This is a genomic window from Filobacillus milosensis (genome assembly GCF_004402015.1).
Classification (GTDB): Bacteria; Bacillota; Bacilli; order Bacillales; family Alkalibacillaceae; genus Filobacillus; species Filobacillus milosensis.
Genome location: NZ_SOPW01000007.1, coordinates 1 through 113,510, shown reverse-complemented (window position 1 = coordinate 113,510; position 113,510 = coordinate 1). Strand labels below are relative to the sequence as shown.

Annotated in this window: 129 protein-coding genes, 2 pseudogenes and 1 riboswitch (1 of these 132 running past the window's edge); of the genes and pseudogenes, 85 read left to right on the top strand and 46 right to left on the bottom strand. The window is 36.4% G+C overall.

The genetic code is table 11. The features are described from left to right. Together E3U55_RS08210 and E3U55_RS08205 are read left to right on the top strand one after the other, a co-directional pair. On the top strand, positions 1-312 hold the 3' portion of the coding sequence (locus E3U55_RS08210; protein ID WP_134339948.1) for a metal-sensing transcriptional repressor. Its footprint begins 6 nt before the window's first position; 312 of the gene's 318 nt are visible here — the last part of the coding sequence; the start codon falls outside the window, past its left edge; its stop codon occupies positions 310-312. Positions 313-326: 14 nt separating this feature from the next. After that, positions 327-2,741 (top strand): heavy metal translocating P-type ATPase, encoded by a 2,415-nt coding sequence (locus E3U55_RS08205; protein WP_134339947.1) that lies wholly within the window; start codon positions 327-329, stop codon positions 2,739-2,741. Positions 2,742-2,790: 49 nt separating this feature from the next. Here the strand turns inward: E3U55_RS08205 and E3U55_RS08200 are convergent, their stop codons facing one another. After that, positions 2,791-2,964 (bottom strand): YfhD family protein, encoded by a 174-nt coding sequence (locus tag E3U55_RS08200; protein WP_134339946.1) that lies wholly within the window; start codon positions 2,962-2,964, stop codon positions 2,791-2,793. Positions 2,965-3,025: 61 nt separating this feature from the next. Further along, the gene (locus tag E3U55_RS08195; RefSeq protein ID WP_134339945.1) at positions 3,026-3,823 is read right to left on the bottom strand and encodes a TIGR00266 family protein; all 798 of its coding nucleotides are present in this window, start codon (positions 3,821-3,823) and stop codon (positions 3,026-3,028) included. A 648-nt stretch (positions 3,824-4,471) separates the two neighbouring features. Between E3U55_RS08195 and E3U55_RS08190 the strand changes: the two genes are divergently transcribed. After that, positions 4,472-5,185 (top strand): DUF3883 domain-containing protein, encoded by a 714-nt coding sequence (locus E3U55_RS08190; RefSeq protein WP_134339944.1) that lies wholly within the window; start codon positions 4,472-4,474, stop codon positions 5,183-5,185. Positions 5,186-5,392: 207 nt separating this feature from the next. On the opposite strand, the gene E3U55_RS08185 is transcribed toward E3U55_RS08190, so the two are convergent. After that, positions 5,393-5,614: a hypothetical protein gene (locus E3U55_RS08185; RefSeq protein WP_134339943.1), complete on the bottom strand. Its 222-nt coding sequence runs from the start codon at positions 5,612-5,614 to the stop codon at positions 5,393-5,395. A gap of 983 nt (positions 5,615-6,597) precedes the next feature. On the opposite strand from E3U55_RS08185, the gene E3U55_RS08180 reads away from it, so the two are divergent. Further along, complete coding sequence (locus tag E3U55_RS08180; RefSeq protein ID WP_134339942.1) at positions 6,598-7,734, top strand: hypothetical protein; 1,137 nt, start codon at positions 6,598-6,600, stop codon at positions 7,732-7,734. 60 nt (positions 7,735-7,794) lie between these two features. Here the strand turns inward: E3U55_RS08180 and E3U55_RS08175 are convergent, their stop codons facing one another. The 4 genes from E3U55_RS08175 to E3U55_RS08160 form a co-directional block, all read right to left on the bottom strand. Then, on the bottom strand, positions 7,795-8,214 hold the full coding sequence (locus E3U55_RS08175) for a hypothetical protein (RefSeq protein WP_134339941.1): 420 nt from the start codon (positions 8,212-8,214) through the stop codon (positions 7,795-7,797). Between the two features lie 227 nt (positions 8,215-8,441). After that, positions 8,442-8,627 carry a hypothetical protein gene (locus tag E3U55_RS08170; protein ID WP_134339940.1) on the bottom strand — a complete coding sequence of 62 codons (186 nt, stop codon included), beginning with the start codon at positions 8,625-8,627 and terminating at the stop codon, positions 8,442-8,444. Positions 8,628-8,695: 68 nt separating this feature from the next. Further along, a complete protein-coding gene (locus E3U55_RS08165) occupies positions 8,696-8,911 on the bottom strand; it encodes a hypothetical protein (RefSeq protein WP_134339939.1) in 216 nt (71 codons plus the stop codon). Between the two features lie 12 nt (positions 8,912-8,923). After that, the gene (locus tag E3U55_RS08160; RefSeq protein WP_134339938.1) at positions 8,924-9,292 is read right to left on the bottom strand and encodes a hypothetical protein; all 369 of its coding nucleotides are present in this window, start codon (positions 9,290-9,292) and stop codon (positions 8,924-8,926) included. Between the two features lie 128 nt (positions 9,293-9,420). Here E3U55_RS08160 and E3U55_RS08155 point away from each other — a divergent pair, with 128 nt between their 5' ends. Genes E3U55_RS08155 through E3U55_RS08145 form a run of 3 tightly spaced genes read left to right on the top strand, consistent with a single transcriptional unit; the run spans position 9,421 to position 11,338 of the window. Beyond that, a complete protein-coding gene (locus E3U55_RS08155) occupies positions 9,421-10,332 on the top strand; it encodes a cysteine hydrolase family protein (RefSeq protein WP_228547510.1) in 912 nt (303 codons plus the stop codon). Positions 10,333-10,374: 42 nt separating this feature from the next. Next, entirely contained in the window at positions 10,375-11,073 is a 699-nt protein-coding gene (locus E3U55_RS08150; RefSeq protein WP_134339937.1) for an aspartate/glutamate racemase family protein, read from the top strand. Positions 11,074-11,077: 4 nt separating this feature from the next. After that, positions 11,078-11,338, top strand: a complete 261-nt coding sequence (locus tag E3U55_RS08145) for a hypothetical protein (protein WP_134339936.1) — start codon at positions 11,078-11,080, stop codon at positions 11,336-11,338. Positions 11,339-11,381: 43 nt separating this feature from the next. Here the strand turns inward: E3U55_RS08145 and E3U55_RS08140 are convergent, their stop codons facing one another. Both E3U55_RS08140 and E3U55_RS17900 read right to left on the bottom strand, forming a co-directional pair. After that, entirely contained in the window at positions 11,382-11,930 is a 549-nt protein-coding gene (locus E3U55_RS08140) for a thioredoxin family protein (protein ID WP_323740406.1), read from the bottom strand. Positions 11,931-12,026: 96 nt separating this feature from the next. Continuing rightward, positions 12,027-12,140 carry a TlpA family protein disulfide reductase gene (locus E3U55_RS17900; RefSeq protein ID WP_134339934.1) on the bottom strand — a complete coding sequence of 38 codons (114 nt, stop codon included), beginning with the start codon at positions 12,138-12,140 and terminating at the stop codon, positions 12,027-12,029. A 145-nt stretch (positions 12,141-12,285) separates the two neighbouring features. Here E3U55_RS17900 and E3U55_RS08130 point away from each other — a divergent pair, with 145 nt between their 5' ends. The 5 genes from E3U55_RS08130 to E3U55_RS08115 all read left to right on the top strand — a co-directional run bounded on the left by E3U55_RS08130 (position 12,286) and on the right by E3U55_RS08115 (position 15,798). Beyond that, entirely contained in the window at positions 12,286-13,296 is a 1,011-nt protein-coding gene (locus E3U55_RS08130) for an NAD-dependent epimerase/dehydratase family protein (protein WP_194840850.1), read from the top strand. A gap of 15 nt (positions 13,297-13,311) precedes the next feature. Next, positions 13,312-13,848, top strand: coding sequence for a histidine phosphatase family protein (locus tag E3U55_RS08125; RefSeq protein ID WP_134339932.1), 537 nt, complete (start codon positions 13,312-13,314; stop codon positions 13,846-13,848). A gap of 15 nt (positions 13,849-13,863) precedes the next feature. Beyond that, positions 13,864-15,258 carry a hypothetical protein gene (locus E3U55_RS08120; protein ID WP_134339931.1) on the top strand — a complete coding sequence of 465 codons (1,395 nt, stop codon included), beginning with the start codon at positions 13,864-13,866 and terminating at the stop codon, positions 15,256-15,258. Between the two features lie 126 nt (positions 15,259-15,384). After that, the gene (locus tag E3U55_RS17340; RefSeq protein WP_153801921.1) at positions 15,385-15,537 is read left to right on the top strand and encodes a hypothetical protein; all 153 of its coding nucleotides are present in this window, start codon (positions 15,385-15,387) and stop codon (positions 15,535-15,537) included. A gap of 75 nt (positions 15,538-15,612) precedes the next feature. Next, positions 15,613-15,798, top strand: a complete 186-nt coding sequence (locus E3U55_RS08115) for a hypothetical protein (protein WP_134339930.1) — start codon at positions 15,613-15,615, stop codon at positions 15,796-15,798. Between the two features lie 59 nt (positions 15,799-15,857). Here the strand turns inward: E3U55_RS08115 and E3U55_RS08110 are convergent, their stop codons facing one another. Beyond that, entirely contained in the window at positions 15,858-16,400 is a 543-nt protein-coding gene (locus E3U55_RS08110) for an LOG family protein (protein WP_134339929.1), read from the bottom strand. 228 nt (positions 16,401-16,628) lie between these two features. Between E3U55_RS08110 and E3U55_RS08105 the strand changes: the two are divergent. From E3U55_RS08105 to E3U55_RS08095, 3 genes and pseudogenes are all read left to right on the top strand, one after another. After that, positions 16,629-17,212: pseudogene (locus tag E3U55_RS08105) on the top strand (GNAT family N-acetyltransferase). 3 nt (positions 17,213-17,215) lie between these two features. After that, positions 17,216-17,613 (top strand): annotated as a pseudogene (locus tag E3U55_RS08100) (NUDIX hydrolase). Positions 17,614-17,617: 4 nt separating this feature from the next. Then, positions 17,618-18,052 carry a GNAT family N-acetyltransferase gene (locus tag E3U55_RS08095; protein ID WP_134339928.1) on the top strand — a complete coding sequence of 145 codons (435 nt, stop codon included), beginning with the start codon at positions 17,618-17,620 and terminating at the stop codon, positions 18,050-18,052. Positions 18,053-18,093: 41 nt separating this feature from the next. Here E3U55_RS08095 and E3U55_RS08090 read toward each other — a convergent pair whose 3' ends face one another. Together E3U55_RS08090 and E3U55_RS17695 are read right to left on the bottom strand one after the other, a co-directional pair. Then, positions 18,094-18,453, bottom strand: a complete 360-nt coding sequence (locus E3U55_RS08090) for a VOC family protein (RefSeq protein WP_194840849.1) — start codon at positions 18,451-18,453, stop codon at positions 18,094-18,096. Between the two features lie 64 nt (positions 18,454-18,517). Continuing rightward, positions 18,518-18,622: a putative holin-like toxin gene (locus E3U55_RS17695; protein ID WP_228547508.1), complete on the bottom strand. Its 105-nt coding sequence runs from the start codon at positions 18,620-18,622 to the stop codon at positions 18,518-18,520. A 259-nt stretch (positions 18,623-18,881) separates the two neighbouring features. Here E3U55_RS17695 and E3U55_RS08085 point away from each other — a divergent pair, with 259 nt between their 5' ends. The 4 genes from E3U55_RS08085 (at position 18,882) to E3U55_RS08075 (ending at position 22,465) form a co-directional block, all read left to right on the top strand. Beyond that, a complete protein-coding gene (locus E3U55_RS08085) occupies positions 18,882-20,843 on the top strand; it encodes an aconitate hydratase (RefSeq protein ID WP_134339926.1) in 1,962 nt (653 codons plus the stop codon). Beyond that, positions 20,844-21,020 carry a hypothetical protein gene (locus tag E3U55_RS17545; RefSeq protein ID WP_194840848.1) on the top strand — a complete coding sequence of 59 codons (177 nt, stop codon included), beginning with the start codon at positions 20,844-20,846 and terminating at the stop codon, positions 21,018-21,020. Between the two features lie 97 nt (positions 21,021-21,117). Further along, positions 21,118-21,597, top strand: coding sequence for a DinB family protein (locus tag E3U55_RS08080; protein WP_134339925.1), 480 nt, complete (start codon positions 21,118-21,120; stop codon positions 21,595-21,597). Positions 21,598-21,835: 238 nt separating this feature from the next. Further along, positions 21,836-22,465 carry a trimeric intracellular cation channel family protein gene (locus tag E3U55_RS08075; RefSeq protein WP_134339924.1) on the top strand — a complete coding sequence of 210 codons (630 nt, stop codon included), beginning with the start codon at positions 21,836-21,838 and terminating at the stop codon, positions 22,463-22,465. 171 nt (positions 22,466-22,636) lie between these two features. Here the strand turns inward: E3U55_RS08075 and E3U55_RS08070 are convergent, their stop codons facing one another. Then, the gene (locus E3U55_RS08070) at positions 22,637-22,894 is read right to left on the bottom strand and encodes a hypothetical protein (RefSeq protein WP_134339923.1); all 258 of its coding nucleotides are present in this window, start codon (positions 22,892-22,894) and stop codon (positions 22,637-22,639) included. 18 nt (positions 22,895-22,912) lie between these two features. Continuing rightward, complete coding sequence (locus tag E3U55_RS08065) at positions 22,913-23,401, bottom strand: DinB family protein (RefSeq protein ID WP_134339922.1); 489 nt, start codon at positions 23,399-23,401, stop codon at positions 22,913-22,915. A gap of 115 nt (positions 23,402-23,516) precedes the next feature. Here E3U55_RS08065 and E3U55_RS08060 point away from each other — a divergent pair, with 115 nt between their 5' ends. Together E3U55_RS08060 and E3U55_RS17540 are read left to right on the top strand one after the other, a co-directional pair. Next, complete coding sequence (locus E3U55_RS08060) at positions 23,517-24,818, top strand: hemolysin family protein (RefSeq protein WP_134339921.1); 1,302 nt, start codon at positions 23,517-23,519, stop codon at positions 24,816-24,818. 107 nt (positions 24,819-24,925) lie between these two features. Next, the gene (locus E3U55_RS17540) at positions 24,926-25,090 is read left to right on the top strand and encodes a hypothetical protein (protein ID WP_194840847.1); all 165 of its coding nucleotides are present in this window, start codon (positions 24,926-24,928) and stop codon (positions 25,088-25,090) included. Positions 25,091-25,122: 32 nt separating this feature from the next. On the opposite strand, the gene E3U55_RS08055 is transcribed toward E3U55_RS17540, so the two are convergent. The 4 genes from E3U55_RS08055 to E3U55_RS08040 all read right to left on the bottom strand — a co-directional run bounded on the left by E3U55_RS08055 (position 25,123) and on the right by E3U55_RS08040 (position 28,826). Continuing rightward, positions 25,123-25,512, bottom strand: coding sequence for a hypothetical protein (locus tag E3U55_RS08055; RefSeq protein WP_134339920.1), 390 nt, complete (start codon positions 25,510-25,512; stop codon positions 25,123-25,125). 148 nt (positions 25,513-25,660) lie between these two features. Beyond that, the gene (locus tag E3U55_RS08050) at positions 25,661-26,602 is read right to left on the bottom strand and encodes a hypothetical protein (RefSeq protein WP_134339919.1); all 942 of its coding nucleotides are present in this window, start codon (positions 26,600-26,602) and stop codon (positions 25,661-25,663) included. 149 nt (positions 26,603-26,751) lie between these two features. After that, positions 26,752-28,221: a catalase gene (locus tag E3U55_RS08045; protein ID WP_134339918.1), complete on the bottom strand. Its 1,470-nt coding sequence runs from the start codon at positions 28,219-28,221 to the stop codon at positions 26,752-26,754. 224 nt (positions 28,222-28,445) lie between these two features. Next, complete coding sequence (locus tag E3U55_RS08040; RefSeq protein WP_134339917.1) at positions 28,446-28,826, bottom strand: RidA family protein; 381 nt, start codon at positions 28,824-28,826, stop codon at positions 28,446-28,448. Between the two features lie 259 nt (positions 28,827-29,085). On the opposite strand from E3U55_RS08040, the gene mbcS reads away from it, so the two are divergent. Continuing rightward, entirely contained in the window at positions 29,086-30,666 is a 1,581-nt protein-coding gene (mbcS, locus tag E3U55_RS08035; protein ID WP_134339916.1) for an acyl-CoA synthetase MbcS, read from the top strand. Between the two features lie 38 nt (positions 30,667-30,704). Here mbcS and E3U55_RS08030 read toward each other — a convergent pair whose 3' ends face one another. Next, positions 30,705-31,391 (bottom strand): TVP38/TMEM64 family protein, encoded by a 687-nt coding sequence (locus E3U55_RS08030; RefSeq protein ID WP_134339915.1) that lies wholly within the window; start codon positions 31,389-31,391, stop codon positions 30,705-30,707. Positions 31,392-31,520: 129 nt separating this feature from the next. Here E3U55_RS08030 and E3U55_RS08025 point away from each other — a divergent pair, with 129 nt between their 5' ends. Continuing rightward, positions 31,521-31,685, top strand: a complete 165-nt coding sequence (locus E3U55_RS08025; RefSeq protein ID WP_134339992.1) for a YqaE/Pmp3 family membrane protein — start codon at positions 31,521-31,523, stop codon at positions 31,683-31,685. Positions 31,686-31,744: 59 nt separating this feature from the next. Here E3U55_RS08025 and E3U55_RS08020 read toward each other — a convergent pair whose 3' ends face one another. The 4 genes from E3U55_RS08020 to E3U55_RS08005 form a co-directional block, all read right to left on the bottom strand. Then, positions 31,745-32,755: a FecCD family ABC transporter permease gene (locus E3U55_RS08020; protein ID WP_134339914.1), complete on the bottom strand. Its 1,011-nt coding sequence runs from the start codon at positions 32,753-32,755 to the stop codon at positions 31,745-31,747. Then, on the bottom strand, positions 32,752-33,750 hold the full coding sequence (locus E3U55_RS08015; protein WP_134339991.1) for a FecCD family ABC transporter permease: 999 nt from the start codon (positions 33,748-33,750) through the stop codon (positions 32,752-32,754). Before E3U55_RS08015 ends, E3U55_RS08020 begins: the two co-directional genes overlap by 4 nt. A gap of 69 nt (positions 33,751-33,819) precedes the next feature. Further along, entirely contained in the window at positions 33,820-34,782 is a 963-nt protein-coding gene (locus E3U55_RS08010; protein WP_134339913.1) for an iron-hydroxamate ABC transporter substrate-binding protein, read from the bottom strand. 1 nt (position 34,783) lies between these two features. Then, positions 34,784-35,578, bottom strand: coding sequence for an ABC transporter ATP-binding protein (locus tag E3U55_RS08005; RefSeq protein ID WP_134339990.1), 795 nt, complete (start codon positions 35,576-35,578; stop codon positions 34,784-34,786). A gap of 266 nt (positions 35,579-35,844) precedes the next feature. Here E3U55_RS08005 and E3U55_RS08000 point away from each other — a divergent pair, with 266 nt between their 5' ends. Continuing rightward, positions 35,845-36,888, top strand: coding sequence for an NAD(P)/FAD-dependent oxidoreductase (locus E3U55_RS08000; protein ID WP_134339912.1), 1,044 nt, complete (start codon positions 35,845-35,847; stop codon positions 36,886-36,888). A 49-nt stretch (positions 36,889-36,937) separates the two neighbouring features. Here E3U55_RS08000 and E3U55_RS07995 read toward each other — a convergent pair whose 3' ends face one another. Further along, on the bottom strand, positions 36,938-37,831 hold the full coding sequence (locus tag E3U55_RS07995) for a cation diffusion facilitator family transporter (protein ID WP_134339911.1): 894 nt from the start codon (positions 37,829-37,831) through the stop codon (positions 36,938-36,940). A gap of 179 nt (positions 37,832-38,010) precedes the next feature. On the opposite strand from E3U55_RS07995, the gene asnB reads away from it, so the two are divergent. The 12 genes from asnB to E3U55_RS07935 all read left to right on the top strand — a co-directional run bounded on the left by asnB (position 38,011) and on the right by E3U55_RS07935 (position 50,207). Beyond that, on the top strand, positions 38,011-39,858 hold the full coding sequence (gene asnB / locus E3U55_RS07990) for an asparagine synthase (glutamine-hydrolyzing) (RefSeq protein ID WP_134339910.1): 1,848 nt from the start codon (positions 38,011-38,013) through the stop codon (positions 39,856-39,858). 99 nt (positions 39,859-39,957) lie between these two features. Continuing rightward, positions 39,958-40,518, top strand: coding sequence for a YdcF family protein (locus E3U55_RS07985; protein ID WP_134339909.1), 561 nt, complete (start codon positions 39,958-39,960; stop codon positions 40,516-40,518). Positions 40,519-40,941: 423 nt separating this feature from the next. Then, positions 40,942-41,241, top strand: coding sequence for a hypothetical protein (locus E3U55_RS07980; protein WP_134339908.1), 300 nt, complete (start codon positions 40,942-40,944; stop codon positions 41,239-41,241). A 343-nt stretch (positions 41,242-41,584) separates the two neighbouring features. After that, positions 41,585-42,286, top strand: coding sequence for an ABC transporter permease (locus tag E3U55_RS07975; RefSeq protein ID WP_407644106.1), 702 nt, complete (start codon positions 41,585-41,587; stop codon positions 42,284-42,286). Positions 42,287-42,367: 81 nt separating this feature from the next. Then, positions 42,368-43,090, top strand: a complete 723-nt coding sequence (locus tag E3U55_RS07970) for an ABC transporter ATP-binding protein (RefSeq protein WP_407644105.1) — start codon at positions 42,368-42,370, stop codon at positions 43,088-43,090. 6 nt (positions 43,091-43,096) lie between these two features. Continuing rightward, positions 43,097-44,164, top strand: a complete 1,068-nt coding sequence (locus tag E3U55_RS07965) for an ABC transporter substrate-binding protein (protein ID WP_134339906.1) — start codon at positions 43,097-43,099, stop codon at positions 44,162-44,164. Between the two features lie 175 nt (positions 44,165-44,339). Then, positions 44,340-45,098 carry an ABC transporter substrate-binding protein gene (locus E3U55_RS07960; RefSeq protein ID WP_134339905.1) on the top strand — a complete coding sequence of 253 codons (759 nt, stop codon included), beginning with the start codon at positions 44,340-44,342 and terminating at the stop codon, positions 45,096-45,098. A gap of 27 nt (positions 45,099-45,125) precedes the next feature. Next, entirely contained in the window at positions 45,126-45,785 is a 660-nt protein-coding gene (locus E3U55_RS07955) for an amino acid ABC transporter permease (protein WP_134339904.1), read from the top strand. Further along, on the top strand, positions 45,778-46,500 hold the full coding sequence (locus E3U55_RS07950; protein WP_134339903.1) for an amino acid ABC transporter ATP-binding protein: 723 nt from the start codon (positions 45,778-45,780) through the stop codon (positions 46,498-46,500). Before E3U55_RS07955 ends, E3U55_RS07950 begins: the two co-directional genes overlap by 8 nt. Positions 46,501-46,594: 94 nt before the next feature. After that, positions 46,595-48,154 carry a BCCT family transporter gene (locus E3U55_RS07945; protein WP_134339902.1) on the top strand — a complete coding sequence of 520 codons (1,560 nt, stop codon included), beginning with the start codon at positions 46,595-46,597 and terminating at the stop codon, positions 48,152-48,154. A 102-nt stretch (positions 48,155-48,256) separates the two neighbouring features. After that, positions 48,257-49,375: a glycerate kinase gene (locus E3U55_RS07940; protein WP_134339901.1), complete on the top strand. Its 1,119-nt coding sequence runs from the start codon at positions 48,257-48,259 to the stop codon at positions 49,373-49,375. Positions 49,376-49,439: 64 nt separating this feature from the next. Beyond that, entirely contained in the window at positions 49,440-50,207 is a 768-nt protein-coding gene (locus E3U55_RS07935; RefSeq protein ID WP_134339900.1) for a DUF3298 and DUF4163 domain-containing protein, read from the top strand. A 147-nt stretch (positions 50,208-50,354) separates the two neighbouring features. Here E3U55_RS07935 and E3U55_RS07930 read toward each other — a convergent pair whose 3' ends face one another. The 6 genes from E3U55_RS07930 to E3U55_RS07905 all read right to left on the bottom strand — a co-directional run bounded on the left by E3U55_RS07930 (position 50,355) and on the right by E3U55_RS07905 (position 57,135). Next, the gene (locus E3U55_RS07930; RefSeq protein ID WP_134339899.1) at positions 50,355-52,193 is read right to left on the bottom strand and encodes an ABC transporter ATP-binding protein; all 1,839 of its coding nucleotides are present in this window, start codon (positions 52,191-52,193) and stop codon (positions 50,355-50,357) included. After that, entirely contained in the window at positions 52,183-53,913 is a 1,731-nt protein-coding gene (locus tag E3U55_RS07925; protein ID WP_134339898.1) for an ABC transporter ATP-binding protein, read from the bottom strand. The genes E3U55_RS07930 and E3U55_RS07925 overlap by 11 nt, the downstream gene beginning before the upstream one ends. 143 nt (positions 53,914-54,056) lie before the next feature. Further along, positions 54,057-54,245 carry a hypothetical protein gene (locus E3U55_RS07920; protein ID WP_134339897.1) on the bottom strand — a complete coding sequence of 63 codons (189 nt, stop codon included), beginning with the start codon at positions 54,243-54,245 and terminating at the stop codon, positions 54,057-54,059. 123 nt (positions 54,246-54,368) lie between these two features. After that, positions 54,369-55,892 carry a GerMN domain-containing protein gene (locus tag E3U55_RS07915; protein ID WP_134339896.1) on the bottom strand — a complete coding sequence of 508 codons (1,524 nt, stop codon included), beginning with the start codon at positions 55,890-55,892 and terminating at the stop codon, positions 54,369-54,371. Then, positions 55,885-56,457 (bottom strand): sigma-70 family RNA polymerase sigma factor, encoded by a 573-nt coding sequence (locus tag E3U55_RS07910; protein WP_134339895.1) that lies wholly within the window; start codon positions 56,455-56,457, stop codon positions 55,885-55,887. The genes E3U55_RS07915 and E3U55_RS07910 overlap by 8 nt, the downstream gene beginning before the upstream one ends. Before the next feature lie 75 nt (positions 56,458-56,532). Beyond that, entirely contained in the window at positions 56,533-57,135 is a 603-nt protein-coding gene (locus tag E3U55_RS07905; RefSeq protein WP_134339894.1) for an HD domain-containing protein, read from the bottom strand. 88 nt (positions 57,136-57,223) lie between these two features. Between E3U55_RS07905 and E3U55_RS07900 the strand changes: the two genes are divergently transcribed. From E3U55_RS07900 to E3U55_RS07815, 18 genes are all read left to right on the top strand, one after another. After that, positions 57,224-58,372, top strand: coding sequence for a M20 family metallopeptidase (locus E3U55_RS07900; protein WP_228547506.1), 1,149 nt, complete (start codon positions 57,224-57,226; stop codon positions 58,370-58,372). 91 nt (positions 58,373-58,463) lie between these two features. Further along, positions 58,464-58,766, top strand: a complete 303-nt coding sequence (locus E3U55_RS07895) for a hypothetical protein (RefSeq protein ID WP_134339893.1) — start codon at positions 58,464-58,466, stop codon at positions 58,764-58,766. Positions 58,767-58,831: 65 nt separating this feature from the next. Next, positions 58,832-59,695 carry a 5'-3' exonuclease gene (locus E3U55_RS07890; RefSeq protein WP_134339892.1) on the top strand — a complete coding sequence of 288 codons (864 nt, stop codon included), beginning with the start codon at positions 58,832-58,834 and terminating at the stop codon, positions 59,693-59,695. A 12-nt stretch (positions 59,696-59,707) separates the two neighbouring features. Further along, positions 59,708-60,145, top strand: a complete 438-nt coding sequence (locus E3U55_RS07885) for a pyrimidine dimer DNA glycosylase/endonuclease V (RefSeq protein WP_134339891.1) — start codon at positions 59,708-59,710, stop codon at positions 60,143-60,145. Positions 60,146-60,617: 472 nt separating this feature from the next. Continuing rightward, a complete protein-coding gene (locus tag E3U55_RS07880; protein ID WP_228547505.1) occupies positions 60,618-61,160 on the top strand; it encodes a sigma-70 family RNA polymerase sigma factor in 543 nt (180 codons plus the stop codon). Then, positions 61,157-61,900 carry a hypothetical protein gene (locus E3U55_RS07875; RefSeq protein WP_134339890.1) on the top strand — a complete coding sequence of 248 codons (744 nt, stop codon included), beginning with the start codon at positions 61,157-61,159 and terminating at the stop codon, positions 61,898-61,900. The genes E3U55_RS07880 and E3U55_RS07875 overlap by 4 nt, the downstream gene beginning before the upstream one ends. A gap of 75 nt (positions 61,901-61,975) precedes the next feature. Continuing rightward, positions 61,976-62,521, top strand: a complete 546-nt coding sequence (locus E3U55_RS07870; RefSeq protein WP_323740405.1) for a GNAT family N-acetyltransferase — start codon at positions 61,976-61,978, stop codon at positions 62,519-62,521. A gap of 5 nt (positions 62,522-62,526) precedes the next feature. Continuing rightward, on the top strand, positions 62,527-63,048 hold the full coding sequence (locus tag E3U55_RS07865; RefSeq protein WP_134339888.1) for a GNAT family N-acetyltransferase: 522 nt from the start codon (positions 62,527-62,529) through the stop codon (positions 63,046-63,048). Between the two features lie 131 nt (positions 63,049-63,179). Then, entirely contained in the window at positions 63,180-64,229 is a 1,050-nt protein-coding gene (locus tag E3U55_RS07860; RefSeq protein WP_134339887.1) for an ATP synthase beta subunit C-terminal domain-containing protein, read from the top strand. Between the two features lie 93 nt (positions 64,230-64,322). Continuing rightward, positions 64,323-65,216, top strand: coding sequence for a hypothetical protein (locus E3U55_RS07855; RefSeq protein WP_134339886.1), 894 nt, complete (start codon positions 64,323-64,325; stop codon positions 65,214-65,216). 153 nt (positions 65,217-65,369) lie between these two features. After that, positions 65,370-66,332, top strand: coding sequence for a ring-cleaving dioxygenase (locus E3U55_RS07850; RefSeq protein ID WP_134339986.1), 963 nt, complete (start codon positions 65,370-65,372; stop codon positions 66,330-66,332). Between the two features lie 79 nt (positions 66,333-66,411). Continuing rightward, complete coding sequence (locus tag E3U55_RS07845; RefSeq protein ID WP_134339885.1) at positions 66,412-67,134, top strand: 3-ketoacyl-ACP reductase; 723 nt, start codon at positions 66,412-66,414, stop codon at positions 67,132-67,134. A 397-nt stretch (positions 67,135-67,531) separates the two neighbouring features. Continuing rightward, complete coding sequence (locus E3U55_RS07840; protein WP_134339884.1) at positions 67,532-68,683, top strand: acyl-CoA dehydrogenase family protein; 1,152 nt, start codon at positions 67,532-67,534, stop codon at positions 68,681-68,683. A gap of 215 nt (positions 68,684-68,898) precedes the next feature. Continuing rightward, on the top strand, positions 68,899-70,422 hold the full coding sequence (locus tag E3U55_RS07835; RefSeq protein WP_194840846.1) for a DEAD/DEAH box helicase: 1,524 nt from the start codon (positions 68,899-68,901) through the stop codon (positions 70,420-70,422). A 23-nt stretch (positions 70,423-70,445) separates the two neighbouring features. Next, complete coding sequence (gene ytzI / locus E3U55_RS07830) at positions 70,446-70,595, top strand: YtzI protein (protein WP_407644104.1); 150 nt, start codon at positions 70,446-70,448, stop codon at positions 70,593-70,595. Positions 70,596-71,141: 546 nt separating this feature from the next. After that, on the top strand, positions 71,142-71,879 hold the full coding sequence (locus E3U55_RS07825) for an SDR family NAD(P)-dependent oxidoreductase (RefSeq protein ID WP_228547504.1): 738 nt from the start codon (positions 71,142-71,144) through the stop codon (positions 71,877-71,879). Beyond that, the gene (locus E3U55_RS07820) at positions 71,860-72,867 is read left to right on the top strand and encodes an S-adenosylmethionine:tRNA ribosyltransferase-isomerase (RefSeq protein WP_134339881.1); all 1,008 of its coding nucleotides are present in this window, start codon (positions 71,860-71,862) and stop codon (positions 72,865-72,867) included. The genes E3U55_RS07825 and E3U55_RS07820 overlap by 20 nt, the downstream gene beginning before the upstream one ends. A gap of 7 nt (positions 72,868-72,874) precedes the next feature. Further along, on the top strand, positions 72,875-73,210 hold the full coding sequence (locus E3U55_RS07815; RefSeq protein WP_134339880.1) for a VOC family protein: 336 nt from the start codon (positions 72,875-72,877) through the stop codon (positions 73,208-73,210). Positions 73,211-73,248: 38 nt separating this feature from the next. Here the strand turns inward: E3U55_RS07815 and E3U55_RS07810 are convergent, their stop codons facing one another. Further along, positions 73,249-73,722, bottom strand: a complete 474-nt coding sequence (locus E3U55_RS07810) for a thioredoxin family protein (protein ID WP_134339879.1) — start codon at positions 73,720-73,722, stop codon at positions 73,249-73,251. Beyond that, entirely contained in the window at positions 73,722-74,147 is a 426-nt protein-coding gene (locus E3U55_RS07805; protein ID WP_134339878.1) for a disulfide oxidoreductase, read from the bottom strand. Before E3U55_RS07805 ends, E3U55_RS07810 begins: the two co-directional genes overlap by 1 nt. 174 nt (positions 74,148-74,321) lie before the next feature. Here E3U55_RS07805 and E3U55_RS07800 point away from each other — a divergent pair, with 174 nt between their 5' ends. From E3U55_RS07800 to arsC, 3 genes are all read left to right on the top strand, one after another. Beyond that, the gene (locus tag E3U55_RS07800) at positions 74,322-74,666 is read left to right on the top strand and encodes an ArsR/SmtB family transcription factor (protein WP_134339877.1); all 345 of its coding nucleotides are present in this window, start codon (positions 74,322-74,324) and stop codon (positions 74,664-74,666) included. 223 nt (positions 74,667-74,889) lie between these two features. Next, positions 74,890-76,182 (top strand): arsenic transporter, encoded by a 1,293-nt coding sequence (locus E3U55_RS07795; protein WP_134339876.1) that lies wholly within the window; start codon positions 74,890-74,892, stop codon positions 76,180-76,182. A gap of 16 nt (positions 76,183-76,198) precedes the next feature. Then, on the top strand, positions 76,199-76,621 hold the full coding sequence (gene arsC, locus E3U55_RS07790) for an arsenate reductase (thioredoxin) (protein ID WP_134339875.1): 423 nt from the start codon (positions 76,199-76,201) through the stop codon (positions 76,619-76,621). A gap of 265 nt (positions 76,622-76,886) precedes the next feature. Here the strand turns inward: arsC and E3U55_RS07785 are convergent, their stop codons facing one another. Beyond that, entirely contained in the window at positions 76,887-77,513 is a 627-nt protein-coding gene (locus tag E3U55_RS07785) for a lysoplasmalogenase (protein WP_134339874.1), read from the bottom strand. A 71-nt stretch (positions 77,514-77,584) separates the two neighbouring features. Between E3U55_RS07785 and E3U55_RS07780 the strand changes: the two genes are divergently transcribed. From E3U55_RS07780 to E3U55_RS07770, 3 genes are read left to right on the top strand one after another with little or no spacing between them, the layout of a single operon-like run. Next, complete coding sequence (locus E3U55_RS07780) at positions 77,585-78,079, top strand: NUDIX hydrolase (protein WP_134339873.1); 495 nt, start codon at positions 77,585-77,587, stop codon at positions 78,077-78,079. Beyond that, complete coding sequence (locus E3U55_RS07775) at positions 78,042-78,593, top strand: DUF4269 domain-containing protein (protein WP_134339872.1); 552 nt, start codon at positions 78,042-78,044, stop codon at positions 78,591-78,593. The genes E3U55_RS07780 and E3U55_RS07775 overlap by 38 nt, the downstream gene beginning before the upstream one ends. A gap of 11 nt (positions 78,594-78,604) precedes the next feature. Next, positions 78,605-79,288 carry a class I SAM-dependent methyltransferase gene (locus tag E3U55_RS07770; RefSeq protein WP_134339871.1) on the top strand — a complete coding sequence of 228 codons (684 nt, stop codon included), beginning with the start codon at positions 78,605-78,607 and terminating at the stop codon, positions 79,286-79,288. Positions 79,289-79,342: 54 nt separating this feature from the next. On the opposite strand, the gene E3U55_RS07765 is transcribed toward E3U55_RS07770, so the two are convergent. Beyond that, on the bottom strand, positions 79,343-80,122 hold the full coding sequence (locus E3U55_RS07765) for a SurA N-terminal domain-containing protein (RefSeq protein ID WP_134339870.1): 780 nt from the start codon (positions 80,120-80,122) through the stop codon (positions 79,343-79,345). A gap of 256 nt (positions 80,123-80,378) precedes the next feature. On the opposite strand from E3U55_RS07765, the gene E3U55_RS07760 reads away from it, so the two are divergent. From E3U55_RS07760 to E3U55_RS07745, 5 genes are all read left to right on the top strand, one after another. Next, complete coding sequence (locus E3U55_RS07760) at positions 80,379-80,576, top strand: cold shock domain-containing protein (RefSeq protein WP_134339869.1); 198 nt, start codon at positions 80,379-80,381, stop codon at positions 80,574-80,576. A 78-nt stretch (positions 80,577-80,654) separates the two neighbouring features. Further along, the gene (locus E3U55_RS17895; RefSeq protein WP_323740404.1) at positions 80,655-80,882 is read left to right on the top strand and encodes a GNAT family N-acetyltransferase; all 228 of its coding nucleotides are present in this window, start codon (positions 80,655-80,657) and stop codon (positions 80,880-80,882) included. A 3-nt stretch (positions 80,883-80,885) separates the two neighbouring features. Beyond that, complete coding sequence (locus E3U55_RS17890) at positions 80,886-81,122, top strand: GNAT family N-acetyltransferase (RefSeq protein ID WP_323740409.1); 237 nt, start codon at positions 80,886-80,888, stop codon at positions 81,120-81,122. Between the two features lie 39 nt (positions 81,123-81,161). Beyond that, entirely contained in the window at positions 81,162-82,040 is an 879-nt protein-coding gene (locus tag E3U55_RS07750) for a GNAT family N-acetyltransferase (protein WP_134339868.1), read from the top strand. 67 nt (positions 82,041-82,107) lie between these two features. After that, positions 82,108-82,524, top strand: coding sequence for an organic hydroperoxide resistance protein (locus E3U55_RS07745; protein ID WP_407644103.1), 417 nt, complete (start codon positions 82,108-82,110; stop codon positions 82,522-82,524). Positions 82,525-82,566: 42 nt separating this feature from the next. On the opposite strand, the gene E3U55_RS07740 is transcribed toward E3U55_RS07745, so the two are convergent. Then, the gene (locus E3U55_RS07740) at positions 82,567-83,151 is read right to left on the bottom strand and encodes a 3D domain-containing protein (RefSeq protein WP_228547502.1); all 585 of its coding nucleotides are present in this window, start codon (positions 83,149-83,151) and stop codon (positions 82,567-82,569) included. A gap of 331 nt (positions 83,152-83,482) precedes the next feature. Here E3U55_RS07740 and E3U55_RS07735 point away from each other — a divergent pair, with 331 nt between their 5' ends. Next, entirely contained in the window at positions 83,483-84,055 is a 573-nt protein-coding gene (locus E3U55_RS07735) for an NADPH-dependent FMN reductase (protein ID WP_134339866.1), read from the top strand. Between the two features lie 85 nt (positions 84,056-84,140). Here E3U55_RS07735 and E3U55_RS07730 read toward each other — a convergent pair whose 3' ends face one another. Together E3U55_RS07730 and E3U55_RS07725 are read right to left on the bottom strand one after the other, a co-directional pair. Beyond that, positions 84,141-84,911: an enoyl-CoA hydratase gene (locus E3U55_RS07730; protein ID WP_134339865.1), complete on the bottom strand. Its 771-nt coding sequence runs from the start codon at positions 84,909-84,911 to the stop codon at positions 84,141-84,143. Positions 84,912-84,921: 10 nt separating this feature from the next. Then, positions 84,922-86,163 carry a helix-turn-helix domain-containing protein gene (locus tag E3U55_RS07725; protein WP_134339864.1) on the bottom strand — a complete coding sequence of 414 codons (1,242 nt, stop codon included), beginning with the start codon at positions 86,161-86,163 and terminating at the stop codon, positions 84,922-84,924. A gap of 158 nt (positions 86,164-86,321) precedes the next feature. Next, a riboswitch (cobalamin riboswitch) is annotated at positions 86,322-86,506 on the top strand. A 441-nt stretch (positions 86,507-86,947) separates the two neighbouring features. On the opposite strand from E3U55_RS07725, the gene E3U55_RS07720 reads away from it, so the two are divergent. The 5 genes from E3U55_RS07720 (at position 86,948) to E3U55_RS17330 (ending at position 90,857) form a co-directional block, all read left to right on the top strand. Next, complete coding sequence (locus tag E3U55_RS07720) at positions 86,948-87,931, top strand: ABC transporter substrate-binding protein (protein ID WP_134339863.1); 984 nt, start codon at positions 86,948-86,950, stop codon at positions 87,929-87,931. Positions 87,932-87,945: 14 nt separating this feature from the next. Further along, on the top strand, positions 87,946-88,989 hold the full coding sequence (locus E3U55_RS07715; RefSeq protein WP_228547501.1) for a FecCD family ABC transporter permease: 1,044 nt from the start codon (positions 87,946-87,948) through the stop codon (positions 88,987-88,989). Positions 88,990-89,001: 12 nt separating this feature from the next. Then, on the top strand, positions 89,002-89,766 hold the full coding sequence (locus E3U55_RS07710) for an ABC transporter ATP-binding protein (protein ID WP_194840845.1): 765 nt from the start codon (positions 89,002-89,004) through the stop codon (positions 89,764-89,766). A 68-nt stretch (positions 89,767-89,834) separates the two neighbouring features. Continuing rightward, entirely contained in the window at positions 89,835-90,653 is an 819-nt protein-coding gene (locus tag E3U55_RS07705; protein ID WP_134339861.1) for a DUF368 domain-containing protein, read from the top strand. Positions 90,654-90,695: 42 nt separating this feature from the next. Next, positions 90,696-90,857 (top strand): hypothetical protein, encoded by a 162-nt coding sequence (locus E3U55_RS17330; protein ID WP_153801919.1) that lies wholly within the window; start codon positions 90,696-90,698, stop codon positions 90,855-90,857. 39 nt (positions 90,858-90,896) lie between these two features. On the opposite strand, the gene E3U55_RS07700 is transcribed toward E3U55_RS17330, so the two are convergent. Next, positions 90,897-91,682 carry a histidinol-phosphatase HisJ family protein gene (locus E3U55_RS07700; RefSeq protein WP_134339860.1) on the bottom strand — a complete coding sequence of 262 codons (786 nt, stop codon included), beginning with the start codon at positions 91,680-91,682 and terminating at the stop codon, positions 90,897-90,899. Between the two features lie 136 nt (positions 91,683-91,818). Between E3U55_RS07700 and hisZ the strand changes: the two genes are divergently transcribed. The 9 genes from hisZ (at position 91,819) to hisC (ending at position 99,589) form a co-directional block, all read left to right on the top strand. After that, positions 91,819-93,039 (top strand): ATP phosphoribosyltransferase regulatory subunit, encoded by a 1,221-nt coding sequence (hisZ, locus tag E3U55_RS07695; RefSeq protein ID WP_134339859.1) that lies wholly within the window; start codon positions 91,819-91,821, stop codon positions 93,037-93,039. Continuing rightward, positions 93,026-93,664 carry an ATP phosphoribosyltransferase gene (gene hisG, locus E3U55_RS07690; protein WP_134339858.1) on the top strand — a complete coding sequence of 213 codons (639 nt, stop codon included), beginning with the start codon at positions 93,026-93,028 and terminating at the stop codon, positions 93,662-93,664. Before hisZ ends, hisG begins: the two co-directional genes overlap by 14 nt. 6 nt (positions 93,665-93,670) lie before the next feature. Then, positions 93,671-94,978, top strand: coding sequence for a histidinol dehydrogenase (gene hisD, locus E3U55_RS07685; protein WP_134339857.1), 1,308 nt, complete (start codon positions 93,671-93,673; stop codon positions 94,976-94,978). Between the two features lie 252 nt (positions 94,979-95,230). Continuing rightward, positions 95,231-95,815 carry an imidazoleglycerol-phosphate dehydratase HisB gene (hisB, locus tag E3U55_RS07680; protein WP_134339856.1) on the top strand — a complete coding sequence of 195 codons (585 nt, stop codon included), beginning with the start codon at positions 95,231-95,233 and terminating at the stop codon, positions 95,813-95,815. Beyond that, positions 95,816-96,451 carry an imidazole glycerol phosphate synthase subunit HisH gene (gene hisH, locus E3U55_RS07675; protein ID WP_134339855.1) on the top strand — a complete coding sequence of 212 codons (636 nt, stop codon included), beginning with the start codon at positions 95,816-95,818 and terminating at the stop codon, positions 96,449-96,451. Further along, positions 96,429-97,142 carry a 1-(5-phosphoribosyl)-5-[(5-phosphoribosylamino)methylideneamino]imidazole-4-carboxamide isomerase gene (gene hisA, locus E3U55_RS07670; protein WP_134339854.1) on the top strand — a complete coding sequence of 238 codons (714 nt, stop codon included), beginning with the start codon at positions 96,429-96,431 and terminating at the stop codon, positions 97,140-97,142. Before hisH ends, hisA begins: the two co-directional genes overlap by 23 nt. After that, positions 97,136-97,891 (top strand): imidazole glycerol phosphate synthase subunit HisF, encoded by a 756-nt coding sequence (hisF, locus tag E3U55_RS07665; protein WP_134339853.1) that lies wholly within the window; start codon positions 97,136-97,138, stop codon positions 97,889-97,891. Before hisA ends, hisF begins: the two co-directional genes overlap by 7 nt. 4 nt (positions 97,892-97,895) lie before the next feature. Then, entirely contained in the window at positions 97,896-98,510 is a 615-nt protein-coding gene (gene hisIE / locus E3U55_RS07660) for a bifunctional phosphoribosyl-AMP cyclohydrolase/phosphoribosyl-ATP diphosphatase HisIE (RefSeq protein WP_134339852.1), read from the top strand. A gap of 2 nt (positions 98,511-98,512) precedes the next feature. Beyond that, positions 98,513-99,589: a histidinol-phosphate transaminase gene (gene hisC / locus E3U55_RS07655; protein WP_134339851.1), complete on the top strand. Its 1,077-nt coding sequence runs from the start codon at positions 98,513-98,515 to the stop codon at positions 99,587-99,589. Positions 99,590-99,603: 14 nt separating this feature from the next. Here the strand turns inward: hisC and E3U55_RS07650 are convergent, their stop codons facing one another. Together E3U55_RS07650 and E3U55_RS07645 are read right to left on the bottom strand one after the other, a co-directional pair. Further along, complete coding sequence (locus E3U55_RS07650; RefSeq protein WP_228547500.1) at positions 99,604-100,077, bottom strand: GNAT family N-acetyltransferase; 474 nt, start codon at positions 100,075-100,077, stop codon at positions 99,604-99,606. Continuing rightward, entirely contained in the window at positions 100,070-100,717 is a 648-nt protein-coding gene (locus E3U55_RS07645; RefSeq protein WP_134339850.1) for a kinase, read from the bottom strand. Before E3U55_RS07645 ends, E3U55_RS07650 begins: the two co-directional genes overlap by 8 nt. A gap of 157 nt (positions 100,718-100,874) precedes the next feature. On the opposite strand from E3U55_RS07645, the gene E3U55_RS07640 reads away from it, so the two are divergent. Beyond that, complete coding sequence (locus tag E3U55_RS07640) at positions 100,875-101,087, top strand: hypothetical protein (RefSeq protein WP_134339849.1); 213 nt, start codon at positions 100,875-100,877, stop codon at positions 101,085-101,087. Positions 101,088-101,109: 22 nt separating this feature from the next. On the opposite strand, the gene E3U55_RS07635 is transcribed toward E3U55_RS07640, so the two are convergent. Further along, positions 101,110-103,215: a heavy metal translocating P-type ATPase gene (locus tag E3U55_RS07635; protein WP_134339848.1), complete on the bottom strand. Its 2,106-nt coding sequence runs from the start codon at positions 103,213-103,215 to the stop codon at positions 101,110-101,112. Between the two features lie 3 nt (positions 103,216-103,218). After that, a complete protein-coding gene (locus tag E3U55_RS07630) occupies positions 103,219-103,575 on the bottom strand; it encodes an ArsR/SmtB family transcription factor (protein WP_134339847.1) in 357 nt (118 codons plus the stop codon). A 126-nt stretch (positions 103,576-103,701) separates the two neighbouring features. Between E3U55_RS07630 and E3U55_RS07625 the strand changes: the two genes are divergently transcribed. The 3 genes from E3U55_RS07625 (at position 103,702) to E3U55_RS07615 (ending at position 107,104) form a co-directional block, all read left to right on the top strand. After that, the gene (locus E3U55_RS07625) at positions 103,702-104,205 is read left to right on the top strand and encodes a GNAT family N-acetyltransferase (RefSeq protein WP_194840844.1); all 504 of its coding nucleotides are present in this window, start codon (positions 103,702-103,704) and stop codon (positions 104,203-104,205) included. 191 nt (positions 104,206-104,396) lie between these two features. Continuing rightward, positions 104,397-105,554, top strand: a complete 1,158-nt coding sequence (locus E3U55_RS07620) for a D-alanyl-D-alanine carboxypeptidase family protein (protein WP_228547499.1) — start codon at positions 104,397-104,399, stop codon at positions 105,552-105,554. A gap of 335 nt (positions 105,555-105,889) precedes the next feature. After that, complete coding sequence (locus tag E3U55_RS07615) at positions 105,890-107,104, top strand: carboxylate--amine ligase (protein ID WP_134339844.1); 1,215 nt, start codon at positions 105,890-105,892, stop codon at positions 107,102-107,104. Between the two features lie 235 nt (positions 107,105-107,339). On the opposite strand, the gene E3U55_RS07610 is transcribed toward E3U55_RS07615, so the two are convergent. The 4 genes from E3U55_RS07610 to E3U55_RS07595 form a co-directional block, all read right to left on the bottom strand. Next, complete coding sequence (locus E3U55_RS07610) at positions 107,340-109,121, bottom strand: M3 family oligoendopeptidase (RefSeq protein WP_134339843.1); 1,782 nt, start codon at positions 109,119-109,121, stop codon at positions 107,340-107,342. Positions 109,122-109,437: 316 nt separating this feature from the next. Beyond that, complete coding sequence (locus tag E3U55_RS07605; protein ID WP_194840843.1) at positions 109,438-110,133, bottom strand: VOC family protein; 696 nt, start codon at positions 110,131-110,133, stop codon at positions 109,438-109,440. A gap of 21 nt (positions 110,134-110,154) precedes the next feature. Next, positions 110,155-111,150 carry an LLM class flavin-dependent oxidoreductase gene (locus E3U55_RS07600; protein ID WP_134339841.1) on the bottom strand — a complete coding sequence of 332 codons (996 nt, stop codon included), beginning with the start codon at positions 111,148-111,150 and terminating at the stop codon, positions 110,155-110,157. A 175-nt stretch (positions 111,151-111,325) separates the two neighbouring features. Beyond that, the gene (locus tag E3U55_RS07595) at positions 111,326-111,571 is read right to left on the bottom strand and encodes a GlsB/YeaQ/YmgE family stress response membrane protein (RefSeq protein WP_134339840.1); all 246 of its coding nucleotides are present in this window, start codon (positions 111,569-111,571) and stop codon (positions 111,326-111,328) included. Positions 111,572-112,350: 779 nt separating this feature from the next. Between E3U55_RS07595 and E3U55_RS07590 the strand changes: the two genes are divergently transcribed. Continuing rightward, positions 112,351-113,295 (top strand): diacylglycerol/lipid kinase family protein, encoded by a 945-nt coding sequence (locus E3U55_RS07590; RefSeq protein ID WP_134339839.1) that lies wholly within the window; start codon positions 112,351-112,353, stop codon positions 113,293-113,295. The last annotated feature ends 215 nt before the right edge of the window (positions 113,296-113,510 follow it).

Below are 113,510 nucleotides of genomic sequence, written 5' to 3'. Positions count from 1 at the left end.
GAAAAAGACGTCAAAATGGTTAACCAAGATGAACCTGTAGTACCTCGAACATCATCAGAAAAAGATGCTCTGACAAATCGTTTAAAACGAATTGAAGGTCAAGTTAGAGGTCTACAAAAGATGGTTGAAGATGACCGCTATTGTGTAGATGTTTTAGTACAAATTTCGGCTGTTAAAGCCGCTTTAGATAAAGCAGGTTACCAACTGCTGGAACGACACGCCAAAATGTGTGTTACAAATGCAGTAAAAGAAGGTAATGGAGAAGAGTATATGGATGAACTCATGAAGGTGATTAACCAATACTCCAAATAGGGGGATGAAGACATATGAGTAACGAAAATCAAAATCACAAACAAACTCAGTTTGATGTAACAGGCATGACATGTTCAGCCTGCTCAACTCGTATTGAGAAAGTATTAAATAAAATGGATGGTGTAGAAGCCAACGTTAATTTATCAATGGAAAAAGCATCAGTTTCTTTTGATGAAAACCAGGCAACTGTCCAGGATATCGTTGAACGCATAAATAAATTAGGGTACGGTGTTCAGGAGGAAAAAGTTGAACTAGATATTAGTGGGATGACGTGTTCAGCATGCTCGTCGCGTATAGAAAAAGTGCTATCCAAGATGGAAGGGATCTCTCAAGCGAATGTTAACTTAGCGACGGAGTCAGGTACAGTGGAATATACCCCCGGAGTGGTATCTATAGATGAAGTCTTGGAAAAAGTTAAAAAGCTAGGATATGAAGCAGTTATTAAACAGGATAAAGAAGAAAAAGAGTCAAATAAGGAAAAAGAAATTCGTGATAAACGTCGTAGTTTTATCTTTTCAGCTATTTTGTCTTTTCCTTTATTACTCACGATGATTGGGCATATGCCAATTGGTATATCAGCGCCAGGTTTTATTGAATATCCATGGACACAGTTTGTTTTAGCAACGATCGTTCAGTTTTATATCGGTTGGCCATTTTATACAGGAGCTTATCGAGCGTTATCTAATAAAAGCGCGAATATGGATGTTCTTGTGGCATTGGGTACCTCTGCAGCTTACTTTTACAGTGTTGTGCAGGCAATATTATGGCAAACAGGTGCTATAGAACACGCTGAACTTTATTTTGAAACAAGTGCAATCTTAATAACGCTTATCATACTAGGTAAATATTTCGAAGCATTGGCGAAAGGTCGTACGACTGCAGCTATTACCAACCTTTTAAAACTTCAAGCTAAAGAAGCAACAGTTTTAAAAGACGGAAAAGAAGAACGTGTTCCAGTCGATCAGGTTCAAGTCGGAGATCACATCATTGTAAAACCGGGTGAAAAAATACCTGTCGATGGTGAAGTGATTGTAGGTTCAACTTCAATTGATGAATCGATGATTACAGGTGAATCCATTCCGGTAGATAAAAATGAAAGTGATGCTGTAATCGGTTCAACTATTAATAAGAACGGCACAATTACTATGGTAGCTAAAAAGGTCGGTAAAGATACGGCTTTAGCGGGCATCATTAAAATTGTTGAAGAAGCTCAAGGTTCAAAAGCGCCGATTCAAAGAATGGCGGATAAGATATCAGGGATATTTGTTCCTATTGTTGTAGGTATTGCTGCAGTAACTTTTATAGTATGGTTCTTTTTTGTTGAACCAGGTGTATGGGGGGCAGCTCTTGAAGCATCAATCGCCGTACTAGTTATAGCTTGTCCTTGTGCATTAGGCCTAGCTACACCAACTTCAATTATGGTTGGTTCTGGTCGAGGAGCTGAACAAGGAATACTGTTTAAAGGTGGAGAGTACTTAGAAGGTACTCAAGCTATTGAAGCTGTCTTATTGGATAAAACAGGTACAATCACTGAAGGTAAACCTCGTGTCACCAATGTTGTAACAATCTCAGGTGATCAATCAGATTTTAATCTAGTAGCCGGAGCAGAAAAACGTTCGGAGCACCCGTTAGCTCAAGCCGTTATGGCTTATGCTACTGAACATGACTTTGATGTAAAAGATCCAGAGTCATTTGAAGCAGTATCGGGGCATGGGATTGAAGCTAAAGTAAATGAGAAACAAGTATTAGTTGGTACACGTAAACTTATGAATGAAAAAGGGATTAACATTGAATCAGCCGAAGAAAAACTTCAAGAGTTTGAATTAGAGGGTAAAACGGCTGTTCTAGCAGCAATAAATGGAGAATTACGTTTTGCAATTGGTATTGCAGATACAGTAAAACCAACGTCTAAAGAAGCAATTAAAGAACTTCAAGACATGGATATAGAAGTATATATGATGACAGGTGATAACACAAGAACAGCAACGGCTGTCGCAAAAGAGGTTGGCATTCCTGAAAGTAATGTATTTGCTGAAGTTTTACCTGAGCATAAAGCAGATCAAGTTTTAAAATTACAAGAACAGGGCAAAAAGGTTGCCATGGTCGGTGATGGTATTAATGATGCACCAGCCCTAGCAACAGCTGATATCGGTATGGCAATCGGTACAGGTACAGACGTAGCTATTGAGGCAGCCGACGTTACACTTGTTGGAGGAGATTTAACTAATATCTCTCACGCCATTAAACTTAGTAAAAAGACAATGCGAAATATTAGGCAAAACTTATTCTGGGCACTCTTCTACAATAGTGCAGGTATTCCAGTCGCAGCCATTGGTTTATTAGCACCATGGGTTGCAGGAGCTGCAATGGCATTTAGTTCAGTGTCCGTTGTCAGTAACTCACTTAGATTAAAGAAACAAAAAATATAAATTTATAAGTAAACCCGGAGCAATAATTTAGCTTCCGGGTTTTGTCATATTATCTCTTCTGATTTTTCACACGTGTATCTGCGGCTCTAGCTCTTGCTTGAGCTTCTAAATCCTCTTGATCAGCCATTGATTGTGAAAACTCTACATCTTGCGCGTGGAGTTGATTCTTTGGCGTTTGAGCCATTTTGTTTCTGCTTTTTCTTTTGTGTTCATCTTTACCCATTACTATCACCTCTTCTTAAAGAGTTGTTTTTAGTATGTGTGAAAGATGAATTTTTATGTTATTAATTACGATCTCCACCAAATACATCAAATAAACCTTGAGCTAAACTTCCTTCCCCTCTTTGTTCGCCACCACGTTCAGGTGTCGCTGCAAAAATACGGCTTGCTAATCGGCTAAATGGAAGAGATTGTACCCATACCGAACCTGGGCCTTTAATTGTAGCGAAAAATAAGCCTTCTCCTCCGAATAAGGCTGTTTTAACTCCACCTACAAATTGAATATCATAATCTACATCACGCGTTAATGCTACTAAACATCCAGTGTCAACTTTTAACGTTTCCCCTGGTTCAAGGTCCCTGCGATGAATTGTTCCGCCAGCGTGAACAAATGCCATACCATCGCCTTCTAATTTTTGCATGATAAACCCTTCGCCACCAAAGAAGCCAGCCCCTATTTTCTTTTGAAAATCGATACCAACTGAAACGCCTTTGGCTGCAGCTAAAAAGGCATCTTTTTGACAAATTAATTTACCGTCTAATTCACTTAAATCCATTGGCACAATTTTACCTGGATATGGTGAGGCGAAAGAGACATGTTTCTTGCCTGTACCAACATTAGTGAACGTTGTCATGAATAAGCTTTCACCAGTAATAACACGTTTACCAGCACCTAATAACTTACCCATAAAGCCCCCTTGATTTGCAGAGCCATCACCAAAAATAGTTTCCATTTGGATTTGATCATCCATCATCATTAAACTTCCAGCTTCGGCAATCACTGTTTCATCTGGATCAAGTTCAACTTCAACAAATTGCATGTCATCCCCATAAAGTTTGTAATCAATTTCGTGATTATTCATATTCCCCATCTCCTTTATACATTATCAATAGATAATATGTAGTTTCTGTAAATTCATGATAAAGTCCTTTATTTGGCTAAAAGGCATATAAATTTTGAAAGTAGGCAAATAAAATTTCAAAAGAAGCAAATATATTTTAAAAATAGGCAGAAATATTACTGCCCCTGGTTCACTAAAAGAAAAAAAGTTTTGTACCCCTTGACGTGTCTGATTCCGTTTCTTAGTGATAAATCGGTGAGGTTCGGGTGTCCTGACCGATTTGAACTTAGAAAAGGAGCGTCATTGTACAATGCGAAATGCAAAAGGAGCAAAATTAAAACAACAAGAAAGCCTGGTGGTTACATCAGGCATCCGTATTGAATCTTCTTGAGCGAACGTACCCGATCTACAGGAAGTGGTGGTTTTGTGCTCGTTCGGTATGGCCGATAGGTAAACGAAACAGGAACTTACAGGCTTACATAGCAGCACCCCAAAGGAAATAATTACGTATCGAAATGAACTACTCTATAAGATGTTTAAAGATATTGGAGCTAATGCAAAGCCACTTAATCAGCTTATATTTTTAAAAACCGTACACAAATAGATGATTTTTGTACATTCATAGACGGAATAATTTTTTATGCAAAAAATTATAAAGGAGAGATTACTATGGATTCTGTTTATGTGCCTTATGACGAAGAAAATGTTGATTACTGGAGAGAAGAACAAGGTGAGTGTGTAACTGATATTGGTTTAGATTATTTATATGAGGATCTTCCGAATGATCATATTGGTTCTGAAAATTATATTGAAAATGAATATTTAGAGATGTATGAACTGAAGTCATTTAAAGAGGATCTATCAGACATGCCTTATCGAATGGTAGATGATGAAGTAAAATCAACTATAGAAGAACCTTATGAAATGTATGTAGAACAAAAGATTAGATTATTTAGTGGTTTAACCCCTATTCAAATAAAATATCTAAAAAAGCATAAAAGACAGATGGAAATCGGGGATTACGGTGAAGAATGTGTCTATCAACACGAAAAAACTAAACTTCTAGGAACTAAATACTATAATATGATTGATAAAACAAAGGCTAATAATCCAAGTAATGGATATGATATTTTATCTTATACAAAAGATGGAACACCTTTATATATTGAGGTAAAAACCTCTAAAAATATTGGATTAGATTTTCATATAACTCCTCACCAATTAAAAGTTGCGACATATATGAGGAATCAAGGAATGAAGTACATGATTTATTTTATTAAAGACGTTTATTCGGATGATCCTAAATTTATGGTAATAGATGATATTTTAGAAGAGAGTAAATATCATTTTGAACCAACTGGATATAGAGTAAAATATAATTGATGAATACTGTATCTCATGTATATTACTTAATTTAAGTGGAAAAGCTGTTTACTACCACAAGTATACAAATTTGTACCTAGAATGTACAAAAATGCACTAATACTAATTGTTGGATATAATTGCTATTATGATATTGTGGTTTCATAAAGACATCATGTTATGTAATATAAAATTAAAAAAATAACCGCTCAAAAGAGCGGCGTAAGGTTACTGTTCTAACTGCTTTTTAACATCATTCGAAAACTTACTAACAAGTTTGTAGTATCCTTTGACCAGAAGAATACTGGTAAGTGTTAAAAACATAAAAGCTACGGCTAAGCCGATTTCAGCTCCAAATATTGTTACTGTATAACCTATATTCAGTAAATAGGAGACAAAAGCACTGCCAAACATGGAGAAACATACAGTTGTAAGATTGCTTTGCTGCAATATTATCAACATCCTTTCATCAATATTTGATACATTGAAAGCGGCGTATCAGAGACCGAATTTATTTAAACAGGATAACTCATCCTGGAATTTTTCAACACAAAAGCACCCGTTAAAAGCGTTCTTTTGACGGGTTACCTAAAAAAACGATGGTGATTTGTTAACACCAAAATACTCATGAGCTTGTCAATTCTATTAACCTATGTATCTAATAAAATATGTTTATATGATATATCTTAACCAAAATGGAGTTATTTAATACTTCTTAAATGTATTTCCTTATGGGGTTTAAATTATTGAATTTAGGCAAGAGAGAGACATAAAGAGGATAACAATCGCTAGACTTGAACTTTAGTAACTGAAAGCGTGTGATATAACGCATCACACGTCTTGAAGGCCGATAAAGTGTAAAGTCTAGCCTGAATCCAAAACACTTGAGATAGACAGGAAGAATGACTGGCTACGTCAAAGCGTTTAGTGTATGAAGCTAGATTGTTCCCCCTCTGTTGTCGGACATGGGCCTTGATTTAACCGAATATAGAGAAGGTGTGAACCTTCTTTCCTTTAAACAGTCCTGGTGCTCGTTTGGTATGGCCGATAGGTAAACGAAACAGGAACTTAAGGAGTGTTAGCGAAGCATGAACTTACAGGCTTACATAGCAATACCCCAAAGGAAATTAAGGGAAGGTTTAACCTCCCCCTCAACTATTATTTCATCTGACATGTTTTAATCTTATATACTTCTTCTGCATTGGCTTTAATTCCCATTTTTTGAGATACCCAAGGCTTTTTTCAATAAGGAAAAAGGTCGTTATAGCTCATAAATTTTTGCCTGGTTAGAAACGGCTAAAGACAAAAAATTACAATATTACCCAAAAAATGCACACAAATACTCTATTGATAGATTTTGGTTTAATGTTAATTTGTTGGTAGAATATATCTTCTAAAGAACTTCATCAAATTCTTTAAAAGGGGCTGTTATTTTGAAAAAAGGCTTAATAGGGTTTTCCATTTTATTGATTATTGCCTTTACTACTTCTCTTATAAACGCAGAGGAGAAATTAAAGGTACATTCAAAGGGAATCGAAAATGTTATCAAAATTGAAGATGGTGTAGATGCCCAAGGAAGAGCAGTAGAAAAAACGCATAAAGGAGTAGAAGTGGTAGGTAACATTCATTTAAGTCACGAAGAAATCAGCGGTATGTTAAATGATGTGAAAGATAAGACAAAATACCAACTAAGTGGAGAAAACATTTATAAAAACGAAGAAAGCAGTGTTCTTACATACGAAGGACATATAAAAAATCATGAGAATCTAATGTTTCAAGCTGAAGCAACAAAAAGAGGAAAAAAATATCAAGTATATTTCAATATAGTAAAAGTGAAAAATGAGGCTGATGACATCGATGATGGTGAAGTCATAAGCTCTTATACGCTAAATGGAGAAAAGCCTAAAACGACTGAAAAACTTAAAAATAATAGTTTTAGTATCCAAAACTATTATGAAAAATTAGGAGATGACCATGGCTATTATTACGATATTAGACATGAAGGCAATAAAACTTTAGATCATAGTAGTGGTTCAAGTTATTATCAAGTAAGAATGACCACTAACTCTTCAAACGTTGATGATTATTGGCAGGATCAATACCCGAATGGACCTTATGTTTCTGGAAGTACAGTTAAACAATATAATACTGAATGGTATTCAAGTGATGATTATGCAGCCTATCGTGCAGCTGATCCGGAAAGTGATGAAGAAATAAATTATAAAATTCCATTCTGGAGTCCATACACAGGGCCTTTACAGATTCCAGTATCGATTAAAACGGCAGATGTATTAGATACAGATGGTTCTCTTCAAATGGGAGTAAATCTATATTGGGGTAACGATGACTACAATTCTTACAAAGATGATAATACTTTCTCTGAAGATCCTGAAGAAGGAGATGGTTTCGCGGTAAGAGTTTACAAAAGTTTAAATTATCCTTATGCGCAAGAAGAAACATTTTATGTAGATCATATGGTTCGTTTTAGAACGTCGTTCACAGCGCCAGGAGCGACTGATAAGTATTTAAGAGTTAATGATACTACAAGTTATACCGTAACATTAGAATAAAATACTAAAAAAGAGGAAGTAGATGATGCTTCCTCTTTTTTAATATAAACTAAATCTCTTTTACTTGGTTAAAATCTCTTTCATTTCCTCTGACGCATCCTTTAGTACATATTTGCCTGATTTTCGATTTACATCTGTTCGTTCAACAAAAATATTGTCATTAGCGTAATGTATAATTATCGTTTCTCTCCCTTCGGCTGGAGACTCCACATCTATTATAATTCCAGATTCTGCTTCAGGAATATTATCTACAATGGAAGTTTCATCGTTAGGATGTTGATTAAATAATTCAATAATGCTTATATACTCATCAACATCAACTTGTTTTATATTGTTTCCGTAAGTCCATGTGTGAATAGCATCTATTTCTTCTGATGCAATAAGTTTGTGATCAGGTTGAGGAAAATACCAATAAATCACTAAAGATGTTAATAGTACAACGGAAACCCCTATAATTGATATATACATATATTTTTTCATTAAACCGAACTCCTTTCTGATAACAAAACAAAATATGAGCTAACCCATAAACAAAATATCATATTTATCAATATAAGTAATTATTTTTTGAAAAATATTTAACAGAAACTTCTTATCGTGTTAGCTTGGTTTGATTGTAATGTTTAACACAAACGGATATATCAACAGGGTTACAAAAATAGTGCGTTTATACGTTGTTTAAATGCTGTCATATTATCCAACCTTTCCTAGATATTAATAAAATGAGTAACCATGAAATTCTTCATAGGCTCTAATGTTTTGTGGCGTGGCTTGAACACTTCATATTCATACATCTCTATAATCTCTAAATTCCGTTCATGTGTTGACCAGCTGTAAAAATCAAGTATTTCTTCATCTTCTTCAACTGGAGCACATATCCTGGTATAAATCATCGGCTAAACTTTCGATGCTAGTATGAGCTGAAAATCCGTCTGTTTGAAGGTCTTTAATGACCACTTTTTTAGTCATTTGTTAATTCCTCCTCTTGATCAGTCCACTTGATATTAGTTGAATCACATATATGGCATTGTTCAACAAAATCGGGGTCTGGGTAAGCTTTTATAATAGATGTATCAATAATTGCATTATCATTAACACCTACTACACACGAAACAGGTAACGAGCCTATAGCTACAAACAAGTCTGTATTATGACAATCACAACATTTCCACCCCATGTTATCGCTCCTTTAACAAACAAAATCTAGTAAATAATATTTATCAAAATCTCCACCGTTATCTTCAATGACCATGTAACAACCTCTGTTGTCACGTTGTACTTCATATTCTTCAGTAAATACACCATCAACTAATACATGAGCTATTTGATTTTTAAATTTTATAATCTCTACATGTATGCTCATATCAGTGACTACTTCAACTTGAAAGTGGTCTATAAAGGCGTTATTCCATTCTTCTTGTGTTGGTTGTTCTTCAAAAGAAAGTGCATCAAACATAGCTAATTGAAACCGTCCATCGTCTGAATGACCGTTATCTGTGATATATGAACAAATCTCTTGAATGGAATAGAAAATGCAGTTATTAAAAAGATACTTCATGACAATCTCCCCTTTATTATGGTGTTAACGTAAGGGTCAATCCCTATTGTAAATTTTCAACTTGTATTTTGAAAAATGTGAAAGTGGAATTCTTATCGTTTATAATAATTGTAGGGAGGGAATATGAAATGTTGAGTACTTCTTTTGAACAATTAATTAATACAGCCAAGATTGGTTCATATGAGTACGTAGATTTAAATGAGATTGTCAAATTAGCTTTAAATGAAAACATTCAACCATCAGAAAATGATGACAAAAGAGTTTTATTTTTAGGGATAGACCTACAAAATGATTTTATGGAAGAAGGAGCGTTGGGTGTTCCTGGAGCTCACGGGGATGTTGAGCGCATCAATAAGTTTTTATATAACAACATGGATCAGATTACTGAAGTCGCAGTATCCCTAGATACTCATAGTTTGAATCAAATTTTCCATCCATCATGGTGGGTGGACCCAGAAGGTAAACATCCAGAACCATTTACCATAATTACGTCAGAAGATGTCGATCATGGAAAATGGAAGCCTGTTTATGAACAAGAAATTAGCATAGATTACGTTAAAAAGCTAGAAGTTTTAGGTCAAAAGCAACTGTGTATTTGGCCATACCATTGTATTGAAGGAACTCCTGGAGCGAGTTTGGAAAGTCAGTTTGCACGTATGGCTCATTTTCATTCAGTTATAAGAAACACAACACTTAAGAAAATTGTAAAAGGTAAAGATCCTTATAGTGAAATGTATGGCATTATTAAACCTGAATATAGTCGTGATAACCAAACAAATCGAGAATTGCTAGCATACATTCGTGAATTTGATGAAGTCTATATAGCAGGTCAAGCAGAATCACATTGTGTTTATGAAACGGTTCGACAAATTGCTGAGCACTTTGCAGATGATTTACAATGGACTAAAAAAATATATGTACTAAAAGATGGCATGAGCTGTATTCCAGGATTTGAAGAAGAGAATGCTAAAGCATGGCAGGCATTAATCGACCAATATGGAATTCAATTAGTCGAATCTTCAAAAGTTACAGCGTCATAATTTGTAATTATTGCCCGGGAAATGTCGAGGAGAGGTGAAATAATGAAAACAATTGGAATAATCGGCGGTATGAGTTGGGAATCTTCTGCGACATATTATCGTTTAATTAATGAAAAAGTAAGAGATCAACTTGGTGGTCTACACTCTGCTCAATGTATCTTATATAGTGTGGACTTTGCAGATGTTGAAGAATGGCAAAAGAAAGGTGAATGGTGGGAGGCTGGAGACGCTCTTTGGTATGCGGCTCGGTCATTAGAGTTGGCTGGTGCAGATTTTATCATTTTAGCTACCAATACGATGCATAAAGTTGTTGATATTATTGAGCAACGAATCACGGTTCCAATCCTTCATATTGCTGATGCTACGGTTAATGCTATTAAGCGTAAAAATATAGGCAGAGTTGGTCTATTAGGAACGAAATATACCATGGAACAAGATTTCTATACAGGACGTGTTGAAGAGCAAGATGTGGAAGTTGTCGTTCCTGATGAAAGTGCACGAGACAAAGTGAATGACATCATTTTCTCTGAACTGGTTTTAGGGGATATTAAAGATGAATCAAAAGAATATTATTTGAAAGTAATCGATCAGCTAATCGCTGAAGGTGCTGAAGGTATTATATTAGGGTGCACAGAAATTGGTTCATTAATTAATCAATCAGATGTTTCAGTACCAATTTTTGATACAACTGAAATTCATACCGAGGAAGCTGTGCGTGAAGCATTTGTAGAAGAGGAGTAATCTTATGAATAAGGGGACTTTATGGTTAATAACTTTACCTGTAATTTTACTTGCTATTTTGTTGATTTATAAAGGCATTGTTCTAAACAATAGAGTTGGTGTGGTTGATGGAGCGGGAATAGGTATCAGTTTTATAGGTTTTGAACTTAATGATTCAGTTCCGAATGAGAAAGTCCAATACTATGCAACAAGTTTTATTATTACAGGTATAACAACATTATTAATAGGGTTAGCATTAATGTTTAAATTATTACGGTTAAGATAAACAACGCAGGGTCCTTATGGAAGGCCCTGCGTTGTTTTTTGTCTTAATCTGTTCCTGGAATATAGCATCCTTCTGGACCACAAACCATTCCATGCTGTTCTGCTTCTTCTTGACGTTCCTTTTCAAGTTGTTCTTTTTGCCACTCAATATCAATTGTTGGTGAAAATTTCTCTGGATGTCGAATGTACCAGCGTTGCTTACGAATTAAAAAGTTATCTGGATCTAATAAAAGAGCTTCATCCAGTTCATTTAAAGCAGCATTTTTTCTATCTTGGTTAAGATACTCCATTCCAAGTCTGAACTTGGTTTGCGCTAATTGTTTTTGTAACAGGTCAGATCTTGATGGAGGATTATAATACTGGTCATCCAATTCCACTTTTTCAGTATCGCCATAAATCAGCTTCTCTACTGCTTCAATGTGTTCCTCTTTACTGTTTTGAAACCCTTGCTTAATCAACCGCATCGTTCCATCTTCATCAACGAAAATACCATTAGGTACAATGCTAAATCCGAAATAGTTAGCTAATTTGTTATCGGGGTCTGCGACTGTTTTGAAATAAGTGCCTTTGGTATAAGGCTCAGCTGCCTTCATGCCTTGAACATCGACTGCTACTGATAAGAGTTCAAAATTTTCATTTTTGTGTTTTTCATAAAATTCCTGCCATCCAGGCAGTTGTTCACGGCATCGTCACCACGACGCCCACATGAAGATTAATGTCTTTTTCCCTCTGTAATCATCTGTTGACATAGCGTTGCCATTCACATCTTGTAATTCAAAAGAAGGTAATTTTTCTAATAACATCATTTGTTCCTCCTTTATATCCTTTTATTTTACTTTATTAGATTAAGGCTTAAATATAAAGTATTTTAATTCAAGGATTTTTACAATATTTGTCGAAATGAATACATAGGATTATTAATAAGGTCATTAATAGGGGAGTGGGATGATGAAAGTTTTCATTATTGGGGGAACAAATTTCATGGGACCACATGTGGTCAACATATTGAACGAGCGAGGGCATGAAGTATTAGTTTTCCATCGTGGAAATCACAATATAGATTTAAAAAATGGTGTTGAAGAACTACTAGGTAATCGCGAAGAACTTGAAAAATATAGAGAGCAAATAAAGGCATTCAATCCCGATGTTGTTCTTGATATGATATGTATGTTTGAGCGTAATGTGGAGCAACTAGAAAAGGCTTTAGAAGGAATCGTTAAGCGACTTGTATTAATTAGTAGTGCAGATGTATATCGTGCATTTGAAGTTATTAATAAAGTCACTGAGGGTCCGATTCAGCCCATGCCACTCAAAGAGGATTCGGAGTTACGTACGCAACGTTATCCCTTTAAGGGGAAAATGGATAATGATTTTGCGAATGAATACGATAAAATTCCTGTAGAAGAAAAAGCCATGGGTAGTGATAAATTTGACACAACGATTTTACGCTTACCAATGGTTTATGGAGCGAATGATCCCAATAGACGTTTTATGAGTTATATTCATCGTATGAATGATAACCGTCCACATTTGGTGTTGGATGAGCGTTTGGCTAATGCTAGATATTCTATGAGCTTTTCAAAAAATGTGGCTCACGCAATTGTGATGGCCATTGAAAATCAGGACATGGCTGGGCATACTTTGAACATTTCAGACAATGACACTGTGCCAGTTTTAGAATGGGTAAAGCGTATAGCTAAGTTAATGGAATGGGACGGAAATATTGTTGTCGCTAAACCAGGAGAATTTCAAGATGAGATTGGTATGAATACAGACCAGGATTTAGTTATTGATAGTTCGTTAATTAGAGAGCAATTCAATTATAAAGAAGTAATTTTGTTGAATGAAGGTCTACGCGAAACTATTGTTTCGGAGTTAAATCATCCACCTGAAGAGGATTTAGCGAAGATGTTTGATTATGAGAAAGAAGATGAAGTTGTAGCACTTAGTAAGAAGTAATTAGAGGAGCTTATCATGGAAAAAGTTATTTACTTAGTACGACACTGTGAAGCGACAGGACAATCGCCAGATGCTGAGCTGACTGCTGAAGGGCGAGAACAAGCCTTAGCATTAGCTGAATTCTTTAAAGATAAACAAGTAAATCAAATCATTTCTAGCCCATATAATCGTGCTATTCAATCGATCATGCCGACAGCAGAAGAAAAGGAGTTAGACTTATTTGTTCATAAAAACCTTAGGGAGCGAGCGTTAAGTAAGGAGCATTTGGTTGATTGGGAAGAAAAGCTGAAAGAGTCTTTTAAGGATTTTCATAAAAAGTTACCTGGAGGCGAATCAAATTCTGAAGCGACTGAACGTTTTCTGCCGATATTAGATGACATTAAATTGGGTTCAAATAAGACAACAATTCTAGTTACACACGGTAACCTTATGACATTAATTCTGCATTTGTTTAATTCAAATTACGGGTTTAATGATTGGAAGAACCTAACGAATCCTGATGTTTATAAAATTGAGATTGGAAAAAACAATCAACTAGAGAGAATTTGGTAAGTAGGTGTTATTGCAATGAATTTTGAAGAGCGTAATGAATCGAATACAGAGGTAAAACAATCTAAGGAGAACCTATGGCCACAATTACTTGTAGGTGCAATAATTTTAGTTGTATTTGTATTAGTTGTACAAATGACAACAAAGCCTGAACCATCGGAAGAAGTGGTTGATGATCATGAGGAGCAGGTTCAGGAAGAAGAAAGTGAAGACATAGTGACCCCGCCAGAATTCCCTGAAGGTAAACTTGAAGAGGAATTAATTAAATTTTTCAGTAGACATATAACAGGCTTAGATCACGCCTATGAACTAGGTTTAGTAAATAAATTACATCAAAATATTCAGTTAGAGAATATCAACAAACAATACCAAATTAATTATATTTGGTACAGTTCAAACGGAATCTATGTCATTGATAGTATCGATAACAATAATAATGAAGACCTTAGAGGTCGGTTCATGACGAGGTTTAAAAATGAAGATGGTATTTCTGTAACAGAAGAATCCTATGGCGATCAAATAAATTTTGGAGGTCGATTATACAGGGCACAAAAACTTAACCCTCTTAAAGATAATGAGGGCAATCTATTAGAGAATGTTAATGGAACATTTAATTTTGAGATAGAGATATTCGTAAAAAATAATAGAACGGTAGTTAATAATCAACCAATCTCATTTAAATTTAACAAGGAACTTGAAGAACCGTTTGCTCATCGTTATGAATTAAATGAAAAGATCAATGCTGATCATGTATCAATAAACTTTGACTCTATTCAACTTAATATCAATGGTGGAGCACTGAAAATGCAATATGAGACTGAAGATGAGGTGTTTGGTGCTAAAGGACAAATTCATTTTAATGACCGGGGTAGTATGTTCAATACGAGTTTTAATCAATCTGGTGCGAATGAAATCCAATTACCTTTTTCAACAAAAAATCCTGAAATTTTAGAAGTTCAAATGGATGAAGTAATTCTTATTAGTGATAATGAATTTGATTTTAAAATTAACCTAAACGATATTAAAAGTGGTGAAAGAAAAGAAATCAATAAGTTAATTGGTGAACACAATGGGTCTAAATATTATTTAAAGGAAGTCACTTATTATGGTGGGGAAATCCAAGTTACTATTAATACCGATTTGCGTGAAGGTCAAATAAGGCATGATATATACGGTTTACGTCCATCTGTTATTAAAAGTGGACCTCGCTATAACCTTTTAACCATAAGTAATGGTGATGGCGAACCTTTTGATTTTAAAGGTTTTTCAACACATATGTCACAAACAGAAATCGGTTTTACTCTTCCAGAGAAGTTGATTGAGGAAATTGATGTTGCTCATGTCAATATTTCAGACCTTACTTATATTCAATTTATAGATGAATCAGTTACATTTGATTTATCAGGATCCTAGTTTCAGGGTCCTTTTTCTTTGTTGTCTATTGGTCTTTTTTTATATTTTTTTAATTTTTATGGGACATTTTGAAAGACTCACCGCCTAAATAGGTAGATAGGTTGTTAAGGTGAGGGGGAGAGGTGATTGGAATTGTCGAAGCAGGAAGATGCATTGTCAGTTATTCACGATTTGACGCCTGAAGGAGCAGTTGAATGGCTGATGGATGAATACGGGGAAGAATTAAAACGCTTTATTTATACATATGTAAAAAATTTCAGTGCTTCTGATATAAAATAATGGAAAAATCGTTTTTAAATGCCGGTTCCTCCGCATATGCCACTTTTTGGGGATTATTCAAGAGAGTTTAATCTTTTGAAATTAGAAGATGAAAATGGAGAAGAAGTGAGTTACAGAAACTTGCACACGAATGCCAAACAGGAGGACGATTCATTCGGATTTTCAGTTCCAGGTGGTGGTGAAACAATAACGGTTACACTCTCTAACTTATTATTTCATGTTAATTTGGATGAAACATTGACAATCAATATTGAAGAATAGAAGAATAATGACAGGAGCACGAGCTGAACTAAAAGCTGATGCTCCTTTACTCTTGTGAATTAACAAAAATGTCGTGCGCGATCGATTAATCGTTCCGCGTCACTTTCAACAATAATGAATTCTTTATAATGTGGATCAGCAAAACCCTCATCAATCATATGATCAAACAACTTAAGCAATGGTGTGTAATAGTTATTAATATTCAGTAATGCACATGGTTTTTGATGGTAACCTATTTGAGCCCATGTAAAAACTTCAAACCATTCTTCAAGGGTTCCTGCACCACCAGGTAAGGCAATAAATGCATCTGACAGTTCAGACATCATGGCTTTACGTTCGTGCATGGTATTAACGATATGTAGCTTGGATAGTCCGGTGTGCATGATTTCTTTTGTTTTTAATTTCTCTGGAATGACACCAACAACCTTACCGTGATTCTCAAGTACTCCTTCTGCAACAGCACCCATTAAACCTACAATGGCACCGCCATAAACAAGCTCGATGTCTTCATGTGCTAATTTTTTACCGAGTTCCTTTGCTTGTTTCATATATTCTGGGTGATTCCCCGTCCTTGAACCACAAAAGACTGCTACACTCTTCATAACGTTCACCTCAAGCCCTTTTATTAATTATACTTATTCCAAACTATACGGTTTTATGTAGAAATTTCAAGTACATATAAAATCAAACAAACGTTTGATTGATTTTCATTAGGCCAGTAAAATTAACGAATTCACAATTCAAACAAACGTTTGATTGAAAAATGAAGGAAAAAGCTTGCCCATATCGAACCTTATAAGTAGACAAAAAATGACAAAAGGGAGTTCATTATGGAAATTAGAGCTTATCAAAATAAAGATGAAAGAGGCTGGGTAAGATGCAGAGTTTTATCCTTTTGGATACGGCCTACTACGATAATGTTCTACGGGAAAAAGAATTCTATGAAAATCCTTCGATCGAACTTGTGGCTATTGAAGATGGGCAAGTAGTTGGGTTAATCGATATCGAATATGAAGTAGAAGCAGGCACAGTTTGTTCAAAAGGCAAAGGGCTTGGCGGAATGATTTGGCATATAGCTGTCCATCCAGATTATCAGCGAAAAGGAATCGGTCATCAATTATTAAAAGAGGCAGAAGAAATTGCCCGAGAAAAGAACTTGAATCAACTTGAAGCTTGGACGCGTGATGATGAGTGGGTCAATATTTGGTACGAAGAATCCGGTTTTAACAAAATCAGTTCTTACTATCATGTCCATATGGAAGGTCAAGAAGAACTAAAACAAGCCATTGAAAGTAAACATCGTGATTTAATCCCAATTCTCGGTTTCGCTCACTATGTTGGCGAAGATGTCACTTCTATTAAAGAACAATTCAAACGTGTACATGAATGCAATTGCTATGTGAAGGAGTTGTAATTGATGTGTAAATGGTTAGGAGCTGCAGCAGTATGTGTTAACGAGAATGAAGAATTATTGATGATTAAGCAAGGAAAACCAGAAGAAGAAAAAATGTGGTCCGTACCTTCCGGGGTGTTGAAAAAGGTGAAACCTTTGAAGAGTGTTGTATTCGAGAAGTTTATGAAGAAACGGGCTATCACGTGGAAGTATTAGAAGAAGTTCGATCAAAAAAGAACGACGTAGTTGAAGTTAAGTATTTTTATGTAAAAGTAATTGGCGGAAAGATGAATTTGCACGACCCTGATGAACTAATTCATGAAATTGCATGGCGCAAGGTAGATGAAGTGCCATATGATGATTTTCAATATAAAGAAGATATAGAGTTTTTAAAAGTATGTGTTAAAGAAAAGGTTTGGTGATTCAATGATTAGAGAAGCGACAAAGGAAGATGTGAAAGCATTAACACTTCTTATGAGTGAGCTGGGCTATCCTACAACCGAGGAGAAAATGACAATACGTTTTAAACGAATTAAAAGTCAATCCAATTATCAAACATATGTTTATGAAAAAGATAGTCGACTTGTGGGTATGGTAGGTATGTTTGAAGCAATTCGATATGAAAGTGATGATTCATACATACGAATTGTGACGATGGTGGTTGATTCGAAATTTCGCGGCTTAGGTATTGGAAAAGAATTACTTATTGCTGCCGAACGTTGGGCTTTAGAGCGTGGAGCCTCCATGATTAGTTTAAATAGTGGTAATCGAGAAGAACGACAACAAGCACATGAGTTTTATCGTCATCAAGGTTTCAAAGGAACAGCAACAGGATTTTATAAAAAAATTAAAGATGCCTGATGACTGTTTTGCCTGTTGATAACAATGGCACCTAATTAGACTTACTTCACTTTAGAAAACTCCAACAGTTCAATTTGATTACCGAAGGGATCTTCGATAACAGCATAACGGCCTGGAGGACAAGCTTCAGGCTTATTAATTATAAACTTCACGCCAGCTTGTGTAAGTGCCTCAATATCTTGTTCGAGATCTTCAGACTGAATGGCTAACACCACATTGTTTTGTCCATTAATTACCTCAGAGTGCTCTTCTAAAATTAAAGGAATTTGATCATGCTTTAAACTTACAATGGTATCTCCATAATATTGATCAACCTCAAACCCTAAAATTTCAGTGTAAAACTTAACCGCATGTTCTGTGTTTGGTACGCGTATAGTCATAACACATACTTGATTGAGCATTGTCATTCCTCCTTAAAGTTAAGATATATAGTGATTGTAAACTTATTCCAATTAGAATGCAACTTTATTTTTTCTTAGTAATCGCAATCACAATCTGTACAACTAGAGAGATCAGGCCAATAATAAATGAACCAAATGCGAATAGAATTAAGATATAGTATCCCTCCATGTTTAAGCACCTCCAAAATATTCCTGCAAATAGAGCTTGTACATAATTATAAAACACGAACATATGTTCGTAAACTGTTTTTGGGAAAATCGTTCATTCTCACTATTTTTCGGTGTAAATTTATTCGTTTTGCACAAAATAAACTTGGCGATATAAATCAGTATGGGTTTTGCATAGTGTAAATTAGGGTAAATTTTTACATATAAACGTTTTATTTAAGCGTGGATATGTACGGATATTTGGAAAGGAGTTTTTCAAATTGAAAATGAATGTAGCACAGAAATTAATTATGGATCATCTCGTGTCAGGTGATATGGAGCCTGGTACAGAAATTGGTCTAAAGATTGATCAAACATTAACGCAGGACGCAACTGGTACGATGGTCATGTTAGAATTGGAAGCTATGGGTGTCGATCAAGCAAAAACTGAAGCCTCTGCTCAGTATGTTGACCATAACTTAATTCAATCAGACCATAGAAACCCTGATGATCACTTGTTTTTACGTAGTGCAGCTAAACGTTTTGGACTGTACTATAGCCGTCCAGGTAATGGTGTGAGTCACCCTGTTCATATGCAGAAATTGTGTAAACCTGGTCGTACATTATTAGGGTCAGATAGTCATACATGTGCCAATGGTTGTATGGGTATGCTTGCAATGGGTGCAGGTGGTATTGATGTGGCCATGGCAATTGCAGGTGAACCGTTTTATGTAAAAATGCCTCAAGTTTGGGGTGTCAAGCTTACAGGAAAACTTCCAGATTGGGTAAGTGCTAAAGACGTTATTCTAGAAATGCTGCGTCGTCATGATGTAAAAGGTGGCGTAGGTAAAATTATTGAGTATTATGGTCCTGGTTTAAAAGACCTTTCAGCAATGGATCGTCACGTCATTGCGAATATGGGGGCTGAGCTTGGTGCTACAGCTACGGTTTTCCCATCAGATAAAGAAGTTAAGCGTTTCTTAAAACAACAAGGTCGAGAAGAAGATTGGCAGGAAATTTCAGCAGACAAAGGCGCAACTTATGATTTACATGATGAAATTGATTTATCCTCACTAGAGCCAATGATTGCTAAACCGTCTAGTCCGGGTAATGTGGTTCCTGTTAGTGAGATTGCCGGCGAACCAATTTACCAGTCTTACATTGGTTCATCAGCTAACCCTGGTTACCGTGATTTTGCGATTGCAGCTGAAATTGTAAAAGGTAAGTACATTGCAAATGGCGTGTCATTTGACATTAACCCATCATCACGCCAAACCTTAACGCAACTAGTTGATGGAGGACATATTGCAAGTTTACTTAGTGCAGGTGGACGTTTACACCAGGCAGGTTGTAACGGCTGTATCGGAATGGGGCAAGCGCCAGCGTCTGGTAGAAATAGTTTAAGAACAACCCCTCGTAACTTCCCAGGTCGTTCAGGTACGAAAGAGGATAGTGTGTTCTTATGTAGTCCTGAAACTGCGGCAGCTTCAGCTTTAACAGGAGTCATCACGGATCCGCGAACATTAGAGATGAGCTACCCAACCATCAAAGAAGCAAAAGTTGATTTTGATAAAGAACAAGGTATGTTAGAGGAACCAATCTCACCAGCTGAAGGAATAAATGTTGAGCTTGAAAAAGGACCTAACATTAGCTCAATTCCACAGTTATCACCATTAGAAGATAGTTTTGAGGTTCCGGTTCTTCTAAAAATGGGAGATAACATTTCAACTGATGAAATTTTAGCCGGTGGATCACGCGTACTGCCATATCGAAGTAACCTTCAAAAAATCAGTACATTTACGTTTGAAATCGTGGATGATACGTATTATGAACGTGCGATGAAGCAAAAGGACGAAGGCGGTCACGCGGTTGTTGGTGGTTATAACTACGGTCAAGGTTCGTCTCGTGAACATGCAGCTTTAGCTCCACGTTTCTTAGGATTAAAAGCAGTTGTAGTAAAGGATTTTGCACGTATTCACTTACAAAACTTAATTAACTTCGGTGTTCTACCTGTCCAATTTGTCGATGAAAGTGACTATGAAAAAATTGAAGCTGGAGACGTTCTAGAATTCGATAATGTCCGTGATAAAATTCAAAATGACAACGAATTTGAGATAGGGTTAAAAGGAAAAGATGAAAAAATTCGTGTTCGACACAGTTTAACAAGTCGTCATCTGGACATAATATTAGCAGGTGGAGTGATTAATTGGATTAAGAATAAACAACAAGAAAGTGGGGTTTAAATGGGATCTCAAGAACACCGATGTAAGGCATGCGAAGGCAGTGGCCTGCTAATGGATGATGAAGAGTGGCACTACACGTGCACAGTCTGTCGTGGTGACGGTTATGTTTCAGATTATGAAAACCGTGATACGACCCGTGTTAGTAATGTTGATGAAAATAATCGTATATTAGATTAGATTGAAAGCCCCTCAATGGTGAAGGGGCTTTTTTATGCGTAAATGAAGGATAATTTTCCTTCTCGTTGAATTAAATATAATAAAAGGAGTGCATGTGATGAATAAGAATGTTGTTCTTAATGAAGAAGCGGTTTTAAACCAATGGAACTTATGGCGTAGTTGGGTGGTAGCGATTATCGATATGGTGCCTGAAGAGCATTATGATGTAATCCCTGAACCTTATAGAAATAATATCCGATGGAATGCGGGTCATTTATTAGTTGGCTTTGATGATGTTGTTGCCTCAACCCTAGGCACAGAACGTCAACTATCAGACAAGTATCACATCATGTTTCCACGGGAAAGCAGCCCAACTGATTGGACTGAAGAACCACCATCGATGATTGAGATTAAAGAAAAACTTAAACAGCAACCTGAAGAATTGGGAGAAGCCGTTAAGGGCAAGTTGGATACTCCACTTAAACAGGAATTTATGGGTATGAAAACACTTGGTGAAATGCTTCAATTCTTAACAGCTCATGATGCACTTCACTTATCAACAATGAACTCAATAAGAAGGTTACTAGAGAGTAAGTAAAAGCTCGCCACTTGGCGGGTTTTATTTTTATGGGGAAAATTTTAAATATATGGGGAAAGTTTTTTTGTTTATGGGGAATTCAAAAATTTTATGGGGAAATTTTCATTTTTATGGGGAAATTTACTTTTTTATGGGGAAATGAAAATCTATGGTTCCAATTAATCAATAATTTGTTACACTTAATCTTGAAATATGTGTAAAAGTAAGACTTTCGCCATGAATTGGGGGTGCATCATGAATGACTTGGGATATATTGAATATAATTGGGACAATGGCATTCGCGATTAGTGGTGCGATTGTGGCGCTGGAAGAGGAATATGATCTCTTCGGCGTTTATTTATTGGGATTTGTAACGGCGTTCGGTGGTGGGATTATTCGTAATGTTCTGCTCGGACTGCCGATTTCAGATATATGGAATCAAAATATGCTTTTTACTGTTGCTTTTATAACGATGACACTCCTTTTCTTTATTCCGTTTCACTGGATATTAGGTTTTAAAAGGTTGTGGGGAGTGTTCTTTGATGCGATTGGACTGGCTTCATTTGCGGTGCAAGGGGCTTTGTTTGCTGTAATGGCAGGATATCCTCTTAGTGCGATTATCGTAGCAGGCGCCTTAACTGGAACTGGTGGGGGTGTCGTGAGGGATATGCTGGCTGGCAGGAAACCACTTGTATTGCATCAGGAAATTTATGCTATGTGGGCGGTCCTTGGGGCAATGACAATTGGGTTCGGTATAGCTGATAGTATGTGGCAATTTATTTTACTAATCGTAGGAATAGTAGCACTTCGAATGTTATCGGTTATTTATCAATGGAGCTTACCGACGCGTTTAGATTGGTTTATCCAATTGAGGAAGTTAAAGAGGTAAGATTAGTACTTCAATGTTAATGACAATAACTCTAGTTGCCTTTGGATGTGAAGACAGTTCCAATTAAGAAGTAAAAGAAAGACAGCTCTTTCCATTAATTGCAAAGGCTGTCCCAGAGTAATTCTTATATCAGGCGAATGGTCGTTTTCATCGTAATTCATATAGTGGATTTTAACTTAACTCCTTATACCAATATGACACAGCTAAGCTTACCAGTGAACCAAAAAAGAATAAGGCACCATACCCTATAAAAAATAAGTGATATTTAAATTCTAAAAAGTAACCTAAAAGGAAAGCAATGACACTAACAATTAAAACGCCACAGAAAATGAAAACGTTATAATCTTTTCTAACACGAAGTACGCTTTGAATATAGTGAATGACTATTGAAACGATAGCAAAGCCAATAATGATGAACAAGTAAATCATTTTGACCGTTTCCCCTTTTTACACATATAAATCGAACATACTAACATCATATTCAAGCTGTTTTAAATAATTAAATACTTGTGCACGGTGGTGGAACATATGCGTCATGATTTCGATGAGCCACTGTGCTTGAGATTGTCCTTTTTCCATATAAAATGCTTTAGTTTTCATATGTAAAAAGTTATCATCACTTAAAGTTTGCATGTATTCTTTGAGTTTATTGTAACCATCTTCAAATGCCACGCTCATATCCTCAGCATTGGTTAGTTTATTATACTTTTCCTCTAATTCTTTGATTTTTTCATGTGGTTCTTCTTTCATAATATAAAGATCAATAGCAGGTATCGCAATGAGATGGTTAGCAAGGTCTCGTAATGATCTCATATTTTCGTGTGGTCGGAATTCCCAATCCTCTTCCCGAACCTTGAATAGCAAGTTTTGAGTCGAGCGAATAGCTACTTCCATTTCATGAAAGATTTCTTCCTGTATTTCTTGAATATGGGGCATTTATCTTTCCTCCCAACTTTTTTCTATATTTAGAATTATAACACAACTATTTTTTGTTATTTGATGATAGAATAGGGAAAACTAAACATGTAATTCAAGTGAAAAGGTGGGACTTATGACAGGTACTACGGTATTATATATTTTCTTAATCATATTATTAATTGCTCTAACCGCGTTCTTTGTTGCTTCTGAATTCGCTATTGTGAAAATTAGAAGTAGTAAAATTGAGCATTTGGTGGAGCAGAAAGATAAACGAGCTATTGCTGCACAAAAAATCATTAATGAATTAGATGCCTATTTATCGGCGTGTCAGCTCGGTATTACAATTACTGCCCTTGGGCTAGGTTGGGTCGGTGAACCAACAGTTGAGAGGTTGCTTCATCCTGTTTTCTCATATTTTGATCTACCTTCATCCTTAACACATATTTTATCTTTTGGGCTGGCATTCACAATTATTACGTTTCTACACGTAGTTATTGGGGAGTTAGCACCGAAAACTTTAGCTATTCAAAAGACAGAAAAAATAGCTTTATTTACTGCTCGACCATTAATTTGGTTCTATAAGATCATGTTTCCTTTTATTTGGTTATTGAATGGTTCAGCTCGTTTACTCACACGTTTATTTGGAGTGAGTCCCGCATCGGAGCATGAAATTGCCCATTCGGAAGAGGAATTACGAATTATTTTATCTGAAAGTTACCAAAGTGGTGAAATTAATCAATCAGAGTATAAATATGTGAACCGAATTTTTGAATTTGATAATCGCCTGGCGAAAGAGATAATGGTACCAAGAATGCAAATCGAAGCTTTTGAAGTAGATACTTCGCTTCAGAAATTTTTAGAAGGCGTAGAAGAAACAACTTTTACACGTTACCCTGTTATACAGGGGGATCATGACCATATTGTAGGGATGATTAATGTAAAGCGGGTTGTAACCTCACTTTTAGATATACAAGATTTTGAAGATGAGACCATAAAACAATTTGTGCGGCCTGTAATTCGTGTCATAGAAACAATTCCTATAGAAGAATTGCTTAAAAAGATGCAAAAGGAACACATTCATATGGCAGTATTAGTTGATGAATACGGAGGAACCTCCGGAATTGTGACGGTTGAAGATATTTTAGAAGAAATCGTTGGTGAGATTCAAGATGAATTTGATGAAGAAGCGGAAGAACAAGACTTTAACGAAATAGAACGGAATGTGTATTTGGCAGACGGACGTGTGTTAATCAGTGAAGTGAATGATAAATTTGGAGTAGACATTGAAGCTTATGATGTTGATACGCTTGGTGGATGGTTACTGACAGAAAAACATGATTTAAAAGAAGGGGATATCATAACTTACGAACACTTATCGTTTACAGTTAAAGAAATGGATGGGTACACGGTAAGTAAGGTAGAAGTGAGTAAATAAGAGAAGTGAGTGAAGTAAAATTCACTCACTTTTTTATATTATTATATTTACATAAAACTTATATTGAATTAGTCCCTAATGGATTCAGGAGTTCAAAAGGTTGGACTATGCGTACTCAAGAAGGTAAGAAGCAACTTATGGGGTTTGGAGCGGGGGCGGAACCGGGTGAAAAATCCCTAATCTATTTTGATTCTAAGGAGTTAGAAAAAATCAATGACCCATTAATCATTATTTATCATTTAAACCTGTACTCATATGAAAGAGTCAAATAAAAATTGGCTGTTAGTAGACAGCCAATTTTTTATTACCACCTTAAGTTCATCGATAAATGACAACAATCCGTTCCTTGTGTATTTGTTCGCATCGTCATTTTTATCCCGTCTGGGTTATATTGCACTTCAACTTGGTTATGAATCCCTGTAGATTCAAGTAATTGTTTCACCTTTTGAGTTTCGCTGTGTTGGGCTGCATCCATGACCTCATATGCAAATTTTTCAGAGTTTGATAATTGTCTTAGAATGTCGCTCGCATCATTAAGTAAATCTCTGAATGCCTCAGCTGATTGAGTGAATTGAGTAGGGTCAAGGTCAGGGTATCTCGGCACATTTCCAGCATTGTACATATGGTATACATCGTACCAAGGATAGTAATAGTAAGGGATATTAGGTGAATTTAAGTCGTATTTCGGTCTCAAATTTTCTCCTCCTAAACCATTGTCATTATATGTATATGTTGTTTTGAGGAAAATTTGTGAGAAAAAATTTTATTTGATAAAAAATAAAGCTTGTAAAGTTCTTAGGTAAAAAATGCCCATCAACAGCGTGATAGGCATTTTTTTATAATTATGAAAAACTCTCAACTAGCGATTTTCTTTCCTGCTTTATAATTGAAAGTTTTCTTTCAGAATTGGATAGTCCATCATCCAATTTCCTTAGAATACTACTAACTTTTGATAGGTTATCTTGAACCTGATTGAGAGAGTCATTAATCTTACCCTGAACCATCCAATCGACAATTAGTCCGTCAAAGAAGAAGTCTGCGAATTTTAATAACCCTGATATATCCATGTCAACATGAACCATTTCATTAATATCCAATAATTCTTTTTGAAATTCACGCATCCTGGATTGTGCGTAGTGTATCTCATTTGAGGCGTTATCTATCTTACTATGTTTAACGGCACCTGTAATCATCCCGCCGCCCATCATATCGAGTGTTCCCCAATTTGCTGCAGAATTTAATGATTCTTCGGCATTCCTTAAAGCGGATTCAGCCCTTTTGCCAGCATTGATTGCCTCATTTATTTCTTTGATCTCGGCTTGAAGATCTCCCTCTTTCTCACTCAAATCGTATAATTCATTGGCATAGCTGTTATCTGTTTCTTTAATTAACTGTTCTTTTTTAGCCAATAGGTCATTATAGGTTTTCTCGCTGCTGTCTAGTTTTCCTAATTTGTCCTGTAAATCTAAGATTGAAGACTTAATTTCATCTCTTGTATTTTCCGACTCTTCCAATTGTAATTCAACGGCGAGAACCTCTTTGTTTTCTTTTTTTAGTTTCTCATATTTTGTACCGGCTAAAGTTGAAAAGAAGTTCGTCAGACTAACGCCTTCTAACTTTTCCACATCTGACTGTTCTTCTGTTAATTGACTACTTAATCGGTTAATATTGTTTTCTACTCCTGAAAGTTCTGATTGATAATCTTGTAACTGCATGGTTAGTTTCTTTTTACGTTTTAATTCTTCTTTAACGCTAACAATTTGTTCATTTAATTCTTGAAACATAATCACGTTTCCCCCTTTGTTTGTTCCTATTAAAAAAGACGAATAAGTAAATCTAAAAGTTTCAATACAATATAGGTTTACAATCAAAATCCCAACATTCTTATATAAAAAATCCAGCCGTGACATTCACGACTGGATTTAGAAAATTATTAAGCTTTAACTTCTGCTGGAACTTCTAATCCAAGACCTTTTGCGACGCGCTCACCGTAATCTGGGTCAGCTTTGTAGAAGTGTCCAATTTGACGAAGTTTAACTTCTTCCATTGTACACTGACCTAAGTGACCAACTACAGCATTTACTAAGCGTTCTTTTCCTTCGTCGCTCATTAAGCGGTATAAGTCACCAGCTTGAGTGTAGTGATCAGCGTGGCTGTAAGGCATGCTATCTGCTACACCTTCAATTTCAAATGGCTCGATTTTAGTTGATTCATCTTCTTTTGGAAGGTGATCATAGCTATTCGGCTCATAGTTATATTTGCTTCCACCATTACCGTCAACACGCATGTAACCATCACGTTGATAGTTGTTTGTCTCATTAACTGGACGGTTAACAGGGATCTGTTCGTGATTCACACCTAAACGATAGCGGTGCGTGTCAGAATAAGAGAATAGACGTCCTTGTAACATCTTATCCGGTGAAGCTTCAACACCTGGTACAAAGTGTGCAGGTGAGAATGCTGCTTGTTCTACCTCTGCAAAGTAGTTTTCAGGGTTGCGATTTAGTACCATCTTACCTACCTCGATACGAGGATAGTCCTTCTTAGACCATGTTTTTGTTACATCAAATGGATCCCATTTGTATGTTTTCGCATCTTCGTAAGGCATAACCTGAACATATAGTGTCCATGATGGGTAATCGCCTTTATCAATCGCATTGAAAAGGTCTTCTGTGTGATAGTCAGGGTTTGTACCTGCTAACTCATCAGCTACCTTCTCATCAAGACCTTTTACGCCTTGGTCACTTACAAAGTGATATTTAATCCAGAACTTTTCACCATCTTCGTTTACCCATTTATAAGTATGGCTTCCATAACCGTTCATATGACGGTAAGTGGCCGGAATACCACGATCCCCATGTAGATAAGTTACTTGGTGTAGTGATTCTGGTGAAAGAGACCAGAAATCCCATACCATATTTTTATCTTTTAGGTGTGTTTGTGGATTACGCTTTTGAGTATGGATAAAGTCAGGGAATTTAATCGCATCACGAATGAAGAAGATAGGTGTGTTATTCCCTACTAAATCATAGTTTCCTTCTTCTGTATAAAATTTAACTGCAAACCCGCGTGGGTCACGTACTGTATCTGCTGAACCAGCTTCACCTGCAACTGTTGAAAAGCGGATGAACATTGGTGTGCGTTTACCTTTTTCACTTAGAAAATCAGCTTTAGTATACTTAGAGATTTCATCGTTTGTTACTTCAAAGTAACCATGTGCACCAGCACCTTTTGCGTGAACAACTCGCTCAGGAATACGTTCGCGATCAAAGTGTGCCAGTTTTTCTAGTAAATGCACATCTTGAATTAATGTTGGGCCACGACGACCAGCTGTAATTGAATTCTGGTTATCTCCAACGGGTGCACCACTAGATGTAGTTAAACGGTTTTTCTTATCTACCATGAATCATTCCTCCTAAAATTAAAATGATTACATGTATTATATTAACCTATTAATAATAAGTTGTAAATTAAAATGATTATAAATAGTAGAGAAGTCTGAAAACTATAGAATGGCAGGTGAAAGAAGGATTAAGAAATTTATGAAGATAGATTTTTTATTAAAACACTCTCATTTATCTGTATTTATAAAGAATAATTGAGAGAAAAAAAGCGTAGAGTTAGGCTCTACGCTTTAGTTGCAACGGCTTCAATCTCTACTTTAGCACCTTTTGGAAGTTCACTGACTTCAAAGGCAGCACGTGCTGGATAAGGTTCTTCTAAGAAACTGGCATAAACTTCATTTACTGTTGTAAAATCATCCATCGAAGCTAATAAAATGGTTGTTTTAACGAGGTCTTTATAATTTAACCCAGCTTCTTCTAAGATGGCACCCAAGTTTTTCATAACTTGCTCTGTTTGCAAAGCCACATCATCACTGACCATTTCCATCGTTGAAGGGAATAATGGGATTTGTCCAGAAATAAATACCATATTACCTGCTTCAACAGCTTGAGAATATGGTCCAATCGCCGTTGGAGCATTTTTGGTTGAATAAACTTTTTTCATAATAGAATTCTCCTTTCTCACTAACTTCTAGTTTATCATATTCAGTTTATTGTCTTGGAATAAGATACTCCATTTGTCCTGTTTTTCTAAAGCACAATTTATATTATTCAGAATTTTTGTTATAATTTAGGGGACTTCAACTTTATTGAGAAGTTGTGGCTTGTGAAAATTTAGGCTTTCGCTATTTAAAGTAATTTTACTCAGGATAAGAAGTGAGCACCTGCTCAATCAATAATTTGTAAACCGGAGGGGATTCATCATGAAAAGAGAAGATTTAATTGCACCAAATACCTACAATGTCGTATCAGAGTTCGAAAAGTATGCGACTGACCATAGTCGTAAAGCAGTTCTCTGGGAAGATGAGCATGGAAACACAGAAGACATTAGTTATGTTGATTTGATGAAAAATGCAAATAAAATTGCAAATGTTTTTTTAGAACAAGGTTTACAAAAAGGCGATAAAGTTTTAATTATTATTCCAAGGTTAATTGAGGCTTACCAAGTTTATATTGCAGCTCTAAAAGCTGGGTTAGTGGTTATTCCGGGATCAGAAATGCTACGTTCAAAAGACATTGATTACCGTTTGTCACATGGAGAGGCTAAAGCGGTTGTCAGTTATTATCCTTATGTCGGTGAGTTTGAAAAAGTTAACCGAGTGTCTGACTTGAAGAAGTTCGTAATCGGAGCAAAGCATGACGATTGGGTACACTTAGACACATTAATGGAACAGGCCTCTGATAATTTTGAGCTTGCTGATACCAAACGTGAAGATATGGCTTTTCTATCATATACGTCAGGAACTACAGGTAACCCTAAAGGTGTTGTGCATACACATGGTTGGGGTTATGCCCACCTTAAAACATCTGCATCAAACTGGTTAGGTGTAAATGAAGGTGATGTAGCATGGGCAACTGCAGGACCTGGTTGGGCAAAGTGGTTGTGGAGTCCATTTTTATCCATTTTAGGTTCGGGTGCAACTGGATTAGTCTATCAAGGGAAATTTGATCCGAATAAGTACTTGCAACTATTACAAGATTACAAAGTCAATGCTCTATGCTGTACGCCGACTGAATATCGTTTGATGGCAAAAGTTGATAATCTTGAAGACTATGATTTATCACATTTAAACAGTGCGGTTTCGGCAGGGGAACCGTTGAACCGAGAAGTAATCGATACGTTCAATAAATATTTCAACGTTACAGTTAGAGATGGTTATGGTCAAACAGAGAATACATTGTTAGTCGGAATTACAAAAGACATGGAGGTTCGCCCAGGTTCGATGGGTAAACCAACACCTGGCAATTCCGTTGATATTATTAATGAAAATGGAGTTCCTGTTGAAGTTGGAGAAGTAGGTGATATTGCGGTTCATCGCTCTACTCCAGCCTTGTTTAAAGAATATTACAAAGATCCTGAGCGTACACAGGCTGCCTATCGAGGAGATTATTACCTTACTGGTGACCAGGCAACGAAGGATGAAGAAGGTTACTTTTGGTTTGAAGGACGAAGTGACGATATTATTATCAGTTCTGGCTACACTATTGGGCCATTTGAAGTGGAGGATGCTTTAGTTAAGCATCCGGATGTTCAAGAGTGTGCGGTAGTGGCGAGTCCTGATGAAGTAAGAGGTGCGGTTGTTAAAGCATTCATTGTTCTTAAGGAAGGAGTAGACCCAGATCGTGAAGGGTTTAAAAAGGATCTTCAAGAACATGTTAAACAATTAACTGCCCCATATAAGTATCCACGAAAAATTGAATTCTTAAGTGAGTTGCCTAAAACGACTTCAGGCAAGATTCGTCGCGTTGAATTAAGACAGCGTGAAAAGGCAACAGTCAATTAAATAGCAAAAGGATGAGCAATATTCGCTCATCCTTTTTACTATAGGCTTTTAAGTTCTTCTTTTAATTCATCCATATCATATTTTTGATCTAATTGGCGTTTTAATACGTAACCTAGAACTATAATAACTATAATAATGCCAAGTAGAATCCCGATGTTTAAGGGTTTAAGTTTTAATAGACTTGAACCAAAGAAACCAAACATAAATGAGCCAGGGATCGTACCTATTGAAGTCGCACCTACGAATTTCCAGAAACTTACGTGCGTTTTTGAACATAAGTAGGTAATTAAATCGAAATTCATGGCAGGAATTAGTCTGATCATTAGGACAGATTTGAACCCATTTTTTTCTAAATCGTTTTTTAGTTCATATAAGTTCTTATTTTCGTTTTCATCAATCGAAGCTTGTTCTCTAAAATACCTTAAGGCGATAAATGAAGTGCTAGCTCCAAGTACTGTACCAATAACAATGTATAGTGTCCCCATGTATGCACCGAATAGCAAACCAGTTGTTATGGCTATGATGGACAATGGTACGAGAGTAAAAGGTCTAATGGAAAAGACTAGGAGTATTATTATGGGGGCCCAGACCCCAAATCCATTTACCCAGTCTTCTAAATCTGAGGCTTTAATGTTAAAGAACAGTTTGTTTATTATGAAGAGTATTGCAACAATCGAAACTATAATTAAATTCTTGAATATAAATTTTTTTAGATCTTTATTCAAATCCCCTCAACCTTTCTTATTTAACTCTATATAGTTAATACCCTAAATGTAAATTTTTTTAACAACCATGCTGAAGTTTAATCTATGGTTCACCGGGTATTTAATAGAGTAAGAGAGGAGAGATAAATGATGTTATTATATTTATTAGCAATCCTGCTACCACCTGTTGCCGTGTTATTAGTCGGTAAACCAACAAAAGCAATTCTAAATTTAATTCTTACATTAATATTCTTTGTTCCAGGTGCTGTCCACGCAGCATTAGTGGTAAAAGATCATAAAGAAGCAGCAGTATAAAATGATAAATCTGGCGCTCAATGTGTTGAGTGCCAGCTTTATTTTAGTAAAATATCCTATCAAGAATTTCGATAGAGTAATAGTAGAAAATAAGGTGCCCCGATTAAAGCTACAACTGTTCCAGCAGGCAGGTTACCTGTTTCAATAATATTTCTCCCTATGATATCCGCACACATGAGAAGCCATCCTCCCATTAATATAGAAATTGGCAAGAAAAGTTGGTGTCTCTTACCGATCATTGACTTGGCAATGTGAGGCGCCATGAGTCCAACAAATGCGATACCTCCTGTAACAGACACTGCAGAAGCAGCTAATGCAACTGCAGCTAAGAGTAATTTCATTCGTTCACGATTAAGGTTAACTCCAGCTCCAATCGAAACTTGTTCATTTAAGGCTAATAAATTTAATATATTCGATTTATATATGGTGTAAGGGATTAGAATGATGAGCCAAGGCAATAAAGTTAAAATAAAGGGCCAATCATCTCCCCAGATATTACCCGCAATCCATTTTGCAATGAAATCAACCTGATCATTTTCTGCAGAAGAAATTAAAACAACCATCAAACCAGAGAAGGCCATCGAAAATCCGATTCCTATGAGAATTAATCGAATAGGGTGCAGGCCCTCACCACGTTTGTAGGCAAGAACATAGATAGCAATCGCAGTCAGAAGCGCTCCTATAAAAGCAATGATGGGTAATGCATAAGAAAAATTACCAAGTGCAGATGGTGTAAATAAGAAAAATACCGTTATAGCAACTCCTGCTCCAGAATTAATTCCTATGATCCCTGGGTCAGCCAAATCATTTCTAGTTAGTGATTGAAGAATAGCTCCTGATAGCGCCAAGCCCATCCCTGCTAATAAAGTAATGAGCATTCTAGGCATTCGAATAGAAAACAAGATAAATTCTTCTTTAAATGTTCCGTTTCCTAGAATCGTTGAGATTATCCGATCAAATGGTAAAGAAGCGTAGCCTATCCTTGTACCTAAAAGGAAGGTAATAAAAATTAACAGCAATAATGTAATCAATATAAATAAATGCTTTTTTACTAAACTTGGATGGATCATGCGAACGTCTTGCCTCCCTTTTTAACAATATAAAAGAAAAAGGGGAGGCCGATAATTGAAACGATAGCCGCAATAGGTGTTTCGTAGGGTGCGTTGATAGTTCTGCTTACTGTATCTGCTAACAACATAAATGCTGATCCAATAATTATGGACATGGGTATGATGAAACGGTAATCTGTACCGATTATTCCTCTTGTGATGTGTGGAATCATTAAACCAAAGAAAACCAGATTGCCCACTAAAGCAACGGCAGCCCCGGTCAGTATAATGATTACTATAAATAATGCACCTTTAATGAGAGTTACATTTTGCCCTAAACCCACTGACATTTCTTCGTTAAGACTAAGGATGGTTAACTGTCGAGAGAAAATAACTGAAACCACTAATCCCACTATTATTAATGGAAGAATTATTTGTATTTGCAGCCAGTTTGCTCCAATCATACCGCCGGCTGTCCACATTGATACATCTTTAGAAATTTTAAATAAAATTCCAATCCCTTCAGCAATTGCGTATAAAAAGGTAGAAACGGTTGCACCGGCAAGGACAATTCTTAGTGGAGAAAAACCGCCTTTTTTTGTCGATGCAATACCAAAGACTAATATAGCCCCAATTGCTGCACCGATAAAACAAGCAATCGTAATGCCTAAATAACCAATGCTAGGGATAAGTGCAATTGTAATTGCTAAGGCCGCATTTGCACCTGCAGTTAAACCGAATAATCCAGGGTCTGCAAGAGGATTTCGAGTTAAAGCTTGCATAATAGCACCGGACACAGCGAGAGCTGCTCCAACCAATATGGCTGCAACTTCTCGAGGAAGTCGTAGTTCTCGAATAATATTAATTTGTGTATTTGATTCCTGAGAAAATAGAGCTAACCATATGTTTGATATTGAGATCTTTGCTGCCCCAAACACTAAAGCAATTATAAATGCAGCTACAAACAGTGTTAGCATCAATATAAATTTATTAAGTTTGTTGTTGATCATGTCCATATTGATTCTACTCTCTAAATGATTTTGAAAAAAGATAGAGGAACTCATAAGAATTCCTCTCTAGAATGATTATTTTAAGAAATGGTCTTTGAAAAATTGTAGTTGGTACTCTAGCGTAATTGGATCATTAAAATAAAACTTATTAGCATCTGCTACAAATAATTGATTATTTTTGACAGCAGGAATATTCTTAAATGTTTCTGTTTCTTCGAAAGATGTTTCCGAACCAGGTTCTTTACTTAAAATAATATAATCTCCTGCATACTCCGGAAGTACTTCTGGAGAAATGGCGAAATATCCAGGTTCTAAAGCATCTTCTTTCACTTTTTCAGGCATCTTTAAATTCATTTCTTGATAAAGAATTTCAGTACCTCGAGCCCAATTATCTCCGAATACATATAGTTGTTTATCGAATGTTTCAACTACAGATACCGTGGCATCTTCACCAATCTTAGCTCTGATTTCATCACCTGCGCTTTGAGCGCGTTTTTGGAAATCTTTAACCCAATTTTTAGCTTCTTCTTCTTTATTTAGCACTTTTCCAATTTCAATATGCTGTTCTAGGTAATCAAGTTTCCCATAAGTGAAAGTAACAGTTGGTGCAATCTCTTTTAATTGGTCAATGTTCTTCATGCTTGATAACCCGATAATTACATCCGGATCTAATTCAATAATTTTCTCAAGATCTTCTTCAGTGACCACTTGAGCATCAGTTAGCTTATCTCTAAATAGAGGGCTGTTTTTCGTCCATGAATCAACTCCAACAATGTTCGCATCAAGTGATAAAATACTTCCACCAAAATATAGTGCTACGACCCTTTTTGGTTCTTTAGGTAATTCTACTGGACCATTTTCTGATTCGTAAGTAAAAGTGTCGCTGCTAGAATCAGTATTACTTTCTTCGCTCTTGCTCTCTTCACTCGAATTTGCTTCAGGTGTATCTTCAGAAGTGCCTGCGTTGGTTTCATTATTACCACAAGCACTAACTAAAATTAAAAGTAATAGTGCAAAAAACATTAATAAACGTTTCATGTTAATTCTCTCCTTTAATTAAATTATAAGTTAAGCAAATAGGTTTATTTGAAATTGGTTCAGTAATGATTTGCGCATCAATATTAAACACTTTTTTGATCACTTCTGAATTAATGACAGAATGAGAATCGCCTGATTTTATGATTTCCCCGTCTTTTAATGCAATAATGTGATCAGCAAATCGTGCCGCTTGATTTAAATCATGTAAAACCATCACAATCGTTCGTTCCTCGCTTTGATTGAGCTCTTGCAATAACTCCAGAATTTCTAATTGGTGAGCCATATCTAAGTAAGTAGTTGGTTCATCTAAGAATATGATATCTGTTTCTTGGGCTAAGGCCATCGCGATCCAGACTCTTTGCCTTTGACCACCTGATAAAGCATCTACCGGTCGGTATTTAAAGGCTTCTGTTTTAGTTGCTTTAAGCGCCCAGTTAATGACTTCATGATCCCTTTTGTTTAATCGTCCAAAACCTTTTTGGTAGGGGAAACGACCATAAGAAACTAATTCTTGTACTGTTAATCCACCAGAATGATCGGCTGTTTGAGGTAAGATTGCCATTTTTTTAGCAAGTGCTTTCGTGTTTTGCTTATGTATGCTCTCACCATCCAGTAAGACAACACCACTCTCGTGATTAATAATTCTTGTAAGAGATTTTAATAAAGTCGATTTTCCACAACCGTTAGGCCCAATAATTGTTGTAATCTTTTTATCAGGAATCTCAATATTTATATTGTGAATGATAGATTGTTTATCATATAAAACATTTAAGTCCTTAGAAACTAATCTAACGATTGAAGACACCTCCCACTAACTGATAATGATTATCAATTTCATAATTAATATATATGTAAAATACGATAAAGTCAATGCAAGTTTTTGTAGAAATTAAATAATGCAGTTTGAGAATTTAGTTATTTTAATCTTTTTGTTTTTCTCAAAAGCATTGTCATAACAGAGGAGAATCGATTTGTTAACTAAGGATTTTTTATTGAAAATTAGTTGAGAATAGTTTATATTTAATTGAGAATGATTTTCATTTTCTTTGGGAGTGAAAAAATATGAACGCAAATGAAGTGTACGACGTGACGATTATTGGTGGAGGAGCATCTGGACTTTATTCTGCCTTTTATAGTGGTTTGCGAGGGATGAAAACGAAAATAATTGAGTATCAAAATGAGCTTGGTGGAAAGCTCCATGCTTTTCCTGAAAAAATGATTTGGGATGTTGGAGGTCAACCGCCGATCATCGGTGAGAAATTCATGAAACAACTCATTGAACAGGGCTTAACATTTGATCCTACAGTTGTATTAAATACAAAAGTCGTATCGATTCAAGAAGAGAACCAGTGTTTCGTGATTCAAGATGGAGCTGGCAATGAACACTTTTCAAAAACAATCATCATAGCTATTGGTAGTGGTATCCTAAAACCACAGAAGCTTAAAGTGGATGGTGCTGAGAAGTTTGAACTGTCAAACTTGAATTATACAGTGAAATCACTCGGACGCTTCAAAGATAAAACGGTCGTTATTTCTGGTGGAGGTAATTCTGCTATAGATTGGGCAAATGAATTGTCACAGGTGGCTAAGAAAATTTATGTCACTTGTAGAAAAGAGCAATTTAAAGGTCACGAAGCACAGGTGGAACAACTGCAAAATGGCGAGACAACGTGTCTTTTTAATACATGCATTTCAAAACTTATCCCTTCAGAAAATCAGGATCAAATAAAGTGTATAGAGGTTAATAATACATCAACAGGAGAAGTATCTGAAATTGAAGTCGATGAAGTTATTGTCAATCATGGTTACGATATCGATACTTCTTTAATGAAAGATAGTAACTTGAATATAGAAATGGAAGATCAATACTTCATTAAAGGTAATTCATGCAGTGAGACATCCGTTCCAGGAGTGTATGCTGTCGGAGATATTTTAAAACATGATGGAAAGATTAACTTATTAGCCGGCTGTTTCCAGGATGCTGTTAATGCCGTTAATAAAGCAAAACAGTATATTGAACCAAAAGCTGATCAAACAGCTATGGTTTCATCACATAACGACATTTTCAAAAATAAAAATAAAGAGCTAATTAAAGAAATGATTTAATAAATTTTCTCAATTTAAAAAGCCCTCTTCTTAGGTTAAAGAAGTGGGCTTAATTTAAATGATATGGATTCACATGTACATAAACATCATGTACCTCTTCATGTTGTTCGATTAATCGTTCCTTTAACTTCGCGGCAATACTATGTCCTTCATCTACCGTAATTTCAGGATCAACACTGATTTTTACATCAATGATGACATATGAACCGTGGGTACGAGCATTTAAGGTATCAATTCTTTTAACACCATTTACCGTGTTTGTCGTCTGTATAAAATCTTCTGTATCCTCATCATTCAAAACCGTCTCTAATGAAACGTGCACGGCTTCTTTTCCTAATTTAAATCCCATCCATGCAACAAGAATGGCGATGATACTACCAGCAATTGGATCAAAATATTGTAACACAGAAATATTGTACTCTCGTCCAACAATTGAAAGGCCAATGCCTGCCAAGGCAATCAAAGATGATATGGCATCTGAACGATGGTGCCAAGCATCTGCAATAATCGCAGGGCTGTTTATTTTATTCCCAAGACGATGTTTATATTGAAATAAGCCTTCTTTAACTAATATCGAAAAAATTACAACGTATAAGGCATATATGCTTGTGTTGTTAGCTTGATGACCCCAAATCGACTGTATTGAATCAACTAAAATTTCAAATCCTACTACAATTAATAAGATAGAAACGATTAATGTGGCTATATTTTCAGCTTTACCATGGCCGTATGGGTGTTCTGTGTCTGGAGGTTTTCGAGCGGCTCTGATTCCTATTAATACAGCAAAGGAACTTACGACATCAGATGCAGAGTGAAATGCATCGGCGATTAGAGCTTTACTATTTGTTAACACTCCAGCAATGCCTTTGATGATGGCTAATAAAATATTAGCAATAATTCCAAGTATGGATGCAAATTGTGCTTTAGAATAACGTTGATCCATATGAAAACCTACTTTTTTATGTATTTTAAATAAAATTAAGTAATTATTATCTTAACAATAATCGTTTAAGTGGTCTATTTATAAGTGAAACATTTTGCGCCTATTTCATATAATGCTCCATAAGTGTTTTTTCAACACTTTAACTAATCTTAAGCAGTTCTCTCAAAGGAGATGGCATTATGTGCGGTATTACTGGGTGGATTGAGTGGGAAGGAATCAGTCGCGAGAAAGATGAACACATACTTAAAACGATGACAAGTCAATTGATTAAAAGAGGGACAGATGATGAAGGTTATTTCATCAATCATCATGTAGCGTTTGGTCACCAACGGCTAGCGGTCATCGATGTAGAAAACGGAAGACAACCAATGATGGTAAACCATGTTGGTTATACTTATACGATTGTTTATAATGGAGAGCTTTACAACACGAATGATTTAAAAAAGGAATTAATGAAACGTGGATACCGTTTTCGGACGACATGTGATACAGAAGTTCTTTTAAATGCCTATGTACATTGGGGACCAGACTGCCTGGATTATCTTAATGGAATTTTCGCATTTGCGATATGGGATGATAAAAATGAACGGACGTTTATTGCCAGAGATCGATTAGGCGTTAAGCCTTTATTTTATGCTGAGCTTGGGAAAAAGCTCATTTTTGGTTCAGAAATAAAATCTATACTAAAGCACCCTTCTGTTACCCCTGAAGTTGACCGGGATGGTTTAGCAGAAGTTTTTGGGCTGGGGCCTTCTAGAACGCCAGGGCACGGGATATTTGATCAAGTTCAAGAGCTTCGTGCTGGGCACGCGATGTTAATGACGCGTCAAGGATTAAAGAAATGGCGTTATTGGAATGTCAAAAGTGAAGAACATCAAGATAGTTTTGAAGATACAGTTGAAAAGGTAAGACATCTATTTGTCGATGCAGTTGAACGTCAGCTCGTGTCAGATGTTCCAATATCCACTTTCTTATCAGGTGGCGTTGATTCCAGTGCGATTACCGCTATAGCATCTAATTATTTTGATAGAAAAGGTAAAGGCAAATTACCCACGTTTTCAATTGACTATAAAGGAAACGAACAATACTTTGAAAAAAGTGAATTCCAACCCTCAAATGACAGTGATTTTATTAAGGTTATGACTGACCAATTTAAAACGAAGCATTCAGACTGTGTTATTAATGAAGAAGATTTATTTAACCTATTGAAGGAGTCTGTCACCTTGCGTGATCAACCAGGGATGGCGGATGTGGATTCATCTCTATTATGGTTCTGTCGAAAAATTAAACAGGAAACGACAGTGAGTCTTTCAGGGGAATGCGCAGATGAAATTTTCGGTGGTTACCCTTGGTTTCATAATCCAGGATCAAATGGAGAAGATGGTTTTCCATGGATTCGTTCATTAGATCATCGAGAAGATTTACTTTTACCTGACTGGAAGAAGAAGTTGGGCCTGAAAAATTACGTTTACGATCGCTATCAAGAAACGATTAACGAAACACCTCGATTAGATGGAGAAAGTGAGATAGAAGGAAAGCGTCGTGAAATGTTTTACCTTAATATGCATTGGTTTATGACTCAGTTATTAGATCGTAAGGACCGGATGAGTATGGGAGCGACCCTTGAAGTACGTGTGCCTTTTGCCGATCATCATTTAGTAGAATACGTGTGGAATGTGCCATGGGAGATGAAGAATGCTGGAGGTTTAGAAAAAGGTTTACTTCGAAAAGCACTTGAAGGGATCTTACCGCATGATATTTTATATCGTAAGAAAAATCCTTATCCAAAAACATTCCAACCACAATATACAGAACTAGTTATGAATTGGATGAAAGATATATTAAAAGATTCAGATGCGAGACTCTTTGAGTTTTTATCAAAAAATCAGATTCAACATTTAGTAGAAACTGAAGGGGAAGCGTTTAAAACACCTTGGTATGGACAGTTAATGCAAGGACCACAACTGATTGCACACCTTTGTCAGATCGACTATTGGTTACGTGAATATGATGTGAAAGTTAAGTAGGGTTGGGCGAATCCCACCCTGCTTTTTATATTAACTACTGATTATAATTAATACATGTTAAAATTAAAATAACTTAATAAACAGAATAGAAGGTATTATATGAAGAAATATTTTTTAATGATAATAGCTTTATTGATGTTATTTTTTATTACTCATACAACAATTATAGTAATTGATGGTTTAAATGATGAAGTAGAAAACGTCGATGTGGCTGTAGTATTAGGGAATAGAGTGAATTTGAATGGTGAACCGTCAGATCGATTGGCAGCCAGACTTGATAAAGCAATTAGTTTATATAATGAAGATTATTTTGATCAAATCATTGTTAGTGGTGGAATTGGAAAAGAAGGATTTGATGAAGCGAAAGTGATGAAAGATTATCTGGTTGAACACAATGTTAAGAAAAAGCACGTGATCGTAGATAGTGATGGCTATAATACACAAATGACTGCTGAAAACACCAAAGCTATAATGGAAGAAGAGAGTTATGGATCGGTTATGGTGATTACACAATTCTATCACATCTCAAGAACGAAGCTGGCATTTAGTAAAGTTGGAATAGAAAGGGTTTATGGAGCACATGCTGATTTTTTTGAACTAAGAGATTTTTATTCAACCATACGCGAATTCCCGGCCTATTATAAATATTTAATTCAATGACGCGAGTTAATAGCTTGCGTTTTTTATTTGTTCCGGAGCTTTTTTTAGTGATTCCGGGCATTATTTCGGGATATAGTGGATCGATTACTGTCGAAACGTCTTAAAAAGAGTATTTTTTCGGAGTTTAATTGTCTTTTTCCGGAGCTTTAAACACGTTTTCTGGACTTTAAACTATTATTCTATAAAAAATTCTACGTTTCTTGTAATACTCTTGTAATATTTAGTCGAATTTTGTAGAACTATCAACCTAATTCATAAATTTGCCAATGAAATTCATGGTACTTTAGATTGAATAAAACATTTATTTATTTACAAATCAATTACATGCGTTTTGGAGTGTTTATACCCGGGTATCTGATTAGTGCAACGCAAAAAAAGTTGCAATTACATTAATCCACAATATATAAAAGGAGTGTATGTAACATGAAGAAGTTTATGATTAGCACATTATTAGTAGGTACAGGTTTCTTAGCAGCTTGCGGTGGAGGCGGAGACACGGAAGAGCCCGCTACAGAAGAGGACAGCACTGAAATGGAAGACGGTACAGGATCTGAAGGTGCAACTGAAGAAGATAGCTCAGAAGGTACATCTGAAGATAGCTCAACAGATTCAACTGAGGGTAGTGGAGATGACGAAATGGAAGATAGTGAAAACGAAGATGGAACTGAAGGTAGCACAACTGAAGATGGATCAGAAGAAGGTTCTGAAGACTCAGATATGTAATTTAGTTTAACAATAGAATTAGCCATTGCTTATCAGTAAGTTTAAAACTCCCCCTATAAATGATAGATTCTTTTAAACGCCTAAGGTTAAAGCCTTGGGCGTTTTTTTTATGTAAATAAGTTTATTTATCGCAAACTCTCTCCCAAAACCTCCATTTTTATAGAAATTCCCCCAATTTTTTAGGACAGACACGGATATTCGCCCAGTGCATAAAATGAAGCGTAGAGGTGATAGAGCTGTGGAAGAGTTAAAAAAAGCTGTTGAGGTTGAAAAAGAAGACCTAAGACGTAGACAACGAAGCAAAAAGTTCAAACAAATTTTAACAATATCTTCGCCGTTATTTATGTTAGTGATTTGGGAATTTCTTTCACAGACAGCAATCATTGACCCGAGATTTTTTCCTCCACCAACAACAATTTTACAAACGTTATTTTCTATGAGTGCGTCTGGTGAATTATTCGAGCATGTGAGAATCAGCTTAATTCGTATATTGTTTGGGTTTTTATTAGGGGTTATTCCAGCGATAACGTTGGGGTTAATCATGGGAATGTACTCATCTGTACGTCATTTTTTCTCACCATTAATTATGGCATTAATGCCGATTCCAACATTAGCTATGCTTCCGATTATTCTTATCATTTTCGGAATTGGTGAGTTTTCAAAAATGGTGACGATTGCTGCGAGTGTATTCTTTCCAGTTGTGATTAACACCGTTGCTGGTGTGATGAATATCGATAAGGTCTATTCAGATGTCGCGAAAAACTACGGAGCTAACCCTAAAGACTTTTTTATGAAAATTGCTTTGCCTGGTGCGATGCCGGTAATGATGGAAGGTATCCAAATGGGGCAGGCGATTGCGCTACTCACAATTGTAGCGGCTGAGATGATTGGAGCTAACTCGGGCATTGGTTATGTCATATGGATGAATTATAAGGCATTTCTAATAGCAGAAATGTTTGTAGGTCTTATTTTAATTTCGTTTTTTGGCTACTTGTTCTCGTTATTATTACGAGGCCTGCAAAGTAAGTTGATTCCGTGGAAATAGGAGGGAATGACGTTGCCTAATCAAGAAAAAATTCGTGTGAATCAGTTAACTAAAGTGTTCCTTAAACATAAAGAGCGCGTCATGGCCCTGGAGGATATAAACCTATCGATAAAAGATGGAGAGTTTATTTGTATCTTAGGACCAAGCGGATGTGGGAAAACAACTCTACTCAGAATTTTAGCCGGTTTGGAAAAATCAAGCTCAGGTGAACATCAAATAAACAATAGCGGAACAGATCGTCCGTTACAATCAATGGTCTTTCAAGAACAAGGCGTTATTCCATGGATGACTGTAGAGGAAAATGTGTCTCTAGGTTTAAGGATGCGTCATGCACCGAAAAAACTGATTAATGAACGCACGAAGACATACTTAAGAAAGGTTGGGCTTACGCCTTATGCGAAGCTTTACCCTAAAGAGCTATCAGGTGGTATGAAGCAGCGCGTAAGTATCGCTCGTGCTTTTGCAAATGATCCAGAAATATTATTAATGGATGAACCATTTGCAGCATTGGATGAACAAAATAAATTCATTTTACAAGAGGAATTACTTTCAATTTGGGAGGAAACGAAAAAAACGGTCATATTCATTACGCACAGTATTGATGAAGCCATTTTACTCAGTGACCGTATATTTTTAATGAGTTCACAACCTGGAACAATAAAAGAAGAAGTGAAAATTGACCTGCCTCGGCCTCGTCAGATGACACAGGTAAGGTCAGATCCTAATACAGCTGAGATTTTCCTAAAAATTTGGAAACACCTGCAAACTGAAGTGCAGGAATCCAGAACAAAAAATGAGAGGTAGATGTATATGTTTAAAAAGTGGTTTGCGCTTCCGCTTTTGGCATTGGTTTTGGTGTTAGGTGCGTGTAGTGATCACGAAGTTAAAGAAGGTTCAGGAAATGAAACAGAAGAAGGACTTGAGCCTTTAGAAGAGAGAGCGACTGTAGTAATTGCTGAAGATGGAGCGGCATCCGGGGCTGGCTTCTATATTGCAAATGAAATGGGTTACTTCGAAGATTATAATATAGAAGTTAAATTTGCGACGTTTAGTAATAGTGACGAGATGTTACCGGCACTAGCAGCAGGTGAAGTGGATGTCGCAGGTGGTATTTCGACAGCTTCATTTTTTAACTCGATCGCTCAAGGTATCGATGTACGTATGATTGCTGATAAAGGGCATAACAATGAAGGAAGCTCATATTTCACATTTGTAATTCGTGAAGACCTTCAAGAAGAAATCACAAGTTATGAAGACTTTAAAGGAAGAAAAATTGCCGTATCTAGTCAGAACGCAGTGGATGATTACATTTTTGGGGAAATGTTGAAATACGCTGGCCTAACACGGGATGATGTTGAAACTGTTTTAATGTCTGATTTCGGCAACATGTTAGCGGCTATGGGGAATGAGTCAATAGATGCTGCTTTACAAATTGAACCGCTAATTACGCAAGGAGAGTCTCAAGGTTTACATGTTCGATTTGGGGATGCAACCGATTATGCTCCTGAAGCACAAATTGCCATGGTATTAGGTTCGCCTAAATTTCTAGGAGAAGAACGAGAAGTTGCTAAACGTTTTATGGCAGCCTACTTGAAAGGTGTGCGTGATTATAATGATGCCTTTATCAAAGAAAATGGAGACCTTGATCGAGTCATCGAAATCATGACGGACTATACAGCGTTAAAAGATCCAGAGATTTGGAAAAAAGTTGGTGTGACAGGGTTAAATCCGAACGGTCAAATGTTTGTAGACGATATTAAAAACCAATATGAAGTATATAAGGCAAATGGTGCTATAAAAGGTGAGTTAGATTTTGATCAAGCTGTTGATACGTCATTAGTAGAAGAAGTTTTAGAGATTATAGGGGAATATGAATAAGATATACAAACAAAAACAGCGAGCTGAATTTCAGCTTGCTGTTTTTTTGTGTTTTAGGTAACCCCTTCCAATAATCTGAATAGTTTTATTTTTAATAAAAAACTATGATTGTGCATATCTATGTGTTAATATGCATTTATTCGTATAAATATACAACTTTGGGAGGGGAATATACATGTTTAAAAAAGTAGGTTTTGCGGGATTATCTATGATTCTATTAATGGTTTTAGCAGCATGTGGAACAAGTGAAGGAGCTTCTGAGGAACAGGAGACTTTAGTCATGGGAACGTCAGCCGACTTTCCACCATTTGAATCATTTACACCAGAGGGAGAGTTTGAAGGGTTTGATATTGACTTAGCTCATAAAATTGCTGATGAGCTGGGTTATGAACTGGAGATAAAAGATATGAAGTTCGACGGTCTAATTGGAGCACTTCAATCTGATCGTGTTGATTTTGTGATGGCAGGTATGTCAGCAACTGATCAACGTAAACAAAACGTGGACTTTTCAACGGAGTATCATCATTCGGGTGAGATGTTTATAACTAATAAAAATTCAGAGATTCATAGTCTTGAAGATTTAGAAGGTAAAACGGTAGGAGTTCAATTAGGTACGATTCAACAAGAGGGTGCTGAGAAGCTTCAGGAAGAGTATAACTTTGAATTAAAAACAATAAACCAGGCATCTACTTTAATTCAGGAACTTAAAACAGGTCGTATTGATGTTGGTTACATGGATAAAAGTGTAGCAGAAGGCTATATCGAAGAACAGGGCTTAACAGGATTTGATGATCCTACCACAGTAGCACCAGGTATGGCAGTAGCCTTTCCAAAAGACAGTGAATTACAAGCGGATGTTAGTGAAGTTATTGAACAATTCTTAGAAGATGGAACGATTGCAGAATTAGAAGAGAAATGGGAACTCGACGAATAATAAATATAGAATTGAGGTGATTAAGGCATGAATTTGGATTTTACCCAAATCGTGCCTTATATTCCTTTTATGCTTGAAGGAATATGGGTAACATTAGGATTTGTCATTATATCAATTATTTTAGGTTTTTTTATAGGTGCTTTAATAGCTTTAATTAAAATTAGTAATAAAAAGTTTTTAAAATGGATTGCTGATTTTTATACATCGGTATTTCGTGGAACGCCTTTGATTTTACAATTAATGATTGTATTTTACGGGATTCCTCAATTGCTGGATTATGATGTATCCCCCTTTTTAGCAGCTGTTTTAACATTTGGTTTAAATTCCTCTGCGTATGTCTCTGAAATTATACGTGCAGGTATTCAGGCAGTTGATAAAGGACAACTAGAAGCGGCTCAGGCTTTAGGGATTCCGTATAGCCAAACGATGGTAAAAATTATTTTGCCACAGGCAATGAAAAATATTTTGCCGGCTTTGATGAATGAATTTATTACGTTAACTAAGGAATCAGCGATTGTCTCTGTCATTAACTACCTGGATTTAATGCGTCGTGCGCAAGTGGTCGGTGCTGATTTATATCGTAATTTTGAACCATTATTATTTGTGGGAACCATTTATTATATTATGGTCATGATTTTAACTTTACTTGGCAAACTGGTAGAACGGAGGTTGAGACAGAGTGATTAAAGTGGAGAATTTGCATAAAAGTTTTGGCAACTTAGAAGTGTTAAAAGAAATAAACACTTCTATTGACCCGGGAGAAGTCGTTGCCGTTATAGGACCGTCTGGCTCAGGTAAATCGACCTTCTTGAGGTGCATAAATTTATTAGAGTCTCCAAGTGATGGTCATATCTGGATTGATGGTGAGGACATTACTGATCCAAAGACAAATATTTTAAATATAAGACAAAAAATTGGTATGGTGTTTCAGCATTTTCATCTATTTCCACATATGAAAGTCATCGACAATCTCACGTATGCTCCTATGACTGTGAGAGGACTATCCAAGACGGAAGCTGAGGAAAAAGCTCAGGAACTTTTGACGAAAGTTGGTTTAAGTGACAAAGCTCAGGCTTATCCTAATAGCTTATCTGGCGGCCAAAAACAGCGTGTGGCGATTGCACGTGCCTTAGCTATGGAACCTGAGGTTATGTTATTTGATGAACCAACATCAGCCTTAGATCCGGAAATGGTTAAAGAAGTATTAGATGTTATTAAGTCGTTAGAAAATTCAGGAATGACAATGGTTGTCGTGACTCATGAAATGGGTTTCGCAAGAGAGGTAGCTGACCGAATTATTTTTATGGATTACGGCAAAATAGTAGAGGAAGCAAAACCAGAAGAGTTTTTCTCCTCTGCAAAGACCGAGCGTGCACGAGACTTTTTAGAGAAAGTGTTATAAAAACTCTTCTGTTCATATGTCCGGCTGTTTGACTTTGAAAATTTTTGGGAATTAGTAAGTTAAACAACATTACGGATGAATATAGGAGGATCATATGAACAGTAAAAATTTTAACAACCCAGTTTTTTATGTATCAGCCATTGTCATTTCAATATTAGTAGTACTTGGAGCTATTATGCCAAAGCAATTTGGAGCTGTAGCAGAAAAGCTCTTTTTATTTACAACTTCGAATTTTGGCTGGTTTTACTTATTAGCTGTGTTTATTTTGGTCTTATTTTTAGCGATCTTAGCATTTAGTAAATATGGGAAGATTAGACTAGGTGGAGAAGATGAACGTCCTGATTATCCGTTTTTTACATGGATCGGAATGCTGTTTTCAGCAGGTTTCGGCGCTGGTCTAGTGTTCTGGGGTGTGGCAGAGCCGATGTCTCACTTCTTTGAAACACCATTTGAAGGTACAGAAGCTCAAACTGAAGAAGCAGCTCGAGTCGCCATGGGCTATTCCTTCTTCCACTGGGGAATCAGCCAATGGTCTGTTTTTGCGATTGTTGGTTTAGTCGTTGCATTTATGCAGTTCCGTCGCAGGGATGCTGGTTTGATTTCAAAAGCGATGGAACCTGTCACAGGTAAGAAACCTATTGTTACAAATACCATTGATATACTTGCAGTTATTGCAACTGTAATGGGTGTAGCGACCTCCTTAGGTCTGGGTGTTCTGCAAATGAATGGTGGCTTAACTACAATCTCTAATATTCCATCATCCATTTGGGTTCAAATAGTGATAATTGCCATCATGTTTATTGCTTATATGGCATCAACATTCACTGGTCTCGATAAAGGGATCAAATATCTAAGTAATGTGAATCTTGGTTTATGTTTATTACTATTGGTTGTTGTACTTATAGCTGGTCCAACAGTGTTTATATTAAAAGCATTAACACTTGGAATTGGTGATTATATTACGAACTTTATTCAGTACAGTTTCAGACTGCAGCCGTATAAAGGTGGCACGTGGGTTCGAGACTGGACGGTATTCTATTGGGCTTGGGTAATCGCTTGGTCACCGTTTGTTGGGGCATTTGTAGCACGAGTATCTAAAGGTCGTACGATTCGTGAATTTATATTAGGTGTAATGGTTGTACCACCACTAATTGCTTGTGTATGGATTGCGGCATTTGGTGGTACAGCGCTCAATGCGGATTTGAATATGAATGCAGGAATAGCTGAAGCTGTAAATAATGATATTACAGTAGCCCTATTCCAAGTCTATAATCATATTCCAATGACCACCATTTTATCAGCATTGTCGTTGTTGCTTATTTTTACGTTTTTAGTAACTTCAGCAGACTCTGCGTCATATATTTTAGGTAGTATGACGGCTAGAGGGACCACAAACCCACCTATGGTTCATAAATTTATATGGGGAATCCTGATTTCTGCCATCGCTGGTGTTTTACTTCTTGCTGGTGGGTTGGACGCTTTACAAACTGCATCGCTCGTTTCAGCTTTACCGTTTACGGTCATCATGCTCATTATGCTATTGGCCATCGTACGGCTACTGAAAAGGGAAACGATTCCTATATCTAAACGGGAAATCAAACGTCATCAACGTATTGAAAAAGCGAGAGCAAAAATGAATCGCGAAGAAGAATAAATTTGAAACGAACGTGCTATGTGCGCGTTCGTTTTTCTCTTTTTGGACAAAAAGAAAGATAAGTTTTATATTATAAAAAACATGACAAAGGTGGGTTTTAGTGTGAGAATTACTGTTTGCCCGGATTCCTTTAAAGGGAGTATCTCTGCTCAACGTGCAAGCGAAGTCATTCAACGTGCTTGTCGCGATGTTATATCTGATGCCATTATTGAACAAAAGCCGATGGCAGATGGTGGTGAAGGAACTGTTGAAGCACTTGTTTTCGCTACAAATGGTAAGAAAGTTCAACATCAAGTTACTGGACCTTTAGGTGAACAAGTTGAGTCTTATTACGGCCTACACGGAAATGAACAAGTAGCCTTCCTTGAAGTAGCCAACACAGCAGGATTGACACAGGTTCCTAAAGCTCATAGAAATCCACTACATACGACCTCATATGGGCTTGGCGAGATGTTGATTGAGGTAATGGATAAAGGTTATCGCAAAGTGGTTATCGGTTTAGGCGGTAGTGCTACTAATGATGGAGGATTAGGTTTTTTACAGGCTTTAGGTGGGAAGTTTTATGATGATGAGGACAATGAAATTGGGATTCATGGTCGTGATTTAGCACATGTAAAACGAGTTGACCTTTCAGGGATAGATGGTAGAATTCAAAATTTAGATTTACGTGTGGCTTCTGATGTGAATAATCCTTTGTGTGGAAAGCAGGGTGCAAGTCATGTGTTTGGACCTCAAAAAGGGGCAAATAATGAACAAGTAGAACAGCTTGATCAATGGTTGAGCAACTTTGGAGAATTAGTTAATCATCGTTTAATAAAACACTCAGGTGCGGGTGCTGCAGGAGGATTAGGCTTTGCATTAATAGTTATTGGCGGCCAACTCATTTCAGGAGCTGAGCTCGTGGCCGAAACGAATGATCTAAATGAGGCAATAATAAAAAGTGACTTAGTCATCACAGGTGAGGGACAAAGCGATGAACAAACTTTATCCGGTAAAGCCCCATATCAGGCTGCGAAAATAGCTAATGAATGTAAAGTGCCAATTGTATTAGTATCAGGGTCAATTGATGATCAAAATCAACAGCTGCTAAATTCGTTTTCAGCGACCTTTTCAATTATCAATCGACCTGTAACACTAAGTGAAGCAATCGAGAATGCTGAAGAACTCCTTTATCAACAAATAAAAAATATCATGCATTTTTATCAAGAGATTAAACATTAATGCATATTTCTCCTCAACTTGGTTTAACTAAAAATATACAACTTAAGAAGAAAGAGGAGTCGATATGAATCATAATGCGAAACAAACCGTTAAGTATTTCGTTGTCGCTTTTATCATCAGTTTAATTGTGGGCTATGTTTTTTCAAGCGTCTTTTCAAATGCAGAAGAAATTTACGTGGACAAAGAGAATGATTTTGATATTGTTGATACAGAATTTGAGGGCATACGATTATTAACTTTGAATCAAAAAGAGGAGCTCTATACAATCAAATTTGAGCTACCGGTTTTCGAATCAGGTGGATTAAACAATTTCTTTAAAGGTTATATGCAGCGGACTCAGAAGCAGTTCTTATCTGATATTCGTAATAATGTCAGTAAGGAACGTCCGGGAAGCTTATATGTCTCCCTTGATATTTACCCCAGTGGCGAACAGTTATATTCGTTAGTTTTTAAAGAAGAGTTTTACACAGGTGGAGCTAATGTGAATCAAATTAGCCATGTTTGGATGGTTGATCTTGAGTCGAACCATATCATAAGACAAGCAGATCTATTTAAAAACATTAAGGAAGCTCGTAAAGTCATCATGCCAAAGGTTCAGGAAGCGCTTTTAGCTCAACCTGAATTAGGTGTATTTGAAGACGAGTTAGAAGAATGGGTTAACAACCAAAATTATCTGTTTGGAAACATGTTTATAAGAGATGGAAATTTAAGCTTTATTTTTGATAAATATGAAATAACTCCAGGTGCAGCTGGCATGCCTGAAGTTAACATTCCAATGGATGACGAGATTAAAGCATTGTTTAAAGATGAGTGGAAGAAGCGATTGAAATAAGGGAAGTGGCGAGGTTTTGGTCTCGCCACTTTTTTATGGGGAAATTTTTTAATATATGGGGACTTTTTAAGTTTTATGGGGAAAAAATTTGTTTTATGGGGAATTTTAAAAATATATGGGGAAATTCTCATTTTTATGGGGAATTAGTTATTTTGCCAAATTATCTAGCTGACTTTGATATAGATCAGCATAGTGTCCACCTTGCTTAATCAATGATTGATGCGTTCCTTTTTCAATAATTTGACCGTGCTCCATCATAATGATTTGATCCGCCATTTGAATTGTGTTTAAGCGGTGCGCGATGACGAAGCTAGTGCGGCCTTTCATCAGTCTCTGCAAGGCTTCCTGTATTTTGATCTCTGTCACTGTATCTATACTGCTGGTCGCTTCATCTAGCACTAATATTGTTGGATCAGCTAATAGTGCACGTGCTATGGTAATTAGCTGCATTTGTCCCTGACTGATTCCGCTACCATCTGGGTCGAGCACCGTATCATATTGCTCAGAAAACTTCATGATAAATGAGTGAGCATTAGCGTTTTTAGCCGCCTTAACAATTTCATCATCAGTCGCATCCAACCGACCGTAACGAATATTTTCACGAATCGTTCCTTCGAATAAAAAGGCATCCTGCAATACAAACGCCATATGTTTTCTTAAACTTGATCGTTTAATGTCTTTAATTTCAGTTCCATCAAGCAAAATCTGTCCGCTATCATAATTGTAAAAACGAGAGATTAAATTAATAATCGTTGTTTTACCTGCACCTGTATGCCCTACGAATGCAACTGTTTCACCGGCTTTAGCATTAAATGAAATCCCTTTAAGAACCTCCTCATCCTCATCATAAGAAAATCTAACATCACGGAATTCGATATGACCATTGGGCTCTTCGATTTCAATGGCATCCCCTTCATCAAGCTCTTCACTATCTTCATCGATAATGTCAAAAACACGTTCCGCACCAGCAACTGCAGAAAGCAACTGGTTGAACTGGTTGGATAGTTCGTTTAGTGGTCGAGTGAATTGTCGCGCAAGCTCTGTAAAGATGATAATTGTACCTACTGTTGCCATCTCGTTAAGAACAAGTACACCACCAACAAGTGCGATAATCGCAAAGCTAAAGGAGTTTAACATGTTCATGAGCTTTGGAATAAAACCTGATATCGCAGCAGCCCAAAAACTCGAACGCATGACACTGTCATTTTTCTCTTCAAACGTTTGAGTAACCCGATCTTCTTGTGAGAAAGTCTTAACTATCTTCTGTCCAGAAATGGTCTCTTCAATATATCCGTTCATATCACCCAGACGTTTTTGCTGGATTTTAAATAGTGGACCTGTTCGTTTCGTTATCCATTTCATCCCAAACACCATGATAGGAATAATCGATAATGTGACCACGGCCAATATCGGGCTTAGGTAAAACAATACTCCGATAACCCCAACAAGAGTTAAAACACTTGAAAAGATTTGTATGACTGATGAGTTCAGGGTGTTACTGACATTATCAACATCATTCGTCACACGGCTCATAATTTCACCGAACTGCCTTTTATCAAAGAAGGCGATAGGAAGTAAATGAAGTTGATTAAATAATTGTGAGCGTAAATCATACACCGTATTCTGCGCGATTCCAATCATAATAAATTGTTGTAAAAACATTGATAATGAATAGAAAACGTAAATGAAGAAAAGGCCGAGCATGACTTCATCCAGTCCACTCACCTGACGTTTCACAATAAAATCATCGACGGCTCTTCCGATCATTAGAGGGCCTAAAATAGCTAAAGCCGAACTAATAATCACCATCACAAATACAAATAGAAGGCGCAAACTCTCATTCATCAACATGCCCCAAATTCGTTTTAACGTCCCTTTCCAATCACGAACTTTAGGCTTGGCTCTAGGATCATCGACCCGATCAGCTTCACTTAAATCTATTTTGTCATACATAAAAGGTTCTTTAAGAAAGTTTTTAGAGCTCATGAGCACCCTCCTTTCCGAATTGGGATTCGACGATTTTTCTATATAAATCAGAGGTTTTCATTAACTCATCATGACGTCCAACATCTAATAATTCCCCGTCATCCATGAGGAAAATACGATCTGCACTCATGGCTGTTGTGACCTTTTGCGTAACAATCAGAGTCGTACACTGATAATCATGGATCGCGTCTAACAAGCGTGATTCAGTTTTTAAATCCAAGGCACTCGTGCTATCATCCAACATAAGAATCTTTGGATGGCGAATCAATGCACGTGCTATTGAGACACGCTGCTTCTGACCACCTGATAAGTTAACACCTTTTTGACCAATCTTAGTATCATAACCATTAGGTAAATCTGCGATTGTATCATGTATTTGCGCATCTTTAGCAGCTTGAATGATTTCTGCTTCAGTGGCATCATTTTTACCCCAACGAATATTTTCACGGATAGACCCTGTAAAAAGAAGCGGTGCTTGAGGTACGAAACCAATCGCTCGGCGTAAATGATCCATTTTAAACTGCCTAACATCATGACCATCTAGATAAACGGTACCTTCAGACACATCATATAACCTCGGAATCAATTGAAATAAAGACGTTTTTCCTGAACCAGTTGCCCCGATAATCGCTATTTTTTCTTTGGGCTTAACGGTAAAGGATAACTCAGATAATACATCTTCTTTTAAACTCGGGTAGCGGAATGAGACATTAGAAAATTCCACAGCACCGTCTGTTACTCGATATTGGTCATTCGCATCGTCAGCTTCAAGGAGGTCAATTTCTGCATCTAACACATTTGAAATTCGCTCAGCCGATGCCTTCATACGCGCAATCGCCATTGTTAGGAAACCAAACATTGAAATGGCCATAGAAACACGTAACGCATAGTTAATAATCGCAGCGACATCACCAACTTGAGCATTGCCTCTGCCAACTTCAATATTTCCATACCATAGAATGAACAATAAGCTCATGTTCATAACAAAAAGTAACACAGGCATTGAGGTTTCTATAAGACGTAATGAGGTTTTGGTGTATTTCATTAATTCCGTGTTTGCACCCATGAAGCGGTTTGTTTCATGTTTTTTACGTAAAAAGGCTTTGATTAAACGGATTCCAGATAAGTTTTCTTGCATAACACGGTTCACATTATCTAAGCGCTCTTGAACTTTTCCAAATAATTTACCAGCTTTCTTAACGATTAACAGTAAAAATCCAATTAAAAGAGGCACGGTAACTAAGAAAATTAAAGCGATTCGCCAATTGACGATAAACGCCATTATGACACCACCAAGAACGAGTAAAGGTGCACGAAGCATAATTCTTAGACCCATGAAAATACCATTTTGGATCATACGAATATCGTTAGTGAATCGAGTAATCAACGAAGATGTTGGGTATTCATTTAGATTTTTAAATGAAAAGGCTTGAACTTTTTCAAACAGCTTTTGCCTTATATCATAACCAAATCGAAACGTAACGTGTGCTGAATAAAATGAGTTTATGATTCCGGCGGCAAAAGAAAGTAAGGCTAGACCCACCATAATAGAGCCCCAATAAATAATGGTATCTAAATCACCTGTTACAATCCCTTGGTCAATCATTTTCCCTAGGAAAAATGGAAGCATTAGCTCAACAGCAAGCTCTGTTAGCATTAATGCCCACGCGAAAATCATATGTAAATAATAGGGTTTTAAATATTTAAACACGTGCTTCATGATGAATCCTCCGTCTATAAATTCATTCCAATAGTCCTTATTTTATCGAAAAATCTTAAAAATAAATAGTACGGTGCTCGAAACTTTATTAAAAATTTTGACAAAATAAAAAATGCCTCACTTAAACATTTAAATGGGACACTTTAACTAAAGTATTCAAAAATCCAAATAGCGATTGGCAAGAAAATCATAATGATTAACCCATGAATAAGAGCCATTAATAAATCTCTCTTCCAAGGTTTTTTAGGATATGTCCTTCTTAGAAAAAATAAAGAAAAAGTAGACCACATGAGTAATCCTATGAAAAATCCGGCTAAGGTATAATCATACATATATATTACAGCTCCTTGCGATGTAAATTCCCTACTGTGAAGAAATTCTTTTCCTTCTAAATGAATAATAGAGCCGTGACTATTGTTAATCACGGCTTTAATCTGTTGGATATTTTAATTTTCCTACATAGGTGAAACTTCTACAGAATCAACATACCACTTATAATTATTGTATTTAATGATATATTTAAGAGATTTAAATCCATGTTCTGTCTGTACGTCTGATTGCACCTCAAATGTTTGGTCATTTATTTTTATTGCATCAAATAGTTCTCTATCTATCGCAGTTGGAAGTTGCTCATAACTGAAGTTAACATAAAAATTTCCTTGATCTTCATGTATATATGTGTCTATGTGCTCTTGCGCTAACTCTTCAGACATATAACGAGTGAAAAAGGATTCTAGGTCTTTCTGCGATTCAAATTCAAGCTTACCGTCATCATTATATTGGAGTAAATATTTGAACGTTCCAATATAGCCTTTGTTAGTTCTAAGCATATCTTCATGTAGATCAAAAGGTTCTTCATTTTCATTTCTTTTAATGGAGGTATTTAAAGAAATTTCAAAGGGAGTGTCTTTAAGACTACCATTAAATTGAATATAAACTTCCTTCGCTTCGTCAAACTGAAAGACAAGGCGTTTGATTTCATTGATAAATTTTCGAGTTTCATTAGATGTTGATGAAGCTTTTAGTTCTCTAAAATCGATTGTTACTGTACCGTTTTCATCTATTGCTGCCCCATTTAAAATATAACTATAATCAATATTTTCAATTACGCCAAAACGGTTTTCATAATCCTGACGAGATAAGTGATGAAGTTCCGTCCACTTGCTATTAAGATTCCAAATAATCATTTGTTCAAGTTCTTTAAATTGTTGACCATATGCCTCATAATTAAACGTATATTCACTTTGAAAGCTTTCTTCTGGTTTATGAGGCTTTGCTATATAACCTGTATTATCACTCACTTCAACTCTCTCTCTTTTATCCATATTAGAGTTATATAACTCGACGTACCATCTATGCCGGTCTTGGCTATAATCAATATTTGAAACATATAGGTCATCATAATTTGAAGTGCCATATGATTTTAATATGGTTTCTTTTAATGCAGTTCTAACAGCAAAATTTTCATTGAAGTTGGAACCATTTTGACTCTTGTCATTTATTATTTCTAACTTTTCAATACTTGCTGTAGGTGGTTCACTACTCAACGTATATTCTAACCAACCTTTCACCTGATCTCCAAGCATTACATTACCAGGGATTATATTTCTAAATATCATTGATTCACGTGTATCAATGTTTGTTACTGTAGCTTGACTACCTTGTACATGAACGACATATCCTTCAAATGTAGTTTCGTCTTGTAATGGATTTGGTTTCATTTCATTCTCAGGTTTTGTTTCAATTTCTGGGTCAGAAGCTGGTTCTCTAGAATCAAATACATTCATCATGACGAGGAACCCTATCATAATAATCGCAACAAATGTTAATCCTACTCTAAAAGAGGAATGAAGATTTTTGTGAGTTGAATTATGTTTGTTTGAGATTTTATGATAAATTGCATTACGGTCTTGGGAGGTAAAATGCTTATCATATTTCTGTTTATAATTGTATTTTAGTTCATGTAGTTTCTTATCCAATTAAATCACCTCCATTTGTTTCTAGTTTCGTTTTTAGGCGATCACGAGCCCGGCGGAGTCTTGCTTTAACTGTATTGGTGTTCATATCTAAGGCATTGGTTATTTCTTCTATTGAAAGATCTTCAAAATAATATAAAATTATCATTTCGCGATATTTAAAAGGTAACTCTTCAACACAATTTAGTAGTTGGTCAGAATTTTCTTGTTTAATAGATTGAACTTCAGGTGTAGGTACGTAGTCTTCGGCCCATAACTGGGTAAGTTTTTCTTTAATGAAACGCTGTTTAATTTTAAAAGAACGTAAATGATCTTTACATTTATTAATCGCGATTCGATAGATCCAGCTTTTTAAACTGGAATCGCCCTTGAATTGGTCTATCTTTTGATAGACAGTAACAAACACTTCTTGAGTCAAATCATCTGTATCCGTATGGTTTTTGACATACGAAAAAACTAAACGTTTAATTTCATCTCCGTACTGATTCATGCAATCTTCAAGTATAGCTAATCGATCTTGTTCGCTTAGTGCTTTACTGGTTTGTAATGCATCAAAAGAACTCGACATCTCGTGCCTCCTTTCTTCTACTTATTTGACGAACGTGATTCAAATTAGGGTGCAAATTAAGTAAAAAATCTGGTCTTAATTTTGACCAGATCTCGATGCTTGCTTAATTTTTGTGTCTGCTTCGTGTTCAATGACGTTTTTTAATTCTTCTAAAACAGGGCTAAACGATGTGTGACGTCCGAGCAAATAACTCATGTCATATTCGATTGGCAACCAAGTGTCGATATCAGCTTCGTTATGTTGTACCTGTGCCTCTAGCTTGTCTAACGCATTAGCCACTTTTGCCTCGTATGTTTCTTTATCCTCAAATTCGTACCACAATTCGAGCCACTCTTGTCCTTGAGTTCCGCCTACTAATTCTTTGATATGTAAGATTGCTTGTTGTTCGTTTTGTGCTTTTAATTGTTTCGCTTCATGGTCATCTAAGGTATCGAAGGCAGGGATGTCCCCGGCTTCAGCTTCTACTAAATCATGGATAATAATCATTTTTAGTAGTTTAAGAGTATCAATGTCTTTTTCTAAATGTGGTGCGATTAACATGGCCATTAGTGAAACGCGCCATGTATGTTCAGCGACACTTTCATGCCTTCCATTCGATAGCCAGCTATGACGTAATTCAATTTTGAGTTTTTCTGAGAGGTGGAGCACTTCCATCATTTGCTTAAATTTTTCATCCATTTTTCTTCACTTCCTATATAACCGATTATTAAAAAAAGTGTATAATAATAATGAGAAATTGTATAGAGCGTCGGAGGAGAATATTATTTTGAAGGAATTGGTTGATTTATTACAACAGAGAGAGTACAAGATGGTAGATTTATTGGAGCAACTAGTGAAGATGGAATCTCCATCGACGAGACCGGATTTGACTGAAAAAATTGGACAATTTTTAAGTGAAAGATTTATTGAGATGACCGGGGGAAAAGTAGAGTTTTTGGAGAGCGATCAGTACTCACCACATATTCGTGCGGAATGGGGAAGTGGTGAAGGTCAAGTACTGATTGTCACTCATATGGATACGGTTTGGCCTGAAGGCACGTTAGATGAAATGCCGTTTGAAATTAAAGAGGGCAAAGCATATGGTCCTGGTACATTTGATATGAAGGCAGGAATCGTGCAGGCTTTATTCGCCATTCAAGCGTTAGACGAGCTTGAAGTCAAATTGGATAAAAAAGTTGTCCTGATGATGACGAGCGATGAAGAATTGGGAAGTCCTACATCCAAAGAGTATATAATCGAAGAAGCTAAAAAGAGTGATAGTGTGTTTGTTTTGGAGCCGTCTCAAGGTGAAGAAGGTGCGCTTAAAACAGCCCGTAAAGGTGTCGGGACATTTGAGGTGCGTATTCACGGTGTTCCATCTCATGCTGGGATTGATCCCGAGAAAGGGGCAAGCGCAATTGAGGAGTTGGCCGAGCAAATCACTTACCTCTCGAGCCTCACGGATTTAGAAAAAGGTACTACGGTTAACGTCGGTTTAATTGATGGTGGTTCTCAGAAAAATGTCATTGCTGAAGATGCCCACGCTGTTATAGATGTACGAGTTCAAACTCAGGAAGAGATGGACAGAGTCGTACCACTCATTCAAAACCTGAAGCCACATGATTCTGATATTGAAATCAGTGTAACGGGTGGAATTTACCGTCCGCCCTTAGAGCGTACGGACGACATCGAGAGACTTTTTGAAAAGGCTAAAGAGCTTGCTCATGAGTATTTGGATATCGAATTGATTGAAGAATTTACAGGTGGCGGAAGCGATGCGAACTTTACGGCTTCAATTGCACCGACCTTGGATGGCTTGGGAGCCGTTGGTGCTGGTGCTCATGCGCTTCATGAACATGCGGTTGTTGAACAAATCCCTAAGCGAAGTGCGCTTTTAGCTTTGTTATTATGTGAATATGGAAAAGCTGATCTGTAATGGATCAGCTTTTTTACTGGGCGAAGAAAAGCCCAATAGACCCTCTGTACTGTAACTTATCACACGCATTTGCTATAATGTTAACAGCATATTGAAGGGGGTTCACATTATTTTACACCAACACCCTTATTACAGTGTAAGACGAGAGATTGATCATTTTAATTTTGAACAGAAAAAAATTGAACAAGAGCATTGGGTAACTCTTTATGAAGACCGTTTAGTGACGGAAGAAAAAGAGTACGCCATTGAGCAAGTGTTTGATTTATCATATAAAATGTTATCGGCAAGATACGGTTTTTTCTATTTGCATACGACAAAAGGCGTGACGACATTACACATTAAAAAATCACCTGAAGAGTTCATTCAAAAATTTAGAACAGTGGAGAAAAAATAGGCACACAGTTGGTTTTAGGTGTGTCTCATTTATTTTATACTTGAATAAGTATTGGGGGAAAAACGATGGAAAAGAATAAGATTTTATTAGTTGATGGAATGGCGTTATTATTCCGTGCATTTTATGCGACAGCAATGAGCGGATATTTTATGGTGAATAGTAAAGGTGTACCTACGAACGGTGTTCACGGTTTTGTTCGTCATTTAATAACAGCTACAAATACATTCCAGCCAACACATGTTGTTGCTTGCTGGGATATGGGAAGTCATACATTTAGAAATGATCTATATCCTGAATATAAAGCGAACCGTGGTGCGCCACCAGAAGAGCTTATTCCACAGTTCGATATTGTTAAAGAAGTAACTGAAGCAATGAATATCCCGAATATAGGCGAAGTTGGCTATGAAGCGGATGATTGTATTGGAACGCTAGCAAATTTATATAAAGAAGATTCAGAAGTATACATTTTAACGGGTGACCAAGATATCTTGCAGCTCCTTGATGAGAATGTCAATGTTGTTTTAATGAAAAAAGGTTACGGCAATTATGATATTTATCATGCCGAACGTTTTACTGAAGAAAAAGGCATCACGCCACAACAGATGATAGAGCTTAAAGCAATGATGGGTGATTCTAGTGACAACTATCCTGGAGTTCGAGGGATAGGTGAGAAAACGGCTTTAAAGCTTCTAAAAGAACATGGTTCATTGGACAAAATCTTGGAAAACTTAGATTCATTAACAAAAGCTCAACGCACTAAATTTGAGAATGATTTAGAAATGGTGCATCTGTCTAGAAAACTTGCAGAAATTCATTGTGAAGCTGGCGTTAGTTGTGACTTAATTGAAGCAGAATTTAGAATTAATCGTGATCGAGCGATGGAAAAATTCCAGGAGCTCGAGTTTAAACGTTTAGATCAAATGATATAAAGGAAGATAGCTATGCGATTATGGTCAATACACCCTAGGTATTTAGATGCTAAAGGTTTAGTTGCTTGTTGGCGAGAATCTCTTTTAGCACAGAAAGTATTGCTGGGAGAAACTAAAGGATATAAAAAACATCCGCAGTTAGTCAGGTTTCGTGAGCAAGAAGACCCGATTCAAGCTGTTGGGATTTATTTAGAATACGTTTATATAGAGGCAAAGGCCAGAGGCTATAATTTTGACCATGGTAAAATAGTAAAAGTCGAACCGGGGAATCAGATCCCTGTTACGACAGGGCAGTTGGAATACGAATGGGCTCATCTAAGAGCCAAACTCCGCCAACGAGACCCTAATCGGTTAAAACAGATGAAAATTCAAGTGGCCAAAGACATTATCCCACATCCGATGTTCCACGTGATTGAAGGCCCTGTGGAGGAGTGGGAAGTCGTTAATTAAGACAATGCTCATCATGTTAATGGTGGGCATTTTTTCTATTTAAGGTGGTGAGAGTTCTCATAGAGGGATCGAATTTTCTCATAGACCTAAGAAAAGTTCTCATACAGCTGCTGAAATTTCTTTTAGACCTAGTGAAAGTTCTCATAGAAAGAGTGAAACTTCTCATAGATTAAAGGAATTTTCTTTTTTAAGAGGTTTTAATGTTTATTGGGTTATTAAAGGTCCGGAAAACGTGAATAAAGCTCCGAAAAAAAGTTGATTTTAAGTGTTTTCGACAAGATTCGAACCTGTAATAGCTCTAAAAACCTCCGGAAAGAGAGAGAAAATGTCCTGAAATAACTAATTTTTTTAATGCGCCATATAATTGAATTTACGGTAAGTTCCTTGACTTATATATGAAATTACACAGTAAGGGAACCTATTTGTTCACAGTAGCGTCTAACAAGTAAATCAAATAAAAGGTTGGGTAGCGATGGAGAAACCAGAAGAGTTGTATGTGGTTAAAGATCGAATACAGCTTTTAGAAGAGTTGATGGATGAATACGGGGAGTCCTTGACTCGAGTAGCTATTACTTACGTGAAGGATCGGTTTATTGCGGAAGATATCATTCAAGAATCTTTTCTAAAGGCTTATAAAAAATTAAATGACTTCGAGGGAAAGTCTTCATACCATACTTACTTATACAGAATCGTAATCAACGGTTGTCATGACTACTTAAGAAGCTGGAATCATCGTAAGGTACAACTTACTGACAAGATTCCTCTTATTAATAGTGGCAATGATACATCCGAACAATTTTTAATAGACAAAAGTAGAAACTCTGAGCTTGGACAACAGGTGTTGAAACTGTCTATTAAATTACGAGAGGTTATTATTCTTTATTACTATCAGGATTTTAGTATTGAGGAAATTGCGGAAGTCCTTCAAGTCTCAAAAAATACTGTGAAAACAAGAATGTTTAGGGCTCGAAAGAAGTTGGAAAGTCAACTACAGGAAAGTGGGTGGGAATGGTGAAGAAAAGGTTAAAACAAGAAATAGACGGCATGATTGGAGAGGGCAAGCTATTTGATGAAAACCAGAAGAACAGGATTTTTAGGAAAATTCAAGTACAAAATACTGTTTCAACAAAACCAAAACGGTTCAGCTTGGTTGCAATGGGTATAACCATGGCAGTTGCGAGCATATTTGTGGTCTTATTACTCTCTCAAATTTCACTAGACCCTAATAACGGAAGTTCATCCACGCCTGAAAAACCAATGATCAATGATGAAACAAAAGAAGTGGATAATACAGAAGAACCGGATACATCAGATGAATCGAGTAAAGTAGAAACTTATGATTCTGTAGCCTTACCTGATCATCTATATAAAATCTACACTCAATATTCTCAGACACATGATGATGGATTATTAGTAGGTTTGAAACCATTTGATATATTTAGACTTTATCATCATGCAAGGATACAATCTGATAATCGGACGGTGTTTGAATTGTATTATAAAGGAGAAGAACATCAGTTTTTCCCTTATGAATCTTTTGAAGAATATGAAGCGGATATAGCTAAAGGCATTAGTGAAAATGAAGAAAATTATAATCAAAAGATAATGACTGTGACTCATTTTGAAGTAAAAGTATTGTCAGATGAAGAGGTTATAGTTAATTATGTAGATCCAATTAAGGAATATCCATTAAGTTTCCGTCTAGTTAAAAATAGTAAGGGTATATGGAAAGTTCCATTCATGCCAATTCAATAAAATACATCTCTGGACTGAAACAAGTTGTCCCACCTTTTGCTATAATAGATCTAAAACTACCAGAGGATGAATTATATGAAGCAACCTATCAAATTTCTAGAAGGTGAAAAAGTATATTTAAGACCGATTGAAGAAGATGATTTTGAAGCTATTTATTCTGGGTTATGGGACCCTGATGTGAGACGTCTGACCGGTACCAAGCAAATATTTACAAGATCAATGGTTAAGAACTTCCTGGAAAAAAGTGCATTGGATAGTAGTCGAGTTGGATTGATTATTTGTGCTCAACAAACGGATGAAATGATTGGCGAGTTATCATTAAACGAAATCAACCATCAGGATCGGAATGCCTCGTTCAGGATTGCATTATCAACTGAAGCACACACAGGAAAAGGCCATGGTTCAGAAGCAATACAATTAATGTTGGCTTATGGCTTTCGTCAACTTAATCTTCACAGAATTGAGTTAGAAGTCTTTGCTTTTAATGAACGTGCTAAGCATGTCTATGAAAGACTAGGGTTTCAGCAAGAAGGAGTAAGACGTGATGCTTTATTTTACGATGGGGAATATCACGATGCAATTGTGATGGGGATTTTAGAAAATGAATTTTTTAAGGTGTAACTACTATGAAAGTTAGATTAACTAAACCTAGACTCGAACTTGAACAGCAATTCTATGAATATATGGAAGAATGGGCTCATTACAAAGAAAAAGTCGTACCTACTATTCTGCGAAATGCCGGTAATAGCTATCCTGATTTTGTACAAAATGTCCAAAAAGCTTCTGAAGGCCAAGTGCTAGAAGGCTGGGTAGCTAATTCAACTTATTTTCTAATCGATGAAAATAATAATATATTAGGATCATGTAACCTGAGACATGACCTCAATCAAAAGTTATTAGAAATTGGTGGACATTGTGGTTATGGAGTCCGACCGACCGAACGTGGAAAAGGATATGCAACTGAAATCTTGAAACAATCGTTGGACATCTTAAGAGGCATAGGGATAAAACGAGCGCTAATCACATGTAACGATGATAACATCGCATCTAGAAAAGTCATTTTAAATAACGACGGTGTTCAGGACGAATCCTTTACTGAAGAAGATGATACTATTGTTAATCGATTTTGGATTAATCTAGGAGTTTAACTAAAGTTAAGCTCCTTTTTTGTGCTTAAATTACCTCGAAAAATAAAATAATTACTTTATAAAGAAAATAACTTGCTTTTAAAAGTAAAATGAATTACTATATAAAGTAACAAGTGGAAAGGAGGAATTTCATGGAAGAGAATATCAAATTAAATGTTGAGCTCTTAAGAAAACGAGTGCCTAACTTAACCGTTGCAGCCAAGTCTGTAGGATTAAGACCGGCAACAGTTTCAAACTTAAGTACAGGAAAAATACCTCTAGGTCAGGCAAAAGTGAAAACGTTAACCAGCCTTGCAGAATTAGCGAACTGTACGGTTGATGAACTGATTATAAGGGGAGATCAAATGAAAAATTTAGAAACAGGAATTAAGGTTATTGATTTGTTTGCTCCAATTGTGCGTGGAGGAACAGTAGGGTTAGTTGCTAGACCTGGTATGGGTCAGCTGGTTGTACTTGCAGAAGTTTTTTATCGTATGAAAAAGTCAGGTTTTAAAACAGTATTTTGTATGCTGGAAGAAGAGGTAAGTGGTGATGAAGGACCAATCGAAAATGCGGATTACTATAGCACAAATATTAATAAAGTCAAAAATAAAATCAAAGAGTTACTTGAAACAGATGAAGTAGTATTAGGTGTAGATCGAAGCAAATACCTGACAGATGAGTTTCAAGATTTCTTTGAAGAGTTTGATGGTGTAGAAGGATCAAAACTGACTTTCTTAATTGTTGATACATCTGGTGATGCTGTGGATGAAGATTTACCTTATGGTCCACTCGATACATTGTGGCATTTTGATATGAGTTTGGCTTCAAGAGGAATGTACCCAGCCATTGATTCATTACAATCAGTGTCAATTATGGTTGAAGAACCAAACATTGATGAAAATCATTTAAAAATGCAGCTTTTAGCGCAAAAAGTTTTAAGAAGATATCGTGAGCTTACTTATATTGTGGAGCATAGAGGATTAGATCGGTTATCTGATGAGGATCAACTAACTTATAAACGTGGCCAAAGGTTAGAAATGTACTTTACTCAACCGTTTTATGTGGCTGAACCATTTACAAATAAAAAAGGAGAATGGGTCTCCACCGACGATCTATTAGCTGACGTAAAAAATATACTAGAAGGTAAACATGATCAAGTAAATCTAGATGAATGGAAATTTGTTGGAAGCATTTCATAAAAATTAGTTAATTACTCCATAAAAAATGTTAATATATTATTATATTTGGTGATTTCTAATCGGAAATCACTTTTTTATTTGGGGGATGGAAGCATGAGTAACATACATAAAATAATTATTGGGATACTTGTTGGTAGTTTGGCTTTGAATTTAATATTTTTCTTTGTGATATTAGATCAGGTAGGTGAAACAAAATATTATAATAATAATCAAAATGTAACCCAACAAATACAGGGATTACAAAATGATTTGCATCGACTTAGTAATCAAGTTAATGACATTCATCAATCCAATCAATGGGTCACTTATGAACAATTTGAACCTAATCCTGACTCTTCAACAATGGAAGAAATTCAGGTTGACTTTGAATGGGCATTTAAAGAGTTAGAAAACAACGCAGAAATCTCATTTTTATACCGTGAAGAAGGAGAGAAGCAGTGGAATGAGCTTTCAGTTGACCCATTGAATGGATTGAATTATAGTGCTCAACTGAAACTAAAGCCATTTGAACATTATGAATATCAAATATTGAGTGAAGGTGAGGTCGCACGATCGACAGATATTAAAACTGTCCCGTCCCATCTTTACTCACCTGAGCCATTACGCATTATGGAAATAGGCGCAAATGGTGGTGCTCCAGGGAATGTAGATTACTTTAGTATCCAATTAGTACAATCTAATTCAATTTTTCCGTTTTTTAAACCAGAAGAAATAACCGCCAAGATACTAAGGTCAAATGGAGAAGTGGTTGAGAGAAAACTTTCTCAAGGTCTAATGGACAATACTGAAAATAAAAAAATGCGAGAAGAATTAAAAGTATCTAAAGAGCAAGAGAATTATTGGAATTTGGAAGTCGACGATATAGAAGACATTGCTTCAGTTAATTTACGAGTTGAATATGCGAATGGTGTTGTGCATCAAGGTGAAGTTTTTCCTAATGGGATGGAATTCAGACAGAGTATTGAAAGCCAATGGTATGGAAAATAAATACGTCTAAAAATAAACATTCCTAAGTGAATGTTTATTTTTTATGGTGGGGACTCAAATTTTAATCAAAACAATTTATTTTGAATTCAAGATATTTTTTGTTAATATATTAATTATAGGAAACCTTATCATTAGAAAGGGGCTTTTACATTGATGAATTTATTAGGTATTCACCATTTATCTGCGCTTACAGCGAATGCGCAGAATAACGTAGATTTTTATACAAAAATATTAGGTATGAGAATGGTTAAGAAAACAGTTAATCAGGATGACCCATCTGTTTATCATTTATTTTACGGAGACGAAGTAGGTAATCCTGGAACGGAGCTGACGTTCTTCGAAATTCCGAATGCAGGTCAAAATCATGATGGTAACCGTAGTATCTCGACAACATCGTTACGTGTTCCAAATGATGAAGCACTAAGGTATTGGGAAAAACGATTAAATGAGCATGATGTTGAAAACGAAGGCATTGTCGAACAGTTTGGTCGCAATGTTATCCCATTAAAAGATTTTGAAAATCAGCGTCTAATCCTTGTGTCTGATGAAAATAATGAAGGGGTTCCTGGCGGGACACCTTGGGAGAAAAGTGAAGCGGAACCTAATTACGGAATTATTGGGCTTGGACCAATCCACTTAACTATTCCTGAATTAGAATCCACTGAAGCGATCTTAACGAAAGTCATGGGCTTCCGTCGCAAAGGTGAATATAAACATCACTCAACAGGTCAAGAAGTCATTGTATTTGAAACAGGTGAGGGAGGAACAGGAGCTGAGCTTCATATCCATGTTCGCACAGATTTACCTCAAGAACGATTAGGTCGTGGTGGAGTTCACCATGTGGCATTCCGCGTGAAAGATGAAGAAACCATCCGTGAATATTTAGAGCAATTAAACGAAATTGGAATGGGTAATTCAGGTTTTGTTGACCGTTTCTATTTCCGTTCCGTTTACTTCCGCGAACCAAATGGTATTTTGTTTGAATTAGCAACTGATGGACCAGGTTTCGCGACAGATGAAGATGTTGATCACTTAGGTGAAACATTAGCTCTTCCACCATTTTTAGAAGATCGTCGAGAAATGATTGAAAGAACTTTAAAACCAATTAATTACTAAAGACAAAGCCGCAACAGTTGTTGTGGCTTTTGTTATTCCATAAAATAGCTATAAGACATATTAGAGAAAGGTTGGTTAGATGGGACAAGACATTAAAGGTAAAATTGCATACGTAACAGGTGCTGGATCAGGAATTGGAAAAGCAACTGCTATAGAGTTAGCTAAAGAAGGTGTGCATGTCGGGCTTATCGCGCGAACAGAAAATAAATTGGCACAAGTTGCTGAAGAGGTTAGACAATACGGTGTAAATGTTGAATATGTAGCTGTCGATATTACTGACCTTAACGCAGTCAACCAGGCAATAGCTGAGTTAAGGGAGAATCTTGGCCAAGCAGATATTTTAATTAATAACGCCGGGATTGGTTCAAAAGGACATTTAGTCAATTCAGATCCTGATGAATGGAAAAAGCCTATTGAAGTGAATGTGTTTGGAACTTACCATGTCACAAAAGCTGTTCTTCCTGATTTAATAGATAAGAACAAAGGTGACATTATCAATATATCATCCAGTAACGGGTTAAAGGCGACCGCGGGATCCTCGGCATATAGTGCATCAAAGTTTGCCGTGCAAGGGATGAGCGAAGCTTTAATGCAAGAGGTAAGACATAATAATATTCGTGTATTCACAATGAATCCAAGTTTAGTTGCAACGGAGCTAGCATTTGGTGGGCATTTAGAAGAAAAGAATGAAGATAAATTTATGCAGCCAGAAGATTTGGCTGAGTATATGGTGGCACAATTAAAACTTAACCAACGTATCTTCATTAAGCAATCACTCCAATGGGCAACTAACCCATTTTAATCAATAAAAAAAGCGCACGGGCTTAAACCTGTGCGCTTTTGCTATTCCCTTTACGATTAATCCAAGGATTAAGTTCGTATGGAAGTAGCTGATCATTTAGATCAAAAGGCAAATAAAGCGGAGAATTCGACCACGAATGTCTACTTAAATATTTAGTCGGAAAGATCCCTTCAAACGGGTGTAATAAAGGTTCGCTAGTATTATATGTCCGTTCAGTTTAAGGAACCGATACAGATGCCCCTAAATGCTTCAAAATAATGAAATTGCCTAGTCTTTTATTTCGTAGATCATTGAATAAGTATCAAGACCTTAACATTTTTAAAAAATGTGCTGATGTATTAAGCTAAAACCTAGTAATTACATAAGATATCTTATTACTTGCGAAGGGAGTCTTATAATGGAACTTGATAATATATATATTAAAAGTGAACGTCACTTAAATTTATACCATCGCGCATTAAAATTGTCTAAAAAGTTGAAGACATATGCAGATGAAGCAGATCGTCAAGGTCGCTTTTTGCCAGAAACAGTGTGGACATTAAAAGAGCATGAGTATTTATCAATTGTTTTGCCAAAGAAATATGGTGGAGAAGATTTAACTCTATACGAATGGTTAATTATGCAAGAAAAAATTGCAGAAGGTGATGCAGCTACAGCATTATCAGTTGGATGGCATAATGGTATTTTAATGGAATTAAAAGAAGGTAAGTTGTGGTCAGAGGAAAACTTTGATTGGATTGCTCGAGAAGCTGAAAATCAAAAGTTATTTAATCGAGCCTCAACAGAAAAAAATACCGGTAGCCCTACACGTGGAGGCAGGCCAGAAACTGTAGCTGTTAAAGTTGATAACGGTTATGTATTAAATGGCAGAAAAACCTTTACCACTATGGCTGATGTTCTGGATTACGTCATAGTTTCAGCTTGGATTGAAGATGAAGAGAAAATCGGCTGGTTTGCTGTAGATATGAAGTCACTAGGTGTATCCGTTGAACAAACGTGGAATACTTTAGGTATGAGAGGTACAGCAAGCGATGATTTAGTACTTAATGATGTACGCGTTAGTTCAGAACGATTAGTTGAGCGAAAAGGAAAAAAATCTGCACCTAAAGGCTGGTTACTACATATACCAGCGTGTTATTTAGGAATTGCTAGAGCTGCATTAAATGATGCAGTGACTTTTGCAAATGAATTTCAACCGAATAGTCTGGACCACCCTATTTCTAAAGAGTCTCATGTACGTCAAAAAATCGGTGAGATGGATCTGATCTTAAGACGTGCGAGAAATTATTTATATAGCATTGCAGAAAAGTGGGATCAATACCCAGAACAACGTGAGTATTTAGCAAAAGAATTGGCAGTCGTTAAGGTAACAGCAACTAATGATGCAAATAAAGTTGTCGACCTAGCCATGCGTATTGTTGGAGGAAGAGGTTTGTCTAAAAATTATCCTTTTGAGCGATACTATAGGGATGTTCGAGCTGGTTTGCATAACCCACCGATGGATGATTTAATTCTTGAACAACTGGCATCTAGTTTGCTTGATAATTAAGTTGACTTTCAATATTGAAACAGTTATACTGAATTGTCTTATGAAAAGTTCGGAAATTTTTTGTTTTAGTAATCCTTCATAAAATTATCGATATTAAGGAAAGCTAACTTTAGATTAATATGAACAGTGTCTCCAGCCCCACGCCTGGAGGCTGGAGTCAGACGAGTTTTTCATTATTAAGATAAATATGCTTATATAATTTAGGAGGAAAAAGATTGACAGCATTTAAAGATTTTAATATTGGTGAGGATATTGTAAAAGCATTATCAAATATGGGCTTTGAAAACCCAACACCAATTCAGGAAAAAGCAATTCCGGTAGCTTTAGAAGGCCGGGATATGATTGGACAAGCACAAACAGGAACAGGGAAAACAACCGCTTTTGGTGTCCCAATGATTGAAAAGATGGACATGAGCCAGTCTAAAGTACAAGGATTGGTTATTGCACCAACTCGTGAATTAGCGATTCAGGTTGGGGAAGAACTAAACAGAATTGGTCAAAATAAAGGCGTGCGTACAGTGCCTGTTTATGGTGGGCAAGACATCCGTAGACAGATTAAATCACTGAAGAACCGACCTCAGATTGTGGTTGCGACACCTGGTCGTTTATTAGACCACATTCGTCGTAAAACGATTCGTTTAGACGAAATTCATACCGTTGTTTTAGATGAAGCGGATGAAATGTTAAATATGGGATTCATTGAAGATATTGAAGCAATTATGGCTGAAATACCTTCAACATACCAAACACTACTTTTCTCGGCGACGATGCCTAAGCGTATTCAGAATTTAGCTGAGCGTTTTATGAATCAACCTGAGGTAATAAAAGTAAAATCTAAGCAATTAACGGTTGAGAACATTGAACAATTCTATATAGAGGTAAAAGAACCTCAGAAATTTGATGTTTTATGTAAATTGTTAGATATTGAATCACCTGACTTAGCGATTATCTTCGGTCGTACGAAGAAGCGTGTAGATGAATTAACAGAAGGACTATTAAAGCGTGGATATTCTGCAGAAGGTATTCATGGTGATATCACTCAGCAGAAGCGTGAGCGTGCGATTAAGCGTTTCAAAGATCAAACAACTGATATCTTAGTAGCGACGGATGTAGCAGCTCGTGGACTAGATATTTCTGGTGTGACTCACGTTTATAACTTTGATTTACCGCAAGACCCTGAGAGTTACGTTCACCGTATTGGTCGTACAGGTCGTGCAGGTAACAAAGGGCAGGCACTTACATTTATTGTACCAAGAGAAATAGAACATCTTAAAAACATTGAAGAACTAACGAAGCATAAAATGACTCGTAAACAAGTTCCTTCATATGATGATGTACTTGAAGGTATTCAGCAAGCAACTCGTGATGATTTACTGAAAGCTTTAGAAGATCAAGATTTTCAAAAGTACAAGCGTGTCGCAGAAAATTTATTGGATGAGTATCATTCAGTAGATGTTGTAGCTGCAGCATTAAAATTATTAGCAAGAGAACCGGATCGTACACCTGTTAAGTTATCAGCCGTTTCACCTTTACGCGTGAAGAAAGTACGCCAAGGTGGAAAAGGCGGCGGAGGTAATCGTCGCCGAGGCGGTGGAGGCCGTCGTGGTGGCGGTGGTGGAGAACGCAATCGTGGTGGTAACCGTGGAGGCCGTGGTGGAGGTCGTCGTGATGACCGTCGATCTAATGACAACCGTGGACAAAAAGGTAACCGTAAACGTCGTAATTCCAACAATGGCTAGAGGTGTTTAGGATGTTCAAAGTAATGTTAATTTCAATTGCTATCGTAATTTTAGTACTTGTTTTAACTATTTACGCAATATCCAAAGGTTATTCTTATAATCATAAAGTCGACCCACTGCCTAAAAACAAAAAGAAAAACACGAATAATCATGAAACTAATGATCAGACTTGAGATAAGGGCTGTCCTAAAAAAAGGGCAGTCCTTTTTTCATACCTCAAAACAACTGAAATTTTAGTTAAAGCTGAAATTACTTCATTAATCCAAATTGTAACTTGATTAATCTAAGATCTAACTCGATTAATCTAAACTACAACTTCATTATTCAGACTGCCAACTCAATTAATACGACTTTTAACTACATTAACCCAGGAAAAGTAAGGCTCACACTTAAGCGGTAATCAATCTTGAGTGCAGCTTAATATCCTGTTAAAAGTTAATGATACTATGTTAATCCAAAGTAGAACTTCATTAATCTAGCAAACAACTCGTTTAATTAAAACACAAACTTCATTTATCCGAGTAACAACTCAATTAATCTCACCACAAACTTCATTAATAAAAAATAAGGCTCTCTTTTAGGTGAGAGCCCCTTCTACGTCAAAAGTCGTAGAATCATTTAAGCCATTTTAATGAAAAAACTTACACGAAATCTCCGATGTCCTGTGAGTTCAATCCACGTATGATATGGATAAACACTTACAAAAAGGAGAGATTTTTATGAATAGAGTAGTTGCTATTACTGGGGGAACAAAAGGTCTTGGTCGAGCTTTGGCGCAAGCTTTTGCTAGAGAAGGGGATGTAATCGCTATATGCGCCCGTAATGAATCAGGTTTAGAGGAAATGAGTCAGTTATTAACTGAGCTGGATGTTGACTTTTTAACTATAAAAGCAGATGTTTCAAAAGAGGTTGATGTTGAAAAATTTGTATCCAGTATAGAAGCTAACTGGGGAAGAATTGATTTGTTAATAAATAATGCTTCAACCTATGGAAACAAACCGACATTATTAGCCGATTATCCAACCAATACTTTTGAGGAAGTCATGCAGGTCAATGTCATGAACCCATTATATTTAACTCAAAGAGTGTTACCTGGAATGTTAACTAGAAATGAAGGCATGATCTTAAATGTAACTTCTGAAGCGGGTCATACTGGTTATGCCGGTTGGGGTGCTTATGGCGTCTCTAAGTTTGCTTTAGAAGGTCTAACAGAGATTTGGTACGACGAATTAAAAGATTTTAATGTGAGTATTAAAATGGTTGATCCGGGTGAGATGGATACTGAAATGCATGATTTAGCTGTACCAAATTGTGATTATGAATTATCAGACCCAAATGATGTTGCTAAGGCTTTTGTATATTTAGCGTCTGAAGCCGGTAGTCAAATGGAAGCTGTTAGAGTGAAGGCTGATGATCTTTTGAAAGAGGTGTCTCAGCATGACATTAAAAACATTTGAGATTCCTAAGGAACTGAATGCTTCTGTGCCAGCAGAATATCGTAACGGTTCACGTGATCAAGTGAAGTTAATGGTGACTGAAGGTGAAGAAACGAGTTTTTCTGAGTTTCAAAATTTAACGAACTATGTAAAATCCGGAGATGTCATGATCTTTAATAACACACGAACCATTCCTGCTGGCTTAAAAGCAACATACAAACAAAAGGAAGTCGAATTTCGTTTATCTCAACAAATCGATGAATTCACATGGGAAGGTTTTGTCTTAAAAGAAGAAATGATGATTGGTGAGCAACTCATCGTCACACCTGACCTTACGTTTACTATAGTTGGTTATGGCGGTGAAAAGCCGTTAGTTCAATTACAAAGTAATATGAACAGTAAAGATACAATGATCGGAGTCATCACGCTGGGAGAACCTATTCGATACGATTATATTAATCATCCTTACCCGATTAATACTTATCAAACGGTGTATGGTTCCATTCCGGGTTCGATGGAGATGCCATCAGCTGGAAGGGCGTTTACTTGGGATATGTTAAATAAATTAAAATCCAATGGTGTAAACATAGGTTTCATCCAATTATATACGGGGCTAAGTTATTATGAAAAAGACCAGTGGCCTAATCCCTCAAACCATCCAGAACGATATAATGTATCTCAAGAGGTGGTTGATCTAGTAAATAAAGCAAAACATGAAGGCAGACGTGTCATTGCCGTAGGTACAACAGTGGTAAGAGCACTGGAGTCGGCAGCTTTAAATGGCACTTTATTTGAGCAGAATGACGAATATACTAATTTGTATGTCAATGCTAAATATGATAGACAAATAGTCGATAGTTTATTAACAGGTCTTCATGAGCCTGAGGCCAGTCACTTAGATATGTTAACGAATTGGATTGAAAAAGATCATTTAATTGATTTATATCATGATGCTATGAAACGAAGATTCCTTTGGCATGAATTTGGCGATTTACACTTAATCTTGTGAAGTGAATATGAACATTCATCATATTGGTTTTGAAGTCATCCAATTAGATAGAAGTGTTCAATTGTTGAAGCAGGAATTTGGCATGCGGGTCGTTAAAGAGTTAGATTGGTTTGATGAACATCTTGTGTTTTTAATGGATGAACAAGACCATCTGATTGAGCTCGTGCAAGGAGAAAGTTTTGAAAAGCATATCGCCTACTATGTTAATGATCTACAGAAGTGGATTCATGAAAACCAGGGAGAAAAAGTAGATGGTCCATTCCCCGTCTTAAATGGTGAAACAGCATTTATTAAAACAAAAAATCATTGGTATGAAGTGTGTTCATTTAAAATTGAATCATGACATAGAAAAGGACTTTGCAGTTACGCAAAGTCCTTTTTTTAATTATTAATGACGTGTTCTTCGAAAAATGCCTGAAACTGTTCATTTGGTGCAGCACCTTTAATACGTGCAACCTCTTCGCCGTTTTCATAATGAACTAGGGTTGGTGTAGCCTGGATGTTGTACTCATTCCAGCCCTGTTGGAACTCTAATAAATTATACTGCTGAATATCAACGCTTAATTCTTCTGCTAAAGGCATCAAGCGAGGTGTTGTTTCTATACAATAATGACACTCAGGGCTGAAGAAATAAACAGTTACACTTTCTTCAGACTGAAGTTTCTCCTCTAAGTCCTCTGGAGTAATGATATTTTGATAATTTGGGTTATCTAATAACTCGACTGTTGAATTTTTTAGAGAGGATTTCCCGTATGGATTATCTTCCACCTCTTGCGTCTCTGCCATGTTCGTTAACAAAGCAGTTACGATAAATAACACAATAATAACTGAACCAAAGATCAGTAATTTTTTCATTATGAATCCTCCTTCATAGATTTCCAAATAATTATGGAAGTAATCAAAATCATTAAGAAAGCTGTTCCCGCCAATAACGGAATGGTTACGAATCCAAACCAATTAATGTACGAACCGGTACATGAAACTTGTCCACATGTTGGTGCAGAGTCCTGTAAAGCTTCTAACTTTTGAATAGAAAAATGATAGCCAGAAACAAGAAGACCAATAAATGATAAAGCAGTTGAATAGTACGCTACTTTTACATCTTTAATGACAACACCAATGAGTAAAACAATAACCATTGGGTACATAAAAATCCGTTGGTACCAACACATTTCACACGGGACATACCCTCGTATCTCTGAAAAATATAAGGACCCTAAAGTTGCAATAAAAGCAACGATCCATGCAAAAATCATTAGATTTTCCTGTTTTTTATTCATATCTTCACCTACTAATTATATACACAAAGATTATAGTATGAATTTTACTAGAAAGTAAGTAATTTGTTTTGTTATTTTGTAAAGAATTTATGAATTTTAAATAAATCCATTGAAAATGTAATTATAGAATTATATTATTATATAAGCAATTACTTATATGAGGTGATCCGGTTCATGGAAAAAACTTATCTGACTGTTGAAGAAGCGGCACAAGCTTTAAAACTTCTAGGTGATAAAAACCGCCTGTCAATTATGCGTTATGTGTCTGTTGATGAATGTTGTGTATGTGAGTTAGTTGAGTTACTAGACATCTCCCAACCGGCAATGAGTCAGCATCTTAGAAAATTAAAAGATGCCAAGCTTGTGAATGAAAAACGTAAAGGTCATTGGGTGTTTTATTCAATTAATAAAGAACATCCAGGCTACACTATGGTTCAGGGTGTACTTGCAAGTTTGCCGAATGGAAAAGAAGACTTAGAAGAATTATCAAATAATAATATGAGAATTATTTGTGATTAATACAGAAAAACTTTATTAAAGTTTAGTGTTGTTTATAAGCTACAGGCGGACGCTTTCCGCGGGCACGGCTCAAGCCTCCTCGGCAGAATATCACTGCCTGCAGGGTCTCGAGGCTCGTGCTGTTCCCACAGGAGTCGCCGCCTTTCGCTCAACTTTTCATTATTATTTCTTTAATAACAACATTGAACTTTGACTGAGAATAGATAAAGAGAGGGAGTTTTACGTGGAAATTTTTGCAGCCATAATTATTTTCTTAATTACACTAACTTTGGTTATATGGCAGCCTAGAAATCTAGGAATAGGATGGTCTGCCTGTGGTGGTGCTATTGTTGCCTTATTATTTGGTGTTGTGAACTTCGGTGATGTGATTGCCGTAACAGATTTAGTTTGGAATGCAACACTTGCGTTTATTGCTATTATTCTTATTTCATTGATTTTAGACGAAATTGGTTTCTTTGAATGGTCCGCGTTACACATGGCTAGAATAGCGAATGGAAGTGGACTGAAAATGTTCATTCTCGTGACGTTATTAGGTGCTGCAGTTGCTGCCTTGTTCGCAAATGATGGAGCAGCCCTGATTTTAACACCGATTGTTTTATCAATGGTTCGTGCCTTGAACTTCAAAGAAGCTATGATCTTACCATTTATTATGGCAAGTGGATTTATAGCGGATACAACATCATTGCCGCTCATTATTAGTAACTTAGTGAACATTGTATCAGCTGATTTCTTTGGCTTAGGCTTTACAGAATACTTAATCAGAATGGTTATTCCTAACTTGTTCTCGATCGTAGCAAGCATCGTTGTACTATATTTATTTTTCAGAAAGTCAATACCGAAAGATTATGATATAGAAAAATTAAAAAGACCTGAAGAAGCCATTAAAGATCATAAGATGTTCAGATTATCATGGGCTGTACTGGCATTATTGTTAGTTGGATATTTTGTAAGTGAATTTGTTGAAATCCCAGTATCATTTGTAGCTGGAATAATCGCTGTCTTTTTCTTATGGATGGCTAAACGTAGCCCTGCTGTACCTACTATGGAAGTAGTTAAAGGTGCACCGTGGGCAATCGTATTTTTCTCAATTGGAATGTATGTTGTTGTTTATGGTCTTCGTAATGTCGGGCTAACTGATTTACTTGCACAAGTGCTGGATGTCGCTGCAGACCAAGGGTTATTTGTTGCAACTATCTCAATGGGCTTCATCGCAGCTATATTGTCATCTGTGATGAATAATATGCCGACAGTTATGATTGATGCTTTAGCGATTGCTGACACGAATACCACAGGAGCTATTCGTGAAGCGCTTATTTACGGGAACGTGATTGGAAGTGACTTAGGTCCAAAAATCACACCGATCGGTTCATTAGCGACATTATTATGGTTACACGTTCTATCCAAAAAAGGGATTCACATATCTTGGGGATATTACTTTAAAGTTGGAATCATTTTAACTGTACCAGTGCTATTCTTTACGCTATTAGGTCTATATGTATCATTATTATTAATATAAAAGCGAGGGATTCTTGATGGGTAACAAACCTATTTTATATTTTTTATGTACAGGTAACTCTTGTCGAAGTCAGATGGCTGAAGGGTTAGGGAAAGAAATTTTAGGTGATGAATGGGAAGTTCATAGTGCGGGAATTGAAGCACATGGCCTAAATCCAAAAGCAATTGAAATGATGAACGAAATTGGGATAGATATTTCCAATCAGGAATCATCAATAATCGACAGAGACGTTTTAAACCATGCAACCTTTGTGGTTACCTTATGTGGTGATGCGCTAGATAATTGCCCGGCAATCCCGCCCAGTGTAAAGCATGAACATTGGGGGCTAGTTGATCCGGCTAAGGCTGAAGGAACTGAAGAAGAGGTTGATCAAGTATTTCGTGATGTTCGTGATGATATTAAAGAGAGAATAGAAGAACTAAAGACCTCCTCAAAATAAGAGCCATAAAAGCAACGTCCTAACTCACATGCGTGATTAGGACGTTTGTTTTTGTATTGAAGGCTAAAGTGTTAGGAATCAGAATAAATATTTACTAGAAAGATTTAGCGGTTACTAGAAAATACAGGTGCTTTACTAGACAAACTGGACTAAATACTAGAAAAAATTAATGTTTTACTAGAAGAAATAAGTGAGATACTAGACAAAATTAAATATTTACTAAAAAGTTTACCTAAATACAAGAAAGCAGCCTTATAAGATAAAATTATTCCTCTGAATTAAAATACTTAATGCTATAAGCTATGAAAAACTGTGCACTGTAATAAAATAGCATGATTAAAACACTTGAATAAGGTACATCTGTCACAAACATATTCCAGGCTAAAATTGAATCGGATATGACAAATAAAATAGCACCTATTGCAGCGTACATGTTTCGAGTCATGACAGCGGACCAGGCCATTACAGATAGCATAACCATATACAACGTTACTGGTACAACTAATGATTGGTCAGTTATTGATTTTAAAACACCGTTTCCAATAATATAAGCATAGATCACGATTGGTAATAAGGTGAGCGTACGGACAAAAGAAGAACGCCATTGAATAAAGAATCCAATTAAATAAAAAATGTGTGCAATGAGAAATGACGTTAAACCTATTACAAACCATTGTAGTGTAATGTCGCCTATAGCGCTAAAAATCAATCCTATAATAATTGCATAATGGACAAAAACTTTACGTTCCGGTAAGTTGTAAAAAGCGTATAAAATGATTAATATAATTGGTAAAACTTTAAAAAACAGTTCGACTGCAATAGGTGCATTAGGTAGTAAAAAAATATAAAAAATTGCCGAAAGCACGACAACCCATGGGAGTATTCTTAGCATTTTAGTACACTCCTTTTTAAAGAAATATATTCAAAAAATATAAAGAAAATTACGAAAAGGGGAATGGAAAATTGTTCAAATACACCATATGCTTTATAAAACAAGGGAGTTCCATTTTATTAATCAATCGTCAGAATCCCCCTAATATGGGTCATTGGAATGGCGTTGGAGGAAAAATTGAAGTTCAGGAAGCACCTCTTGAATCCGTTGCAAGAGAAATACAAGAAGAAACTAACCTCACCATAAGTAAAGAACAAATTTCTTATAAAGGTGTCGTATCATGGGATTCAGATCAAAGTGGAACTAATGGGATGTATGTTTTTAAAGCAGAGATCGATGAAAATTTGAACTATGAAACTCCAAAGCAGACAGATGAAGGTATTTTAGATTGGAAAACCATAGATTGGGTGTTGGATGAAAATAACTTAGGAATTGGACAAATGATTCCTAAATATCTACCTGCTGTTTTAAATGAAAACCATTGTTACATTCATCACTTCACCATAGAGAATAAAAGTGTAATATCTTATGAACACAAGGAGGATACTAAGTTTGCAAGGAATTAATTATTTGAAAAATGGTTCGGCTACTCAAAAACAGGCTTATAAAGCTATAATAGAGCTTAATATAATGAATGATTTATCTGGTTATAACCCTGTTCTTTGTGGTACGATACCGCTCAATATTAATACGTCAACTTCGGATTTGGATATTATATTAGAAGTCCATGACTTTAACAGTTTTGAAATTGAGGTTCAATCTTTATATAGTGACTACAAAAGTTATTCGATGAAAAACTACGAAGTAAGAGGTACTCCTACATACAAAGTTAACTTTGTATGTAAAGGCTTTGAGTTTGAATTGTTTGCTCAGCCAGTTCCAGTACATAATCAGCATGCATATCAACATATGATTATTGAAGAAAATATTATTAAGCAAAATCCACGTGTAAAAGGAGAGGTACTTAGGCTTAAGGAACAAGGTGTGAAAACGGAGCCTGCATTCTGTAAAGTCTTGGGTTTGAAAGGTGACCCTTATCAGGGGTTAATTGAATATGGAAAAAAGAATAATATGATTTAGGGTGTGAAATGATGACAACGACAAAATGGCAATCAGATGCTAAACAAAAGTGGGATGATCGTGCGACGTTTTGGCATGCAAAAAGTAAAGAGATGTGGGATAACGGAAGTCGGAAATCTATTGTTCCATTTTTTAAGAAACATGTTCCAAAGCAAGCCAAAGTTCTTGATTTAGGGTGTGGAGATGGTTATGGCTCTTATAGACTTTGGAAAGAGGACTATGATGTGACAGGCGTAGATTTATCAGAAGAAATGGTGAAGCTTTGTCAACAACACGTAACAGATGATATGAATCATCTTCAATTTTTGCAAGCTGATATGTTGAGTTTACCTTTCCAAAATGAATCGTTTAACGCTCTTATGGCTATTAATGCCATTGAATGGACTGAAGTGCCTAATAAGGCTTTACATGAGTTACTTCGAGTTGTAGAACCTGGTGGTTACTTATGTGTTGCCATTCTTGGTCCAACGGCTGCACCAAGGATAAATAGTTACGATCGTCTTTATGGTAAAGATGTGATTATGAACACGATGATGCCATGGGAATTTAAACAATTAGGTGAAGAGCAAGGGTTAAGTTTAATTGATACACATTATGTTTATAAACAGGGTGTCAGCATGCAACATGTAGGTTCTTTATCTGATGAGTTAAAACAATCTTTAACTTTCATGACTTTATTTATGTTTAAAAAGTAGTGATGTATATGAAAAAGCTACCCTATTCAGTTAGGGTAGCTTTTTTAGTCATCATTATATTAAGATTTCTACATCATTTTCTTCACGTAATTGCTTTAGAAGCGCTTGAGTTTTTTTGCTTTCTTTTTGGCTTTTCACTTGACCTTTAAGTGATTTTTTCATTTCTTCTAAACTTTTAGCTTCTTGTTCAGCTTTTTTCATTTGTGCTTTGTACTTGTCATATGCTTCTTGAATTTCTTTATCAGAAACAGTTGGTTCTTCAATATTTTTCTCTAAATACTTTTGTGTGAGTAAATTTATGCGAATATCTTCTTTTACTTCTTTTTCACTTGTGTCGTACTTTTCAAAAACTTTGCTGACATCTTCTGCTTCATTCGATTTCTTTAATTGGTCAACAGTTTTTTGATATTCTTTATTGATTTCTTCTTCACTTGGTTTAATCCCAGACTCTTTGGCTGCTTGTTTAACAAGTTCAATGTTGATTAAGTTATCTAAAGCTTGTTTTTGAATTTGATCAGCAAATTTAGAAGGATCTTGTCCCATCATTTGATACTGCTGTAGGAAATAACCTTCAGTTTCTTTTAACTCTTTTCCTGTAATCTCTGCATCATTTACTTTAGCTACTACTTTATCATCTGCTATATCTTCAGAAGGTGTTTTGGCTTGTTTATTGCCTTCTTCTTTACCTTCACCTTCACCATTATTTTTATCTTCTTGACTTTGCTCTTGATCTTGGTTATCTTGATTATTTTCAGTATCGCCTTCATCTCCACCACAAGCGGCTAGGAAAGCTGTTAACATCACAATAAGGATTGCTGTTAAGAACTTCTTCATGAATAAACACTTCCTTTTGTTCTATATTAGGTTTCGAGTATGAATTGTAGCATATTGTCGTAAGATGACACAAGTTATATCAACTATGTTAAATAATTGTAATATTTATCGAATCCCTTGCATTTTTAGACTAAAAGGAGTAAAGTATTAAATGTACGAAGTAATTGGTATCGATGTTTACTGAATGACCTCTTTTAGGAAGTCTAAGTAACAGGATTCAATTGTTTTGTAGTAATTTTAAAGGAGGTCATTTTAAATGACAGGTACAGTAAAATGGTTTAACGCAGAAAAAGGTTTCGGTTTCATCGAACGTCCAGACGGAGATGACGTTTTCGTTCATTTCTCAGCTATTCAAGCAGACGGTTTCAAAACTTTAGCTGAAGGCCAAGACGTTGAGTTCGAAATCGTTGAAGGCGATCGCGGACCTCAAGCAGCTAACGTTGTTGCTAAATAATAGACGATAAGTTAAACATTAAGACGCACGTAAATGCAAATTTACGTGCGTTTTTTATATAGGTTAAGGAGTGACAGCATGTCTTGGATGATTAAATCATTTAGTGAGTTATCAAATCATGAGTTATACAATATTCTAAAATTACGCGTCGATGTATTTGTTGTTGAACAGAATTGTCCATATCCAGAATTAGATGGTTATGATCCTGAAGCTCTACACTTGTTTTCAAGAGAAGGAAGTCAAATTACTGGATATTGTCGTTTAATTCCACCTAATGTGAAGTTTGAAGAGGCCTCTATTGGGTGAGTAATCACAGTATCTGATGAAAGACGTTCAGGAAGAGGTACAAAGATGCTTGAAGAAGCATTGAGGTACATTTCTCAAGAATGGAATAATCCTAATATAAAGATAGAAGCTCAGTCACATTTACAGCAGTTTTATGGGAAATGTGGTTTTAAAACTATTTCTGAAGAGTTTTTAGAAGATGGTATCCCACATGTTGAAATGCTTTTTAAAGGAAATTCAACAAAAATAGCAGGAAATTAAAGGGTCATTGTTTAAATTAACCATTAGGATGTGATAATTATGGATAACTTAACTTTTAAACGAGTTTCAGACTGTTCGCTTAATGAATTAGTTGATGTTTGGAATCGAGGTTTTGAAGGATATTCGGTTGATGTAACGATGACACCAGAAGCTTTTTTAAAGCGTATGGTATCGGAAGACCTTAGTCCAAGTGACTCTGTTGTTGCTTTCGATGAACAAAAAGCTGTAGGTATAATTATGAACGGCTTTAGAGAAATCAACGGAAAAACCTATGCTTGGAATGGTGGAACAGGTATTGATACTGACTATCGTGGTAAAGGTGTTAGTCAACAATTAATGGATGAGGTTGATCATCTTTATCGTGAGAAAAATGTAGACGTAGCAGTTCTTGAAGCAATTTCAACTAATGCCAGAGCAATTAAGCTTTATGAAAAACACCATTATGAATTGGTTGAACGTTTGACTTATTTTAAAGGTCCGGAAGATCAACAAGATATTTCGGTAATTCATGATTATGATTTGGAGATCCATCGTGTACCTAAAGAAAAAATTAGGATACTTTCCTTCTATCAAGAAGATATGCCGTGGCAAAATCAGCTGGAAAGTTTAAAGGATGGATTTTTCTACATTCTTTATGACCGTGATCGTCCAATTGGTTATGCGACAACAAAAGAAAATTATAACTCTAATGGTCGTTTGCAAGCTGTTCAGTTATTTCAAGTAGGGATAGAACCAGCTTTAGAAGAAGATGATTTATTATTAGTTACTTTTTTACATCGAATTTTTAGGTTGGATCTTAATGAAGTAAAACGACTGGTTGTTAATTTTCCTAACCAACAAGACCATTGTTTAGATGCTTTTCATCAATTAGGTTTTCAAAAAATGATCGAACAAGTACATATGAAAAAGACCTATTAATGAATGAAAAGCAGCTTTTTAGGGTAAGCAGATAATAGATCTTAAAAAGATAAAGGAGTGTTTATTGATGACTAAACTATTTACTTCTAAAGCGACAGCAAAAGGTGGTCGTGGTGGCCATGTTAAGTCAGATGATGGAATTATAGATTTAAATGTTGTGATGCCAACTGAAAATACGGATGAAACAGGTACAAACCCTGAACAGTTATTTGCGGCAACATATTCGACTTGCTTTGATGGAGCCTTAAACTTAGTGGCTAAAAATAATGATAAAGATATTGATTCAACCACTACTGCAGAAGTTTCGTTTATGAAAGATGAATCAGATGGTGGTTTTAAGATTGAAGTAAAGCTGATTTGTGAAATCAGTGGCGTATCACAGGATGAAGCTGATGATCTTGTAAAAGAAGCAAACAAAGTATGCCCATATTCAAAAGCCACACGAGGTAATATTGATGTTGAATTAGAAGCTAAAGCAAAATAATATTAAAAATCACTGAGGGCAATAATCCTCGGTGATTTTTAATTAATCTAAGATTTTTACTCGAACCTGTCGAACGCCGTAGCGTAATGCATCTGCTTCTTTTGGAATAAAGATGTCGATTCGTTTACCTTTAATGGCTCCACCAATATCTCCAGCTATGGCAACACCATAACCTTCAACCCAAACTCTTGAGCCTAATGGAATAACATTAGGGTCGACCGCAATCACTTTTTGGTCTGGATTACTTCTTAAGTCTTGTCCAGTATAAGTGGTCCCGCTACATCCATCACAGAAAGCTGTATACGCTGTCGCAGTTACATAGAACGCTTCGTTTTCTGATTCCTGACTTGCCTGTTGAATATTATCTTTGTCTACTTGTTTTGATTGTTGTTGTTTTTTATCTTGATTTGATTGAGCTGTTGTAGCTGGCTGTTTTTCTTCCTCAACCAATGATATTTTTCCTTTTGCTGTAAGGTTACTCTTCGATGTTTCAAAGAAACTTACTTGATGTTCACTTGCTCCTGTATGATTCTCTAATGTTGAATTATTCGTAGATGCACTCATTGGAGAACTAAACACCATTAGCATGACTATGGCAAATGCCACACTAACTAGAAGTTTATTCATGGATTCCCCTCCAATTGTGACTAAAGTTCTAGTGAAAAAGAAACACTTTATCTTTCACCATTGGCTAGTATATCAGCTGATAATCACAAGTCAATTACAAAGCTTGTACAGAGAGGTAACAATTTTATTACAAAAGTATTAGTATTAAAATGAGCTAATATTCACATTGATAAATGCGGTGAAATCAGGTAACAGTTGGAGTTTTATTAGTTGACGTATTATACTTGGATGGTTTTATACTTGAAGTAGTTATAGTTGTACATATAAACAATTTAAAGAATATGAAATAGAATAATAATAGAGGTAGCGGGTTGAGGAAGGAGACATCACGTTGAAAATCTTATTAATTAACGGCACGATTGTTGGAGAAAAAACAAAAGTGCTGTTAAATGAAGTGGAAAAACAATTGATTGAGTATATACCTTCAAATCAAATAGAGATCATACATTTAGAAGACTTGAAGCTGGAGTTTGCGGATGGACGTACAAAAGAACAATACAATGAAGACACACATAAGCTGATTGATGAGATAGAATCTGCGGATGGTTATATCATTGCTTCCCCTATTTTTCAAGGGTCTATACCTGGAGTTTTAAAGAATGTTTTTGATTTAATTTCGCCAAAAGGCATGAGATATAAACCAGTATCCATCTTAGCGAACGGCGGTACATTTCAACACCACCTAGTAGTTGAGAATCAATTAAAACCTATATTAGATTATTTTAAGTGTTTGGTCACACCTAATTATGTTTATGCACAAACTTCACATTTTTCTCACACGAATGAGTTAATCGATGAAGACGTAGCCAGACGCATTCAGGAATTAGCACGAGTTTTTCATCAGTATTTAAATATGAGTCGTGACTTGCGAGAAGGTCATGATGATTCAATAGCTGACTATTAAAAATCTACTGTATATACCAGTAGATTTTTTTATGTAAAAAGAACCATAAACAAACACTCAAGCTAGAGGGCTTGAGTGTTTGGAACTACTCACCTATAAAATTAGGGTTTCTTTTTTCAATAAATGCTTGGATTCCTTCTTGATGATCTTTTGTTTGGCGCATAAGTGCCTGCCCTTTAGTTTCTTGATCTAATACTTCTTCAAGTAAAGGCAGCTGTTTATTATTTAATATTTTTTTCGTTTCAATCATCGACATTAATGGGGAATGGCTTAATTTAGTTAAGTACGTTTCTAAGGCTTTTTCTAAATGACTAGTTGCTAGATCAACCAATCCAAAAGGCTGTGCTTCTTTTGCTGTCATCATTTTACCTTCCCAAATGGTTTGCTTTGCTTTTACTGGTCCTAATCGTTGCTCCATATAAAAATGACCGCCACCATCTGGAATTAAACCAATTCCGATGAAGTTCATCGCTATTTTCGCATCCTCATCTGCAATGATATAGTCAGCTGCAAGGGCCATGCTTAACCCTAAACCAGCTGCAGCTCCATTGAGTGAAGCGATTGTTACTTTCGGCATTGTGTAAAACAACGTACTACAGTTTTTGATCGTTTTCATAACCTGTTTAAAGCCTTCTGGATCAGTGTTTTGTAACATAGTTTTCACATCGCCACCTGCAGAAAATGCCTTTCCAGCACCTGTAAGTACTACTACTTTTGAATCATCGTCCTTAACTTGTTCAAGAACCTTACTTAGTTCTTCAAGCAATTCTATATTCATAGAGTTCAACTGTTCTGGTCGATTCAAAGTTATATAAGTGATTTTCCCTTCTCTACGAACTAATACGGTGTCTCCCATAATTTCACTCCTAATTATTAATGTTAGTTAATCTTTTGTAATATTCAATTGCTTTTTCATATTCTTGTTTTTCTGTATATACTTCAGCCAATAATTCTAAAAGCTCTTGAGTTAATGCTGTTTCACCAACGCTTTTATAATAAGGTAATATCACGTTTTCTGCTCGATCAATAAAGGCCTGGTCATGTGTTTTATTATAGAGTTGATGCTTAAGAATATAAAAGCGGTGACGTATTTTTGTTAGATTTGATCCTTGTAATTTGGATTCACCCTGTTTTATATATTCTTCAGCTAAATGGTGTTCTCCTTTTTGAAAGTAGATTTTTGCAATCATAATTGTTGAATGTGCGACATCATATAAATTTTCATGATGTTCTAAAGCATCATGTAAAAATTTGAGCGCTTGATCTAGATCACCCCTTCTTTCATGCATAATTCCAAGGTTATGAGTGACTCGAGAATGGACTGTTGGTGAGTCGCCCATAGGTTTAGATTGCAGAACTTGCTGAAGGTATGTTTCTGAGATATCAAAGGCACCTAGATTTAAATAATTTATGCCTAATAAATGATAGCAGTCGGTTACTTTTCGGTAGAGCAAGTCATTAGCATACTGTTCTAAAGCCATTCCTACGTAGTAATTTGAATAAACAGGTTTTTGCATACCCATATAAGATAATGCTAAAAGATAATATATTTCAGGATCCCTTAAATTTTGCTCTTCTAGAATTTCTATAGCTTTATGGAAATATTGATTGGCCATCTTTGAATTAAGGTGGCAGTTATAGTAAAACCCAACAATTTTATAAAAATAAAAGAGCTTTTCTCCTTTAAAAGTATCTTCTAAATTCATTAATTCTTGAAGGTTCATCGATAACTTGTTCGTAGTGTCTTGTACGATTAAATAGTAGAAGTGAATCAACTGAAAGTATTTTTGTAAGTCAGGGTCATGGAAGGGGGTGATAATTTCTTTTAATTCATTAACAATTGATTTCGCCTGATCCAGTTGTTTATTAGAAATATGTTTATAAAGCTGATTAATTTGATTATGTATAGTTGGTACATCATAAGAGGTTAATTTTTCATAATCCATTTTTAAACGTTCAAATAATAGTTCAACCGTATCTGGCTTAGGTTCGATTGCACCGCTTTCAATCTTACTAAGATATGATACTGAACATACACCGTTTGCTAGTTCTTTTTGAGTAAGCCCGTTTTTAGTACGATAAAATTGAATCATTGAGCCTAATTCCATATGAATCACCCTGTATATAGATTGGTTAATTTTAATAAAATATGTATAAAAGCCTAGTATTCTACTCAAATATTATCACAACTTAGTCTAGAAAAATATTAATTCCACTCGTTAATTGACTTAATTGTAAATTAAGATTAATATAAAATTATTCAATTAAATATCCGAAGTAAAAAGGTGTAAACATTTCGGTGTTTACTTAAAAGGGAAGTTCGGTGAGAATCCGACGCGGTCCCGCCACTGTGTATGGGAAGCGACTAATCAACCACTGTTTATGATGAATGGGAAGGGATTAGGAGTGTTGACCCTAAGCCAGGAGACCTGCCTTTTTATTTTAGCTCGTTTTCCTTCGGGGTTAAAAGGAAAGGCTATGTTATAGTTATGTGGTTGTATTATGACAAACCATGCCTTTGTTTCCTTACCTGAGGAAGCGAGGGCATTTTTTATTTTGGAGGCACTGTTAAAGCTTAATGTTGGTAAAATAGAAAAAACGAAAGTAAGAAATTTTTCTGCGAAAAGCGAAAGGCGGCGACTCCTGGTCGACTAACTTCGGCCACGTCCTGTGGCCAACGTCGACACTTGACCGTCCAGGTCTTCGCGGGAACAGCGCGAGTCTCGAGACCCCACAGGGATGCGCCTGCGATTACTCGGCGCAAGGCAGCAAAGAAGCGAATTCAATGTAGTAGCCTGGCTCGAGCCGTGCCCGCGGAAAGCGTACGCCTGTAGCGATTCGCAGAATCTACAACAGGCATTAACATTGCCATTTTAGAAAGGGAGATTTTACATGCAGAAAAAATTATGGTTATTGATGCTAACGTTGGTGTTAGCTGTCGGGTTAACAGCTTGCCAAGAAGAACAGTCAAATGGAGGTTCTTCAGAACAGGGAAATGATAAAGTAGAAGAAAAAGAGAATCAAGAAACAAGCGAAAATAGTGATAATGAAAGTTTTCAATCAGTAACATTGACTGATAAATCAGGAACTGAAGTTACAATTAATGAAAAGCCAGAACGCATTGTTTCAGTCTTACCAAGTGCAACCGAAATTGTATATTCAGTTGGCGCTGGCGAAGAAGTAGTCGGTGTATCTAAATGGGCGAACTACCCTGAAGAAGTACAGGATGTAGAAAAAGTCGGAGATCAACAGTTAAGTATAGAAAAAATTGTTTCACTCGAACCTGATTTAGTCGTTGCGGATTTAAATAATGGTGATGATGTAGAGGCACTACGTAATGCCGGCTTAAACGTATTAGTATTAGGTTCGCAAAACTTAGAATCTGTTTATGAAGATATTGATCTAGTCGGTCAAGCGACAGGTAATGTTGAAAAGGCTCAAAGTATTATTTCACAAATGAAATCAGAAGTAGAAGACGTTCAGAACGCCGTGAGTGATTTATCAGAAGACGAGAAAAAAGATGTTTGGATAGAGGTTGGACCAGAACTTTATTCAGGTGGCGACGGATCATTTATTGATGAATTAATTACTTTAGCGGGTGGTAATAATATCATTGGCGATCAACAAGGATGGCCACAAGTTAGTGAAGAAGTGGTGTTAGAAAGAAATCCAGATGTGATTATCACAACATATGGATATTACGTAGAAGATGCAGTTGAGCAAGTTCTAGCACGTAAAAATTGGCAAGATGTAAAAGCTATTCAAGAAGAGCAAGTATATGATTTCCATGGAGATTTATTAACACGACCAGGCCCACGTTTAACAGAAGGCTTGAAGAAATTAGCACAAACATTGTATCCAGAATTGTTTAATTAAAAGGACGTTTCTAAGTGAAAAATAGACAAAGTAAACTGTGGATTTGGTTTCCAATTTTCAGCTTAATATTATTGATGTCAATGAGTTTATCCGTGACTTTGGGGGCTGCTAATATTAGTTGGCAGCTCGTATGGCAAATCATTTTTTCTAAAATTCCAGGGTTAAACTTATTTAATCAGGCAAGTTGGTCAGCCTCCACAGAGACCATCGTATGGGACATACGATTGCCTAGGGTGCTATTAGGGGCGGTTGTTGGTGCCGCGTTAGCTTTAGCTGGTGCGATTTATCAAGGCGTATTACGAAATCCCTTAGCCGACCCTTTTATTTTAGGCGTATCGTCAGGTGCTTCATTTGGCGCTGCCTTAGTGTTTGTTTTCGGCTGGCAAGTCTTTTGGTTAGGTCAATTTACCCTTCCTGCTGTAGCCTTTTTGTTTGGTTTTTTAAGCTTATTAATCGTCTATTTCTTATCCCGTGTAAATAACAAAGTCCGTTTAGAAACCATCATATTAGCTGGTGTCGTTGTCCAGTCCTTTGTCGGTGCATGTTTATCACTAGTTTTAGCTTTATCTAATGAACAGCTACAAACTATTGTATTTTGGATGATGGGTAGTTTAGCTTTAACAGATTGGAGTTACAACCAGATTATTTTTCCAATCATTTTATCGATCTCGGTCATTTCAACCTTTTTCATTAAAGAGTTAAATATGTTGGGGTTAGGTGAAGAAGCGGCGCATCACAGTGGCGTCTCTGTTCAACGAACCAGGTTCATTCTATTAATACTAGCTTCAATTATAACGGGAGCAGCCGTATCGGTGTCTGGAGCTATTGGTTTTGTAGGTTTAGTCGTACCACACATTATAAGGTTAATGTTCGGAGCGGATTATCGAGTCGTTTTACCTTTATCTATTATCGGAGGAGCGATCTTTTTAGTTGGCGCAGATGCATTTGCCAGAACGATTCTGGCCCCCAGAGAAATACCATTAGGGGTGGTTACAGCATTTCTCGGTGCACCATTTTTCGGCTATCTATTACGTCGAGCTAAACGAGGTTACTTTTAAGGAGGAATACCTTTGCTAGATTTACAGAATGTAAGTAAAACAGTTGATGAGAAGCCTATTGTTAATCAGGTATCTTTTTCTGTACAAAAAGGGAAGAGTATTGGGTTGATTGGTCCGAATGGTGCAGGTAAATCGACTATCGTAAAGTTAATATCTGGTCTTGAAAAGCCTACTAATGGATTAATTCAATTGATGGGAAAAGATGTGCAACAATGGTCAGTTAAAAAGCTCGCTCAACACACAGCTGTCCTTACACAGGAAGGGTTATCTCCTTACCCAATCACAGTTTTTGATGCAGTATTGATGGGGCGATACCCACATCTAGGATTTTTTCAACGTGAAGGAAAAAAAGATTTTGACCTAGTCGAGCACGTACTTGAAACGACTGGACTAACGGCGTTTAAAGATCAAATGTTAGATACGTTAAGTGGTGGGGAGCGTCAACGTGTAGCTATCGCTAAGGCCATGGTCCAGCAACCACAAATGTTGCTATTAGATGAACCAACCACTTTTCTTGATATTGGACACCAAAAAAATATATTGAATTTAGTTAAGGATTGGCAAAGACGTGATGGCTTAACTGTATTAATGGTTTTACATGATCTGAACTTAGCAGCTCAATTTTGTGATGAACTGATTCTGATGAATAAAGGTAAAGTGGTGGATATTGGTTCGAGTGAACAAATTATCGCTAAAGAAACCTTGGAACAAGTCTATCACGCAAACCCTGAAATCATTCGTCATCCAAAATCCAATATTCCCCAAATTTTATTATAGTTTTTATTCGTAAAAATCAGCTTGTCTAGTATAATGATTAGTAGATTTAAATGAAATGGGGAAAAGAAATGATTGAATGGAGAAATTTGTACCGTGGTTTAATCATGGGCTCAAGTGATGTTGTCCCTGGTGTGAGCGGTGGCACAATGGCAGTTTTACTTGGTATCTATGAACGTTTTATTGAAGCATTAAACGGAATTTTATCAAAAGAATGGAAGAAACATATAGGTTTCTTATTGCCTCTGGCTATTGGTATAGTTATCGCAATGGTCTCACTTGCCGAGGTCATTAACTGGGCATTTGAAAATTATCCCAATCAAACTCTATTTTTATTTCTTGGATTAATTGCAGGAGTTATTCCATTTTTAGCTCATAAGTCGAATTATAAAGAGACATTTAAAGGCACTCATTATTTTCTGCTTATATTAGCTGCTATTTTGGTAGGTTCAATGGCGTTATTTGGTGATGGCCCAGCAGAAACTGAACCAATAACTTCTTTCAGCACAGACACTTATATTAAACTTTTCTTCTCTGGATGGCTGGCAAGCTCTGCGATGATATTACCTGGCATTAGTGGATCTTTCTTGCTTTTATTAGTCGGGATGTACAGTACATTTACACATGCACTTGGAAACTTTATTTTTGAAGCCCTTATCCCACTTGGATTAGGAATTGTTTTAGGACTACTCATCATGAGTAAAATTTTAAGGTATCTATTTGATCGTTACTACTACCAAACATACGCATTAGTGATCGGCCTTGTGGTCGGGTCGTTGGCCGTTGTTTATCCAGGTCTTGAATCTGATATGATGCTAAACGTGTTGAGTGCTATTACATTTATTATTGGATTACTAGCTGCCTATGGCTTAGGCAGACTTGAATATTAAATATGATTGAACCCCTTCCTTGAGTTAGGAAGGGGTTGTTTTTTGCCTAGAAGTGACAATAGATTTGTGTTTTTCTTTAAGAGTAGTGGTTTAATTTTTTTACTAGAAAGTTCAAGTGTGTTACTAGACAAAGTGGCCAAAGTACTAGACAGAATCAGTGATTTACTAGACAAAATTCCGGTTTTACTAGAAACTTTAGTTTAACACTAGAAAATAGTGACTACATAAGGTGAAAATTATCGTTTACAGCTTGTGAAACTCAACTTCACGATTTTTAAAAGTCGATACATATTTAAATCCAATTTCTCTTAGCAATTCGTAAGCTTCATCAATACGATCTCCCACACGTTCAGGGCGATGGGCATCTGAACCGACTGTGATAATTTCTCCACCCATATCATAATACAGTTGAAGAATATCTTTGCTTGGTAACAGTCGATTCATATAGTATTTGTAACCTGATGTATTAATTTCAATACCTTGTCCTCTTGGAATAATCGTTTTAAAAATTTCCTCCATGACTTCATGAAAATGGTGAACACCATCCTCATATTTGTAGCGTGTGACTAAATCAATATGGCCTAAAATACTGAATTGATCAAAGCGCTTCACGCAATCTAAAAGCTCTGAATAATATTTTTCGTATGCTTCATCCAGTGTGCAACCTTCAAACAACCTTCCAGAATGTAAATCTTTTTTGTCGGTTGTGTGCATCGATAGAATAATGAAATCGAATGAATTTGCTTTAACTAAATCTTTGTATTGTTTAACTAGGTGAGGTTGTATGCCAAGCTCAATACCCTTTCTGATATCCAGCTTTCCCTCATATTGCCTCCTTGCTTTTTGATAAGCCTCTTCATATTTATTAAGGTCAACATCGAATACAATTGATGTGTCTGGATAATCATAATCAATGTGGTCTGTAAAACATATTGATTGTAAACCTTGCTTAACCGCAGCTTCAGCCATCTTTTCCATTGGCGCTTTACAATCTGCAGAAAAAGTAGAATGCATATGGTAATCGTGCATTAATTCTCATCCTTTCTTGCGCATCTTAAGACAAATTTTAATACCTTGACAGACGCATGTACACCCATTAGAATGTTAAACAACAACTTTATTATGATAAAGTGATAAACAAATAGAGTGATAAAGGGAGTTGTCTATGCAATTCGGAAAACAATTGCCGCAAGGTGTAGCAGATCTTTACTCCAATGATTATGAAAATAAAGAATACATCATCAAACAAATCAATCAACTAACTAAACTGTACGGTTTTAAACCTATTCAGACACCGACTTTTGAATATTACGATTTATTCATGAATATGCCGGGAACTTTGGATCCTGATCAAATGATTAAGTTAATTGATCACGATGGAAAAATATTAGTTTTACGTCCGGATGCGACTGTTCCTATTGCGAGAATGGTTGCAAATTCCAATCAACCATTAGAAGTTGAGAAGTTGTCATACGTCACTAATATTTTTCGTATGCAAAATGGAGAATCAGATGTGTTCTCAAGATCCTTTACTCAACTCGGAGTTGAATGTTTCGGTAAGAAAAATCGTTATGTTGATGTAGAAATGATTGCATTAGCGATTGAAACTTTAAAAACAGTCGGATTACAACGTTATCAAATTGACTTGGGTCAGGCTAAATTTTTTCAAGCATTAATGGACGAAATTAATCCAACTCCTGAATTACAACGAGAGATTCAAGAAAAACTTGAGCAAAAGAATGAATTTGAGTTAGAGCAAATCCTTAATGAAAATCATGTAAATGAAAAAGCTAAGCAGGTTTTAACACAATTGACCTATTTATTTGGAAACCCACGCGAAGTCATCAAAAAGGCAAAACCATTAGCACTCAATTCAGATATGTTACAAGCTATCAATGAACTTGAATGGATTGTTGAGCAGATTAATGGATTAGGTTTAAGTGAGTATATTTCCATTGATTTGGGGCTCGTAAATAACCTGAATTACTACACGGGTGTAATGTTTCAAGGTTTTGTACATGATTTTGGTCGGTCAGTCATACAAGGTGGTCGCTATGATTCATTAACAGAACAATTTGGAATTAAAGTAGACGCAATTGGTTTTGGGGTTTATTTAGATCAATTGATTGATGTTCTGGATCAACAAGACATCTCCTTAAAAAATGACACGGCAATGATAAATGTTAAGAGTCAAAACTCTATTTATGCTTTTCAAGTTGCAAATGAATTACGCCGGAACGGATATGCGGTAAATCTATTTGATCAGAAAGCTAGTATCTTAATAGATTTGGATGAAAAATTAATATCCAATCATAAAGGGAATAGAACTTTTGATGGTTCAGATGATTTACTTAAAAAGGTAGGGCAGTTTTATGGAGAAAATTAAAATAGCATTAACAAAAGGTCGATTAGCTGAAAAAAGCCTTAAAGTGTTTGAGGCTATCGGCATTAATTTCTCAGCTTTTTATAAGGATAGTCGAAAATTAATACTACCTAGTGATTGTGGACAATACGAGATGATTCTTGTAAAAGCATTGGATGTCGCTACCTATGTAGAAAACGGTGCAGCTGATATAGGAATCGCGGGGAAAGATACCTTATTAGAAGCCAATGCCAACGTATTTGAGCTAGTAGATTTAGGTTTTGGAAAATGCCGTTTTGCGGTAGCCGGTTCACCCGGTTTCGACATTGAGCGTGCTGTTAAGCTATCTGTGGCTACGAAATACCCGAGAGTAGCTACTGAGTACTTTCAGCAAAAAGGAAAACAAGTTGAAACCATCAAATTAAATGGGTCAGTTGAGTTAGCTCCTTTAGTAGGATTATCTGATGTAATCGTTGATATTGTTGAAACAGGACGCACGTTAAAAGAGAATGGTTTAGAAGTTTTAGAAAACATGCACTCCATTAGTGCCCGCCTGGTTGTGAATAAAGCGAGTTATAAAACGAAAAGTGAAACGTTGCAACCTTTTGTTGAAGGAATTAAACAGGCCATCACTGTTTCGGAAGGGTGATTTCAAATGGATATTCTATCAATTAAAGAAACGGATATATATCAAATCGTTGAAGGAAGAAAGCAACGTGAAAGTGATGATTTTCAACAAGTCGATCAACGGGTCGAAGAGATTGTTAAACGTATTCGGTCAGAAGGAGAAAAAGCTGTCCTTCAATATGTAAAAGAATTGGATGGGGTTGAACTAAATTCATTACATGTTACGAAGCAAGAAGTGGAAGAAGCTTTTAATTCTGTTAAAGAAGAATTGAGTGAAATACTACAAGAGGCCAAGAACAATATTGAGAGCTACCATCAGCATCAAAAGGAACAATCTTGGTATACCAATCAACAACCTGGGATATGGTTAGGCCAACAGGTGACACCGATTGAACGTGTAGGGGTCTATGTGCCAGGCGGGAAGGCGGCTTACCCTTCAACGGTATTAATGAACGTCATACCAGCCAAAGTAGCCGGGGTTGAAGAAATTATTGTAACGACTCCAGTTGGAGAGGATAGAAAAGTTAATCCACTAACAATTGTTGCAGCAACAATTGCTGGAGCAGATCAAATACTCAAGGTTGGCGGGGCTCACGGGATTGCTACATTAGCTTATGGAACCGAGAATTTTAAAGCCGTAAATAAAATTACCGGTCCAGGTAACGCATATGTTGCACGTGCTAAAAAGTACGTCTTTGGAGATGTTGGCATTGATATGATTGCAGGGCCAAGTGAAGTTTGTATTTTAGCCGATGAGAATGCATATTCAGAATATGTTGCAGCAGATTTATTAGCTCAAGCTGAACATGATGAATTGGCTTCAGCCATATTAGTAACAGATTCACACCAATTAGCAACTCAAGTACAAAAAGCGTTGAAAGAGCAGATGGAGGGTTTAAATCGTCAATCCATTTTACAGCATTCAATCTTAAATCAAAGTGCAATTTACGTTGTAACTAATATGGATGTCGGGTTTCAACTCGTTAATGAATTAGCACCAGAGCATTTAGAGTTGCTGGTCGACCAGCCATTTGAACAGCTGTCTCGAATAAAAAACGCCGGAGCTATCTTTTTAGGCGAATATTCTCCAGAACCATTAGGCGATTATTGGGCAGGTCCAAATCACACGTTACCTACCAGTGGTACTGCGAAGTTTTCTTCTCCATTAGGCGTATATGACTTTATGAAAAAATCGAGTGTTATTTATTATGATCAGAAAGCTTTAAATAGTGTTGGAGGAAAAATTCAACGCTTTGCGAACGAAGAAGGTTTAGACGGCCACGCCGCATCTATTCGAAAACGTTTGAAGAAAATGTTGGATATATTTTCGAATTGATATCAAAAATGTTTGTGCACGATAATTATTGATGTAGACGAAGAGCGAAAGGCGGTGACTCCTGGTCGACTAAAAGCGGCCACGTCCTGTGGCCAAAGCCGACACTTGAGCGTCCAGCTCTTCGCGGGAACAGCACGAGTCCGAAGACCCCGCAGACCGGTTTTGGGTCGAGGAGGCTGAGGCCGTGCCCGCGGAAAGCATCCGCCTGTAGCGTTTCGGTAGAAACCAATATAAATGGGCAGAGGTGATTTCATGCGACAGGCGACAATTAATCGTGATACGACAGAAACAAAAATAAAATTAAACTTCAATCTGGACGATTCCAGTCAAACTAAAATTGACACTGGAGTGGGATTTTTTAATCATATGCTGACATTATTTGCAGCCCATGGCCAGTTCGGGTTAAATTTAAAAGCTAATGGTGACTTAGATGTTGATGCCCATCATACGGTAGAAGATGTTGGAATTGTTCTGGGGCAAGCATTTAAAGAAGCAATTGGTGATAAAAAAGGAATCAAACGTTACGCATCTGATTTTACACCGATGGATGAGTCGCTAAGTTTAGTATCGATCGATGTCTCCAACCGTCCCTATTTAGTATTTGACGTTGATGGCCTGTCTGAAAAGGTCGGTACCTTTGACACAGAATTAGTTGAAGAATTTTTCAGAGCCTTTATTAACCAGGCTGGTGTCACATTACACATTAAACTAATGCACGGGCAAAATAGCCATCACATCATTGAGTCTATTTTTAAAGGGTTTGGTCGAGTGCTAAATGAAGCGACATCAGTGGTTAACCCAGATGGAGAAGTTCCATCAACGAAAGGAACGTTATAAGTGATTGCGATTATTGATTATGGTGCAGGCAATTTAAAGAATGTTAAACACGCTCTGAACCTTTTAGGGATTGAGTCCACTATAACAGATAAGCCAGGTGATTTAAGTACTGCTGATGGCTTAATTTTACCTGGTGTTGGCGCATTTGGTGAAGCCATGAATAGGCTTAGAGATAAAGGGTTTGTTGAAGCAATCCGTTCTGAAGCTGGCAATGGTAAACCTCTGTTAGGTATCTGTCTGGGGATGCAGCTACTTTTTGATAAGAGTTACGAACATGGTGAGCATCACGGTTTAGGGCTTATTTCAGGTGAAATCAAAAGGTTCGAAACAAAACTTAAGGTACCTCATATGGGGTGGAATCAAATCGTAGTATCTGAACATTTTCAAGAACACAATATGGCCAAAGGTTTGAATGATGGTGATTATGTTTATTTCGTACACTCACTATTTGCAAAAACCAATGACCGGAATGATGTTTTATTCTCGACAGAATACGATCAAACATTCACATCAGCTGTGATGAGAAATAATATTATAGGCATGCAATTTCATCCAGAAAAAAGCTCAACAGTTGGTATGCAATTATTGAAAAACTTCGGGGAGATGGTGACGCGTGAACGTATTTCCAGCAATTGATATAAGAAGTCAACAAAGTGTCCGGCTACTGCAAGGCGATTATCAACAAGAAACACAGTATGGTAAACCAGTTGAGATGGCTAAGCGATGGGTGGAACAAGGTGCACAATATTTACATGTTGTTGATCTAGATGCTGCAAAAGGCGACCCTACAAATAACTTAGAAGTCATTAGACAAATAGTTAATGTTATTGACGTTCCCATACAAGTTGGAGGCGGTATTCGTTCAAAAGGCCGTATTAAAGAGTTGCTTGACCTCGGGGTTGAACGCGTCATACTCGGAACGGCAGCGGTTAAAGAACCTAATTTTGTTAGAGAGATAGTCCAAGAGTATGGTGCTCGTGTTGTCGTATCTATTGATGCACGAGATGGTTTTGTTGCAACAGATGGATGGACGGAAACATCGACTGTTCGTGCACTAGACTTTGTAAAAAAACTTGAAGGCGTTGGAGTGAAAACAATCGTTTATACAGATATATCGAAAGATGGTATGCTTCAAGGTCCTAATTTTCACGAACTGAAGATGATGAATGACGCAACTTCCATTGATGTCATTGCTTCAGGGGGCGTGACAAGTTTAGAGGATATTCAAGCTTTAAGTGGTATGAAGCTTTATGGAGCAATAATCGGAAAAGCACTTTACGAAGGAAAAATTGACCTGAAGCAAGTCATGGAGGAAGTTTCATGTTAGCAAAACGAATCATACCTTGTTTAGATGTTCGCAATGGGCGTGTGGTTAAAGGTACGCAGTTTAAGAATATACAAGATGTGGATGACCCAGTTGCTCTTGGTAAAAGGTACAGCGAGCTCGGTGCCGATGAATTGGTGTTTTATGATATTACAGCGTCACATGAGAAACGTTCAATTTTTCTAGGTGTGGTTGAGAGGGTAGCTGAAGAAGTTCACATTCCTTTTACTGTAGGCGGAGGTATTAGTTCAGTTGATGATTTCCGTACCGTATTAAATGCTGGAGCAGATAAAGTGTCAGTAAATAGTGCAGCCGTAAAAAATCCGAATCTAATTCAGGAAGCAGCTAAACGATTCGGCGATCAATGTGTTGTGTTATCGATTGATGCGATGAATGTAGACGGTGATTGGAAGGTGTTCGTTCACGGTGGTCGAAAAGACACCGGACTTGAACTCTTTGAGTGGGCTAAAGAAGGTGTTAATCGTGGAGCTGGAGAGATCGTCTTGAACGTTATGAACGCTGACGGTGTTAAAACAGGGTATGACGTTGAGGCTACGAGCCGCTTAGCAGAGTCCGTAAATGTACCAGTAGTAGCTTCAGGTGGAGCAGGACAAAAAGAACATTTTCTAGATGTGTTAAAGAGTGGAGTAGATGCAGCTTTAGCAGCATCAGTTTTCCACTTTGGTGAAATTGAAATCCAAGATTTAAAAACATACTTATCAAACAATGGTTTACCAATTAGGTTAGGGTGATTTGATGGAATTTAAATTTAATAACGATGGATTAATCCCTGCAGTTGTTCAAGATTATAGAACTGGGGAAGTATTGATGCTCGCTTATATGAATGAAGAAGCTATTCAAAAAACAAAAGAGACAAAGACTTCCTGGTTTTACAGTAGAAGCAGACAAGAGCTATGGAATAAAGGCGCAACCTCAGGGCATACACAAACTGTAAAGAAAATGAGCTATGACTGTGATGAAGATACGATTTTACTTCAAGTCGAGCAAAAAGGTGCGGCCTGCCATACTGGAGAGCGCAGTTGTTTTTATCGTGATATTGAATTAGGTGAAGAGCCCACCTTTAAGCGTGATGTTGTTAACCAAATTTATCAATCCATTATCGATCGTCAAGAAAATCCTAAAGAAGGCTCCTACACCAATTATTTATTTGATGAAGGCATTGATAAGATTTTGAAAAAGGTTGGAGAAGAAGCTGGTGAAGTGATTATTGGTGCTAAAAATGATGATCACGAAAACCTGGCTATGGAGATAGCCGATCTGACCTATCACATCTTAGTGTTACTAGCTGAAAAAGGTATGCCTGTAGAACGAGTGAAAGAGGAGTTAACCAAAAGAGTGAAAGGGGAATAATCATGAGCAGGTTCTGGAGCAGTACGGTGAAAAAAACGAAACCCTACGTGCCTGGGGAGCAACCTATTGATACGGATATTATAAAATTAAATACCAATGAAAATCCTTACCCACCATCACCATATGCTATCGAGGCTATGCGTGAAGCGGTAGGAGAAGATTTAAGAAAATATCCAAGTCCGACTGTTGATGATTTACGTCAAGTGATTGCCGAACGCGAGGGCGTAAATGCCAGTAATGTTTTTGTTGGTAATGGGTCTGATGAAGTTTTAGCTTTTGCTTTTCAAGCATTTTTTGAGCCGAATGAGGCGATTAAGTTTCCAAAAATCACTTATAGCTTCTATCCAGTATACGCAAGACTCTATAACATTCCTTACCAAACAGTCGCTTTAAATGACGATTTCTCTATAGACCTTGAAGGTATGTGTGATTCAATCGGTGGGGTAATCTTTGCAAACCCAAATGCTCCAACAGGTCGTTCTTTGTCATTAGAAGAGATTGAAAAAATTGTGAGTCACAACTCAAACCAGGTTGTCATTATTGATGAAGCATATGTAGCGTTTGGCGCAGAAACCGCTGTTCCATTAACCAAAAAGTATCCGAACGTTTTAATCACTCGTACGTTATCCAAATCTCATGCCTTAGCTGGTATTCGGCTCGGGTATGTCATTGGGAATCCTGACCTGATTGAAGGGCTAAACCGAATTAAAAACTCATTTAACTCTTATACAATTAACCGTGTAACTTTAAAAGGGGCAGAAACTGCATTAAAAGACAGTGATTACTATGACCAAGTTATTTCGCAAATAAAATCTACAAGAGAGTGGACGCGTCAAAAGCTAAAAGAACTTGGTTTTGAAGTATTACCATCAGATGCAAATTTCCTTTTTGTGAAGCCTAAGCAGATAGAAGCTAAGAAGCTCTACCAATCATTGAAAAATGAAAAAATCTATGTACGTTATTTTGAAAACTTAAAGGACTATATACGGGTTTCAATTGGGACAGAGGAAGAGATGAAGATTTTTGTTGAAAAATCAAATCAAATATTAACTTCTTTACACATGAAAGGGCCTAAATAATGGCCCCTTTTTATTTATAGTCTGGTCAATTCCCAGTTTATAAAGCGATTTTTTTCTTTAACTTTTACCATATCTATTTTCTCCATTATCCTTATCGACGGTTTATTACTAGCATGGCATTCAGCCTTAATTGTAGTTACTTGCTCCGATGAAAATGCCCAGTTAATTAACCCTTTAATAGACTCGGTTGCATAACCAAAACCCTGTGAGTGTGGTAAAATACCACCTCCAATTTCCACTTGGAAATCAACAGGTTTTCCTTTAAATCCGATATCTCCAATCATGTTATCATTGGTTTTAGTTATAACTATCCAAACGCCCCATCCCACTAAATCAGGGTCATAATCCAGGTTGTCTAGATAAGATTTGATGTGAGGACGTATTTTATAGTGATCAGATCTACTTGATAAAAAATCTCTTGTACATGGAACGATTCTTAACCTTTCAGTTTGTACTTCCACGGTTTTCACCTTTCTATATTTAGTCATAACTTTTCCACGTTATTTGATGATAGCTATTAATTGAAAAATCCGCTCTTTTTAACGGATTTACATGATTTAAGTAATGATCTTCACCTTGCCAATAGCGTCGCTTGTACTTATACAACCGTTCTTGATAGTCACCAATATATGTGTCTCGGTTCAGCGCACGTTCAAATCTAATCTCTCTTGGACAATCAATGTAAACAACGTAATCAATATAAGGCAGCCACTCTTCTCTCTGCAAGAAAATCCCTTCAATTAAAACCAGTTCGCTAGAATTGATATTGACGGTTTTGTACAATGTTGTATCAGTTGAATGATTATAAAAAGGCAAAGTCAATTTTGATTCGTTGTGTAATGCCTTAAATAATTTTTGTTGCAATAATTTAACATCCCATTGAAGGTAATAGTATTCATACCATTCTTCATAGCCTGTGTTGTATCGATGCTTCCGCTCAACAATATGATCATCTATGTGAAATATGGCGACAGAAATATTCCTTTTAGTAAGTTCATTTTCAATTTGATTAGAAATGGTCGTTTTTCCAGCTCCGCTTAACCCATCAATCGCAACAATAAAGGGACGTTTTTGTTTGTAATTCTTATGTTCATCTAAGATTCGATGAATTAATTGTTGATCAATCATTCATAACACACCTTATTAAAAAATAAAGCTATTTTTATACTTCTCTGAAAGTTTAACATAGTTAGTGAGGTTAAAATATGTCAAGAACTTAAAATGTATAAGAGTTTGGTGTTATTTAAATAATATCTTTAACCTTAAATTTTCAGGAGGTGAAAAGGTGGATAAAAAAGACGAACGTGACCAAGCGGATATTAATGTAAAATTAGGTGGAATGGCCGTTTATGGTACCACCTCTAATAAAGCAATTGGTGGGTATAAAGCTTCTGGTGATATAGAAAAAGCAGGGAAGTTAGATGAATTTGAAAAACCCGAAGAAGCGGATCGACAATCAGACGCTTCTATTAAAGCTGGAGAAAAAGAACAGTATTAAACAAAGAATCCAACTAGCTGAGCTAGTTGGATTCTTTGTTTTTGATTAATCTTAAGGCATTAAGTGTGACAAGTAGTGTCGCACCCATATCAGCTAAGATTGCAATCCAAAGCGTCAACCAGCCTGGAATTACAAGTAGAAGTGCTAATATTTTTAAGCCTAAAGCAAATCCAATATTTTGTTTTATAATATTTAACGTGCGACGACTAAGACGAACAGTGAATGGAAGTTTTTCTAAATCGTCACCCATTAACGCAATATCTGCAGTTTCAAGTGCGGTATCTGTTCCGGCGCTTCCCATTGCTATTCCTACGTCGGCTGTTGCTAATGCTGGAGCATCGTTTACACCATCACCAACCATGGCAACTTTCCCGTATTTTTGACTTAGCTGTTTAATTTGTGTTTGCTTATCTTTTGGTAATAAGTTTGCTAAATATTCTTTAATACCAACTTTTTCAGAAATGGTTCGAGCAGTTTTTTCGTTATCACCAGTTAGAAGTATGGAATGTTTCATTCCTAATTGATGAATTTGTTCTAGCATGTTTTTAGACATATCACGAACGTCATCTGCAATCGCAAATAGTCCAATCAATGTATCATTTTTACTCATTAACACCACTGTGTGACCTTGTTCTTGTAAACCTTCAACTTCGTTTAGAGTGTCTGAGCTTAACCCTTCAAACATTGCCGGACTGCCAATTTTATATGAATCACCGGTGATGGTTCCAATGATGCCTTTTCCTGTGACGGATTGGAATTCGTCTACTTCAAGCTCAGTTACGTTAAACTGATGAGAATAGTTGATCACTGCTTTAGCTAATGGATGCTGAGATTGGTTTTCCAGAGCATAAGCAAGGCCATGGAAATCTTCATCACTTATGGAGTCATCAAATTTAATTACTTTTTGTACGACAGGTTTTCCTTGAGTAATGGTACCAGTTTTATCAAAAGCAATAGCATTAATATGCCCTAATGCTTCTAAGTAGGCACCACCTTTAACGAGAACACCATTTCGAGCCGCACTACCAATTGCTGTAACAACTGCCACAGGCGTTGATACGACTAGGGCACAAGGACAACCGACCACTAAAACTGCTAGGCCTTGGTATAACCATGTTTCAAAACCAGCGTCAAAGAAGAGTGGTGGAATGACCGCAACTCCTAAAGCAATTAACATAATAACCGGTGTATAGTAAGCTGCGAATCGATCGATAAATTGCTGCGCAGGAGCTTTTTCGTTTTGCGCTTCTTCAACTAAATGAATGATCTTAGCAAGAGTCGTATCTTTAACGAGTTTAGTCGTACGAATTTCTAAATAGCCTTCTTCATTTAATGTACCGGCAAACACTTCATCCTCTAAGGTTTTAAAGACAGGTACAGATTCACCTGTAATCGCTGCTTGATTAATGGATGATTCACCTTTAGAAACGACACCATCAACTGGAATTTTTTCCCCAGGCTTAACAATCACAATATCGTTAATTTGTATATCGTCCACATTAATCTCTTGTTTCTCGCCACCTCGAATAACATTAGCTGTCTTAGGGGCAATTCCCATTAATGATTTAATCGAGTTTCTCGCCTTATCCATAGAATAAGACTCTAAAGCTTCACTTACAGCAAATAAAATAACGACGGCAGCACCTTCAATCCATTCTCCAATTAAGGCTGCCCCAATGACGGCAATGGTCATTAGCGTCTTCATATCAAAGCGGAGCTTCGTTAAGTTCTTAAACCCTGCAATGAATAAACGATGTCCTCCAGTCACAATGGAAATAATAAATGTACCGATTGTAACTGGGTGTTCAGCACCTAATTGAGTGTGAAATACAATTCCAAGTGCTAAAAACATTAGTGAAGTAACGATATTTCCATTTTCTTTAACGTAATCCCAAAATGATTTTTGGGGTGCATCTTCGTATTCTTTAGTAATTTTTAAGTTCTCAAATGAACCTGCTTTTTCTAAATCTTCAATGGTTGCTGAGCCGCTAACGGTAATTTTGGATGCACCAAAATTAACATCAGCATTCTCAACGCTAGAAATTTCTTTTACATTATTTTCAAACGTCTTCGCACAGTTCGTACAAGACATTCCCTGAACGTAAAAGCTTTGTTCTTTTTCCCCCATAACTTATTCCTCCAGTTCCTCTTGGTGCTCGATTGCGATCTTAATTAAATCGTGAACGTGGTGATCGTCGAGCGAATAATAGACATTCTTACCGTCTTTTCTTATTTTGGCTAAACCGTGTTTCTTCAATGTACGTAAATGATGGGAAGCAGAAGCGACAGATGTATCTGTAAGCGCTGCAACGTCACATACGCATAATTCTTCTTGAACCGTTAATGCGTGAGCGATTTTAACTCGTGTAACATCGCTGAGTACTTTAAACAATTGACTTACTGATTTGACAGGCACTTCTTGTAATGAAGAGTGAACGTTTTGTAACTCTTCTTCAGTTACTGCAGAAGTACAATTTGGTAATTTCATAATTGTAATCCTCTTTTCATTCAAATCATCGTTTGAATATATTATATTCAAATATACGTTTGAATGTCAAACAATTGCAGGTCCATTTTTTATAGAATAAAATTAATTAAAGAAAGAGGTGACCATATGATCCGAGAAGGGTGTTTCGAAGATTTAGAACAAATTGAAATAATCATACAGAAAGCTAAGAAAATGATGTTATTAGAGGGCAATGATCAATGGAATGAGGATTATCCAACAAAAAAACATTATGAGAGTGATTTACATAATGGTAAGTTGTATGTTTATGAAGAAAATGGAAGACTATTGGGGATAGCTTGTATTGATGATCAAGGGCATCATGAATATGATGGAATCGATTGGAAAATATCTAAAAAGCCGTATTTATGTATAAAACGTTTAGCGGTGAATCCAGATACTCGTCAACGCGGAGTAGGGTTAGCCTTTTATCAATACGCAGAAGAATTGGCTAAAAAACGTAAATTCCCTTCACTAAGAACTGATACGAATGGTTCGAATAAAGCAGCTTTACGTCTATTTGAAAGAGCAGGTTACTCATATGCTGCTTCTGAATCGCACGGTCATTTTAAAGAACCTTTTGTGTATTATGAGAAAAATGTTGGTCAATAATAAGTAGGCATTAAATAATTGAATAATCATATTCAGTATAGTTAGAGCCAAAATTTGGCTCTTTTTTCATGTATTACAATATTTCTATTATTATTTACATAAAAAAATTAAGGATATATGTTGCATTGCGCTCATAGAGGGTTAGATTATATAATTTAAGTGTTGTACTAGACGTTTAAGGGGTTATCAGCTTGAAAAAGACAATACTATTTATTTCACTCATTGTATTATTTTTATCAAACAATATATATGCACAAGAACAACAACAAAAACTATTATTAAACAGTGAAGCAGTTATATTAATAGATGCAAATACTGGAGAAGTACTCTACGAGAAAAACAGTGATCAGGTCATGTTTCCTGCAAGTATTACTAAAATATTAACTGCCATCATTGCAATAGAAGAAGGTAACCTTAATGATAGTGTGACGGTAAGCGAAAACGCTCGTCAAACAGGTGGTACAAGAGTGTACCTGGAACCTGGTGAACGTGTTACGTTAGACAAATTAGTCAAAGGACTACTTTTGAACTCTGGTAATGATGCTGGTGTCGCTATTGCAGAACATATGGATGGAAGTGTTGAAGCCTTTGCGAGACGTATGAACCGATTTGTTGACGAAAAAATAGGGTTCAATCATTCAAATTTTGAGAATCCACATGGTTTATATGATGAAGATCATGTCACTACTGCAGAAGATATGGCTAAAATTACTCAATACGCCATGGAGAACCCTAAGTTTAGAAAAATTGCTGCGACTAAATCATTGAAATGGGATGGCGAAGGATGGGATACAGTTATTTATAATCACCACCGATTAGTCAGGCAACGAGATGATGTTACAGGCGTGAAAAATGGTTTTGTTGGCCAGGCTGGTTTTACACTCGTAACGTCTGCAACCAGAGACCATATTGATTTGATAGCTGTGACGCTAAAAGCTGATACAGCTGATCTTTCTTATGTAGATACAGAACGTTTACTTGAATATGGTTTTGAAAACTTCCAGACTTATTCAATCTCAGCTACAGGTGAAGTTTTCAATGAAGGCACGATGGAATATGTTTTTAATGAAGATTTAACATTTACAGCGTCTAAAGGTGAAGAGATTTCTGAAGATGTGAATAACGGCGAATTAATTGTAAAGAACAATGAAGGTGAGCTTTTAGTCGAACAGCCTTTGACACAAGTTCAAAAGCCAGAGAAGGAAGAGAAGGTTAAAAAGGACGTTAAAGCCTCTCAAGTGAATGGTGTTAGTTCTGTTAACGCATTTATGGTTATATTAGCTCTGGGCTTAGTCACTTTCTTCATCATCAAAACCAGAAATAGACGAAAGAAAAGGTTTTTTTATTAATAAAAGTAAGTTAGGCTGTCGAGAAAACTTCGGCAGCTTTTTTGGTTTAATGTTGTTAGATATGAAATATTGGTGAGACGCAGGATGCACCTACGTCTACTTGTAACGCTCCGTAGTAAGCTTCCTCGGTGAAAAGGTGCAATGAAGCGAATTCATTGAAGTTCCTTAGTTGAGGCCGTGCCCGCGGCAAGCGTCCGCCTGTAGCGATTTGTGGAATCAAAAACAATAATTACACAGTCGTTTTATTAGAAACCACACTTTACTTACCTCGATTTTTGTCGTTTTAACTGATAAAATAAATTTATTATAAAATACAACATTTCACGGAGGAACCTATGCAGCCACAACCTTTTATACCTATTATTATTGGAACAGATATGAATGCATATAATATGGCTATTTCATTTCATGAAGCCTATAACATACATCCAATTCTTATCGGAAAAGAACCGATGTCTTTCACGAAATTTAGTACCATCCCTCAGACAATCGAGTATCACTCAGATTTATGGGAGAAAGAATCATTTGTTAAAGTCATGTCCGAAATAGCAGAGAAGTATCATGACCCTAAACGAAAATTATTACTTGTTGGCACAAATGATTTTTATGTCCGTTTAATTATTGAGAATCAGGAAGAACTAAGTAAGTGGTTCGTCTTTAACTATATGGATGAAGAGTTAATGAATAATCTATTAGTTAAGAAGAACTTTTATGAGTTGTGTAAAGAGCAGGGACTGGACACACCTACAACATATTTTTATGATTGTTCAAATCCAACTACTTTTGAGGAAGAGGTTCAATTCCCTGTTGTCATTAAACCAAGTGATGGCGTTGAATATTATAAAAATAAATTTGATGGCCAACGGAAAATTTATCGCGTAGATTCATATGAAGAAATTCAATCTGTAATAGACAAAGTTGTAGCGAGCGGTTATAAAAAAGATCTAATTATTCAAGATTATATCCCTGGTGATGATACATATATGTGGGATTCCATCTTCTATTTGAGCAGTAAAGGTCAAGTTCAATTAGGCACTTTAGCGCAAGTTGTCCTGCAAGAACATACAGCAACTGCCATTGGAAATTATACAGCATGTATCACTAGATATGATGAAGAACTTTTACAGAAGCTACAAAACTTCCTCAAAAATATAGGTTATAAAGGTTTTGCGAACTTTGATATCAAATATGATGAGCGTGATGGGAAATACAAGGTGTTTGAAGTGAATATAAGGCAAGGACGATCTAGTTATTATGCTACTCAATGTGGACATAATATGGCTAGCTATTTTGTAGATGATGTTATTTTTGATAAGACGAAACCCTTAACATGGTTAGATACGCATTTTCTTTTTACAGTGGTCCCAAAAAGAGTTTTAAAAGTTTTTGTGAAAAATAAAGAAATTAATAAAGAAGTTCGCCGATTAATTAGGAAGAAAAAATGGGGTAACCCTATGTTTTACAAAGGGGATAAAAGTTTTAAACGTAAATTATATCTCATTCTACGACAGTTTAACTACTATCGTAAATATAAAAAGAATCAATGGTAGAAAAACAAACCAGTTATGAATAAAAAATCATAGCTGGTTTGTTTTATTTGAACGAGGCCACTCGCCGTTATGGATCAATGACTAGTCACTTCATGTTGTTATTAGGTCGTTGTCTCGCCGAAATAAAAATTGACTCGCTGTTACGCTTGAACTCTCTCCATTTTACAAGAAAAACTCGCCACAAATAATAAAAGAGGCCTAAGCCTGTATAAATCAGGACATAGACCTCGTAAAATTACTCAGTTAAGCTTAAGTATTCTTTTACATCATTCTTGCAAAGCTCAATACCTTTTTCCCAGAACGCTACTTGAGTAATATCTTCACCTAAGTGTTTCATTGCTAAGTCTTCAACTGTCATAACTGCAGTATCACGAAGTAAAGCCATGTACTTTTCTTCATAGCTTGTGCCTTCTTCAAGCGCTTTTGCATAAATACTTAGCGAGAAGAGGTACCCAAAAGTGTACGGGAAGTTATAGAACGGTACACCTGTGATATGGAAGTGTAACTTGTTCGACCAGTAGCTAGGGCTTGTTGAGTTTACTGCTCCACAATAAGCTTCGCGTTGAGCTTCGTCTGTTAACTCATTTAAGCGACTTGCTGGAACAAAACCATTCTTACGCTCTTCATAGAAACGCGTTTCAAATAAGAAACGTGAGTGGATGTTCATGAAGAATGCCACACTACGCTGTAATTTATCTTCTAATAGAGCGATTTTTTCTTCTTCAGAATCAGCTTGTTTTACTGAAGCATCAGCAACGATCATTTCAGCAAAAGTTGAAGCTGTTTCAGCAACGTTCATAGCATAGCGGCGATTTAATGGATGAACACCTTTTAATGCATACGAGTGGAAGGCATGACCTAGTTCGTGAGCAAGTGTCGCCACGTTAGACATGGAACCACTGTATGTCATAAAGATACGAGACTGGTTATTTAACGGAAATCCAGTACAGAAACCACCTGGGCGTTTACCAGGACGATCTTCAGCTTCGATCCAAGCATCTTCAAACGCTGTTTTTGCGAATTGCGCCATGATCGGGCTGAACTTCTCAAAGTGTTCTAAAATAAATTCTGCACCCTCATCATAAGAAAGTTTTTTCTTGTTTTTCTGAGTTGGTGCACCAAGATCGTACCACTCTAGTTTTTCTTTACCTAGTAGTTTAGCTTTGCGGTTTAAATATTGTACAAATGTATCTTTGTGTTTAGTAATAGCGCCCCACATCGCATCTAGAGTTTTTTCCTGCATGCGGTTAATATCTAAAGGCTCTTTTAAAACATTATTCCAACCACGTTTTTTATATGTGTTTAGACGGAAACCAGCTAAATGGTTTAATGTTTTAGCAAAAAGGTTTTCTTTTTCCTTCCAGGCAGCTTCTAATTTTTCATAAGCTTCTTTTCGAATGTTAGGGTCTTCGTGTGATAACAAGTTGTTCGCCTGACCTACAGATAATTCTTTACCATCAACTGTTACTGACATTTCACCAACAATTGTGTTGTACATTTGCCCCCAAGCATGGTATCCATCAACGGATAAAGCAGAAATTAGAGCTTCTTCATCCTCTGATAACTGCTCTTGAGCTTGTGTACGCCATTCATTCAAGATGAATTCAAATTCACTTAACTTATCAGAATTAAGCAGTTCGTTCCAGACCTTTTCATCAGTTTTAGAAAGCTTTTGTTTTAGTACATTAAAAGTAGAACCATATAAAGCAGACATTTCAGTAACTTCGCTGCGAAGAGCACTTGCTTTACTATCACTCATGTCTTGAGCTTCTAAACAACTAATGAAAGCACCTGCTTGGCGCATTTTTTGACCGATATCGGATGCTTCTTCCAAAGCTTCAGCCACATGACTTGCGTCAGAAACTGAAGTAGGTGTTTCAAATGATTTTAGCTTTTCAGCGTATGTATGAAGTTGATTTTTTGTTTGTTCCAAATGTTTACGAAGTTGAGGTGATTCACTGCCACCTTCAAAAAAGACATCTAAATCCCAAACTACAGGGTATGCTGTTTTACTCATGCGATAACCTCCTAATGGCTTCAAAATTTTTTGACAATTTCATTTTTATTATATCACATGAAAAACTTCGGATAAAGAATATTTCGGAAGTAGAAATAAAAATATTTATCAGCGGGTAAAATGTGCGGAAAGCGGTGCTGAAACTCCGGAAAACCGATTGTAAGCTCCGGAAAAAGTCCGATTTTAAGGTTCTTCGGCAAAAATTTGTCCGGATGAGCTGAAAAAAGCTCCAGAAAGGGCCATTTTTTGTCCGGAAAACTATCTGAAAACTATGTGGTACCATGAAGAAATCCAAACTGCTCATTCAGTTCGGATTTTAATAAGAAGATTTAAATTTAATTAAATTAAATTTAAATCGAGCTTCTATTCCTCGGCCTTTACTAACGAACAATTTACCATTCTCTAATGGCCACTCATATCTGGATTTCGATTGCATAGGATCACCTAGTTGATAGATTTCCTGCATTCGACTCGCAAATGCTTCAGGGTTTTGCGAGTGAATCGTCACATTATTAAACTCACTTGGATTAAGATCTGCTTCATCTGTTGGAATATTACCCTCACCATTCCATTCGATTAAAAAGGGCAGAGGTTCTGCATCAAAATTATATTTTGGAAACAACATTTTCCATTCTAAAACCGATCCGTCTGGACGTGTACGTTGACCAGGGAAAGGCCCGTCATACTCAATGCCTTTTTCATTAAAATAGTTAAGATAATCATCCATATTATTAATTCTTAATGCGAATTGAATCGGCCCTTCTTGTTCTTTACTTTTTGAGTGAAAGGCATGTTGGATGAGCGGATTATCTGATTGTTCGGCTTGTTCATCGTTTTCAATCCCTAACCATTCAATGTAAGCATTGTTTTTATAAAAAGCCAGGTGATTAAATGTTCCCCAAAGACTATGTTTCCCACCAGGAACTCCAACCTGGTTATGGGAAGAAGAAAAAATCTCCTGGTGTCTGACTGGATCATTTGAATAAATAACTAAGTGATCAAACGCAATCATCATAGACACTCCTTATTACATTTACATATTAAATGCTTTTGCGAGTTTCGTGTAAGACTCTAATCGTTTATCAAACGGACTTACAATTACATTGACCATCACTTCGTTAACATTAAATAAATCTGCCAAGTACTCAATTTGTTGTTTAACACTTTCGGCGTCTCCGACAATCATTCGTTTTCTGTTTTCCCTAATCGCTTCCATCTCATACATGTTGTATTTGTTCTGACTTGCTTCCTCAGGCGTTGGAAAATATTCGCGGATTTTACCTTGGTTAAGCAGAAGTAGGGCTTGGTCTAAGCTTGATGCTAAAAATTCAGCATCTTCTTCTGTATCTCCAACGACCGCAAAAACAGCTATACTAGCATGGGGTTCTCTCATTAATGGTGAAGGAATAAAACTGTTGTAATACCTTTCAACCGCAGATGGATGACCATCGCCATTGATAAATTGTGCAAAAGTATATCCCGTACCAAGTTGGCCAGCTACAGAGGCACTGCCGCCACTAGACCCTAGCAGAAACACTGGTGGCGTGGAGTCACCTTGAGGTGTTGCTTTCACTTGATAGCCTTCTGGCGAGTTACCAACTAAATAATCAATAAGATGTGAGACTTGGGTAGGGTAGGTTTGCACATCTGGGTACTGACCACGGTTGAGTGCATAATTAACTCCTGGCATACCTCCTGGTGCACGGCCTATTCCTAAATCAATACGATCCGGATAAAGTCCTTCTAAAACCCGGAATGTTTCTGCCACTTTATATGGGCTGTAGTGTGGAAGTAAAACACCACCGGTTCCAACTCGTATTTGATTGGTATTTGCAGCAACCGAAGATACTAATATCTCTGGAGCAGACCCAGCCAAGCTCTTAGTACTGTGATGTTCACTCATCCAAAAACGTTTATATCCTAATCGATCCACGTGTTTAGCCAAATCAATGGTTTGTGCTAATGCATCACGTTCATTATGACCTTGTAAAATAGGTGATTGATCTAATACGCTAAGTTCTATTGACATAGTCGACACCTTTCTGTCTCGAGGTTATGAATACAATTGTTTGATATATATAATAAAAATTCAATTGATATGCATATAGCAGTGGAGATAGACAGTTAAAGGTAAGCTTTATCCGAATGTAAAGATACAAATAGAAAAATAGCCCTAATAGGTGGTTCTATTAGGGCCTCTTGTATTATTTAATTGCTTTTAATACAAGACTTAGGATCGCAACAAAGATTAATGCACCTAGTATGGCTGGTATGATATAGAATCCAGCAATAGCTGGACCGAATTGGCCAAATAATGCTGAGCCAATCCAAGCACCAATGATACCTGCAACAATATTTCCTATAATGCCACCTGGTGTACCACCAAGCATTGCTCCTGCAATCCAACCGATTAACCCACCAACAATTAAAAAGATAATAAGTTCTAACATCTCTAAATCTCTCCTTTACTTAAGAGTTGTTTATACTATACCCATATTTTTCAAAAGCCAAAACATACCAAAAAGTGCTTAATAAAAATATATAAAGTTAAATTTAGAAGGAACCGCTTTGGTAGTAGGAGGAATCAGCAGGGCACAAATAGCTGTCGAATTATCTGAAGTAAAACAAACTTATTTGGCTGTTGGGCATCAACTAACCTCCCCTCCTCTATAAATGTTTCAAAAAAGTGTTTTTTGGTGGTTTGATAAATTAGTAAACTTAAAGCTAATAATCGCTCTATAATTGGAAGAATGGTTCAAAGAGAAGGGGATCCTCTACTCGGTTTTGAATTAAAGAAAGCAATGAAGAAAAATAGAGTCACTTTGAAGAGCAGGGTGATAAATGCAGACAATAATCAAGTATATTTTGATAATCACTCAAATCTCGAGGTGAACAATATTATATGGGCGACAGGGTTTACCCCAGAATATTAGTGGTTACAAATAGATGGAGTCTTAGATTATAGTGGAAAGTCATCCATGTTAGAAGGGGTTTCAACGATAGACGGTTATACTTTATTGGGTTACCTTGGCAATATCGTCGTGGTTCTGCTTTATTACAAGGTGTGGGTTATGATGCACGATATATAGTTAATTCAATCACCGTTAATTGTCTAAATTTAAATGATAAAAGAAACTTGGATAATTTTAATTATTTAATAGTAAATAGGTAGGATAATGTTTGAGCTAGATTAATTAAAGGTAAAATAATTATTAGTAGAGGTGGTTGGATGGTTTATGAAAAAGTTATTTTATTAATAAATGAAGAAAAACCAAATGACGAGAAACAAAAGCTAATGCAACAAGTCATGCCGATCCTTGGGCCACATATAGGAGAATTAATCTTAAAACAAGCTCCTTCAGAAGAGAAATTAAAACAAGTATGCCAAAACTACCACGATGTTGACTTATTTATTGTTTATGGTGGAGATGGAACGGTTCATCTTGTTATTAATGAGTTTGGACAGATGGAAGACCCACCTAAATTAGCGATATTACCTGGTGGAACTTGCAATGATTTTTCAAGAGTGTTAGCGATTCCTCAAAATCTGAAAAAAGCTGCGGAAACGATATTGAATAATCAGTCTCAGCCAATAGATATGGCTTCGATTAATGACAATTATTTTCTGAATTTCGCTGGTGGAGGGTTAATCGCAGAAACCTCTGAAAATATTGATGATCAATTAAAACAATCCTTAGGGAAAGTCAGTTACTTTTTAAGTGCGATCCAACAATTTCAACAAAGTAATTCAATGAAATTTCATGTGACTGTTGATGATGAAGTCATTGAGGAAGAAGCGGTTATGGTACTCGTCATGAATGGATATTTCGTAGGAACACATCAATTCCCGTTGCCGAGCATCTCGGTGCAAGATGGTTATTTTGATGTCATTTTTGTTAAAGAATCCAATCTGCAAACTATTAGAGATTGGTTCAGCCTATCGAATAAAAGCGGAAGAGCGAATGAGCAAGGGCAAATTAAACATGTACAAGGTAAGCATATAAAGATTCAGACAGAAGACGCTAAAGAAATTGATACAGATGGAGAAATCTACCTAGAAACTCCTATTGATATTAAAGTTATGAGTAAGAAATTGAATATGATTGTAGGAGAAGGATTTAAAGAGGCTGGGACAAAACCCAGCAACATAAAAAATCGTGGGACTCCATCGTAATGATGAATCCCACGATTTTTTTATATTTTTGTAATTTTTACATAAACAAAAAGGATCCCCTTTGATAGAATTAAAGTAACCACACCATAATCCCAAGGAGGATCCTTATGTTTAAAGATTATAACATGAATCAAGTGGTTTTGCCTTTAGATTTAGAAATAAAACTAGACAAAAATGATATCGCCTATACTGTAAATGATTTGGTTGAACAGATG

Bases quoted from the DNA above. Each gene is read 5' to 3' on its own strand.
- E3U55_RS08205 (WP_134339947.1), top strand. From the start codon at position 327: ATGAGTAACGAAAATCAAAATCACAAACAAACTCAGTTTGATGTAACA.
- E3U55_RS08200 (WP_134339946.1), bottom strand. From the start codon at position 2,964: ATGGGTAAAGATGAACACAAAAGAAAAAGCAGAAACAAAATGGCTCAA.
- E3U55_RS08195 (WP_134339945.1), bottom strand. From the start codon at position 3,823: ATGAATAATCACGAAATTGATTACAAACTTTATGGGGATGACATGCAA.
- E3U55_RS08190 (WP_134339944.1), top strand. From the start codon at position 4,472: ATGGATTCTGTTTATGTGCCTTATGACGAAGAAAATGTTGATTACTGG.
- E3U55_RS08175 (WP_134339941.1), bottom strand. From the start codon at position 8,214: ATGAAAAAATATATGTATATATCAATTATAGGGGTTTCCGTTGTACTA.
- E3U55_RS08170 (WP_134339940.1), bottom strand. From the start codon at position 8,627: ATGATTTATACCAGGATATGTGCTCCAGTTGAAGAAGATGAAGAAATA.
- E3U55_RS08165 (WP_134339939.1), bottom strand. From the start codon at position 8,911: ATGGGGTGGAAATGTTGTGATTGTCATAATACAGACTTGTTTGTAGCT.
- E3U55_RS08160 (WP_134339938.1), bottom strand. From the start codon at position 9,292: ATGAAGTATCTTTTTAATAACTGCATTTTCTATTCCATTCAAGAGATT.
- E3U55_RS08155 (WP_228547510.1), top strand. From the start codon at position 9,421: ATGTTGAGTACTTCTTTTGAACAATTAATTAATACAGCCAAGATTGGT.
- E3U55_RS08150 (WP_134339937.1), top strand. From the start codon at position 10,375: ATGAAAACAATTGGAATAATCGGCGGTATGAGTTGGGAATCTTCTGCG.
- E3U55_RS08145 (WP_134339936.1), top strand. From the start codon at position 11,078: ATGAATAAGGGGACTTTATGGTTAATAACTTTACCTGTAATTTTACTT.
- E3U55_RS08140 (WP_323740406.1), bottom strand. From the start codon at position 11,930: ATGAAGGCAGCTGAGCCTTATACCAAAGGCACTTATTTCAAAACAGTC.
- E3U55_RS17900 (WP_134339934.1), bottom strand. From the start codon at position 12,140: ATGTTATTAGAAAAATTACCTTCTTTTGAATTACAAGATGTGAATGGC.
- E3U55_RS08130 (WP_194840850.1), top strand. From the start codon at position 12,286: ATGAAAGTTTTCATTATTGGGGGAACAAATTTCATGGGACCACATGTG.
- E3U55_RS08125 (WP_134339932.1), top strand. From the start codon at position 13,312: ATGGAAAAAGTTATTTACTTAGTACGACACTGTGAAGCGACAGGACAA.
- E3U55_RS08120 (WP_134339931.1), top strand. From the start codon at position 13,864: ATGAATTTTGAAGAGCGTAATGAATCGAATACAGAGGTAAAACAATCT.
- E3U55_RS08110 (WP_134339929.1), bottom strand. From the start codon at position 16,400: ATGAAGAGTGTAGCAGTCTTTTGTGGTTCAAGGACGGGGAATCACCCA.
- E3U55_RS08095 (WP_134339928.1), top strand. From the start codon at position 17,618: ATGATTAGAGAAGCGACAAAGGAAGATGTGAAAGCATTAACACTTCTT.
- E3U55_RS08090 (WP_194840849.1), bottom strand. From the start codon at position 18,453: ATGCTCAATCAAGTATGTGTTATGACTATACGCGTACCAAACACAGAA.
- E3U55_RS17695 (WP_228547508.1), bottom strand. From the start codon at position 18,622: ATGGAGGGATACTATATCTTAATTCTATTCGCATTTGGTTCATTTATT.
- E3U55_RS17545 (WP_194840848.1), top strand. From the start codon at position 20,844: ATGGGATCTCAAGAACACCGATGTAAGGCATGCGAAGGCAGTGGCCTG.
- E3U55_RS08080 (WP_134339925.1), top strand. From the start codon at position 21,118: ATGAATAAGAATGTTGTTCTTAATGAAGAAGCGGTTTTAAACCAATGG.
- E3U55_RS08075 (WP_134339924.1), top strand. From the start codon at position 21,836: ATGACTTGGGATATATTGAATATAATTGGGACAATGGCATTCGCGATT.
- E3U55_RS08070 (WP_134339923.1), bottom strand. From the start codon at position 22,894: ATGATTTACTTGTTCATCATTATTGGCTTTGCTATCGTTTCAATAGTC.
- E3U55_RS08065 (WP_134339922.1), bottom strand. From the start codon at position 23,401: ATGCCCCATATTCAAGAAATACAGGAAGAAATCTTTCATGAAATGGAA.
- E3U55_RS08060 (WP_134339921.1), top strand. From the start codon at position 23,517: ATGACAGGTACTACGGTATTATATATTTTCTTAATCATATTATTAATT.
- E3U55_RS17540 (WP_194840847.1), top strand. From the start codon at position 24,926: ATGCGTACTCAAGAAGGTAAGAAGCAACTTATGGGGTTTGGAGCGGGG.
- E3U55_RS08050 (WP_134339919.1), bottom strand. From the start codon at position 26,602: ATGTTTCAAGAATTAAATGAACAAATTGTTAGCGTTAAAGAAGAATTA.
- E3U55_RS08045 (WP_134339918.1), bottom strand. From the start codon at position 28,221: ATGGTAGATAAGAAAAACCGTTTAACTACATCTAGTGGTGCACCCGTT.
- E3U55_RS08040 (WP_134339917.1), bottom strand. From the start codon at position 28,826: ATGAAAAAAGTTTATTCAACCAAAAATGCTCCAACGGCGATTGGACCA.
- mbcS (WP_134339916.1), top strand. From the start codon at position 29,086: ATGAAAAGAGAAGATTTAATTGCACCAAATACCTACAATGTCGTATCA.
- E3U55_RS08025 (WP_134339992.1), top strand. From the start codon at position 31,521: ATGTTATTATATTTATTAGCAATCCTGCTACCACCTGTTGCCGTGTTA.
- E3U55_RS08020 (WP_134339914.1), bottom strand. From the start codon at position 32,755: ATGATCCATCCAAGTTTAGTAAAAAAGCATTTATTTATATTGATTACA.
- E3U55_RS08015 (WP_134339991.1), bottom strand. From the start codon at position 33,750: ATGGACATGATCAACAACAAACTTAATAAATTTATATTGATGCTAACA.
- E3U55_RS08010 (WP_134339913.1), bottom strand. From the start codon at position 34,782: ATGAAACGTTTATTAATGTTTTTTGCACTATTACTTTTAATTTTAGTT.
- E3U55_RS08000 (WP_134339912.1), top strand. From the start codon at position 35,845: ATGAACGCAAATGAAGTGTACGACGTGACGATTATTGGTGGAGGAGCA.
- E3U55_RS07995 (WP_134339911.1), bottom strand. From the start codon at position 37,831: ATGGATCAACGTTATTCTAAAGCACAATTTGCATCCATACTTGGAATT.
- asnB (WP_134339910.1), top strand. From the start codon at position 38,011: ATGTGCGGTATTACTGGGTGGATTGAGTGGGAAGGAATCAGTCGCGAG.
- E3U55_RS07985 (WP_134339909.1), top strand. From the start codon at position 39,958: ATGAAGAAATATTTTTTAATGATAATAGCTTTATTGATGTTATTTTTT.
- E3U55_RS07980 (WP_134339908.1), top strand. From the start codon at position 40,942: ATGAAGAAGTTTATGATTAGCACATTATTAGTAGGTACAGGTTTCTTA.
- E3U55_RS07975 (WP_407644106.1), top strand. From the start codon at position 41,585: ATGTTAGTGATTTGGGAATTTCTTTCACAGACAGCAATCATTGACCCG.
- E3U55_RS07970 (WP_407644105.1), top strand. From the start codon at position 42,368: ATGGCCCTGGAGGATATAAACCTATCGATAAAAGATGGAGAGTTTATT.
- E3U55_RS07965 (WP_134339906.1), top strand. From the start codon at position 43,097: ATGTTTAAAAAGTGGTTTGCGCTTCCGCTTTTGGCATTGGTTTTGGTG.
- E3U55_RS07960 (WP_134339905.1), top strand. From the start codon at position 44,340: ATGTTTAAAAAAGTAGGTTTTGCGGGATTATCTATGATTCTATTAATG.
- E3U55_RS07955 (WP_134339904.1), top strand. From the start codon at position 45,126: ATGAATTTGGATTTTACCCAAATCGTGCCTTATATTCCTTTTATGCTT.
- E3U55_RS07945 (WP_134339902.1), top strand. From the start codon at position 46,595: ATGAACAGTAAAAATTTTAACAACCCAGTTTTTTATGTATCAGCCATT.
- E3U55_RS07935 (WP_134339900.1), top strand. From the start codon at position 49,440: ATGAATCATAATGCGAAACAAACCGTTAAGTATTTCGTTGTCGCTTTT.
- E3U55_RS07930 (WP_134339899.1), bottom strand. From the start codon at position 52,193: ATGAGCTCTAAAAACTTTCTTAAAGAACCTTTTATGTATGACAAAATA.
- E3U55_RS07925 (WP_134339898.1), bottom strand. From the start codon at position 53,913: ATGAAGCACGTGTTTAAATATTTAAAACCCTATTATTTACATATGATT.
- E3U55_RS07920 (WP_134339897.1), bottom strand. From the start codon at position 54,245: ATGTATGATTATACCTTAGCCGGATTTTTCATAGGATTACTCATGTGG.
- E3U55_RS07910 (WP_134339895.1), bottom strand. From the start codon at position 56,457: ATGTCGAGTTCTTTTGATGCATTACAAACCAGTAAAGCACTAAGCGAA.
- E3U55_RS07905 (WP_134339894.1), bottom strand. From the start codon at position 57,135: ATGGATGAAAAATTTAAGCAAATGATGGAAGTGCTCCACCTCTCAGAA.
- E3U55_RS07890 (WP_134339892.1), top strand. From the start codon at position 58,832: ATGGAAAAGAATAAGATTTTATTAGTTGATGGAATGGCGTTATTATTC.
- E3U55_RS07885 (WP_134339891.1), top strand. From the start codon at position 59,708: ATGCGATTATGGTCAATACACCCTAGGTATTTAGATGCTAAAGGTTTA.
- E3U55_RS07880 (WP_228547505.1), top strand. From the start codon at position 60,618: ATGGAGAAACCAGAAGAGTTGTATGTGGTTAAAGATCGAATACAGCTT.
- E3U55_RS07870 (WP_323740405.1), top strand. From the start codon at position 61,976: ATGAAGCAACCTATCAAATTTCTAGAAGGTGAAAAAGTATATTTAAGA.
- E3U55_RS07865 (WP_134339888.1), top strand. From the start codon at position 62,527: ATGAAAGTTAGATTAACTAAACCTAGACTCGAACTTGAACAGCAATTC.
- E3U55_RS07860 (WP_134339887.1), top strand. From the start codon at position 63,180: ATGGAAGAGAATATCAAATTAAATGTTGAGCTCTTAAGAAAACGAGTG.
- E3U55_RS07855 (WP_134339886.1), top strand. From the start codon at position 64,323: ATGAGTAACATACATAAAATAATTATTGGGATACTTGTTGGTAGTTTG.
- E3U55_RS07850 (WP_134339986.1), top strand. From the start codon at position 65,370: ATGAATTTATTAGGTATTCACCATTTATCTGCGCTTACAGCGAATGCG.
- E3U55_RS07845 (WP_134339885.1), top strand. From the start codon at position 66,412: ATGGGACAAGACATTAAAGGTAAAATTGCATACGTAACAGGTGCTGGA.
- E3U55_RS07840 (WP_134339884.1), top strand. From the start codon at position 67,532: ATGGAACTTGATAATATATATATTAAAAGTGAACGTCACTTAAATTTA.
- ytzI (WP_407644104.1), top strand. From the start codon at position 70,446: ATGTTAATTTCAATTGCTATCGTAATTTTAGTACTTGTTTTAACTATT.
- E3U55_RS07825 (WP_228547504.1), top strand. From the start codon at position 71,142: ATGAATAGAGTAGTTGCTATTACTGGGGGAACAAAAGGTCTTGGTCGA.
- E3U55_RS07820 (WP_134339881.1), top strand. From the start codon at position 71,860: ATGACATTAAAAACATTTGAGATTCCTAAGGAACTGAATGCTTCTGTG.
- E3U55_RS07815 (WP_134339880.1), top strand. From the start codon at position 72,875: ATGAACATTCATCATATTGGTTTTGAAGTCATCCAATTAGATAGAAGT.
- E3U55_RS07810 (WP_134339879.1), bottom strand. From the start codon at position 73,722: ATGAAAAAATTACTGATCTTTGGTTCAGTTATTATTGTGTTATTTATC.
- E3U55_RS07805 (WP_134339878.1), bottom strand. From the start codon at position 74,147: ATGAATAAAAAACAGGAAAATCTAATGATTTTTGCATGGATCGTTGCT.
- E3U55_RS07800 (WP_134339877.1), top strand. From the start codon at position 74,322: ATGGAAAAAACTTATCTGACTGTTGAAGAAGCGGCACAAGCTTTAAAA.
- arsC (WP_134339875.1), top strand. From the start codon at position 76,199: ATGGGTAACAAACCTATTTTATATTTTTTATGTACAGGTAACTCTTGT.
- E3U55_RS07785 (WP_134339874.1), bottom strand. From the start codon at position 77,513: ATGCTAAGAATACTCCCATGGGTTGTCGTGCTTTCGGCAATTTTTTAT.
- E3U55_RS07775 (WP_134339872.1), top strand. From the start codon at position 78,042: ATGAACACAAGGAGGATACTAAGTTTGCAAGGAATTAATTATTTGAAA.
- E3U55_RS07770 (WP_134339871.1), top strand. From the start codon at position 78,605: ATGACAACGACAAAATGGCAATCAGATGCTAAACAAAAGTGGGATGAT.
- E3U55_RS07765 (WP_134339870.1), bottom strand. From the start codon at position 80,122: ATGAAGAAGTTCTTAACAGCAATCCTTATTGTGATGTTAACAGCTTTC.
- E3U55_RS07760 (WP_134339869.1), top strand. From the start codon at position 80,379: ATGACAGGTACAGTAAAATGGTTTAACGCAGAAAAAGGTTTCGGTTTC.
- E3U55_RS17895 (WP_323740404.1), top strand. From the start codon at position 80,655: ATGTCTTGGATGATTAAATCATTTAGTGAGTTATCAAATCATGAGTTA.
- E3U55_RS07750 (WP_134339868.1), top strand. From the start codon at position 81,162: ATGGATAACTTAACTTTTAAACGAGTTTCAGACTGTTCGCTTAATGAA.
- E3U55_RS07745 (WP_407644103.1), top strand. From the start codon at position 82,108: ATGACTAAACTATTTACTTCTAAAGCGACAGCAAAAGGTGGTCGTGGT.
- E3U55_RS07740 (WP_228547502.1), bottom strand. From the start codon at position 83,151: ATGAATAAACTTCTAGTTAGTGTGGCATTTGCCATAGTCATGCTAATG.
- E3U55_RS07730 (WP_134339865.1), bottom strand. From the start codon at position 84,911: ATGGGAGACACCGTATTAGTTCGTAGAGAAGGGAAAATCACTTATATA.
- E3U55_RS07725 (WP_134339864.1), bottom strand. From the start codon at position 86,163: ATGGAATTAGGCTCAATGATTCAATTTTATCGTACTAAAAACGGGCTT.
- E3U55_RS07720 (WP_134339863.1), top strand. From the start codon at position 86,948: ATGCAGAAAAAATTATGGTTATTGATGCTAACGTTGGTGTTAGCTGTC.
- E3U55_RS07705 (WP_134339861.1), top strand. From the start codon at position 89,835: ATGATTGAATGGAGAAATTTGTACCGTGGTTTAATCATGGGCTCAAGT.
- E3U55_RS07700 (WP_134339860.1), bottom strand. From the start codon at position 91,682: ATGCACGATTACCATATGCATTCTACTTTTTCTGCAGATTGTAAAGCG.
- hisZ (WP_134339859.1), top strand. From the start codon at position 91,819: ATGCAATTCGGAAAACAATTGCCGCAAGGTGTAGCAGATCTTTACTCC.
- hisG (WP_134339858.1), top strand. From the start codon at position 93,026: ATGGAGAAAATTAAAATAGCATTAACAAAAGGTCGATTAGCTGAAAAA.
- hisD (WP_134339857.1), top strand. From the start codon at position 93,671: ATGGATATTCTATCAATTAAAGAAACGGATATATATCAAATCGTTGAA.
- hisB (WP_134339856.1), top strand. From the start codon at position 95,231: ATGCGACAGGCGACAATTAATCGTGATACGACAGAAACAAAAATAAAA.
- hisF (WP_134339853.1), top strand. From the start codon at position 97,136: ATGTTAGCAAAACGAATCATACCTTGTTTAGATGTTCGCAATGGGCGT.
- hisIE (WP_134339852.1), top strand. From the start codon at position 97,896: ATGGAATTTAAATTTAATAACGATGGATTAATCCCTGCAGTTGTTCAA.
- hisC (WP_134339851.1), top strand. From the start codon at position 98,513: ATGAGCAGGTTCTGGAGCAGTACGGTGAAAAAAACGAAACCCTACGTG.
- E3U55_RS07650 (WP_228547500.1), bottom strand. From the start codon at position 100,077: ATGACTAAATATAGAAAGGTGAAAACCGTGGAAGTACAAACTGAAAGG.
- E3U55_RS07645 (WP_134339850.1), bottom strand. From the start codon at position 100,717: ATGATTGATCAACAATTAATTCATCGAATCTTAGATGAACATAAGAAT.
- E3U55_RS07635 (WP_134339848.1), bottom strand. From the start codon at position 103,215: ATGGGGGAAAAAGAACAAAGCTTTTACGTTCAGGGAATGTCTTGTACG.
- E3U55_RS07630 (WP_134339847.1), bottom strand. From the start codon at position 103,575: ATGAAATTACCAAATTGTACTTCTGCAGTAACTGAAGAAGAGTTACAA.
- E3U55_RS07625 (WP_194840844.1), top strand. From the start codon at position 103,702: ATGATCCGAGAAGGGTGTTTCGAAGATTTAGAACAAATTGAAATAATC.
- E3U55_RS07615 (WP_134339844.1), top strand. From the start codon at position 105,890: ATGCAGCCACAACCTTTTATACCTATTATTATTGGAACAGATATGAAT.
- E3U55_RS07610 (WP_134339843.1), bottom strand. From the start codon at position 109,121: ATGAGTAAAACAGCATACCCTGTAGTTTGGGATTTAGATGTCTTTTTT.
- E3U55_RS07605 (WP_194840843.1), bottom strand. From the start codon at position 110,133: ATGATTGCGTTTGATCACTTAGTTATTTATTCAAATGATCCAGTCAGA.
- E3U55_RS07600 (WP_134339841.1), bottom strand. From the start codon at position 111,150: ATGTCAATAGAACTTAGCGTATTAGATCAATCACCTATTTTACAAGGT.
- E3U55_RS07595 (WP_134339840.1), bottom strand. From the start codon at position 111,571: ATGTTAGAACTTATTATCTTTTTAATTGTTGGTGGGTTAATCGGTTGG.
- E3U55_RS07590 (WP_134339839.1), top strand. From the start codon at position 112,351: ATGGTTTATGAAAAAGTTATTTTATTAATAAATGAAGAAAAACCAAAT.